We start from the raw sequence: 113785 nt of genomic DNA on the forward strand, positions 1-113785 counted from the left end.
GTGCCGGGGAGGGCCCCGCCGCTCATTGCGTCCGGACCTCGGTGGCCCCCGGTGTGACATTTCCGCCGGGCTAGCGCCCCGCCCCTCGCCTTAACAAGCGATAAGGCATGCTGTGCCGAACTCCATCGCCGCCCGTGAAGGGGACAAGGATGCAGTTCGGCCGCTACTACGAGGAGTTCGAGGTCGGCGCGGTCTACCGGCACTGGCCGGGCAAGACGGTCACCGAGTACGACGACCACCTCTTCTGCCTGCTCACCATGAACCACCATCCGCTGCACATGGACGCGCACTACGCCGAGTCCGCCTCGCAGTTCAAGCGCAACGTGGTGGTCGGCAACTACATCTACTCGCTGCTGCTGGGCATGTCCGTACCGGACGTCAGCGGCAAGGCGATCGCCAACCTGGAGATCGAGTCGCTGCGGCACGTCGCGCCGACGTTCCACGGCGACACCATCTACGGCGAGACGACGGTGCTGGACAAGCGGGAGTCGGCCTCGAAGCCCGACCGCGGCGTGGTCGCGGTCGAGACCCGCGGCTACAACCAGGACGGCACGCTCGTCTGCGTGTTCCGCCGCAAGGTCATGGTCCCCAAGAAGGAGTACGCGGCAGCCGCCGTCCCGGACGGCGTCGACCCGGAGCGTCCCAGCTTCCCCGAGCCGCGCTGACCTCGCGTTCCGTCCGGCACCGGGCCTCGTTCTCCGTTCGGCGGGGACGGGGCCCGGACCTCGTCCGGGGGCTTATGCTCGGGCTGGAGGTGCCCATGAGCCACTCCGTAGCCGGAGAGCCGCCTTCCGCCGGTCGCCGCGCCGCACCGCTCACCACCGCCGCCTACTCCGCGGCGGAGTGGGACCTGCTGACCGACCTGCCGGGCCGCGTCCTCGTCGCCGCCGCCGCACCCGGCCCCGGCCGGCCGCCGCGCGGCGTCGCCGCCGGCCTGGCCGGCCTGGACGCGGTGGCCGCCGGCCGGGCCTTCGACAGCGATCTCGTCCGCGCCGTGGTGGCCGCCATCTACGCCCGCCACGACGGCGTCACCGAGCGGGACGAGCGCCTGACCGACATGGTCGACCTGCTGGCCGCCGCCCGGGCGACGGTACGGGTGCTGCGCCGCCGGGCGGATCCGGCCGACTCGGCGGCGTACCGGCAGTGGGTGGAGTCGGTCGCCGCCCGGGTGTGCCGGGCCGCGCAGACCACGCCGAGCCCCGCCGACACGCGCTTCCTCGACCGGCTGGGCGGCGCGCTCGACCTGCGCTGACCGGGGACGCCGCCGGGCCGTACCCTCGGCAACCGTGACCGACGACCAGCTCGACGTGGGTGTGGGGCCGTGGCCCGGTGACCCGCCGGACGACCCGCGCTACGACCCGGAGCTGCTCACCGCCGGGGATCGGCGCAACGTGGTGGACCGCTACCGCTACTGGCGGCGCGAGGCCGTGGTGGCCGACCTGGACCGGCGCCGGCACGACTTCCACGTGGCGATCGAGAACTGGCAGCACGACTTCAACATCGGCACCGTGGTCCGCAACGCCAACGCCTTCCTCGCCGCCGAGGTGCACATCGTCGGGCGGCGGCGGTGGAACCGGCGGGGCGCCATGGTGACCGACCGCTACCAGCACGTCCGGCACCACGCGACGATCGAGGAGTTCGTCGCGTGGGCGCGCGACGAGCGGTTGCCGGTGGTCGGGATCGACAACCTGCCCGGCTCCCGGCCGATGGAGACCGCGGTGCTGCCGCGTCGCTGCGTGCTCCTGTTCGGCCAGGAGGGGCCGGGACTGTCGGCGGTGGCCCGATCGGCCTGCGACGCGCTGTTCTCCATCGCCCAGTACGGCTCGACCCGGTCCATCAACGCGGGGGTGGCCAGCGGCATCGCCATGCACGCCTGGATCCGGTCGTACGCCGGGCCGCCGCCGGACTGAACCCGCGCGTGGGTCCACCGCCGGACGGAAATCCCACGCTCGTCGGCCCGCCCCGCTTGACGCCCCGCGGGTCCGGGGTGACGGTGAGGGTGTGACTGTCGCGGTGAGTTGTCCGAAGTGCGCGGGCCCGGTGCGCGAGCCGGATCTGATGCACGCCGAGCACCGGTGCGTGCGCTGCGGCCCGGTCGCGCCACTGCACGTACCGGAGCACATCAGCGCCGAGATCATGGCCAGCGTGGTGGAGCGGATGGCCGCCGACCCCGACCCGACGGGCCGGCTGCGGATGCCGCTGTGGTGCCCGTGGCCGCTCCCGCCGGGCTGGACGCTCACCGGCGTGGCCTGGGCGGGCGACGACCGGGCGGGCGTACGGGCCACGCTCGTCGCCTGCGCCGGACCGGCCCCCCTGGACGGTGGGCCGGCCGACCTGATCTTCGTCGCCGAGGAACCCGGCGTAGGTCTCGGATCCCGCTTCGCGGGACTGCCCGGACCCGACCCCGGCCCACAGGTGGAGGAGGCGCTCACCGATCCCGGCCCTGGTCATCCCGAGCGGCTGCCGCACGCGAAGATCCGGGTGGGCGGCCATCCGACTCCACTGTGGCTCGTCCGCTCCGAAACGGATCGAAGCGCGTACGCCGGCGAGGCTCGGGGAATGTGGCTCCATGCGATAGCCTGGCCGGCGAGTGCGGGTCACCTCCTCGCGGAAGAAGTCGTATTGCACGACCTCACCGAGTGGACACCGCCCGAACTCGTGTACGGCGCACCGTCTCCGTACCTGCACGGGCGGGCCTGACCGGCTCGCCACGGCGAGTCGGGGAGCGGACGCAGATATTCACGGTAAGACACCATGCTGATACTCTGGGTGCCGCTGCGGTAAACGGACCCGGCGCCGCGCGAGAGGATGGCCCGCTATGGTCAAGAAGGTCCTCACCTGGGCCGGCATCGCATTCTTGATCTTCTTTGTTGCGTACCGGCCCAACTCCGCCGCCGACGTCTTCAAGTCTCTCGGCGGCGGCATCATGGACATCGCGCAGGGCTTCGGCGACTTCTTCACCAACCTCGTCGCCTAGCCGCCCATGGGAAGCCCCTCCGGTCCACCCTTCGACCCGGACGACCCCGACCGGGCACGCCGGGAGCGCGACACCGAGCCGATCCCCCGGATCGACCCGGACGACCCGGCCGGTTACGGCCCCGGCCCGTACGCGGACGCGGACGACGCCGGCTACGGCAGCGCGTACACCGGCGAGGGGCGGTCCGGCCGGGCCTGGGCACGTGACCCGGACGGCTTCCCGGACCAGCCGATCTCCGAGGACGAGCTGGCCGGGCTGCGGTCCGACGCCACCGGCATGGCACCCCGCCGGGTGCTGCCGCTGGAGGACGAGCCCAGCTCGCTCGTGGCCCGTTACCTCTTCCCCACCGAGCGCTACCGGGGCGAGTGGAAGCGGCACTGGATCCACCTCACCACCCCGATCATCGTCGGCGTGGCGGCCACGTTCGTGCTCGGCTACCTCTCCGGCTTCCTCGCCGGGCGGGACGTCGGCGCGTTGACCACAGTCGCCGTGCTGCTCTGGTTCGCCGTGATGGGCTGGGTCGCGTGGAAGGTCGCCGACTGGTGGTACGACCGGTTCATCCTGACCAACAAGCGGGTGATGGTCGTCAACGGCATCATCACCCGGCAGGTCGCGATGATGCCGCTCACCCGGGTCACCGACATGAAGTACGAGCAGAGCCCGACCGGCCGTGCCCTCAACTACGGCACGTTCGTGCTGGAGTCCGCCGGTCAGGAACAGGCACTCCGGGTGATCAAGAACCTGCCCAACCCGAACGAGCTCTACCTGCGTGTGGTCGAGGAGATGTACGAGCCGCAGGCGGTCGAGGCGCGGCTGGGCAAGGAGGCCGACGAGGCCAAGGCCGACGACGGAGCCTGAAACTTTTCGTCCGAACATCGGATGAACTGCACACCTTCCGCCATCGACCCGGGCGACCCGGCCGTGGCATCCTGCCAGGCAGGACGGGGGGAGATGAGTGTGGTGGTGAGCAGAGATCCGCTGGAGGAGGAGTTCCGCGAATTCGTCGCGGCCCGGTCCGGCGCACTGCTGCGCACCGCCTACCTGCTCGCCGGTGACTGGGCCACCGCCGAGGATCTGCTCCAGACCGCGCTGACGAAGACCTACCTGGCCTGGAAGCGGCTCGGCGGGATCGAGGCCATCGAGCCGTACGCCCGCCGGGTCATGGTCAACACGTCCACCAGCTGGTGGCGGCGCCGCTGGCACGGCGAGCGCCCCACCGAGGTGCTGCCGGAGCGCGCCGGTGTCGACGAGATCGAGCAGCAACTCGACCGGGACGCGCTCTGGCGGCACCTCCAGGCGCTGCCGGCCCGGCAGCGGGCGGTGCTGGTGCTGCGCTTCTACGAGGACATGTCCGAGGCGCAGACCGCCGCGCTGCTGGAGATCTCCCCGGGCACCGTCAAGAGCCAGACCTCCCGGGCGCTCAACACGCTGCGCCGCCGGCTCGGCTCCCAGGCGGCCCTGGGCCTGCCCGCGCCCGCCGACGCGCCCGCGGCGAAACCGTCGGCCCCGGCCGCGCCCGCCGCGGGCGGCCGGTCCGTTCCGCCGGCCCAGGGCACCGAGCCGGCCCGTACCCCGGCGCGGCAGCCCGCCGCCCGGGTGCCGCGACCGGCCCCACCCGCGGCTCCGGTCCGCCCCGCCGTCCCGATCCCGGCGAAGAGCCGATGAGCGGCACCCGGCAGCACGGTGACAACCGGACGGGCAGCCCGGAGCGTCCATTCCCCGTGAGCGACGACGAGCTGGAGCGGGCGCTGCGGGAGACCCTGTCCCGCCGCGTCGAGACGTCCCGCCCGCTGCCCGTCGACCCGGCCGGGGAGATCCTGCGCCGGGCGCGGCGCACGGGCCGGCGGCGTACGCTCACCGGCCTGGCCCTGGCCGGCGTCGCCACCGTGTTCGTCACCACCGGGGTGGCCCAGTTCAGCGCGTCGGGCGGCGACGGCGGCACGGCCACAGTGGTGCTCGGCGACCCGCCCGTCCTCTTCCCGTCCCCGGAGCCCTCCGGGCCGTCCTCGATCACCCGCTTCGGGCCGGTCCGCGCCGAACTCGACCTGCTCGTCGGTGACCGGCTGGACACCAGCGGCGGCGAACGGCGGCAGCTGACCGGCGTGAGCGGCGTCGAACGGGCGCAGCGGATCCACGAGCAGGAGGGTTGGCTGCTCACCTCGGCGGCCACCGTCGCCGGCCGTACCCTCTGGTGGGTGCCGGTCGGTGGCACCGCGCCGCAGGTCATGCTCGCCGCCGCGGACGCGGTGGCGGTCTCCCCGGACGGACGCCAGGTCGCCTGGCGGGACGGCACGGATCTGATCGCCGCCGGTGTGGTCGCCGGCCAGCTCATCGCGCCGGTCCGGATCGCCGCGCCGGAAGGCGCCGTGCCGGTCGGCTTCACCGGCGACGCGGTGCTGATCCAGCAGCCCGGCGACGGCGGGATGAGCGTCTGGAACCGCGCGCTGGGCGGGCAGCCGGGCCCGGTGAACCCGGACGTCCGCACCGTCTACGGCACCCGGCCCGACGGCCGGGTGGTCGGCCTGGTCGCCGCCGGGCGGGACGAGGAGCACTGCCTGGCCCTGCTCGACCCGGCCCGCGACCTCGCCCCGGTGCGTACCGGATGCGGTCTGAAGCTTGCCACCGACGGACTCGGCGCCGTCTCCTTCGACGGCCGGTGGCTGCTCGCCAACGGCACGTCGCGCACCGCACTCCTGGTCGACCTGCGCGACCCGGCCAGCCCGGTCACCCACCCGGCCGGCCCGCTGCTGGCCGGCGGCGTGTCCTGGACGCGGGCCGGGGTGGCGCTGCACGTGGACGCGACCGGCGGGCTGGTCCGGGTCAAGCCCGAGCGGGTGCTGGCCGGTGACCGGCCCACTGCCTCGAAGGTCGAGGGGCTGGCGCCGGAGGACCGCCCGGTGGTGGTGGCCGACGTCCCCACGGTGCCGGACGGGGCGTAGCGTCGGGCGGGTGAGCGTCCCCGCCCGCATCGACCTGCACACCCACTCCACCGCCAGCGACGGCACCCTGACCCCCGCCGAGTTGGTCCGGGCCGCCGCCGACGCCGGGCTCGACGTGGTGGCACTCACCGACCACGACACCACCGCCGGCTGGGCTCCCGCCGTCGCCGCGCTGCCGCCCGGGCTCACCCTGATCCGCGGCGCGGAGATCTCCTGCCGGTGGTTCGGCGCCGAACCGGCGATCCCGCTGCACCTGCTCGCGTACCTGTTCGACCCGGCCGAGCCGCACCTGGCCGCGGAACTGGCCCGGGTCCGCCGGGCCCGCGAGGAACGCGGGGAGCGCATCGTCCGGCTGCTCCAGGCCGACGGCATCCCGGTGAGCTGGACGGAGATCCTGACCGGCGCGGGCGGCGGCACCGTCGGCCGCCCGCACATCGCGCAGGCGCTGATCCGGGCCGGTCTGGTCGCCACCACCACCGAGGCGTTCGGGCCGGACTGGCTCGGCGAGCGGTACCGGCTGCCCAAGGACGACATCGAGGTGTTCCAGGCGGTGGCGCTGGTGCGGGCGGCCGGCGGCGTGCCCGTCTTCGCCCACCCCAAGGCCAGCCGGCGCGGCCGGATCGTGCCGGACGAGCTGATCGCGGACCTGGCCGCGGCCGGCCTGGCCGGGCTGGAGGCCGACCACGAGGACCACGACCGGGCCGAGCGGGAGCACGTCCGCGGGCTCGCCGCCGACCTGGGACTGCTGGTCACCGGATCGTCCGACTTCCACGGCACGCACAAGACCGTGCGGCTCGGCGCGCACACCACAGGGCCCGAGGCGTACGAGCGGATCGTCGCGCTGGCCCGCGGGGTGACCCCTGTCGCTTCGAGCTGAAGCGATCCGACGGCACGGCTACCGTGTCCGCGTGGATCTCAAGCTCTTCGGCGAGGTCTTCGTGACCCTGCTGGTGATCGTCGACCCGCCCGGAATGATGCCCATCTTCCTCGCGCTGACCGGGCCGCTGCCCGCGCGCGACCGGAACCGGGCCGCCTGGCAGGCCGTGGCGCTGGCGCTCGGGGTCATCGTGATCTTCGCGGTGGCGGGGCAGACGATCCTGGCCTACCTGCACGTCGACCTGCCCGCCCTCCAGGCGGCGGGCGGCCTGCTGCTGATCCTGGTCGCGCTGGAGCTGCTGACCGGCAAGGCGGACGACCCGAGCAACCAGGTCACCTCCAACATCGCGCTGGTACCCCTCGGCACCCCGCTGCTGGCCGGGCCGGGCGCCATCGTGGCGACCATGCTGTTCGTGCAGCAGGCCGGCGGCGCCGTCGACTACCTCGCCATCGGGCTCGCCATCGTCGCGGTGATGGTGACCGTGTGGGTGGTGCTGCGCTTCTCCGGCGGGATCGTCAAGGTGCTGCGCCCCGGCGGCATCGAGGTGCTGACCCGGATCGCCGGCCTGCTGCTGGCCGCCATCGCCGTGCAGCTCATCGCCGACGCGATCGCCGCGTTCGTGACCCAGTACCTCAACAACGCCTGAGCGGGCTCGTCCGGTGTCGTACCCGGATGGCAGGATTCTCCGGGTGCGACGACAGTCAGCAGCCAGTGGCTCCCGGGCTCCCCGACCCCGCGCCGAGCAGTCCGAGCAGCTCGGCTTCGAGGGCATGCCGGAGCGCCTGTTCGTCTGCACACCGAGCAAACTCGGCGCGTACGCGGACTGTCCCCGCCGCTACCGCTATGCCTACGTGGACCGGCCCGCGCCGCCCAAGGGCCCGCCGTGGGCGCACAACTCGCTCGGAGCGAGCGTCCACACCGCGCTGAAGAACTGGTACGCGCTGGCCCCCGACCGCCGCCGCCCCGAGGTGCTCGGCACGCTGCTCAAGGGCACCTGGGTCCGCGAGGGCTACCGCGACGACGAGCAGGAGCGCGACGCCTTCCGGCGGGCGCTGACGTGGCTGGAGAGCTACGTGGCGGGCCTCGACCCGGCCGACGAGCCGGTCGGCGTGGAACGGGTGGTCGCGGTCAAGACCGCGGTGCTCGCGTTCAACGGCCGCACCGACCGGATCGACTCGCGTCCCGGTCCGGACGGGCGGCCCGAGCTGGTCATCGTCGACTACAAGACCGGCCGCACCGGCCTCGACACCGACGACGCGCGCGGCTCGCAGGCGCTCGCGCTCTACGCGTACGCGGCCGAGCGGGTGTTCCGCAAGCCGTGCCGCCGGGTCGAGCTGCACCACCTGCCCACCGGCACCGTCGCCGCCCACGAGCACACGCCGGAGTCCCTGCACCGGCAGCTCACCCGCGCCGAGGACACCGCCCGCGACATCATGGCCGCCGAGCGCGCGGTGGCCGACGGCACCGACCCCGACGCGGCGTTCCCGGCCGAGCCGGGTCCGCGGTGCGGCTGGTGCGACTACCGGCGTACCTGCCCGACCGGCGCGCAAACCCCGGGCAAGGAGCCCTGGTCCGCGGTCGAGCGGTTCGCCGACCCGGAGTGAGTGTGCGGCACTGTCAGGCCGCGGCCAGGCGGGCGGCGCGCTCCTTGGCGGCCTGCTGCAACGGGCCCTCCCGGTAGCGCCGGGGCACCGCGGCCAGCGCCAGTCGCAGCGCCCGCGCGCTCAGGTCCGCCGACAGGGCGGTGGTGGGCAGGCCCAGCCCGCCGTAGAGCCGCAACGCCCACGGCGGCAGCATCCCCAGCGCGGTGGCGGCGATGCCGAAGTACGCCCAGCGCGGCGGCCCCAGGTTCAGGCCCACCCGCGCCGGCAGGCTGACCTTCCACGGGATCGGCGGCGCGGTCAGGAACACCGCCGTCTCGGCCGCCTCCCGGGTCATCCGCAACTGCGGGCGTACGTCCCGGTAGTAGTCCGCCACCTCGGCGGCGGTACCCGGCACGTCGTCCGGGTCCAGCCCGACCAGGGCCGCCGACCGGCGCTGCTCGGTGTAGTAGCCGTCCACCTCGTCGTCGGTGAGCGCCAGCCCCGCCCGTCGGGCGGTGCTCACGAACGACTCCACCTCGGTGACGTGCACCCAGCGCAGCAGGTCCGGATCGTCGACGCGGAACTCCTCACCGGTGAACGGGTCGGTGGCGCGCATCCGGGCGTGCCGCGTCCGCAGCCGTCGCCCGGCCGCCTCCGCCTCGGCGGTGGTGCCGTAGATCGTCGTCCCCACGTACGTCGCCGTGCGGACCAGCCGCCCCCAGGCGTCGGTGCGGTAGTTGCTGTTCTGCGCGACGCCGGCCATCGCGCGGGGATGCAGCGCCTGGAGGTAGAGGGAGCGCAGGCCGGCGACGATCAGGATCGGTTCCTCGTGCACCTTCCACGTGACCGATCCCGGACCGAAGAGGCCGAGGTCTTCGGTGTCCACCGATCAAGAGTGCCACGCGTCGTCGTCGGCCGTCCTCGGTGCGGCGGGCCGTCCTCGGCGCTCCGGTTCAGTCGTCGGCGGAGCGGCGGGACTGGCAGGCCGGGCAGAGGCCCCAGAAGGTCACTTCCGCCTCGTCCAGCTCGAAGCCGTGCGCCACGTTCGGGTCCAGGCAGGGGGCGCTGCCGACCGCGCAGTCCACGTCGGCGATCTCCCCGCAGCCCCGGCACACCACGTGGTGGTGGTTGTCGCCGACCCGGGCCTCGTACCGCGCGGGACTGCCGGCCGGCTCGATCCGACGGGACAGGCCGGCCCGGGACAGGGCGCCGAGCACGTCGTAGACGGCCTGGGTGGAGACCGAGTCGATCCGCCGGCGGACCCGCCGGGTGATCTCGTCCACCTCCAGGTGACCGCCGGCGGAGAGCACGTCCAGCACGGCGAGACGCGGCCGGGTGACCCGTAGGCCCCTCGACCGGAGCAGCTCCTCACCTGTGGACATGGATCCATGACAGCACGGGGCAGGCGGGCCGACAAGCGAGCGTTGTTCACCCGTGGCCGGGGCCACAGGTGAACCGGAGCCGCCACGCGTGCGTGTATCGAGGAAGGCGGCGTCACGCCGTACGCTGAGCGCGCCAAACCACCCACTCGCCGGAGGTGTCGGTGTTCAGGGAAATCAACGGTCTGCCGGTCCACGTGCTCGTCATCCACGCGGCGGTGGTGCTGGTGCCGCTGCTGGCACTGCTCGCCGTCGCGTACGGGGTGCTGCCCCGCTGGCGGCCCCGCCTCGGCTGGGCGGTCGCGGCGCTCGCCGTGGTCACCCCGATCGTCGCCTGGGTGGCGACCGAGTCCGGCGAGGAGCTGGAGGAGGCCCTGCGCGCGAAGGGCTACCCGCCGGACCGGCTGCAGCAGATCCACGAGCACGCCGAGTACGGCGACACGCTGTTCTGGTTCGCGCTCGGGCTCGGCGTGGTGGCGCTGCTGCTCGTGCTGTCGACGAGCCGCTTCGTCGCGGGCCGGAACCTGCCCCGCTGGCTACCGATCGTGCTCACCGTCGTGGTGGCGGTGCTCGCGGTCTTCGCGCTCGTGTACGTCTACCTGACCGGGGACAGCGGCGCCAAGATGGTCTGGGACGGCGTCGTCTGACCGCTGCGGGTCAGAACAGCACCCGCGAGCAGAGCAGGCAGGTGAGCAGCACCAGCACCACCGCCACGGCCGCCCCGATGCCGTAGGTGAGCCGCTGCGCGCGCTGCTCCGCCTGGTCCATCGCGGCCATGTCCTGCGGCGGGAGCCGGCGGGGCGGTGACGGCTGCACGTGTACCGGCGGCCGCCAGCCGGGCGGCGGAGGCGTGCTCGGCGGCGGTCCCGCGTATCCCGAGGGCGGCGGGCTGCCGGCGGGCGCGCCCCCGAACTGTGGGCCAACGGCGGGCGGGCCGGCGCCGGGCGTGCCCGGCCACGGGCCGCCGGCCACCGTCCAGCCGCCTGCCGCCTCCGGCCGGGCCCACGGGCTCTCGGTGGCCGCCTCGCGCGACCACGGGCTGGCGTTCCCGGCCGCCTCCGGGGTGCCGGCGGTTGGCCCGGTTGTCTCGACGCCCTCGGCGGCGGCCGGTTCCGCCGGGAGGGTGGCCGGTTCTGCTGGGAGGGCGGCCGGCTCGGGCTGCCCGGCGGGCCCGGCCGGTTGGTCCGGGCGTCGCCAGGTCTCGTCGTCGGGGCTGCCACCGCTCGGCGTCGTCACGCCGTCCGACGCTACCAACGCCCCGGGCCGGTCGGCCGCCCGACGCGTCGATCACCGCCACCCCGGCCCGTGGCGCCCGGTGTGTGGCGTTCCGACGGCTCCCGGCCCGGTACGGCCGGGCTCGGGGCGATCCGGCCGGTCCGGAGATCGAGCCGGCGGCCCGTTCGGCGGTATCGTTGCTGATCGTGACCGAACCCGCCATCCGGACACCGCGCGACGACGACCGCGTGGTCGACCTCAGCGACGACTTCGTGGTGCTGCCCGAGCAGACCAGCGACGACACCGACCGTGGCTGGGGCGAGCGCCCCGGCGGCAACGACGACTGGCTGCTCGCCGAGCGTCCCCCGCACTGGGGCTGATCGCGCCGCGGCGGGCTGCTCGCCGGCTCGCGTCAGCCGCGTACCACCACGGCGAAGCGGCTGCCTTCCGGCAACCCGACCGCCCGCCGGGCCTGCTCCGGCGGCAGCGCCAGGTAGAGCGCCGAGGAGCCGTCGACCGCTCCGGTGGCGCCGACCACGTCGAGCACCAGGGCGCGTGGAGCCAGCAGCGTGGGGTCGGGCGTACCGCCGGCCGGCACGACGAGCAGGTCGACCCGGGCACCCGGGCGCAGCACCGCGAGGGCGGCCGGCTCGGCCAGCCGGATCGGTACGCCGACCGCACCGGCCGGCAGGGCGGGGGTGCCGCCGGACGGCGACGCCGTCGCCGAGGCGGCCGGCAGGACACGGGGTGGTGGGCAGGACGGCGGCGTCTGGAGCACCGCGGCGGCCAGCCCCAGCAGCACCGCGACGAGCGTCACCCGCAGCAGCGTCCGGCGCCGGGGCAGCCCGCGCCAGCGGACCGGACGCAACGTCGCCTCGCCATCCGTCACCGCTGCCTCCCACCGCCGGCCGACCATCCGACCGCAGGCTAGGCCCCGCCGCCCGGCTCCCGCCGCCCCACCGCCCGCCCCTGTGGATAACCCGCCCGCTTGTGGAAAACCGTTCCCCGGGACCAGCGCGGAGGCCCGGTGCGGCCGGGACCGCCAGCTCGGGGAGGTTGCTGCTTCCGGGCCGGCGGATGCAGCAACCTCCCCGAGGTGGCGACCATTCGCCACCTTCCGACGCAGCAACCTCGCCGAGGTGGCGAGCATCCGCCACCGGCCGATGCGGCAACCTCGCCGAGCCCGGCGAGCATCCGCCGCGAACGGAACGTGGCCGCCCCCGAGCGGGAACGGCCACGTGTCGCGTGCGAGCAGCGGGTCAGGACGAGCTGGACGCCGCCGGTGCCTTGCTCGCCGTCGACCCGGAACCGGACGAAGAAGACGACCCGGACGAGGAAGACGAGCCGGACGACGAGGACGAGGAGTCCGACGACGACGAGGACGAGGACGACTCGGACTTGGCCGGATTGCTCGTGGTCGAGGAGCCGTTGTCGGAACCGGACGAACGGGAGTCCGTACGGTAGAAGCCGGAGCCCTTGAACACGATGCCCACCGAGTTGAAGAGCTTTCGCAGCCGCCCCTCACACGCCGGGCACTCGGTCAGCGGCTCGTCCGAGAAGGACTGCACCGCCTCGAGCTGGTGGCCGCACGCGGTGCAGGCGTACTGGTACGTGGGCACGTTCTCCTCCGGATCTTCGGCACGGCCTTCTGGCACTCGTGGTCTTCGAGTGCCAATGGTGCGTCATGACCCCCGCATTCGTCCAGCGGAAGCGCCCGGCCCCACACCCGGGACCGCCACCAGCCCGTCCGCCGGAGTGATCACACAGTGCACCGGGCGGTCGTGCGGCAGGGCGGGCACCGCCTCCACCAGTTCGCCGTCGTGCAGCAGTGCCACCGTCGGCACCGTGGCGGGCACCCGGGCCAGCGCGCGGTCGTACGAGCCGCCGCCGCGGCCCAGCCGGATACCCCGGCGGTCCACCGCCACCGCCGGCACCACGACCAGGGCGGCTCCGGCCACCGCGGTCCGCCCCCGGGGCGGTGCGGTCGGCTCGCGCAGACCCCGGCCGGCGGCGCGCAACGACTCCGGGCCGGTGTAACGGGCCCAGTCCAGGTCCAGGTCCTCGCGCAGCACCGGCAGCAGCAGTTCGGCGTCGGGCGGCAGCGCGGCGAGCAGCACGTCCGGCAGGTCGTGCCCGCCGGGCTCGGAGGCGACCGGCACGTACGCGCTCATCCTGGCCGGGCGCAGGCGGCGTACCAACGTCACCAGCTCGGCCTGGACGGCGGCGGCCGCCACCGCGCGGTCGGCCGCGGACAGCGACCGGCGCGCGGCGAGTAGCGCGATGCGCATCTCCCGCTTCGCATCGTGCGCTTCATCCGAAAATTCCGGCACGCAACACTCCTGACGCAACGCTTGCCTAATGGTCGCTCTGTGTCAGCATCGCACCAAGGGAGCGGAACTTCCGGGGGGAAGATTGACGCTACGCGGGCGGTTGACGGCGGCTTTCCTCGCGGTGGTCCTCGGCCCCGTCCTGCTCGGCGCGTTCTTCGTCGGGACCACGCTCAGCGCCGTCGACCGCAGTCGTGCCACCGAACGGCTGGGCCTGGCCGCGGCCGGTGTGCGTACCTCGATCGACGCGCTCTGCCAGCAACTCCGCGCGGCCGCCGACGCGGTCGCGCTGGTCGGCGACCCGGTCGTCCGGTCGCGCGCGGCCGACCAGGTGGTCGCCCGAGGGCTGGCCGCCGCCGTGCTGATCGCCGACGCCGCCGGCCGCACCACCTACACCACGCCGGACGGACCGGCCGGGCGCTGGCAGGACTGCGCCGGCGCACCAGCCACCGGCGTCGCGGCGCTCTCCGCCCAGGTCCGGCTCCGCGACCCGGCCGGCACCGACCTGGGCGCGGTCGCCGCCGCCCAGCCCGTCGACCGGGCCTTCGTGGCGCGGCTCGCCGCCGTGACCGGCGTCGGGGTCACCCTCCTCGACGACCCCGGCGGCATCACCCACACGACCGAGGACCAGGGGGTACGCGCAGCGGTGCTGGCCGCCGCCGGCAAGGCGGACGGGAACCGGGTGACAGGCACCGGCGACGGCCGGTACGTGCGGCGGGTCGGTCCGTCTCCCGGTCAGCCGCTCCCACTGGTGCTGTCGGTGCCGGGGGAGCGCGCGCCCGGCCTGTACGGGGCGCTGATCGCCGCCGTCGCGCTCGCCGCCCTGCTCGCCGTGCTGGCGGCCTGGCGGCTGGCCCGGGTGACCACCCGGCCGCTCGGTGAGCTGGCCGGCGCGGTGGACCGGGTGGCACGCGGCGACCTGAGCGCCCGGGTGCCGGTGCGCAGCCGCGACGAGATCGGGCGGCTCGCAAGCGCGTTCAACCGGATGACCCGGGAGACCGGCACCTACGTGACGGCGCTGACCAGCAGCCGCGACCAGCTCCGCAACCACCTCGCGGTGCTCGGTGACACGCTCGCCAGCACGCACGACCTGCAACGCATCCTGCGGGTGATCCTGGACAGCGCGATCGCCGCCACCGGCGCCCGGGCCGGCGCGGTGCTGCTCGTCGACGGCGACGGCGTCCTCGTCGGCCGGTGCGTGGAAGGGCTGACCGGGCGCTGGCCGACGAGCGACCCGGCCGACCCGGCGACGCTGCGGGTCGCGGTCGGCGCCGGGGTGCTCGGCGCGGTGGCCGCCACCGGCGAACCGCTGCGCGGACGGTGGGCGCCGCCGGACACGCCGACCGGGGAGCCGACCTGCGAGACGTACGTGGCCGTGCCGTTCGCCACCCCCGGCGGCACCGAGCCGCGCGGCCCGGACCGGCCCGGCCACCCGCCCGCCGACGGCGACCCGCCCGGCTCGGCCTGCGCGGCGCTCGGCGTACTCGTGCTCTACGACCGGCTCGGCGGGCACGGGTTCCACGACGACGACGTGGTGACGCTGCGGACGTTCGCCGGGCACGCGGCGGTCGCGGTGGAGAACGTCCGGGTGCACGAGGAGGCCCAGCGGCTCTCCCTCACCGACCCGCTGACCGGGCTGTGGAACTACCGCTACCTGCGTGAGTCGATCCGCCGCGAGGTGGAGCGGGCGAACCGGTTCGGCCGGATGCTCAGCGTCCTCGCGCTCGACCTGGACCGGTTCAAGAACGTCAACGACACCTGGGGCCACGCCGCCGGGGACGCCGTGCTGGTCGAGTTCGCCCGCCGGGTACGCGGCGTGATCCGCGAGGTGGACCTGGCGTTCCGGCAGGGCGGCGAGGAGTTCGTGGTGCTGCTGCCGGAGACCGACGCCCGGGGCGCCACGATCGTCGCCGAGCGGCTCGGCGCGGTGGTACGCGACCAGCCGGTGACAGTCGAGGGGAGCGGCGACGAGCCGGTGCGGGTGCCGGTGACCGTCTCCATCGGCATCGCCGTCTACCCGGACCACGCCGCCGGCGGCCAGCAGGTGCTCGACGCCGCCGACGACGCGTTGTACGCGGCGAAGGCCGCCGGACGCGACGGCTACCGGCTCGCCCCGGCGCCCGATCCGGTGCCCACCCAGGAGATCCCGGTGGTGGCCGCCGGTGTCAGCCCGCCGGACGGGCTGCCCCGGGCCGGCGCGGCGGACCCGGCGGGCACCGTCCAGGGCGGCGCGTCTTCCGGTCCTCACCCGCCGCGGCAGAGCCGTGGCCGATAGTCTCGCGACATGTCGGAGCACTCAGCGAACCCCTCAGCGACCCCCGGTCGCTCCCGCGCGGTCAAGGCCGTGATCCCGGCCGCCGGCCTGGCCACCCGGTTCCTGCCGGCCACCAAGGCGGTTCCCAAGGAACTGCTGCCGGTCGTCGACCGCCCGGTCCTGCAGTACATCGTCGAGGAGGCCGCGCAGGCCGGCATCGACGACATCCTGCTGATCACCGGTCGCGGCAAGACCTCGATGGTGGACCACTTCGACCGCCGGCCGGACCTGGAGGAACGGCTCGCCAAGAAGCCCGAGCTGCTGGCCGAGGTCAAGCGCACCGAGGAACTCGCCGCGATCTACACGGTCCGCCAGCCGGAACAGCTCGGTCTCGGCCACGCCGTCGGGTACGCCGAGTCGCACGTCGGCGACGCGCCCTTCGCGGTGCTGCTCGGCGACGAGTTCGTCAAGCCGTCCGAGCCGCTGCTGCCGGCCATGCTGGAGCTTCAGGCCCGCACCGGCGGCGTGGTGCTCGCGTTCTTCGAGGTCGACCCGGCCGAGACCAGCCGGTACGGCATCGCGTCGGTCGAGCCGGCCGAGTCGGAGTACGCCGACATCGCCGAGGTCGTCAAGGTCACCGGCATGGTGGAGAAGCCCAGCCCGGCCGACGCCCCCAGCAACCTCGCCGTCCTCGGCCGGTACGTGCTCCCCGGGAGGATCTTCGACGCGATCCGGCGTACCCAGCCGGGCAGCGGCGGCGAGATCCAGCTGACCGACGCGATGGAGCTGCTGCGTACCGAGGGGGTGCCGGTGCACGCCATCGTCTACCGGGGCACCCGCTACGACACCGGCATGCCGCTCGGCTACCTCCAGACCGTGGTGCAGATCGCCGCCGAGCGGGACGACCTGGGCGCCGAGTTCCGCAAGTGGCTGACCGAGTTCGTCAACAACGGTGACGAGACAGTCACCGCAGCCGTCCTCAACGGCATCCGCGACGCGTCCGGCGGTGCCGATACATGACCGCGACGGCCGACGCCGAGGCGGCCGCGAACGAGTTGACGCCGCTCGCCGACTACCTGGGCAGTGTGCTGCGCAGGTTACGCGCGCTGCCTCCACTCGACCTCGACCTGACCCAGGCATACGGCAACGTGCTCGCCGAGGACGTGGTCGCCCCGCACTCGTACCCCGCCTTCGACCAGGCGGCGGTGGACGGGTACGCCGCGCGCTGGGAGGACATCTCCGGTGGGAGTCGGGGGCCGGGCTACGTCCCGGCCCCCTCCGGTATGCCCGGCGGCCGCAGCATCCGCCTCAACGTGGTGGGTGACCTGGGCGCGGCGAGCTGGCGGCCGGTCCGGCTCACCCCCGGCTCCTGCTTCTCGGTGGCGGCGGGCGCGCCGCTGCCGATCGGCGCGGACGTGGTCGTCCCGGTGGAGTGGACCGACCAGGGCATGGCCGCCGTCGAGATCTTCCGCGCCCCCAAACGGGGGTACGGCCTGCGCCGCGCCGGCGAGGAACTGGTCGCGGGCACGCTGCTCGCCCGCGCCGGCGCGTACGTCTCACCGGCCCTGGTCGCGGTGTTCGCCGCCACCGGCATCGGGCACGTGGTGGTGCGGCCCAGCCCGCGCGTGGTCATCGTGGCGACCGGCGACGAACTGGTGGACGTGGGCCGGGGCAGCCAGCCCGGGCAGGTGGTGGACACCAACTCGCACGCGCTGACCGCGGCGGCGGCCGAGGCGGGCGCGCTCGCGTACCGGGTGGGGATCTGCGACGACGACCCGGAGGCGCTGCGCGGCCTGCTGGAGGACCAGACGCTGCGCGCCGACCTGATCATCACGACCGGCGGCACCGGCACCGGCCCCGGCGACATGGTCCGCCGCATCCTGTCCCGTCGCGACGGCGGCCGGGCCGGGCCGGTCACCTTCACAGAGGTGGCCCTCTATCCCGGAACGGCCCTCGGGTTCGGTACGGTCGGCGCCGAGGAGGTGCCGGTGGTGTGTCTTCCCGGTGAGCCCGGCGCGGCGCTGATCGGCTTCGAGGTGCTGGCCCGGCCGGCCATCCAGCTGCTGGCCGGGGCCGAGCCGGTGTTCCGGCCGAGCGTCCGCGCCCACCTGCTGGAGACGGTCTCGTCCCCGGTGGGCCTGCGCGAGTTCCGGCCCGCGCACGTGGCCGAGCGGCGCGGCGGCGGGTACACGGTGCAGCCGCTCGCCGGTGGCCCGTACACGCTGTCCGGCCTGTCCGACGCGAACGGCCTGCTGGTGCTCGGCGAGCGGGTCACCACCGCCGCCGCCGGGTCTACGGTGGATGTTCTCCTGCTGGACCGGCGCCGGTGAGCGCGAGGAGTGAGCTTGCGAGCCCCGCAGTCGCGAGCGAAAGGCCGGCTCCGTGAGGTTCCGGCGGGCGCCGGGGTGGCCGGCGGTGCTGGTGGACGGTCCGGTGGTGCTGCGGCCGTACCGGCGATCGGACGCCACCGCCTGGTCGGAGATCCGGCGGGCGAACCGGGAGTGGCTGGCGCCGTGGGAGTCCCATGTGCCCGGCGGCTGGTACGAGACGAACTCGCCCGCAGCGTTCCGCCTGGTGCACGCCGACCAGCGCAAGTCCGCGCGTACCGGTGAGGGCATGCCGTTCGCCGTCTGCCTGCGCGAGAACGGGCAGGAGCGGCTGGTCGGCCACGTGAACGTGGGCAGCATCGTGCGGCGGGCGTTCTGCTCCGGGTACGTGGGCTACTGGGTGGACTCCCGGGTGGCCGGTCGCGGCGTGATCCCGACCGCTGTGGCGCTCGCCGTGGACCACGCGTTCGGGCCGGGCGGTCTGCACCGGATCGAGGTGAACATCCGGCCGGAGAACACGCCGTCCCGGCGGGTGGTGGAGAAACTCGGCTTCCGCGAGGAGGCCTATCACGTGCGCTACATGCACATCGACGGCGCGTGGCGCGACCACATCGGATACGCGATGACGGGCGAGGAAGTAGTAGCCGAGGGCGGCTTGCTGGCGCGGTGGCACCGCGTACGTGACAACCGCCGCTGAGGCGAACGCCCGGCGCGGCGCACTGTGAACCGGGTCGGCGGCCCGTAACCTCAAGTAACTGCAAGCTGTGGCAAGCGCTGCCCGCCCGCACGAAGTGCGCCGTAAACGACGGTCGACGGAAGAAGTTGCGGCGGTCGGCGCTCGCCGGAGAACTTTGGTGACGGGAGGGGTGAGGGTGCCCACGTCGGTGCTCCTCGCCGTCCTCGCCGCCGCCGGTCTGCTCGCCCTCGCTCCGGCGCTGGTCCGCCGGTACGACGCCACCGAGCGGCTGGTGGCGGAGCGGGCGCAGTCGACGGCGCGGGTGCTCCAGCGCCGGCGTCGACGGCGCACCGTGCCCGGGCGGCGACCGCTGCACCCGCCGCGCTCCCTCGTTGTGACCCTCAGTGAAGACTTCGACACGGGTAGTCTTGCCCGTCCGGTCTCCGCGCCGCCGCTGCGCCGGCGCTCCGGGCGACTCCGGCCCGTCTCCGCGGTGCCGGCCCAGTCCCGCCGACGGCACCCGCCCCGCCGACGGCACACCCCGGCGATCTACCGCCGGCGCCGGGTGCTGGCCGCGCTGCTGCTGCTCAACCTGGTCGAGCTGGGCGGCGTGGTGCTCGTCGGACCCGGGTTCTGGATCAGCGTCTCGGTCACCGGCACGCTGCTCGTCGCGTACGTCGTACACCTGCGGCAGCGTGCCCTGGCCGAGCGCCGGCGGCGGCGTGCGGACGCCCGCGAGGCGGCCTGGCTGGCCGCCCGCCAGGCCGAGGTGCGCCGCGAGCAGGCCCGGCGCGCGGCGGCCCGGCGGGAGGCGCAGCGCCGGCTGGCCGCCCAGCGCGAGGCGGTCCGGCGTACGGCGATGGGGCTGGACCGTCCCGCGGACCTGCCACCGGCGGCGAGCGGCGGCTCGGTGTCCTACCGGCGGGCAGGTGGCCTGCGCGGACGCCCCTACCAGTCCGGCCGAGGCGCCTGACCGCCTCGCCCGCCTCGTCGCGCGCGGTTCCTTGGCGATCTTGGAAGCTTTGGGTCCCTCCGGGGGCCTTTTCCTTCCAAGATCTACGGGGCGGCGGGGCGGTTCGCGTCGTGGGGGCGCGACCTGTTAGCCTTGTCGTCGGCCCGCCCGGTGAAAGCCGGGTGGGACCGACGCTGGTTCGCCGGCGGAGGGGCTGTGGCGCAGACCGGTAGCGCACCTCGTTCGCATCGAGGGGGTCAGGGGTTCAAATCCCCTCAGCTCCACCCAGTTCAAAGGCCGTTTCCGCCAGTCGGAGACGGCCTTTTTCGATCTCGTACGGGGCAGCCCACCGGAACCACGTACACTGCTAGCTTGGCTCTCTTCGGCGCACAACAGGGAAGCGCACATGCCTGACGTGGCCCTCATCGCCGGGCCGGTCATCGACCTGGCTTCCGCTGCGTCGGCGCTGGCAGGCGCCTTCGGCCTGCAGGTCGTCAGCGCAGGCAATGTCTTCCGCGAGCATGTACAGCAGCAGACTCCGCTGGGCGAAGAGGCGAACGGTTATATGCAGGCCGGACAGCTTGTCACCGACGAACTGATGGTCAGAGCCGTCGCCGGCGCACTAGCCGACGTCGACGGTGGCTGGGTGCTGTACGGCTTCCCTCGCACGATCCGTCAGGCCGAGTTGCTGACGCGGAGCGGCCATGTTCCCGACACAGTGATCGAACTCGTCCTGACTGAGGACCAACTCCACCTCGCCGTTCAGCGCCGGGTGGAACGACGGATGGAACTCGATCCCCAGGTCGCCGTGCGACGCCAGGAACTCCTGCTCACCTACGCGCATGCACAGGAGAACCACCAGGCGCAGATGGAGCCGTTGCGCGACTACTACCGTGCCCGTGGCCTGCTGCAGACCGTCAGCGGCTTCGGCGATTCCGAAGACGTAGCAGTCAGATTGATCCCTGTCGCCTGCCAAGGCCAACGCCGTCCGTGAAATCGAGCAGGTAGGCCGGGCGGCGGGCGAGGCGCTTCCTCACGTTGTCAGGGCGGCCCTGAATGGGCCGCACGCGCTACCACCTGGGCGCGCGGCCCTTGCTCCGCCGGCGTTCCGAAGCTGGCCGCCCAACACGCCGCCGTCAGTCGAACAGGCCGTCGAGCGCCTTCTGTTCGAGGTCGCGCCAGCGCTCGGCGTCCTTCAGCGCCTTGGCGATCTCCTTCTCGTCGAGGTGGTGGGCGCCCTCCTCGCGGATGCACGCGACGCTGAACGGCCCGCCGACCGACGGCGAGGTCCGCTCCAGGGCCTCCAGCACCCGCACCACGCCCACCACGCCGTACTCGACGGGGCGCGTGGTCATCCGGAAGTGGGACAACAGCGCGCCGGCCTGCTGGGCCATGGGCGCGCCGGAGCCGATGGCGTGGAAGCCCACGTCCTCGTAGCGGCCGATCAGACCGTTGGGGTTGATCTCCACGATCCACGGCCCGCCCTGGCTGTAGCCGGCCGCGAGCAGGTACGCCGACACCCCGCCGCCGCTGCCCTCGCCCGGTACGTCCGGGATGTAGTTCTCGTAGTGCTTCTTGAAGACGGGCAGGACGCGCTCCTGCAGCTCGTCGCCGATGTCCGGTGCTTCGAGGATGGCGGTGGCCGAGTCCTGGAGGAGGGGGCGCAGGTCGTTGAGCACTCCCCGCGCGCCGCTGCCGCCCCAGGCGGCGCAGTCGCCCAGCGGGTGCAGCTTCTGGGCGGGGAAGCTCAGACCGCGGTCGCTCTCGGTGATCTGGGAGTCGGCGCCGATCACCACCCCGTCTTTGCAGACAACGGCGAGTACGACGGTCATGAGGTCCTCCTGGGCAGGGGTGCGGGGTTGGGCGCGACGTACCCGGCATCCCGCTTGCCTACACCCCGGCAGGTGTCGGCCCGCTCACTGCCCCGCGGAGTCGGGTCAGTGTTTCCGAGGTATCGGGGCAGTGCCGCACACGTACGTCGCTGACTCGAGAAGCTCTGGAGTCAGCCGGACCCCGGTGAGGTGCTCAGCGAGGGCGAACGCCGCCTCCGTGTTGACCGAGTAGTCGGCGTCGTCATCCTCGCTGAGGTCGAAACCGGCCTGCCGCATCGCCTCCACCAGGCCGTCGGGGTCGCTGCCGTCCCGGTGTGCAGGAAACAGCGGCTCGAAATGCAGTCGAAGGACTCCGTCGTCGAGCCAGAAGAAATGATCGACCGCGTTGACGTTGCGGAAGTGGGACACCAGGCGAGTTCCTCGGGAGAGCGGGACGATCACCTCGTCGAGGGTGCCGAGGTAACCGTTGGGTTCGATGGCGAGTGCCCAGTCACCGGCCGCGGTCACGCCGACGAACGCCCGCTCACCGTCGTGGTCCTTCCATGCGTCGTACGCGGGTTCGAGCAGCTCCGCAGCACCTCGCACAAGGGACTCCTGCCGCGCGCCCAGTCTGCCCAGCAGCTCGTCCGGCGTCAGCCCTTCGACCAGCGTCAAGCAGTAGGCCTCCATCAGGCCAGGGAAGCGGTCAGTCAACCAGGCGTAGTCCGACGCGGTAGCGCTCACGTCCGGATCATCGCAGGCGCCACCGACACTCCTGACGGCCGCGGCTCAGCGGGTTGGCCGGCGTCCGACTCAGGTGACGTCGGCCGCGGTGAGGAAGAACGTGACTGCGTACGTGAACCGGCCCGCGTCGACGGCATGGTCGAACTGGTCTTCGAACGCGCGAGCTTCGCCGGGTTGGAGTACGCCGCGTTGAGCCGCTGTGGCGGCCCAGCTGCGCAGGCCCAGAACGTTGTCGGCGGCGGCCGGGTCGCGAACCAGCAGCGTGCGGGGCTCGACGGTGATGTCGGCCAGGCCGAGCGTGGCGAGAATGCCGGCGTGCTGGTGGGCCAGGGTGCCGTTGCGGAGGAGGACGTCGGCCCGGAACCGCAGCACACGTCGCGCCAGATCCTGGTCGGCGATGTCGAGCACCTGCGTGTCATAGTCGGGGTCCGCGAGGACGATGCGGCCACCCGGCCGGACGACCCTGACGAGTTCCCCGATCGCGGCGTGGGGATCGGCGAGATGTTGCACGGTGCGGTCGGACCAGGCACCGTCAAAGGAGTCGTCGAGGAACGGCAGCCGGTGGGCGTCGGCGACGGCGCATCGCGTCAAGCCGCGCGCCTGCATGGCGGCAGCCATGGTGACGGCGCGGTCCACTGTCACCACGTCGGCGTCGTGTTCGTCTCGAAGGTGGACCGCACTCGCCCCGGTGCCCGCACCGACCTCGACGTAGCGCCGGCCGGGCGCCGGGTGGAGCAACTCCCGGACCCGATGCTGATATGCCTGGTAGAAGGGCTCGTCGGTCAGGCGGTCGAGTACGCCGACCCACGAGTCCGGGTCTGGCTGCCGGTCGACATCGGTGAACCCGTGCACGGTCCGGAGCCTAGTGCGCCGCCGCCGGCTGATCCGGCAACCGCGTGGGGTGCATCGTGAGGTGGATCAGCCCGTGCTCCTCGTGCACCGTGCAGCTCAGTTCGTAGGGATCGGCGGCGCCGACGTGGAAGACGAGTGTGACTCGATCCCGTACGAATCTCTCCGTGTCGATGGGCTTGCCGAAGACGCCGGTGATGTCTTGTTGATCCAACCCTGCCCGGAGGGGGAGTCCGAGCGCGTCGAGCATGCGTTGAGCCGTCGCCTCCGGCAGGGCCGCGAGGTCGATCGCTACCGAACGCGTTACGCCGGGATCCGACTCAAGGCGAAGCCACTCGGTGAAGCCGGATGCCTCCCCGACCCAGCGACGCCCCAGGTACTCCCAGCCGCGAAGCTCCTCCAGGTCTTCCGCCGCCAGGAATTGGGCGAGGTGAAGCTGGCCGAAGGCGTCATGCGAGATCCTCAACGGGGTGCCCCGTCGCTATCCGGCCTCGGTGAACAGGTCGGCGTAGCGGGCCAGGTACAGCGGCCAGCCCTGATCGTGGCCGACGCCGTCACGAACCGACTCCCAGCCCGGACCGTGCCGGTCCAGGTTGCGGTGCTCCAACTCGACCCGGGTGCGCTGCGGTGTCTCGGCGACGAACCGGACCTCGACCTCGCTGGCGTTGTCCAGATCCTGTTCGAGCTGCCATGCCGGGCTGATGTCCCAGCTGAAGACGAGCCGGTCCGGCGGCTCGAAGACGAGGATCCGCGCCCAGGCGCACTCGCTGCCGTCCTCGGCGCGGTCGTAGATGTGCCCACCGACCTTCGGCTCGAACACCGTCTCGGCGATCGGCGACGACAGCAGGTTGTGCTCCTTCGGCTTGAAGTCGCCGAACCGCTCCGTGAACACCGCGAAAGCCCGCTCTACCGGCGCGTCGACCACGATCTGCTGCCGCACCACCGCATCCGTTCGACTCATGATTCCTCCTCGTCAGGGCGCTCGGCGACATCCTTGAAGCCGTCCAACGCGCGGCTCCAGTAGGTGTCGAGCTGATCTCGTAGGGCGGCCACGCCGGCGGGATTGAGCCGGTAGACACGCTTTGTGCCCGCCGTGCGGTCCGTCACGAGGCCGGCGTCCTTCAGCACCCGCAGATGCTGCGACACCGCCGGCCGGCTGACCGGCAGCACCGCGGCCAGTTCGCCGACCGCCCGCGGCTGCTCCGCGAGACACGCGATGATCGCCCGCCGCGTCGGGTCGCCCAGGGCGTCCCATCCGTCCTCGGTTCGGTAAGTCCCCACGAACGGTAAGCTATGGCTTACCATTGGCGTTCGTCAAGCCTGAAAAGCAGGTCACTGTTGCCACAGGAACGCCGCCGTCGAGCACGGCCGGCAGCGGAATCCGTACCCGCAGCCACCGCCACCGAAGTTGAAGCCGGTGCGGTGATCGTGGCCTTCCTCGAGCTGGACGACGAACGACATGGGCAGGGCGCAGGCGGGACAGGCGGGCGTCTGGTCGAACTGGAGCCACGCCGGCAGTCCGCCGAGTTGCCCGAGGACGTCTCGCAGCGGTCGGCCGGACTCACTGCGCCACCGTTCGCGCGCCTCGTCGTAGCCGTCGGAGTCCTGCATCGGCACGTACGTGACGGCGGACGTCTCGGCCGCCAGGACGGTGTCGCCGGAGGGCACGGCAGACGGAGCCAGCGCCCCGGAAGGGAAGACGAACGCGCGATTGCCGCCGGCGGCCGCATCCCACTCGTCGCACAGGCCCGGATCGTTCTGGCACATGAAGATCGACAGGAGTTCGTTGTCGGCCGCGTCGATGTCGTCGAGCCGGACCTGGGCCAGGAACTGCATCGGCCCGTCGCACTCCCCGCACAGTGGCCAGTCGAAGCCCGCGGGCACGAGCGGAACACCACCGGTACGCGTGCCGGGCGCATCCGGCGCCGTGTCACCGCTGTAGATCATCAGAACCGTCACGCGGCGCAGCATAGGGGAGCGCGGATGCGCTCGGACCCGCCCGGCACCCGGCCCGCAGCCGGGCGGCCGGCTGGAGTCACGTCCGTTGGTAGCCTGACGCCTCCCGTACGACGGATGGAGTCTGCCCGGTGCTCAGGATGGTGCTGCGGAGGCTGGGCGCGGCGGGCGCGGTCTGCGTGGTGGCCGCGTGCGGACCCTCGACTGCCGATCCAGCGGATCGTTCGGCGGGCGAAGCCGTCCCCGCCACGGCCCAGGCGATCGGCACGCCCACCACCGGGCAGCCGTCCGCGATTCCGGCGACCGGCGGCGCCGGCTACTCCGCGTCGTTGTCGGCGCGGCTGGTGACCGCTGACGCGCTGCCACCGGGATTCACTGTGGACATCGCGACGGTCATGGCTCCGGATGCGGGCCGGCAGCGCCCCGGGCCCGAGGTGCCCTGTGCGGACATGATTCCGCTGTTGTCGGCCAGCCGGCTGACCGGCACTCCGTCGGCGATGGCCGCCGCCACAGTCAGCTCTGCCGAGGGCCCCGACTACCCGTGGGTGGCGAACGAAGTCCTCCGGACGTACGCCGACGACGGCGCCCGAGGGGCGATGGCGGACCTGCGGACGTTTATCAGCAGGTGCCCCACCGTCGCGTCACCGAGCCAGGACGGAGGCAGCTACCGTTTCGCGGTGGTACCGGGGCCGCGACTGGGCGACGAGAGCATGCGCGTCGACTCCAGCACGAATTCCGGATCGATCATCCTGGAATGGGACAGCATCCTCGTCCGGCTCGGCACCACCCTGGTGGTCGTTCATGAGCAGGGCAACGAGCCCGGCGGCGACGATCACCTTCCCCGACTCGCCGAAGCCGCGCTGCGCAGCTACCAGACGACCGGACCCTGAACGCCCTCGGGCGTTCGGCGGCAGCTCACCTCGTCGCGCCGCCGAACCATCTGGTCAGCGCATCCTCCAGCGTCTGCTGGTCGTCACCCACCCAGACCACGTGCCCGTCCGGCCGCAACAACACCGCCGGCACGTCCAGCTCGTCGCCGGTGCCGGCGACGTGCCCGACCCGGTCGCCCCAGCCGTCGACCGACAGCTTCCCGGTCCCGTCGAGCAACAACCCACCGCCGGTACGCATCAGCTCGTACAGGCGTCCCTCCCGCAGCGGTACGTCGCGCAGCCGCCGCCCGAGCAGGGCGTGCCCCTCGCCGACGTCGTACCGGACGCTGATCGCGGTGACCTTCTCGATCAGGAAGCGGTTGACCTCGTCGAAGTCCATGAGCTGCGTCAGCACCTCCCGTACCGCCTGCGGTCCGGGCTCGTTCGTGGTCAGCAGCATCTGCGCGCGGGTGTTCGTCAGCACGTCGGCCGCGACCGGGCGCCGCTCGGTCTCGTAGGTGTCGAGCAGGCCGTCCGGCGCCCAGCCGTTCACCGTCGCCGCCAGCTTCCAGCCCAGGTTGAACGCGTCCTGGATGCCCAGGTTGAGCCCCTGCCCGCCGAGCGGTGGGTGGACGTGCGCGGCGTCGCCGGCCAGGAAGACCCGCCCGACCCGGTAGTGCTCGGCCAGGCGGGTCGCGTCGCCGAACCGGGACAGCCAGCGGGGGGAGTGCACGCCGAAGTCGGTGCCCGCGTACGCGGTCAGTTGCCGTTTGAAGTCGTCGAGTGTCGGCGGCACCGACGTGACGTCGGCCGCCGGTACGACCACCCGGAACACGTTGGGCCTGCCGGACGGCCCGAGCCCGAACCGCTTCTCGGTGCGGCGTACCTCGGTCATGATCCGGGTGATCTCGTCCGGCGGCGCTGTCACCTCCATCTCGCCGAGCAGCGTGTCGACTCTCGACGGCTCGCCGGGAAAGCCGACGCCGAGCAGCTTGCGGACGGTGCTGCGCCCGCCGTCGCAGCCGACGACGAACCGCGCCCGCAGCGGCGGCACGCTCGCGTCGTCGAGGTGGACCGTCACGCCGTCGTCGTCCTGCTCCAGCCCGGTCACCGCAGTGCCGCGCCGGATCTCGGCGCCGACCTCGGCGGCGTGGTCGGCGAGCAGCCGGTCGGTGAGCGTCTGCGGGATGCCGAGGACGTACGGGTGGGCGGTGTCCAGATCGGCGGGCGCGGGCTTGTCGATGCCGGCGAAGAATCCCCGGATCGGGTGCGTGCCGCCGTGTTCCCGGAACCGCTCCAGCAGCCCGCGCTGGTCCATCACCTCGATGCTGCGGACGTGCAGCCCGAGCGAGCGCACGTACGGCGGCGGCTCGGCGTCGCGCTCCAGCACGAGCACGCCGACGCCCTGAAGGCGCAGCTCACTCGCCAGCATCATGCCGGTCGGCCCACCGCCGACCACGATCACGTCGAACACATCTTCCCCCGTGCCGAGAGTCAGGCGACCGTCCCCTTCGGTGGCACGAAGCCGCCGGAGAGGGAGCGGATGCGTGCCACGAGCGCAGCGACGATCGGCTGGTGGTCGAATCGACCATAGCCGCCGTGCCGGAAAGCGCGGGCCTCGAAGAACAGGCAGGCGCGCAACCCGGTGGTCGGGTGGCCGACGCTACAACCGCCGGGCAACCCGGTCAGCCGCGGCGGAACGTGCGGCGGTAGGTGTCCGGCGGTACGCCGACGGTGCGCTGGAAGTGGCGGCGCAGTGTCGTCGCCGTACCCATGCCTGATGCCTCGGCGACGGCGTCGATGCCGTCGTCGGTGTTCTCCAGCAGTTCCTGCGCCCGGCGGATGCGCTGCGTGGCCAGCCACTGCGACGGCGTGGTGCCGGTCGCGGCGGTGAAGTGCCGGACCAGGTTGCGGGTGCTCATGGTCGCCTGGCGGGCCAGGTCGGCGACTGTGAGCGGGCGGTCCAGCCGCGCCATCGCCCAGGGGAGCAGTGCGGCGAGCGGGTGGTCCTCGCGGGCCGGGACCGGGGTGGTGACGTACTGGGCCTGGCCGCCCGCGCGGTGCGGCGGCACCACCAGGCGGCGGGCGACGGCGTTGGCGACGGTCGAGCCGTGGTCGCGGCGGATCAGGTGCAGGCACAGGTCGATCGCGGCGGCCTTGCCGGCGGAGGCGAGTACGTCGCCGTTGTCCACGTAGAGCACGTCCGGGTCGACCTGCACGCGTGGGTAGCGGGCGGCGAGCGCGCCGGTGTGCGCCCAGTGGGTGGTGGCGCGCAGCCCGTCGAGGATGCCGGCGGCGGCGAGCACGAACGCGCCGGTGCAGAACGAGACCATCCGTGCGCCCGCCTCGTGCGCGGCGCGGACCGCGTCGACCAGGTCGGACGGCGGCTCGGCGTCGGTGTCCTCGATCGCCGGGACGATCACCGTGTGGGCGCGGGCGAGGTGGTCCAGCCCGTGGTCGGGCGTGACCGCGAACCGGCCGACGCCGACCGGGCCGGGACCGCAGACCACCAGGTCGTACCAGGGGTCGGCCAGGCCGGTCGGGTCGCGCACGAAGATCTCGCAGGCCGCCGCCAGCTCGAAGTGCAGCATCCCGTCGGTGGCGGCGAGCGCGAGCAGGGTCATGTCCGAAACTGTACGGGCATTGGCGTTTGAGCCACTGTCCCGGCTCTCGGTTCCCGGCGAGGATCATTCCAGTCGATCTTCGAGGGGGAACGTCATGCAGGTGGCGGTGTTCGGGGCGTACGGGCACACCGGACGGTTCGTGGTGGCGGAGCTGCGGGAGCGGGGATACGAGCCGCTGCCGGTGGGACGCGACGCCGGGAAGCTTGCGGCCGCGTTCCCGGGGGCGGCGCAGCGGGTGGCGTCGGTCGACGACCCGGCCACGCTGGACCGGGCGCTGGCCGGGGTGGCGGCTGTGGTCAACTGCGCCGGGCCGTTCGCCTCGACCGCCGGGCCGTTGATCGAGGCCGCGTTGCGGGCCGGGATCCCCTACGTCGACGTGGCGGCCGAGATCGAGGCGAACCGGGACACGTTCGCCCACTACGCCGAGCGCGCCGAGGCCGCGGGAGTCGCTGTGGTGCCCGCCATGGCGTTCTTCGGCGGGCTGGGCGACCTGCTGGTCACCGCCGCGATGGGGGACTGGACGGCGGCCGACGAGGCGCACGTCGCGTACGGACTGAGCAGCTGGCACCCGACGGCCGGGACGGTCGCCTCCGGCGTCGTCTCGCGCGAGCGCCGCGACGGCCGGCGGGTCCGCTTCACCGACGGGCGCCTGGTGTACGCCGACGGCGACCTGCCCCGGCGGGACTGGGAGTTCCCGGCGCCGCTCGGTGTCCGGCCGGTGCTGGGCGAGTTCACCATGGCCGACGTGGTGACGGTGCCGAGCCACCTGGACATTCCGGAGGTGTGCACGTACATGACCGTAAACGCGGCGGGGGACCTGGCCGCCGGGGACGCTCCGGCCGCTGTTGACGAGCGCGGCCGGTCGGCACAGACGTTCACCGTCGACGTGGTGGTGCGGTCGGGCGACGTCCGTCGACGGGTGGTGGCCTACGGGCAGGACATCTACGCGGTCAGCGCGCCACTGGCGGTCGAGGCGCTTCACCGGATCCTGACCGGGCGGACGCGGGCGACCGGTGTCGCCTCGGCCGGGCGGATCTTCGACGCGCCGGACTTCCTGCGCGCGCTGTCGGCGCACCTCACCGTCGAGACGCTGCCGGCCGCCTGACCCGCTTCCCCGTATCCACGTCCGCCGATTGACAATGTTTGGATTCCAAACTTACTCTCGCGCTGGGCGGGTGCGCGCCCCGCCTTCCCCGTCCACGCGCCCACCCCACCGCGAAGGAACCACCATGTTCCGCTCTCCCCGTACCGCCCGATTGCGGGTCGGCCTGGTCGCCGCGACCGCCGCCACGCTCGTGACCGGCACCGCCGTGATGGCGACGAACGCCCAGGCGGCGGCCGGCTGCCGCGTCACCTACACCACCGCCAGCCAGTGGCCCGGCGGGTTCACCGCGAACGTCGACGTGACGAACCTCGGTGATCCGATAAACGGCTGGAACCTGCGCTGGACGTTCCCGTCCGGCCAGCGGGTCACCCAGGCGTGGAGCGCCACGGTCACGTCCTCCGGCGCCGACGTCACCGCCACGAACGTCGGCTACAACGGCGCCATCGCCACGAACGGCAGCGTCTCGTTCGGCTTCAACGGCTCCTGGACCGGCACCAACACCGCGCCGACAGCGTTCTCGCTCAACGGTGTGGCCTGCACCGGCGGCGTCGGCGGGACCACCCCGCCGCCGACCACCACGCCACCGCCGACGACTCCGCCCCCGACCACCCCGCCGCCCACCACGCCACCGCCCACGACCCCGCCGCCGGCCGGCAACGCCATGGCCGCCGTCGCCGCCATGCAGCCCGGCTGGAACCTCGGCAACTCCTTCGACGCGGTCGGCGCGGACGAGACCGCGTGGGGCAACCCGCGGGTCACCGAGGCGCTGCTCGACAACATCCGGGCGCAGGGCTTCAACAGCATCCGCATCCCGGTGACCTGGAGCAACCACCACGGCGCCGCGCCGAACTACACGATCGACGCGGCCTGGCTGAACCGGGTACGCGAGGTGGTCGGCTGGGCGCTCGCCGACGGCTTCTACGTGGTGCTCAACATCCACCACGACTCGTGGCAGTGGATCAACACGATGCCCACCGACCGCACAGGCGTGCTGAACCGCTACAACGCGCTCTGGACCCAGATCGCCGCCGCGTTCAAGGACTCCTCGCCGAAGCTGACCTTCGAGAGCGTCAACGAGCCGCAGTTCACCGGCAGCTCCGGCGACGCGCAGAACGCCACGCTGCTCAACGAGCTGAACACCTCGTTCCACCGCATCGTCCGCCAGTCCGGCGGCGGCAACGCCACCCGGCTGCTGGTCCTGCCGACCCTGCACACCTCCGCCGAGCAGGCCCGGGTGGACGAGCTGGTCAGCACGTTCAACACGCTCAACGACCCGAACCTGATCGCCACCGTGCACTTCTACGGGTACTGGCCGTTCAGCGTGAACGTCGCCGGGGGCACCCGGTTCGACGCGACGGTCCAGCAGGACCTGACCGACCAGTTCGACCGCGTCTACAACGCATTCGTCACCCGCAACATCCCGGTGATCATCGGTGAGTACGGGCTGCTCGGCTTCGACCGGCACACCGGCACCATCGAGCAGGGCGAGAAGCTGAAGTTCTTCGAGTTCCTCGGCCACTACGCGCGCAGCCGCAAGCTGACCACCCAGCTCTGGGACAACGGCCAGCACTTCGACCGGACGTCCTTCGTATGGAAGGACCCCGAGCTGTTCGCGCAGATCAAGTCGAGCTGGACCACCCGCTCCGGCACCGCGTCCAGCGACCAGGTATACGTGCCGCGGACCGGCTCGATCACCGCCAAGAGCCTGACGCTCAACCTGAACGGCACCACGTTCCAGGGGCTGCGCCAGGGCACCACCGACCTGGTGAACGGCACCGACTACACGGTCTCCGGCAGCACCCTGACGCTCACCGCGTCGGCGCTGACCCGGCTGGTCGGCTCCCGCGCGTACGGGGTGAACGCCAACCTGACGGCCCGCTTCTCCGCGGGCGTGCCGTGGCGGATCAGCATCATCACGTACGACCCGCCGGTGCTCTCCAACGCGACAGGCACCACCGCCGCGTTCACGCTCCCGGCGCAGTTCCGCGGCGACCAGCTCGCCACGATGGAGGCGAAGTACGCCGACGGCAGCAACGCCGGACCGCACAACTGGACCTCGTACAAGGAGTTCGACGTGACGTTCGCGCCGAACTACACCGGCAACACGATCGCGCTGAAGCCGGAGTTCTTCGCCGAGGTGAACGACGGGCAGCGGGTGACGCTGACGTTCCACTTCTGGAGCGGCACGAAGCTGACCTACTACGTGACGAAGTCCGGCAGCACCGTCACCGGCACGGTGAGCTGACCGCGACGGCACGGCTCGCGGCGGTGGGCGTCGACGCCGCCGCGAGCCGCGCCCGGCACGGGTTTCCGCCGGACCGATGATTTCCGGGGCCGGCGCCGGTCGACACAGGCATGAAGACGCTCACTCTCCAGACACCAGAGGTCGACCTGGTCTACGACGTACACGCCCCCGAGGCGGCCGAGGCCGGGCACCGCCCTCTGTTCATGATCGGCCAGCCCATGTGCGCCGACGGCTTCACCACGCTCGCGTCGTACTTCCCGGACCGCACCGTCATCACGTACGACCCGCGCGGGCTCGGCCGCAGCGTCCGCAAGGACGGCCGGAACGACTCGCTGCCCGAGGTGCAGGCCCGGGACGTACGCGACATCGTTGACGCCCTCGGCGTGGGCCCGGTCGACATGTTCGCCAGCAGCGGCGGCGCGGTGACCGCGCTCGCCCTGGTGGCCGCGTACCCGGACGTGGTGACCACGCTGGTGGCGCACGAGCCGCCGCTGACCACGCTGCTCCCCGACGCCGAAGCGGCCGGCCGGGCCATGGCCGCCTGCCAGGAGGCGTACCGGAAGAACGGCTGGGGCGCCGGCATGGCGGCGTTCATCGGCCTGACCTCGTGGCGGGGCGAGTTCACAGACGACTACTTCGCGCAGCCCGCGCCGGACCCGGCCGCGTTCGGGCTGCCGGCCGAGGACGACGGCAGCCGGGACGACCCGCTGCTCTCCGACCGGTCCGCGGCGGTCACCGTCTTCCGGCCGGACGCCGACGCGCTGCGCGCCGCGCCCACCCGCGTGGTGATCGCGGTGGGCGAGGAGTCGGCGGAGACGCTCACCGCGCGGACGTCGGTGGCCACCGCCGAGCTGCTCGGCGGACAACCCGCGGTCTTCCCGAGCCACCACGGCGGGTTCCTCGGCGAGGGGATGGGCCAGGCCGGGCAGCCGGAGGCGTTCGCGCGCCGGCTGCGGGAGATTCTCGACGCCTGATCGGGCTCAGGCCCGGCGCACCTCGGTGAGCATCGCGGGATAGGGCCCGGCCGGAGTGCCGGGCCCGGCCTGGTCGGCGGGGACCACGTTCTCCATCCGCAGCCGCAGGACGGCCGGGTCGGCGGTGTCGAGGACGATCCGCCACTCCCAGCCGCCGCCGTACCCGGCGGTCAGCTCGACCGCCGCCGCTCCGCCCGCCGCGCCGGTGAGCGTCATCGGTGTCGGCTGCTGGTGCCACGAGTCGCCCCACCAGGCGACGAGCGAGCCCGGCCGGTCACCGGCGGCGATCACCAGCAGGCCGTCCTGCGGGCCGTCGTCGGGGTGGCTCCACGAGTACGACACGGTGGTCAGGTGCCCGCCGGCCGCGGTGGCGACGGTGAGCGCGGCCGGCGACTCGGCGAGCGGGTCGGCGGGCATCAGCCGGAAGCCGTTGGTGCCCGTCCAGGCTCCGGTGACGTCGGTGAGAAGCATCGCCCCAGGATAGGAACCACCCCCGACACTGCTTCTCCACGCAAGATCTCTGGTGACACCGGGTCAGGTGGAGAAGTCGTCGTCGGCGTCGCGGGCGTCCGCCTGGATGTGCTCGCCGGGGCGCCTGCCCCGGATCTCGTCCTGTTCGCGTACCCGGTCCGCTTCGGCGTGTTCGTCCTGGTTCAGGTCACCGAGCCGCGCCCGGGCCGGACCGGCCAGGTCCTCCAGGTCGTTCTTCGCGCGCTCGACGCTCATGCCGCCTCCCCGGATCGTCGCGTGGCGGCGCTCGCCGCCTGCCGCATCGCGTCCCCGCTGACCGCTACGGCAAACCGTCGCCGCCGGTCCGCCGGTCCGCCGGTCCGCCGGTCCGTCGTGCGGTCACGCGGGCGGCAGGGCGGTGAGCAGGTCCTCGGCGTGCCGCATCGTGTCGGTCAGCGCGTCGCGTGAACCGTCGTCCAGCGGGATCGAGCGCGCCTGCCGCACCAGCTCCCGCGCGGACTCCGGCTCGTCGAGTTGCAGCGCCAGCTCCGCCCGGTAGACCAGTGCCTCCACGTGGACGGCCGGGTCGTCGGCGGCCCCCGGGCGGGCGAGCGCGCCGTCGAGGATCCGCGCGGCCTGCGTCGGATTGCCGCGCGAGTCGGCCTGCACCACCGCGTTGCGCAGCGTACGGGCCAGCCCACCCCTGTCGTCGGTCTCCGGCGGGGTGGCCCGGCCGACGAACCGGATCCAGTTGCCGCCGGGGTCGACGATGCTGAACCCGAAATGACCCTCCTGGTTGTGGCGGGGCCGGGGCCGGGTCATCCGGGGTACGCCGGAGACGAGCACCTTGCCGTATGTGGACCGCATGCCGTCGGCGAAGGCGCGGTGAATGTCGACCAGGTCGTCCACCACGACCAGGCAGGAGCCGTACGAGTCGGCGGGATCGAACTGCGGCATCCCGAAGAAGTGCAGGTGCAGATCCTCCCGCCGCAGCGTCAGGTACGGGTTGGGGCGCTCCTGCCGGTACGTGACCTCGAAGCCGAGGGCCTGGTAGAAGGGCGCCACGTCGTCCAGGGACCGGCACGGCAGCAGCGGGATCGTCGTCTCGTTAGCCATGCTCCGAGCCTGGCGACCGGGGGCCGGCACGCGCACATGGAAATAGCCGATCGGCTGCCGGCGTCACCCGAACGGACACGGGGGCCGGTCCGCTGTGGACCGGCCCCCGTGCGGGGTCGCGCGTGGGTCAGGGCTTCCAGGACCCGGCGGGACGGAAGAGGTGCCGGTACTCGACGACGCCGTTCTGGTCCGTCACGTCGAAGATGAGCTGGCCGCTGCGCTTGGTACCCACGGGCAGGTTGGTGCCCGAGGTCATCAGCTTGCCGCAACCGGAGAAGGCGCCGCCGATGCCGCTCTCCTCGGTGCCGTCCGCGGCGACCCAGGTGAAGTAGAACGGGTTGATCGAGCCGGTGCCCTTGGTGATCTCGGCGGTCACGTCGGCGATCAGGAACATGCCGTTCTTCGGTCCGGGCATGACCTCGCTGCAGGCGGCGTTCCGGGTCCGGAAGTTGCCGACGGTGATCTCGATGGTGCCGCGGTCGTCGTTGACGACCAGCCTGTCGCCGGCCGGCATGTTGAACGTCTTGTCGTCGGTGTTGCCCGGCTGCGGCGTGCCGGTGGGAACGCCCGTCGGGGCGTCAGCCGTCGGCTGGCCGTAGGTGACGCCCGGGGTGGGCAGCGAGTCGATCGCATCCTGGGTCTTCTTCGCGCCGCTGTAGATGGCGAAGATGCCGCCACCGCAGCACAGCAGCAGCAGGATCACGGCGACGATGCCGATCGTGATCCAGACGTTCTTGTTCGACTTCTTCGCCGGCGGCCCGAACGGCGCTCCCGGCGGCGGGTACGCCCCACCACCCGGCGGCGGGTAACCGCCCGGCGGCGGATAGGCCCCCGGCTGCTGGTACGCGCCGCCCGGCGGCTGGTACTCGCTGCCCGGCGGCGGGTACGGCGCGCCCGAGGTGGGCGGCGGGGGCGGGAACGCCTCGGTGGGAGCGGGCGCGGGCGGGTACTGCTCGCCCGGACCCGGCTGCGGCGGATACGGCACCCCGGAGGCCGACGACTGCGGCGCGCCGGACACGGGCGGCTGCGGCGCACCCGAGGTCGGAGCGGGCGGCGGCGCGTACGGGCTGTCCGGCACCGGCGGCATCGGTGCGGTGGGGAACGCCTGGGTCGGCGGTTCCGGCGGCTGCTGGTTCGGGTCCGGTGAACCGGACGGAGGCTGAGGGTGGCTCACCGTACTCCTTGGGGCGCCTTCGGGATTTTCCGTCGCAACGACGGTACAAGCCGGGCACAAGCCGGCCGGTAGTGCCTCATCGACGTGGCAGGACGGCCGCGGTGCGGACCAGGTCGTCGTCCACGGCGAACCGTCCGGTGACCGCCGACGGCGGATCGGGCACCGGGGCGGCGGCGAGCCGGGCCGGTGCGATCTCGGCGTGGAACGTGCCCGCGTCCGGGTCCAGCGTGACGCGCGCGTCGGCGAAGCCCAGCCACGTACCGACCAGCGGGTGCCAGACCTTGTAGACGGTCTCCTTCGCGCTGAACAACACCGTCGGCCAGGGCGTGCCGGCCGGCAGCCGGGCCAGGTCCGCCTCCTCGTCGGGACGGCACACCTTTCGGCGTACCCCCGGGGAGAGCGGCCGGTAGCGTTCCGCGTCGATGCCGACGGCGCGCACGTCGGCGGCCCGGGCGGCGGCTGCGGCGCAGTAGTCCCGGGTGTGGGTGATCGCGCCGACCACGCCGGGCGGCCAGATCGGGGCCCGGTCGGCGCCGGCGGGTACCGGCGTGGGGGGCAGGCCGAGCGCGGCGAGCGCCCGGCGGGCGCAGACGCGCCCGGCGGTGAAGTCGCGGCGGCGGCCGGGGACCGCGCGTTCGCCGAGGGCGCTCAGTTCGGCCGGGAGCAGCTCACCGGTCCAATCGGCCGGGCCGGCCAGCGCGACGGCGACAGTGGCCGGGAGCAGATCACGCACGAGTGGTGGATGACGGGGACACGCGGTGAACGTACCGTAACGCTTGGGCGTGCTGCGGCGCTGAAGGAACGTTGCGGGGGCGCAACCGGTCCATCACCACCAATCCTGACTCGGAAGGAGCGGCCGATGACGCCTGGCGCGGAGGTTCCGGGGAGTACCGGCGGCGAACACGTGCCGGTGACCCCGGACTGGACCTGCGACTCGTGCGGTGACGAGTGGCCCTGTGCCACGAAACGTCACCATCTGCTGAGCGAGTACCAGGTGGACCGGGCGTCGTTGAGCGTCTATCTCGGGTCGTGCCTCGCCGCGGCGACGCAGGATCTGCGCTCCGTGCCGGTCACCGCGCTCCAGGACCGGTTCATCGGCTGGGTGCCGCGCGGTCCGCGTATCGCCGAGGCGTGAGCGCGTCCGGTGGCCGCCGCGTCGGGTTCGCGGCGGCCACCGGCTGCGGTCTCAGGGACGGCGGTTCTCAGGGACGGCGGTTCTCAGGGACGGCGGTTCTCAAGGGCGGCGGTTCTCAAGGGCGGCGGTTCTCAAGGGCGGCGGCGCCGCCGGGTGAGCCCGAAGCCGACCACGCCGGCCACGGCGGCGAGCACGCCGCCCACAGTGGTCCACACCCAGCGCGAGCCGGCCTCGGGGAGCCAGCCGGTCAGGTCGATCTCCTCGTCGGCCACCGGTTCGGGCGTCGGCTCGGCGGTGAGCACGGTGCCGGCCCGGGTGTTCGGCACCAGCGGCGCGGCCAGTTCGCCGTCGTCGCCGGACGCGCCACCCTCGTCGGTCGCGCCGACGAGCATCTCCACGTCGATCGGCAGACCGAGGTCGGGCTCGGGCAGGTCGGTGACGGAGAGCCGGATGTAGTAGGTGCCGGGCAGCGGGTCGCCCGACCAGGGTTCGGCCCACGGCCGTACCCGGCGCAGCGTGCAGCCCAGCGCGACGCTCGTCGCCGACGCGCCGGCGGTCGGGGTCTGCGCGCCCGCGGTGCACGCCTGCCGGCGGCGCAGCCCGTCGAAGACGTCGACGGTCCAGGTGGACGCGCCGCTGCGTGACTTCGGGAACGTGACGGTGGCGGTGATCTCGTGCACCTGCCCGGCGTCGGCGCGGAACGACCAGTACAGGTGGTCGCCTGTGGACGCGCCCACCTGCACCGGCTGACCGGCGGTGACGGTGGTGGCGGTGAGGAACGAGGTGCCGGCCTTGGTCACCGTGGTCGCGCCCGGTGACGGGCTGGGCGCGGCCAGGGCCGCCGCCGGGGTGAGGGCGAGACCGACGGCGGTGGTCGCCGCCGCGGCGCGGATCAGCGTACGCATGCTCAGTTCGTCCTCCACGTGTGCACCCACCAGCGGGTGAGCAGTCCGGCGACCAGCCCGGTGAGCAGTCCGGCGAGCGTGAGCAGGAGCAGCAGCACCCAGCCGCGGCCGAGGTCCGGCCCGTCCGGCGCGGGGGAGGCGGCCACCACGTCCACCGTCAGCTCGACCGGCATGCCGGGCCGGGCCTGGGTGCCGGGCTTGGCCGCGAACGAGTTGCTGACCACCAGGCAGACGGTCCGTACGGCCTGCTCCGTGCCCGGCGTCGGCTCGGCGCTCGGGCCGTCCTCCTTCTCCTCTTCGGCGGCCGACCAGCGCAGCCCGGCGGAGACCACGTCGGTACGCCCGCTGCCCGCGTCGACGCCCCGCACCAGTTCCCGCCCGTCCGGCGCGGTGGCGCGCAGGAGCACGCCGTAGTCCGGGTTGACCGGGCGATCCAGCGCCACGCTGACCGAGGCGCGCAGTTCCTGCCCGGGGCGCACCGGCACCCGGTACCAGCGGTGCTCGGAGAACGCCTCCCGGTCGCTGTAGACGCCGGGGGCGAGCAGCGGCGCGCCCTCGCAGGCCGAGCCGCCGCCGACCACCGCCGGGGCGGCGGTGTACGTGTCCCGGGCGCGGTCGACCAGCTGCTTGATCCGGCCGGTCAGCTCGTCGGCGCTCTGCGCGGCGGTGTAGGTGCCCCCTGTCGCGCCGGCGATGCACAGCAGCTGCTTGCGTACCTTCTCGTCCGGCGCCAGGCCGAGCGTGTCGACGACCAGCCGGGTGCCCTGGGCGGCCAGCTCGCGCGCCACCTCGCACGGGTCGGGCGGGGCGCAGGTGTCCTCACCGTCGGTGATCAGCACGATCCGGCGGGCGGTGCTGCCGGTGCCCAGGTCCTGCGCGGCGGAGCGCAGCGCCAGCCCGACCGGGGTGAAACCGGTCGGGCGCAGTCCGGCGACGGCGGCCTTGGCCTGGGTACGGTCCACCGGGCCGACCGGCACGATCTGCTGGGTGTCCAGGCAGCCCTGCTTCTTGTCCTTGCCCCGGTAGGTGGCGCCGAGCACCCGGATGCCGAGCTGTGTCTCGTCCGGCAGGGCGTCGACGACCTCGTTGAACGCCTGCTGCGCGACGGAGATCCGGCTGCGCCCGTCGATGTCGCGGGCCCGCATCGATCCGCTGACATCGAGGACCAGCTCGACCTTGGGTGGTTCGGCGACGGGTTCGGTGGTCTCGTCGTCGGCCCCGGCGGGGCTCGGCCCGATCATCGCGGCCGCCGCCAGCAGTCCGATGAGGACGGCCGTCGATCGTCTCTTGTTGATCACCGGGCGAAGTGTAGTGAGATCCACTTTGGAAGATCATCCGGGTCGCGGGTGCCCGCCGGAGGCCCGTTTCCGGCGTCCGCCGGGGCCGTCACCGTCGCGCTCGGCCACCCACCGTTAGCTGCACCATGTAAACCTTTCGGCCGGTGGTGCACTCGTCGGAAATCTGACCGGCCCGCACCCGTTGTGCCGTTGCCGGAGTGTGGTTAAGCTCTGTCTTGCGCGCCCCAATCGCCCGCTTCCCCCGTGGCAGGCGATCGGGGCGCGCTTTCTTTGTGCCCGGCGCCCCGCCTCAGATCCAGCGGCCGTCCAGCCACATCCGCGCCGACCAGTCCGCGTACGGCAGCACCCGGCCCACGAAGATCGGGTAGAAGTAGGCGAAACAGAGCGCCACGAGCAACACGTACGCGCCCGCGATGATCCCGCCCACCAGCCGCCTGTCGTGGACCTGTTGCGGGTCCGGTGGCGCGGCCGTGTTCGACACCGGCGCGGGAGTGGCGATCGCGCCGAGCACGTAGACCACCGCGAGCACCAGGAACGGCACCGCCGGGGCGGCGTAGAAGGAGAACATCGTCCGGCCGTCGAGGGCGAACCAGAACCACGGCAGCAGGCCGGCGGCGGCGCTGAGCAGGATCGCGCCCGCCCGCCAGTCGCGCCGGGCCAGGCCGAGCCAGGCGGTCGCGGCGATCGCCGGCAGGAACGACCACCACAGCAGCGGCGTGCCCAGCAGCAGCACCTCCGAGGCGCAACTCGGCGCGCCGCAACTGCCGTCCCCGGACCAGTGGAACGCCACCGGGCGGCCGAGCAGCAGCCACTGCCAGGGCCAGGACTGGTACTTGTGCGGATCGTCGAGCTGGGTGTGGAAGCCGTACGCGGCCTTGTGGTACTCCCACAGATTGATCAGCGCCCCGATGAACGGGGTGTCGCTCAGCTCCGGGTTGTTCGGGTAGCGCTCCGCCAGGCGGTAGTAGCCGTCCTGCCCGAGCAGCCAGCCCGACCAGGTCGCCACGTAGGTCACGACCATCAGCACACCGGCGGCGAGCAGCCAGGGCAGCTCGTCGAGCACGGCGTCGCGCCACGGCCGGCGTACCCCGGACGAGCGGCGGACACCCACCTCCCAGAGCAGCACCAGCAACGCGAACGCCGGTACGAAGTAGATCGCGCTCCACTTCACCGAGCAGGCGCAGCCGAGCAGCACCCCGGCCGCCAGCCGCCACCACGGCCAGTCCCGCCAGCCCGACGACGGGCGGCCGGCCCGGCCCGGCTGCGTCGGGTCGAGCCCGCCCTCCAGCGCCCGCGCCCAGCGCCGCCGCCGGGCGTCCCGGTCGAGCACCAGCGCGCCGAACGCGGCGAGCACGAACAGCAGCAGGAAGATGTCGAGGATGGCCGTGCGGGACAGCACCAGGTGGTAGCCGTCGAGCGCGAGCAGCAGGCCGGCCGCGCAGCCGAGCACCGTGGAGCGGAACATCCGCCGCCCGATGCGGACAAGCAGCAGCACCGACAGGGTGCCCGCCACGGCCGCGCCGAAGCGCCAGCCGAACTCCGGCGAGGTGGTGATCAGGTGGCCCGGCACCGAGACGCCGCTGTCCGCGTCCTGGTAGCCGAAGGCCCACTCGCCGATGCCGATCATCCACTTGCCCAGCGGCGGATGCACCACGTACGAGGGGCCGTTGTCCTTGTAGTTCCACTCGAAGCCGCGGTCGATCAGCCCGTACGCGTCCTTGGCGTAGTAGGTCTCGTCGAAGACCTTCCCGGGCGGGAAACTGAGCCCCACGAAGCGCAGGATCGCCGCGACGCCCACCACCACCGCTGTCGCCAGCCACGCCTGACCTCGGCCGATGCGATCATCGACGGTGGCGAGCCGGCGCCGCACGGCGGCGGGAAGCCCGCGCCCGGCGCCGTCGCCCCGGTCGGTGGTGGAAGGGTCCGGGTTCGCGCTCTGTGCTGTCGACGCACTCGTCACCCGGCGATCGTAGGCTGCGAAGGTGCCCGGTGGCGTCTGTCGTCTCCGAAATTGGTACGACCGTCGATGAAGGAGCGCACGTCGTGGGGGAAATGTCCGAGGTAGGGCGGCTCGTGTTGCTCGGCGCGCCGCTCGGCAACCCGGCCGACGCGTCCGCCCGGTTCCGCGAGGTGCTGGCCGCCGCCGACGTGGTCGCCGCCGAGGACACCCGGCGGCTCACCCGGCTGGCCCGCGACCTGGACGTGACCGTGCCCGGCCGGATCGTCTCGTACTTCGAGGGCAACGAGGAGCGGCGCACGCCGGAACTGGCCGAGGTGCTCGTCGCCGGCTACACGGTCGCGCTGGTCACCGACGGCGGCATGCCGAGCGTCTCCGACCCCGGCTACCGGCTGGTCCGGGCCGCGCTGGACGCCGGAGTGCCGGTCACCGCGGCGCCCGGGCCCAGCGCCGTGACCACCGCGCTGGCGCTGTCCGGGCTGCCCTGCGACAGGTTCTGCTTCGAGGGCTTCCTGCCGCGTACCCCCGGGGCCCGCCGCTCCCGGCTGCGCGCGCTCGCCGCCGAGGACCGCACGCTGGTGTTCTTCGAGGCGCCGCACCGCATCGCCGGCGCGCTCGCCGACCTGGCCGAGGCGTTCGGCGCCGACCGGCCCGCCGCGCTGTGCCGCGAGCTGACCAAGACGTACGAGGAAGTGGTCCGCCGGCCGCTCGGCGAGCTGGCCGAGTGGGCCGCCGAGGGCGACCCCCGTGGCGAGATCACGCTCGTCGTGGCCGGCGCACCGGCCACGCCCGCGGTCCGGCCGGACGACGAGACGCTGCGCGCGGCGGTGGCCGAGCGCGAGGCGGCCGGGCTGTCCCGGCGGGACGCGATCACCGAGGTCGCCACCGCGTACGGGCTGCGGCGGCGCGAGGTGTACGCGGTGGTGCACAGCTGAGGCGCCGGGCACCTACCAGGCGGCGGCCAGGAAGCCGGCGGTGATCAACGCGGGCCCGGCCAGCGCCAGGCCGACCGCCCAGCGCCGCTGCCGTTCGTCAGCGAGCCGGGTCGCCCCGGTCCACCTGGCGATCCCGGCGGCGCAGCCGGCCACCAGGGCCAGCCCCAGCAGCCAGCGCAGGTGCCGCCCGACCCCGGTGTCCGCGTAGGCGGTGGACCCGTCCGGCCCGGTCATCCGCGCCCGCAGTGAACTGCCGGTGTCGGTGCGCCCGGCCGGTACGCCGCTGACCCGTACCCCATGGGCCTGGAACCGGTCGCCGTCGGCGGAGAAGATGCCCCGGCAGCGCTGGGTGAGCCCGCTCCCCGCGCATTCGGTGATCATCACGGTGCCGCCGGTCGAGTGCCCCACCGCCAGCCAGAACGGCCCGGCGCTCACCCAGGCGAAGAACGCGGCGAGCAGGCTCAGCGTCAGCAGCACGGCCAGCCCGGCGGGCGGACTCGGCGGCGCGACCGGGCGGATGCGTTCCCGCCGCGCCGGGTGCCGGGCGGGAGGCGGGCGCGGCTCGTCGCGCAGCGGCGTGCCGTCCCAGTGCACCTCCTCGATCGGCGCCCAGCCGCCGGACGAGGCGGACTCCCGCTGCCAGCGCGGCTGGCGTACCGGCACGCGGTTCGGCACCGCGTCCACCGGCGCTCCGGTGGTCGGCTCCACCTCCACCGGCGGGTCCGCCGGGTCCAGCCGTGGCTGCGGGGCGACGGGCCCGCCGGGCGGCGCGGGCCGCGCCGCGCGCCGGGTGGCGGCGGCCGACGGCTCGGGCGCCGCTGGTCTGCTGGTCACGATGTTCATTTCACACCGGTACGTCGGGCTTGTCGGGCAGCTCACGCCGCGTGTCGGCGACAAATCGGACGTACGGTCGGAGCGCGCACCCCATTGGTTCGCGGCGCACCCACGGCAATCACTAGGCTTGCTGCTCATGAGTCACGTTCTCGCCGCGGTCGCCTGGCCCTACGCCAACGGCCCGCGCCACATCGGCCACGTATCCGGATTCGGCGTTCCCTCCGACGTCTTCGCCCGGTACATGCGGATGGCCGGTCACGACGTGCTCATGGTCTCCGGCACCGACGAACACGGCACCCCGATCCAGGTGCAGGCCGACGCCGAGGGGGTCACCCCGCGCGAGCTGGCCGACCGCTACAACCGGGTGATCGCCGAGGACCTGCGGGCGCTGGGCCTGTCGTACGACCTGTTCACCCGCACCACCACGCGCAACCACTACGCGGTGGTGCAGGAGCTGTTCACAGGTCTCTACCGCAACGGCTACATCGTCCCGAAGGTCACCACCGGCGCGATCTCCCCGTCCACCGGCCGGACGCTGCCCGACCGCTACATCGAGGGCACCTGCCCGATCTGCGGCTACGACAGCGCGCGCGGCGACCAGTGCGACAACTGCGGCAACCAGCTCGACCCGATCGACCTGATCGACCCCAAGTCGAAGATCAACGGAGAGACGCCGGAGTTCGTCGAGACCGAGCACTTCTTCCTAGACCTGCCCGCCCTGGCCGAGGCGCTGCGGCAGTGGCTGGACACCCGCGACGGCTGGCGCCCGAACGTACTGCGGTTCTCCCGCAACCTGCTCGACGACCTCCAGCCCCGGGCCATCACCCGCGACCTGGAGTGGGGCGTGCCGATCCCGCTCGACGACTGGCGCGACCGCCCGGACAAGCGGATCTACGTCTGGTTCGACGCGGTCATCGGCTACCTGTCCGCGTCCATCGAGTGGGCCCGGCGTACCGGCGACCCGGAGGCCTGGCGCAAGTGGTGGTCGGCGGACGGGGAGGGGAAGGACGCCCGCTCCTACTACTTCATGGGCAAGGACAACATCGTCTTCCACTCGGTGATCTGGCCGGCGCTGCTCGGCGGCTACTCCGGTGAGGGCACCCGCGACGGCGAGCCGGGCGAGCTGGGCCGGCTCAACCTGCCCACCGAGGTCGTGTCCAGCGAGTACCTGACCATGGAGGGACGGAAGTTCTCCTCCTCCCGCAAGGTGGTCATCTACGTCCGGGACTTCCTGGAGCGCTACGACGCCGACGCGCTGCGCTACTTCATCGCGGTGGCCGGCCCGGAGAGCAACGACACCGACTTCACCTGGGCCGAGTTCCTGCGCCGCAACAACGACGAACTGGTCGCCGGCTGGGGCAACCTGGTCAACCGGTCGGTGTCGATGGCGGCGAAGAACTTCGGCGCCATCCCGCCGGTCGACCCGGCCGGGCTCACCGAGGCCGACCAGGCGCTGCTGGACACCGCGAAGGCCGGCTTCGGCGTGGTCGGCGACCTGATCGCCCGGCACCGGCAGAAGCAGGCCATCGGCGAGGCCATGAAGGTCGTCGCCGAGGCCAACAAGTACCTCTCCGAGCAGGCGCCGTGGAAGCTCAAGGGCGATGACGACAAGCCCCGGATGGGCACCATCCTGCACGTCGCCCTCCAGGTGGTCAGCGACGCCAACACGCTGCTCACCCCGTTCCTGCCGCACTCCGCCCAGAAGATCCACGAGCTGCTCGGCGGCACCGGCACGCACGCCCCGATGCCGGTGATCGAGGAGGTCGACGACCTCGACGGCGGGCCGTCGTACCCGGTGCTGACCGGTGACTACACGGTCGGGGCGCGCTGGGAGTCCGTACCCCTGGAAGTGGGCCGGCCGCTCGCGGCGCCGAAGCCGGTGTTCCGCAAGCTCGACCCGTCCATCGTCGAGGAGGAACTGGCCCGCCTGGCCGGCTGACCACGCACGTTTGACCGCGGCCCCGGGGAGATCCCCGGGGCCGCGGTCGTCCGCCAGGTCAGGCGGTCGCCATGCTCGGCTTGCCGATGAACTCCATGATGGCCTTGTTGACCTCGGTGGGATGGGTCCACGGCGTCCCGTGCGGCGCGCCCTTCAGCGTGACCAGCTTGGCGTCGGACAGCATGTTCACCAGCCGCTGGCCCGTCACCGGGAACGGCAGCACGTTGTCCTTGTCGCCCTGGATGATCAGCACCGGCACGTCGATGTTCGGCAGGTCGGCGCGGAAGTCGGTCTGCCAGGCGTCCACCGAGTCGTGGGTGCCCTTGGCCGACGCCTGCGCACCGATCTGCCAGTGCGCGTGGTACGCCTCGTCGCTGACCAGTTTCCCCCGGTTCTCGCTGGCGTTGAAGAACGCATCGCAGAACTGGGTCAGGTAGGCGAACCGGTCCTGGATGATCGCCTTCTGGAACCCCTCGAACATGCTCTTGTCGACGCCCTCCGGGTCGTCCGGCGCCTTCAGCAGGTACGGCGCCAACGGGGCCATCAGGACCGCCCGGTCCACCCGGTCCGACCCGTACGCGCCCAGGTAGCGGGTCACCTCGCCGGTGCCCATCGAGTGCCCGACCAGGATCGCGTCGCGCAGGTCCAGTTCCGTCATCAGCACGTCCAGGTCGGCGGCGAACGTGTCGTAGTCGTAGCCCATGGCCGGCTGCGCGGAGTTGCCGAACCCACGCCGGTCGTACGTGATCACCCGGTATCCGGCGTTCAGCAGCGGACCGCTCATCTTCTCCCAGGTCGCCCCGTTGAACGGGAAACCGTGGATCAGCACGATCGGCTGACCCGAACCGTGATCCTCGTAGTACAGGTCGATGGGTGCGGAGTTCTCCGTACCGACGGTGACGAAAGGCATGTCGGGATTCCCCCTCGCGCGGGCTTCTCGGACCCACCACGCCTTCCCGACCTGCCCTCGTCTATTCGTGGCGGGCCGGATAGGGCAGGTCCACCACCCGGTCGTCGGTCAGCTCGGCACCCGGCGCCCAGACCTCGTACACGCCGCGTTCCAGACACTGCGCGCCGGTCGCGGCCACCCCGTCCGGATCCGGGCGGCGCAGCCGCAACCGCAGCCAGCCACCCTCCTCCCGCAGCACCAGGCACGGCACCCCGCGCCAGGCCGCCGTGCGTACCCGGCGGGCCGGCGCGTCCACCGGGTACCGGGCCGCCCGGGTCATCGCCAGCACCCGGAACCCGCCCGGCTGGTCGGCCACCGCCTCGTACTCCGAACCCGCGTACGTGCCGACGAGCCGGGTGGAGCGCGGCGCGTCGCCGGTCGGCACGTACTCCTGGTCGGCGGCCAGACCGGGCACCGAGGCGAGCAGGTGCCGCCACTGCGGCCCGGCCAGGCGCAGCCAGCCCCGCTGCTCCGACTGGTAGGTGTAGAGCACCACCTCCACCCCCTCGGCAGGGTAGGCCAGCAGCGTGGCGTTCGCCGGCATCGGCAGGTCGGCGAACTCCCGGGTGACGAACTCCGGTACGAGCTGCCCGTTGCTCGGCACGAACCCGGTACCCAGCACCGGCGGCCCCAGCCGGTCCCGGGGCGGCAACGCCATGAGCCCTTGGTGCGCCGGGCCCACCGGCACGTCGTAGTCGGCCGGGTCGGCGGCCCGCCAGCGCAGCGCGTACGCCACGTCGCCGCCCTCGGAGTCGCCCCGCAGCACCGCCATCCCGGCCGGTGTCCGCAGGTGCGCCACATCGTGCTCCCGGTAGCAGAAGCCGTGCGGCAGCACGCCCCGCACGTAGCCGGCGAGCTGCCGGGCGGAGAGCACCTTCACCATCCGGGTACCGGGCCGGACCACCGCCGACGCCCGCACCGCGGCGAGCGTCGGATCGGCCGCCGCGCCCGGCTGCTGGCTGAGCCGGTGTACGTGCGCCCAGCCGCGGTCCCGGTGCACCGGCATCAGCAGCGGCGCATCCGTGTCGTCCGCCGGCCCGGCGCCGCCGTGCACCGCGTCCACCTCGGTCGCGTGCACGAACCGGCGCCACGGATAGCCGTTGCCGGGCCGGGGACACCACTCGAACCCGGGTGCCTCGTCGGCGCTGAACAACTCGTACGCCGCGCCCCGGGCGATCTCCTCCGCCGGATGCACCCGGCCGCCGTACGTCACGCGCAACCCGGCCCGGTCGGAGGCGGGCCCGCCGGCCTGGTCGGTGACTGTCACTCCGAGACGCTAAGCCCGCCAGATGTGGGGCACGTGAACAGCCGGTGGCGGTCCGGGAACGCCGTACCGGGCCGGTGTGTGATGCTGGCCGCGATGACCGAGAAGACCGAGACCCGCAAGCAGCGCGCCGCCCGCCGGGCCGGGGAGTTCCCGCCCGCCCCCGAGCCGCTGCCCGTGCCCGTGCCGGACAGCCACACCCACCTCGACATCACCGTCGGCGAGTTCGGCACACCTCCGGGCGGCGCCCCCGGCGACGACCCGCTGGCCGCCGCGATCGACGTCGCCGCCCGCGCCGGCGTGGACCGGCTCGTTCAGGTCGGGGTGGACGTCGACTCGTCCCGGTGGAGCGCCGACGTCGCCGACCGGTACGCCCCGGTGCTCGCCACCGTCGCGCTGCACCCGAACGAGGCGCCCCGGCTCGCCGACCTGGACGAGGCGCTGCGCGAGATCGAGACGCTCGCCGGCCGGGACCGGGTCCGCGGCGTCGGCGAGACCGGGATGGACTTCTTCCGTACCGGCGACGACGGGCGGGCCGCGCAGGAGGAGAGCTTCCGGGCGCACATCGCCATCGCCAAGCGGCACGGCAAGGCGCTGGTCATCCACGACCGGGACGCGCACGCCGACGTGCTGCGCATCGTCGACGACGAAGGCGCCCCGGACACCGTGGTCATGCACTGCTTCTCCGGCGACGCCGGCTTCGCCCGCGAGTGCGTCCGGCGCGGCTTCCTGCTCAGCTTCGCCGGCACCGTCACGTTCGGCAGCGCCGCCGCGCTGCGCGAGGCCGCCGCCGTCACCCCGCCGGAACAGATGCTCGTGGAGACCGACGCGCCCTACCTGACCCCGATGCCGTACCGGGGACGGCCGAACGCGTCGTACCTGATCCCGCTGACGGTCCGCTTCCTCGCCGAGACCACCGGCACCGACCTGGACGAACTCTGCGCCACCATCTCCGCGACCGGCGACCGCGCGTTCGGGCCGTGGTGAGAGGATGCCCGGCGTGACCGGACTCCTCGGCCCGGCGGAGATCCGGGAACTCGCCGCGCGCCTAGGCGTCACGCCGACCAAGAAGCTCGGCCAGAACTTCGTGCACGACCCCAACACCGTGCGCCGCATCGTCACCACCGCCGGGCTCACCCCCGACGACGTGGCGCTGGAGGTCGGCCCGGGGCTCGGCTCGCTCACGCTCGCCCTGCTCCCGGTCGCCGCGCACGTGCACGCGGTGGAACTCGACCCGGCGCTCGCCGCCGCGCTGCCGGAGACCGCCGCCCGCTTCGCCGGTACGGCCGCCGAGCGGCTCACCGTCCACCCGGCCGACGCGCTGCGGGTCACCGCCGCCGACCTGGCCGGCCCGGCGCCGACCGCGCTGGTGGCGAACCTGCCCTACAACGTCGCCGTGCCGGTCGTGCTGCACCTGCTCGCCGAGCTGCCCACGCTGCGCCACGGCCTGGTGATGGTGCAGAAGGAGGTAGCCGACCGGCTCGTCGCCGGTCCCGGCTCCAAGGTGTACGGCATCCCGTCGGTCAAACTCGCCTGGTACGCCCGCTCCCGCGCCGCCGGCAAGGTCCCGCCGAACGTGTTCTGGCCGGTGCCGAACGTCGACTCCGGCCTGGTCGCGTTCACCAGGCGCGAGCCACCCCGGCCGGACGTACCCCGGAAGGCCGTCTTCGCCGTCGTCGACGCCGCGTTCGCGCAGCGCCGCAAGACGCTGCGCGCCGCCCTGGCCGGCTGGGCCGGCGGCGCGGACCGGGCCGCCGCGGCGCTCACCGCCGCCGGCGTGGACCCGTCCGCGCGGGGCGAATCGCTCACCGTCGAGCAGTTCGCCGCCATCGCCGCGTCGGCCCCGGACGCCCCCGGCGGCGAGCAGTAGGCTGGCGCCGTTGCCCGACCCCTCGCCGAGGAGCTGACCGTGCCGAAGCCGCTCGACATCCGCCCACGTCCGGTGGAGTCCACCCGGTGACCGAGGCATGGCGACCGGGGGACGAGGACGGGCAGCGGCGCGGGGCCGGCGGCCCGGTCAAGGTGCGGGTGCCCGCCAAGGTGAACCTGCATCTCGGGGTCGGACCGCTGCGGCGTGACGGCTACCACGAGCTGAACACCGTCTACCACGCGATCTCCATCTACGACGAGCTGACCGCCCGTCGCGGCGACACGCTCACCCTCACCATGGAGGGCGAGGGCGCCGGCGAGCTGGCGCTGGACGACACGAACCTGGCGCTGCGCGCCGCGCACGCGCTCGCCGGTTACGCGGGCGTCGCCCCGCACGCCCGGCTGCACCTGCGCAAGCAGATCCCGCTCGCCGGCGGGCTGGCCGGTGGCAGTGCCGACGCCGCCGCCGCGCTGGTCGCCTGCGACACGCTCTGGGGCACCGGGCTGTCCCGCGACGAACTCGCCGGCATCGCCGCCGACCTCGGCTCCGACGTGCCGTTCCTGATCCACGGCGGCACCGCGCTCGGCACCGGCCGGGGCGAGGCGGTCAGCCCGGTGCTGGCCCGCCCCACCTCCTGGCACTGGGTGGTGGCGATCGCCGACGGCGGCCTGTCCACCCCGGCCGCGTACCGGGAACTGGACCGGCTGCGCGACGCCGGAGCCGCCGGCACGCCGCTGGGCAGCACCGACGCGCTGCTCGCCGCGCTGCGTCAGCGCGACCCGCGGGTGCTCGCCGCCACGCTCGGCAACGACCTCCAGGACGCCGCGCTGACCATGCGCCCGTCGCTTGCCGAGACGCTCAAGGCAGGCGAGGCCGCGGGCGCGCTCGCCGGCATCGTCTCCGGCTCCGGGCCCACCTGCGTCTTCCTCGCCACCGGCGAGGCCGACGCGGTCCGGATCGCCGCCGAGATCACCGCCGCCGGGGTGTGCCGGGAGGCCCGCGTCGCGCACGGTCCGGTCGCCGGCGCCCGCGTCGTCTGACGACCCGTACCCTTGACTCAGGCGTCCCGGGCCCCCGGGACGCCTGAGTCATGAAGGGTGGGTCAGTGGCCAACATCGTCAACCTGGACCGGGTGTCCAAGGGGTACGGCGCCGCGGGGCCGCTGCTCACCGATGTCTCGCTCGGCCTCGACGACACCGACCGGGTCGGTGTGGTCGGTCTCAACGGCGCCGGCAAGTCGACGCTGCTGCGGCTGCTGACCCGTACCGAGGAACCCGACGACGGCCGCGTCACGCACCGCCGCGACCTGCGGGTGGCCTGGCTGCCGCAGCGCCTGGAACTGGCCCCCGAGCTGACCGTGCGGGACGTCGTGCTCGGCACCGCCTGGCTCGGCGAGAGCATGGGCGCCGAGCACGAGTGGGCCGGCGACGCGGGTGTGCGCGCCATCCTCGACGGCCTCGGCATGCCCCACCTCGGCCTGGACACGCCGGTCGGCCCGATGTCCGGCGGGGAACGCCGCCGCGTCGCGCTCGCCGCGCTGCTGGTCCGCGACGCCGACCTGCTCGTCCTCGACGAGCCCACCAACCATCTCGACGTCGGCGGCGTCGACTGGCTGGCCCGGCACCTCGTCACCCGCAAGGGCGCGCTCGTCGTGGTCACCCACGACCGCTGGTTCCTCGACGCCGTCTGCACCACCACCTGGGAGGTCGCCGACCAGACCGTCCGGGCGTACGAGGGCGGCTTCGCCGCGTGGACGCTCGCCCGTGTCGAACGGCAACGCGTCGCCGCCGCCACCGAGGCCCGCCGGCAGAACCTGCTCCGCAAGGAGATCGCCTGGCTGCGCCGGGGCGCCCCGGCACGCACCTCCAAGCCCAAGTTCCGCATCGACGCCGCGAACGCGCTCATCGCCGACGTGCCGGAACCCCGCGACACCATGTCGCTGCAACGGCTCGCCACCGCCCGGCTCGGCAAGCAGGTGTACGACCTCGACCACGTCCGGCTGCACGCCGGCCCGAAGGAGATCCTGCACGACACGACCTGGCAGGTCGGTCCCGGCGACCGGGTGGCGATCCTCGGCCGCAACGGCGCCGGCAAGACCACGCTGCTGCGGATGCTCGCCGGGGTGACCGGCCCCGACGGCGGGCGCTTCGCCGCCGGGCAGACCGTCCGGCCCGCGTTCCTGTCCCAGGAACTCGCCGAACTCCCCGGCCACCTGCGCGTGCTGGAAGCCGTCGAGGAGGTGGCCCGGCGTGTGCAGTTCGGCGACCGGGAGATCAGCGCCGCCCAACTCGCCGAGATCTTCGGCTTCGACGACAGGCGGCTCTGGACCCCGGTGAGCGACCTGTCCGGCGGTGAGCGCCGCCGCCTGCAGATGCTGCGGCTGCTCGCCGGGGAACCCAACGTGCTGCTGCTCGACGAGCCCACGAACGACCTGGACACCGACACGCTCGCCGCGCTGGAGGACCTGCTCGACTCGTGGCCCGGCACGATCGTCGTGGCCAGCCACGACCGCTACCTGATCGAGCGGGTCACCGACGTCGCGTACGGCATGTTCGGTGACGGCCGGCTGGTGCACCTGCCCGGCGGCGTCGACGAGTACCTGGTGCGCGCCGCCGCGTCCGGCGGCCCGGCGCCCGCCGATCTCACCCCGGCCACGGCGGCGCCGGCGCGCAAGGGCATGTCAGCGGCCGAGGTACGCGTCGCGAAGAAGGAACTGAACCGGCTGGAACGGCAGATCGCCAAGCTCGAACAGAAGGAGGCGGGCCTGCACGAGCAGCTCGCCGCGAACGCCACCGACTACGCCCGGGTCGCCGAGCTGGACGCCCAGCTCAAGGAGGTACGAGCCGAGCGGGACCGCACCGAGGAGACCTGGCTGGCCCTCGCCGAGGAGCTCCCGGGCGGCTGACCTGCCGCCGGGGTGGGGGGTGTGCGGCGTCACTGACCGGCGTACGGGACAATCACCGGTGGAACCCTCGTCCGAACGGTCTTTTGGAGACGCAGAGATGGCCCACACCCCCGTCAACCACCCCGCGCGGCCGATCTACCGGGCGATCGGCGGGCTCGTTGGTCTGTACTTCGTCGTCTTCGGCGGCCTCGGCATCATCGCCAGCGCCGGCAACGACTTCCTCGCCCAGGACGACACCAAGGTCCTCGGCCAGGGCACCAACATGGCGTTCTCGCTGCTGTCGGTGCTGGTCGGCGTCGTGATCCTGGTCGGCACCGCGATCGGCCGCAACCTCGACGTGGCGATCAACCAGTGGCTGGCCTACACGCTGATGGTGATCGGCCTGGCCGCCCTGGCGTTCCTGCAGACCGACGCCAACATCTTCAACTTCTCGATCATGACCGATGTCGTGGTCCTGACCCTGTCGCTGGTGCTCCTGATGGTCGGCATGTACGGCAAGGTCGGCTCCGACGACGAGCACGAGGCCTGGCAGAAGGCCCGCCTGGTGCTCTGATCCCGTCTCGTACCCGAAGGCCCGGCGCGCTGCGCCGGGCCTTCGGTGTTTTCCGGACGCCGACGGACATCCCAAGCGACAATTGGCCCGAATCAGTCACACGGCTGGAGGGCATCATGGCGCACTTCCCGGTGAACCACCCCGCACGGCCGCTCTACCGGGTGCTGTCCGGGCTCATCGGCCTCTACATCCTGGTCTTCGGCGTCTTCGGCGTCTTCCAGACCTGGGGCGAAGGACTGTTCGGCCGGGACAGCGACTGGGCGCTCGGCCTGCGCACCAACCTGGCCTTCTCGCTGGTCTCGGTGGTCTTCGGCGCGGTCCTGCTGGTCGGGGCGTCCCGCCGCGACAACCTCGGCCACTACATGAACCTCACCGCCGGCGTGGTCTTCCTGGTCACCGGCATCCTGATGATGTCGGTGCTGCAGACCTCGGCGAACTTCCTGAACTTCTCCATGTCGACGGTCATCGTGTCGCTGCTGTTCGGGCTGGTCCTGCTCGCCACCGGCCTGTACGACAAGGTCGGCACCGCGGAGCACGCCGAGGAGGAGCGGCAGCGCCGGTACCACCCGATCGGCGAGCGCTGACGCGGCTGTTGCGCTGACGCGGCTGTTGCGCTGACGCGGCTGTTGCGCTGACGCGGCGTCAGCCCCGGGGAATCGGCCCCGGTTTCGACTCCAGGTGCGACAACCCGTTCCAGGCCAGGTTCACCAGGTGCGCCGCCACCGTCTCCTTGCGCGGCTTGCGCACCTCCAGCCACCAGCGGCCGGTCAGCGCCACCATGCCCACCAGCGCCTGGGAGTACAGCTCCGCCAGCTTGGGGTCGTAGCCCCGGATGGAGAACTCGCCCGCCAGGATGTGCTCCACCTGGTGCGCCACGTCGTTCATCACGCTGCTGAAGTTGCCCGTCGCCGACATCAGCGGTGATTCGCGGACCAGCACCCGGAAGCCGCTGGTCTCCTCCTCGATGTAGGTCAGCAACGTCAGCGCGGCCTGCTCCAGCAGCTCCCGCGGGTTGCCTGCGGTCAGCGCGGTGGTGATCCGGTCCAGCAGGGCGCGGACCTCCCGGTCCACCACCACCGCGTAGAGGCCCTCCTTGCCGCCGAAGTGCTCGTAGACCACCGGCTTGGAGACCTTGGCGCGCGCCGCCACCTCCTCGATCGAGGTCGCGTCGAAGCCCTTCTCGGCGAAGATCTGCCGGGCGATCGAGATCAACTGCTCGCGTCGCTGCGTCGCGGACATCCGTACCCGGGAGGGCTTCGCCGCCGGCACGGGCCGCCGCCGGGCGCGGTCGCTGCCGGAAACGTCGGTCACCCGTCCATCCTGCCAGGCGCGACGCTCACGGTCAGACCGGCCACTGTCGTACGTACGTCCTAATCTGCGCGGGTGACCGACCCACTCGCCGCTGAGGCGCGGCGCCTGCGCGTGGACGAGCAGCTCTCCGTCGCCGAGATCCGGGCCCGCCTGGGCATCGGCCGCGACCGGGTGTACGCCCTGCTGCGCGGCATCCCGCCGCCGGAGTGGACCCGCCGGCCGCGCGCCCGGGACGACACCCGCGCCGAGGCCCTGCGGCTGCGTGCGGCGGGCCGGTCGGTCGACCAGATCGCGGCGCAGCTCGGGGTCGCGAAGTCGACCGCGTACCAGTGGGTGCGGCACCTGCCGCTCGACCCGGACGACGCGACCGCGCGGCGGCGCCGCGAGCACTCGAAGGCGATGACGGAGGCGCGCTGGAGCGCGTACCGGGAGGCGCGCGACGCGGAGCAGGCCGCGGAGCACGCCCGCGCCGCCGGTGTGGTCGGGGGTCTCGGCGAGCGGGATCTGCTGATGCTGGGCGCGGCGATCTACTGGTGTGAGGGAGCCAAGTCCAAGCCCTGGCGCCGGGCGGTGACAATCCAGTTCGTCAACACCGATCCGGGCTTGCTGGCCCTGTTCCTCCGATTCCTGGAGGTCTGCGGCGTGGACCGGACGGTGCCGACCTATCGCGTGAGCATCCACGAGTCGGCGGACGCCGAGGCCGCTGTGCGCTGGTGGGTGGGTCGGCTGCGGCTGCCCGCGGAGAGGTTTCGCCGTACGGTGCTCAAGCGGCACAACCCGACGACGGTACGGCGGAACACCGGCGACACCTATCACGGCTGCCTCGTGATCACCGTGCCCCGCAGTCGTGAGCTCTACTGGCGGATCGAAGGTATGATCGCCGAGCTGTTCCGGATCGCGGGCGAAGCGCAAGGGAAAGATGCTGCTCCGTAGATCTTGACATGGCAATGGGGTGTGGGGTAATGGCAACCCGCAGGCCTTTGGAGCCTTGAGCTCCTGGTTCGAATCCAGGCACCCCAGCTCATTCGTCGGTTCGCTCCCGGGCGAACGGCGTTTGTGTGGCCGGATGCGAATTGTGGCGAGCCGCGTGGTTAGCATGACCGCGAGACTGTCGCCGTCCCGACGGGAGCCACGTCGTGTCCCAGCCCCACCTCCGCACCGTTGTCGTGCTCGCCGCCGGTGAGGGCAAGCGGATGAAGTCGTCCCTGCCCAAGGTGCTGCACCCGCTGCTCGGCCGTACCCTGCTCGGTCACGTCCTCGCCGCGGCCGGCCCGCTCGGCGCGGACCGCACCGTGGTCGTGGTCGGCCACGGCGCCGACCAGGTCCGGGAGCACCTGACCGAGGTCGCCCCGGGTGCCACGCCGGTGCTCCAGGAGCGCCAGCTCGGCACCGGGCACGCGGTCCGCATCGCGCTGGACGCGGTGCCCGACGCGACCGGCACCGTCGTGGTGATCAACGGGGACGTGCCGCTGCTGCGGCCGGAGACGGTCCAGGCGCTCGTCGAGGCGCACGAGGACGCCGCCGCGGCGGCCACCGTGCTGGCCGCCGAGGTGCCGGACCCGACCGGCCTGGGCCGGATCGTGCGGGACGTGCAGGGGCACCTGGAGCAGATCGTCGAGGAGCGCGACGCCACCCCTCAGCAGCGCGCGCTGCGGGAGATCAACGCGGGCATCTACGCGTTCGACGCGGCCCGGCTGCGGGAGGCGCTGGGCAAGCTCTCCACCGACAACGACCAGGGTGAGGAGTACCTGACCGACGTCTTCGCGCTGCTGCGCGACGCCGGCGAGCCGGTGGCTGTGCACTGCGCCGCCGACCACGTGGAGACGCTCGGCTGCAACGACCGGGTCGAGCTGGCCGCGCTGCGCCGGCTGCTGCGCGACCGGGTCAACGAGGGCTGGATGCGTACCGGCGTCAGCATCCTCGACCCGCACACCACCTGGATCGACGTGACGGTGACCGTCGAGCGGGACGCGGTGATCGACCAGAACACGCAGCTCCAGGGCGCCACGACGGTCGGCGAGGGCGCGCTCGTCGGCCCGGACACCACGCTCGTGGACACGGTGGTGGGGGCGGGCGCGAGCATCGTGCGCAGCCACGCGCTCGGCGCCGAGGTGGGCCCGCAGGCGAGCGTCGGCCCGTACGCGTACCTGCGGCCGGAGTCTCGGCTGGGCCGCAAGGCGAAGGTCGGCACGTTCGTGGAGACCAAGAAGGCGTCGATCGGTGACGGCTCGAAGGTGCCGCACCTGTCGTACGTGGGCGACGCGACGATCGGTGACCACAGCAACATCGGCGCGGCCACCGTCTTCGTCAACTACGACGGGGTACGCAAGCACCACACCACCATCGGCAGTCACGCCCGTACCGGGGCGGACAACATGTTCGTGGCGCCGGTGCGGGTGGGCGACGGTGCGTACACCGCTGCGGGTTCGGTGATCACCGGGGACGTGCCGCCGGGTGCGATGGCGGTGGCGCGTGGTCAGCAGCGCAACGTGGAGGGCTGGGTGCTGCGCAAGCGCGCCGGTACGGACGCCGCGGAGGCGGCGCGGCGGGCCGGTGAGGGTGCGTCGGACACGGGCGGCGCCGCAAGCGAAGGTGACTGAATCCACGGGGATCGCCGGGCCGTGGGTGGATCGCTGAACCGGGGGCATACTGCAACCGAACAGTCCCCGGCCCCACCTCCGCCGGGCACCACCGACATACGGGAGCAGACGGGCCCATGGGCAGCATCGTCGCCGAAAACCGCAAGAGCCTGATGCTCTTCTCCGGGAGGGGTTTTCCGGAGCTGGCCAAGGAGATCGGTGAGGTGCTCGGCGTCGCGCCGACGCCGGCCGACGCGTACGACTTCGCCAACGGCGAGATCTTCGTACGGTACAAGGATTCGGTCCGTGGTTCGGACGCCTTCGTGGTGCAGTCCGTGACGCACGGCGTGAACACCTGGGTCATGGAGACCCTGATCATGGTCGACGCGCTGAAGCGCGGCTCGGCCAAGCGGATCACCGTGGTACTGCCGTTCTACCCGTACTCGCGGCAGGACAAGAAGCACCGCGGCCGGGAGCCGATCTCGGCGCGGCTGATCGCGGACCTGCTGAAGACCGCCGGCGCGAACCGGATCCTGACCGTCGACCTGCACACCGCGCAGATCCAGGGCTTCTTCGACGGCCCGGTGGACCACCTGTTCGCGATGGACGTGCTGGCCGAGTACGTGGAGCACAAGTACGCGGGCCGGCCGATGACCGTGGTGGCGCCGGACTCGGGCCGGGTACGCGTGGCGGAGCGCTGGACCGACCGGCTGGGCGGCTGCCCGCTGGCGTTCATCCACAAGACCCGCGATCCGCTCAAGCCGAACCAGGTGGTGGCGAACCGGGTGGTCGGTGAGGTCGAGGGCCGGGTGTGCCTGATCGTGGACGACATGATCGACACCGGTGGCACGATCACCAAGGCGGCGGACATCCTCAAGGAGCAGGGCGCGGCGGAGATCGTGGTCGCCTCGACCCACGCACTGCTGTCCGACCCGGCGACGGAGCGGCTGAAGAACAGCCCGATCAGCGAGGTCGTGGTGACTAACACGCTGCCGCTGCCGTCGGAGAAGCAGCTGGACAAGCTGACCGTGCTGTCGATCGCCCCGCTGCTGGCGCGGGCGATCCGGGAGGTCTTCGACGACGGCTCGGTGACCACCCTGTTCGGTGGCCTGAGCTGAGCGTGCGGTCCGGTCGCCGGGGGTTCCCGGCGGCCGGGCCGATGCCCTGCGGAACCGGCGGGGCGGTGATATGGGGGACTGCCGGAGAGCCGGGAATCCCCTCGGGTAGACTGGTGCGGTTGCCACGGCGAGGGTGCCCGGCGGGCTGCTGACAAGCACCGCACGGAGGCGCCGTCATCGACGCGGTGCTCCGGGCGGTCGTTCATGACCCTAGCCCCAGCGAGCCCCTCGCCCCAGCACCGCCAGACGACAAGCCGCCGCAGCGAAGCATCAGGAGTTTCCCCGTGTCCGAGGTAAAGATCAGCGCCGAGCCCCGTACCGAGTTCGGCAAGGGTGGTGCCCGTCGTACCCGCCGGGCCGGCAAGGTGCCCGCCGTGCTGTACGGCCACGGCGAGAAGCCCAAGCACATCGCGCTTCCGGCGCGGGAGTTCGCCGCCGCGATCCGCAAGGGCGGCGCGAACCAGCTCTTCGCGATCGAGGTCAGCGACGGCACCCAGGTGCTGGCGCTGCCGAAGGCGATCCAGCGTGACCCGATCAAGGACACCTTCGAGCACGTGGACCTGCTGCTGGTCCGCCGCGGCGAGAAGGTCACCGTCGAGGTCCCGGTCCAGCTGACCGGTGAGGCCGCGAAGGACACCCTGATCGTGCACGACCACGACACGCTGTCGGTGACCGCCGACGCGACCAAGGTGCCGGACCACCTGGAGGCGTCGATCGAGGGCGCCGAGGTCGGCACCCAGATCACCGCCGCCGACGTCGAGCTGCCGGCCGGCGTCGAGCTGGCCACGGACGCGGAGACGCAGGTCGCCTCCGTGACCGCCGCCCCGACCGCCGAGCAGCTCGAGGCCACCCTCCCCGAGGTCGAGGAGGCCACCGAGGAGGCCGAGGCCGAGGCCGGCGAGGAGACCGCCGAGGGTGCCGAGGGCGCTCCGGCCGCCGAGGGCGAGGAGGCCCCGGCCGAGGCGAAGACCGAGGCCTGACCGGTCCGCAAGGCTGTGCGACAGGCGTCCCCGGTGCCCGGGGGCGCCTGTCGGCGTATCGGGACGGCTGGTCGGGCGAGCGAGCGGGAAGGGGCGTCGGGTGACGGACGAGGCGGGGCCGTGGCTGGTGGTCGGCCTGGGCAACCCCGGCCGGGAGTACGCGGGCAACCGGCACAACGTCGGGTTCATGGTGGCCGACCTGCTGGCGGCCCGGGTGGGCGCGAAGTTCGGGCGGCACAAGCGCGCGATGGCCGAGGCCGCGGAGGGGCGGCTGGGGTTCGGCGGCCCGAAGCTGGTGCTGCTGAAGCCGTTGACGTACATGAACCTCTCCGGCGGTCCGGTGGCCGGGCTGGCGCAGTTCCACAAGATCCCGCCGGCGCATGTGATCGCGGTGCACGACGAGCTGGACATCGCGTACGGGCAGGTGCGGGTGAAGTGCGGCGGCGGCGAGGGCGGGCACAACGGCCTGCGCTCGATGTCGAAGTCGCTCGGCACGAAGGACTACGTACGGGTGCGGTTCGGCATCGGCCGGCCGCCGGGCCGGCAGGACCCGGCTGACTACGTACTCTCGGATTTCTCCCCGTCGGAGCGCAAGGAGCTGGAGTTCCTGGTGGATCGCGCGGCGGACGTGGTGGAGTCCGTGGTCCTGAAGGGCGTGGAGCCGACGCAGAACCTGTACCACGGGGGTTGACCGGCGGGGCGGAGCGCGGCCGGTAGCCTCGGGCGGCGGGAGCGAAGGCGGGTGACGGGAGCATCATGGGCAGTCCTCCGATGATCGACGGCGGGTTCGCCCGGTGGCTGGCGTCCCGGGCCGGTCAGGCGCTGACGGCCCTGCGCGCGGAGATGGGCTTCGCCGACGCGGGCGCGCTCCGGTCGGCCGGAGACAAGGTCTCGCACGATCTGATCCGCACCGAGCTGGCGAAGTGGCGGCCGGCGGACGCGGTGCTGTCGGAGGAGGACGAGGGTTCGCGGCTGGCCTGGACGGCGGAGGTGACGGACGCGGCGTTGTCGCGCCTGAACGCGGACCGCGTCTGGATCATCGATCCGCTGGACGGCACCCGGGAGTACGCGGAGGAGGGGCGCGCGGACTGGGCGGTGCACGTGGCGCTGTGGTCGCGTAACGCGTCGAGGCCGCACGGTCTGGTGGCGGGCGCGGTGGCGCTGCCGGCGCAGCACCGGGTGCTGGGCACGGACCACCCGCCGGCGTACCCGCCGATGACTGTGGAGGCGGCCACCAGGAGCGGCGCGCGGGTCATCCGGTTGGCTGCCAGTCGTAGCCGTCCGCCGGTTTTCCTGACCGACCTGGCAGAGGACGTCGGCGCTCATCTGGTTCCGATGGGCTCGGCGGGCGCGAAGATCGCCGCCGTGGTCACCGGTGAGGTCGACGCGTACATCCACGCGGGCGGTCAGTACGAGTGGGATTCGGCCGCTCCGGTCGCTGTGGCGACGGCCACCGGTCTGCATGCTTCCCGGATCGACGGTTCTGCGCTGGAATACAACGGGGCCGACCCGCGTCTACCGGATCTGCTGGTCTGCCGCAAGGATCTCGCGAGTCGGTTGCTTGCAGCGTTGCAGCGGCATTCCGGGTAACCTGAGCGTTCTTCTTCACGAGTCCGACCTGAAAGGTCTGGAATCCGATGTACGGATCCGTGCGAATCGAGTTCGTGTCATGACGTCCCCCGCCGCGTACCAGGTGTCGCACCTCGACGCGCTCGAGGCGGAGAGCATCTTCGTGATGCGCGAGGTCGTCGCCGAGATGGAACGGCCGGTGCTGCTGTTCTCCGGCGGCAAGGACTCGATCGTGATGCTCCGGTTGGCCCAGAAGGCGTTCGCGCCGGCCAACATCCCCTTCCCGGTGATGCACGTGGACACCGGGCACAACTTCCCCGAGGTGCTCGACTACCGCGATCAGCGGGTGGCCGAGCTGGGCCTGCAGCTCATCGTGGCGAGCGTGCCGGAGGCGCTGAACAAGGGCCTGGTCCGCGAGTCGGCCGACGGCATGCGCAACCGGATCCAGACGCCGGTGCTGCTGGAGGCGGTGGAGAAGCACCGCTTCGACGCGCTGTTCGGCGGCGCCCGGCGCGACGAGGAGAAGGCGCGGGCCAAGGAGCGGGTGTTCAGCTTCCGCGACGAGTTCGGCCAGTGGGATCCGAAGAACCAGCGTCCGGAGTTGTGGGCGCTCTACAACGGCCGGCACCACCCGGGCGAGTCGATCCGGGTGTTCCCGCTGTCGAACTGGACCGAGCTGGACGTCTGGCACTACATCGAGCGGGAGCGGATCCCGCTGCCGTCGATCTACTACGCGCACGAGCGCGAGGTGATCGAGCGCGACGGCATGCTCTACGCGGTGAACGAGTTCTTCCGGGCGCGCGCCGGTGAGCAGCCGTTCAAGGCCCAGGTGCGGTACCGGACCGTGGGTGACGCCTCCTGCACCGCGGCGGTCCGCTCGGACGCCGACACGGTGGAGAAGGTGATCGAGGAGGTGGCCGCCACGCGGATCACCGAGCGCGGCGCGACCCGCGGCGACGACCGGGTCAGCGAGGCCGCCATGGAGGACCGCAAGCGAGAGGGCTACTTCTGATGAGCGTCGAGACCCTGGCCCCGGCCGAGAGCGAGACCGCGCGGCCGATGGACCTGCTGCGGTTCGCCACCGCGGGCAGTGTCGACGACGGCAAGTCGACGCTGATCGGCCGTCTGCTCTACGACACCAAGTCGCTGTTCAGCGACCAGCTCGCCGCCGTCGAGGCGGTCAGCGCGGCCCGTGGCGACGAGTACACGAACCTGGCTCTGCTCACCGACGGCCTGCGCGCCGAGCGGGAGCAGGGCATCACGATCGACGTGGCGTACCGCTACTTCGCCACGCCGCGGCGGAAGTTCATCATCGCCGACACCCCGGGGCACATCCAGTACACCCGGAACATGGTCACCGGCGCCTCCACCGCCGACCTGGCGCTGATCCTGGTGGACGCGCGTAAGGGCCTGGTGGAGCAGTCCCGCCGGCACGCGTTCCTCTGCTCGCTGCTGCGGGTGCCGCACCTGGTCCTGTGCGTGAACAAGATGGACCTGGTGGACTGGTCGCAGGAGGTCTACGAGCGGATCGCGGACGAGTTCACCGCGTTCGCCGCGAAGCTCGACGTGCCGGACCTGACAGTGGTGCCGGTCTCCGCGCTGCAGGGCGACAACATCGTCACCCGCTCGGAGAACATGCCCTGGTACGAGGGCCCGTCGCTGCTGCATCACCTGGAGCGGGTGCACATCGCCTCGGACCGCAACCTGGTCGACGTGCGGTTCCCGGTGCAGTACGTGATCCGGCCGCAGTCCACCACAGTCACCGACTACCGGGGTTACGCCGGTCAGGTGGCCTCGGGTGTGCTCAAGCCGGGCGACGAGGTGATGGTGCTGCCGTCGGGCTTCACCAGCCGGATCGCGGCGGTGGAGACCGCCGACGGCCCGGTGGACGAGGCGTTCCCGCCGATGTCGGTGACGGTCCGGCTGACCGACGAGCTGGACATCTCCCGCGGCGACATGATCTGCCGGCCGAACAACGCCCCGATGGCCGTGCAGGACATCGAGGCGATGGTCTGCTGGATGGACGAGACGCGGCCGTTGCAGGTCGGCGGCAAGTACGCGATCAAGCACACGACCCGTTCGGCGCGGGCGATCGTGCGCGGGCTGCACTACCGGCTGGACATCAACTCGCTGCACCGCGACGAGTCGGCCGGTGAGCTGAAGCTCAACGAGATCGGCCGGGTCCGGCTGCGCACCACGGTTCCGCTGCTGGCCGACGAGTACCGCCGTAACCGCACCACCGGCGGCTTCGTCATCATCGACGAGTCGACGAACCGTACGGTCGGCGCCGGCATGATCGTCGAGGCCGGCTGACGCACGTGACGAGAAGGCCCCCGGCGCTGCGCCGGGGGCCTTTCGCGTTCAGTCCAGGCGGGTGACGCCGCCGGCCGGGAGCACGGTGAGCGTGCCGGGGGCGGTGAAGCCGCGCTCGGCGTACGCCGCCGTGACGGCGGCGGCCACCGCGTCGGCGGCGTCCGCGTCGACGAGGGCGAGCACGCAGCCGCCGAAACCGCCGCCGGTCATCCGCGCGCCGTACGCCCCGGCGGCCAGCGCCGCCTCGACCGCGGTGTCGATCTCCGGCACGGTGATCTCGAAGTCGTCGCGCATGGAGGCGTGCGAGGCGGTCAGCAGCGGACCGGTGTCGCGGACCCGCCCGGCGCGCAGCAGCGCGACGGTGTCGAGCACCCGCTGGTTCTCGGTCACCACGTGCCGGACCCGGCGGCGGGTCTCGTCGTCGTCGAGGCGCGCCAGCGCGGCGTCGAGGTCGGCGACCGTCACGTCGCGCAGCGCGGTCACCCCGAGCGTCGCGGCGGCCCGCTCGCAGCTGCGGCGGCGGGCCGCGTACTCGCCGTCCGCGTGCCGGTGCGGCGCCCGGCTGTCGATCACCAGCACGGCCAGCCCGGCGTCGTCCAGGTCGAACGGGATCTGCTCGACCTCCTCGGTGCGGCAGTCGAGGAACAGGGCGTGTCCGGCCCGGCCGCGGATCACCGCGGACTGGTCCATGATCCCGGTGGGCGCGCCGACGTAGTCGTTCTCGGCCCGCTGGGCGAGCCGCGGCCACCGCCCGGCGGGCAGGTCGAGCCCGCCGAGGTCGACCAGGGCGGCCAGCACCGCCGACTCGATCGCCGCCGACGAGGAGAGCCCGGAGCCGACCGGCACGTCGGAGGCGACGGCGAGCCGCGCGCCGGGCACGTCGTGGCCGTCGGCACGCAGCGCCCACACCACCCCGGCCACGTAGGCGGCCCACCCGTCGACCCGGCCGGGCTCGTCGGCCTCCGCCGCGCCGAACTCGACCGGTTCGTCGCCGAGCTCCGACCAGACGGTCCAGCGTGCGCCGGGGGCGGGCGCGGCGGCGACCACGGTACGCAGCGGCAGCGCGAAGGGCAGCACGAAGCCGTCGTTGTAGTCGGTGTGCTCGCCGATCAGGTTGACCCGGCCGGGAGCCGCCCAGCGGCCCGCCGGCTCGGTGCCGTACCGCTGCCGGAAGCCGGCGGTGGCGCGGTCGGCGACGTTCATGAGGGCTGTCCCGCGACGTGCTCGCGGTAGAACGCCCAGGCGTCGCCGACCATGTCGTGCAGGGTCGGCTTGGCCGGCGTCCAGCCCAGCTCGTCGCGGGCCAGCGCGGAGGACGCGACCAGCTCGGCCGGGTCGCCCTCGCGGCGGGGAGCCACCTCGACCGGCACCGGGTGCCCGGTGACCTCGCGGACCACGTCGACCACCTGCCGGTTGGTGAAGCCGTTGCCGTTGCCGAGGTTGTAGATGCGGTGCCGGCCGGGGGTGGCCGCGTCCAGCGCGAGCAGGTGGGCGCGGGCCAGGTCCTCGACGTGGATGTAGTCGCGTACACAGGTGCCGTCGACTGTGGGGTAGTCGTCGCCGAAGAGCTGGAGCTTCTCCCGCCGCCCGGCGGCCACGTCGAGCGCGATCGGGATGAGGTGCGTCTCCGGGTCGTGCCGTTCGCCGATGGCCAGCCCGTCGCGCAGGTACGCCCCGGCGACGTTGAAGTAGCGCAGCGAGACGGCGGCCAGGTCGTGCGCGATGGCCTCGGAGGTCAGCGCCATGTCGACGGCCAGCTTGGTGGCGCCGTAGGTGCTGGTGGGGGCCTTGACGGCGGTCTCCGGGATGGGCAGCTCGGTGGGGTTGCCGTAGACGGCGGCGGTGGAGGAGAAGACCATCCGGGGCACCCGGGCGGCGCGGACCGCGTCGATGAGCGCGATCGAGCCGACCGTGTTGGTGTGCCAGTACAGCTCGGGGCGGATCATCGACTCGCCGGCGGCGATGAGGGCGGCGAAGTGCAGCACGCCGTCGAACCCGGCGTCGGGGGTGAGCACCTGGGCGGCCTCGTGCACCGGCAGCTCGACGTGGGTGGCGTCGGGGGCGAGGGCTTCCCGGTGACCGGTGCGCAGGTCGTCCAGCACGGTCACCTGGTGGCCGTGGTCGAGCAGCATCCGGGTCACCACGCTGCCGATGTAGCCGGCGCCGCCGGTGACGAGCAGTTTCACGTCGGTCCTCCTGCCTGGGCCGCGTCGCGCGGCGGCCGTTCCGCGATCACCCTACGGCCGAGGGCTGTGTCGCGGCTGTCGAGTTGAGTCCGCCTCCATTCCACCATAAACCTTCATGATTGAACAGATCCGAACATCGGGCCGAGCGTGCGGTGGCCGCTGTCTACCATCCTTCTCATGCGGGAGGGTGGTGGTCCCGGGCCCCGGCGGCGACCGTCGGGGCGGCCCCGACGCGAACCCGGCCCGCTGGCCCGCACCGTGGCCCGTCTCGTGGTGCGCGGCGCAGACGGCGCCACCCGCCTCGTCACCGCCCTGCTCGGGGCCAGCCCCACCGCCGGGCGGGAACGGATCAGCGAGGCCGAGCTGCGGGACCTGGTCGCGGCGAACACGCTGCTCGACCCGGACGAACGGCGGATCATCGATGAGGTGCTGGTGGCCGGCGCCCGGCTCGTCCGCGAGGTGATGGTGCCCCGCACCGAGGTGGTCTTCCTCAGCGCGGCGCTTCCGCTGACGCAGGCCCAGCGGCTGGTCCGGGACGACCCGCACACCCGCTACCCGGTGGTCGACGGCACCCACGACGACGTGGTCGGCCTGGTGCACCTGCGGGACGTGCTGCTGCGCCCGGACGCGGACCGGCTGCTCCTGGTCGGCGACCTGATCCGGGAGGTGAAGCGCCTGCCGGACAGCAAGCGCGTGCTGGCGGCGCTCACCGAGATGCGCCGGGAGGGCCACCACCTGGCCGTCGTCGTCGACGAGTACGGCGGCACGGCCGGCATCGTCACCTGCGAGGACCTGGTCGAGGAACTGGTCGGGGAGATCCGCGACGACGAGCACGGCCCGCTCGAACCGGAACCCGCCGGCCTGCCCGCGGTCGTCGACGGCCGGCTCAACCTGACCGACTTCGCCGAGCGCACCGGGGTGTCGCTGCCCGCCGGGCCGTACGAGACGGTCGGTGGGTACGTGATGGCCGCCCTGGGCCGGCTGCCGGTGGCGGGCGACGAGGTGCCGGTGGCTGTCGACCCGGCCACCGGATCGGTTCCGGCCGATCCGGCGGGCTGGCTGCTGCGCGTGCTCACGCTCGACGGCCGGCGCGTGTCCCGCCTGGCGGTCTCCGCCGCGCGGCTGCCCGAGCCCCGGCGTGAGGTGAACGGTCCGCTTCCGCCCGTACCCGCCCGATCCACCGGCCCGTCATGACGGACGCCGGGGCTTGCTGACAGAATTGCCGCCATGTCCGACGTACCCGCCCGCCCGCGCGTCTTCTCCGGCATCCAGCCGACGGCCGACTCGTTCCACCTCGGCAACTACCTGGGCGCGCTGCGGCACTGGGTGGCGTTGCAGGACAGCCACGACGCCTACTACTGCGTCGTCGACCTGCACGCGATCACCGCGGGGCACGACCCCAAGGTGCTCAAGCGCCGCAGCCGGGTGGCCGCCGCGCAGCTGTTCGCGCTCGGCCTGGACCCGGAGCGCAGCACGCTGTTCGTGCAGTCGCAGGTGCCCGAGCACTCGCAGCTGGCCTGGGTGCTCGGCTGCATCACCGGCTTCGGCGAGGCCGGCCGGATGACCCAGTTCAAGGACAAGTCGCAGAAGCAGGGCAGCGAGCGGGCCAGCGTCGGCCTGTTCACGTACCCGATCCTCCAGGCCGCGGACATCCTGCTCTACCAGGCGAACGCGGTGCCGGTCGGCGAGGACCAGCGGCAGCACCTGGAGCTCTCCCGCGACCTGGCGCAGCGGTTCAACTCGCTGTTCGGCAGCACCTTCACCGTGCCCTCCCCGCACATCGTGAAGGACACCGCGAAGATCACCGACCTGCAGGACCCGACGGCCAAGATGTCGAAGTCGTCGTCCTCCCCGGCCGGCATCATCGACCTGCTGGAGGACCCGGCCCGCTCGGCCAAGAAGATCCGCTCGGCGGTCACCGACACCGGCCGCGAGATCGTCTTCGACGCCGAGGGCAAGCCGGGCATCACCAACCTGCTGACGATCTACTCCGCGCTCTCCGGCCGGTCCATCGACGACCTGGTCGCCGCGTACGACGGCAAGGGCTACGGCGACCTGAAGAAGGACCTCGCCGAGGTGGTGCGGGAGTTCGTCACGCCGATCCAGGAACGCACGAACGCCTACCTGAACGACCCGGCCCAGCTCGACAAGCTGCTGGCGCGGGGCGCGGAGAAGGCCCGGTCGGTGGCCGCGGGGACGCTGCGGGACGCGTACGAGCGGGTCGGCTTCTTCCCGCCGGTGCGGTTCGAGTAACGGCCCGGACGGGCGGAGACGGGTGACGCAGCCGGTGGCCGGAGGGGTGGCGCGCGACGTGGCGGGCAGTGACACGGCGCCGGGCGGCGCGGACACGATCCAGATCGGGATCGCTGTCGACGTCCCCGAGCCCTGGGGCGGGATGCTCACCCGCCGCCGGGTCGAGGCCGGCGACCCGCTCGCCGTCCCCGCGCACGTCACCCTCCTCGGGCCCACCGAGATCCCGGTACGCGCGCTGCCCGCCGTCGAGGCGCACCTGGACCGGGTCGCCGCCACGCACCTGCCGTTCACGCTGCACCTGCGCGGCACCGGTACGTTCCGGCCGGTGACCCAGGTGGTCTTCGTGGCGGTGGCGGCCGGGATCAGCGAGTGCGAACTGCTCGCCGCCGCTATCAACTCGGCCCCCGAGCTGCGGCGCGAGCTGCGCTTCCCGTACCACCCGCACGTCACAGTGGCGCAGGACGTGCCGCCCGAGGTGCTCGACAAGGCGTACGAGGATCTCGCTGACTTCTCCGCGTTGTTCCAGGTGGACGCGTTCACGCTGTTCTCGCACAGCGGGGCGACCCGGTGGCAGCCCCGCCGCGACTTCCGGCTCGGCGGCCACAGCTGAACATCCGACCGGCCGGGGCCCCTCCGCCACGGGCGGAGATCGGCGAGGATGACGGGGTGAACGTCTTCGGCCGGATCGAGGCGGCGGTGGGGCGCCGCATCGACGCGGCCCGGAGCCGCTCGTCGGTCTTCGACCACGTCTGGCGGGCCGGGACGCTCTACGCCGACCTGCTCGCCGGGCGGCTCGCCGCCGCCATCGCGTACTACGGCTTCTTCGCCGTGTTCGCGCTCGCGCTCGTCGCGTACTGGATCTTCGGCGCGGTGCTGCGGGACAACGAGGAGGTCAGCCGCGGTGCGGCCCACTTCCTGGAGGAGAACCTGCCCTTCCTCGACCCGGCGCAGATCGCCGAGAGCAGCGGCACCGTCGGCGTGGTCGGCCTGGTCATCCTGGTTTTCACCGGCATCGGCTGGGTGGAGGCGATCCGCTCCTCGCAGCGGCTGATGTACGGCTTCAACCAGCAGCCCGGCAACCTGGTGGTGCGGCGCCTGGTCGACCTGGGCGTACTGGTCGCGGTCTTCGTGCTGCTGTTCGTCTCGGTCGCCGCCGTGGACGCGCTGGAGTCACTGCTGCGCTTCCTGCTGCGCAGCACCGGCTCGGTGGGCCTGACCACGATCAGCGCGGTGCTGAGCGTGCTCGTCAACGCCGTGCTCGCCGCCGCGCTGCTGCTCGCAGTGCCCCGGCTTCGGATGAGCCGGCGCCGGCTGCGCCCGGCGATCCTGACCATCGCCGTCGGTATCACCCTGCTGAACACCGTGGGGCGCTACTACGTGGTACGCACCGAGCGGAACCCCGCGTACACGGTGGTCGCCACCGCCGTCGGCCTGCTGCTCTACCTCTACCTGCTCAACCAGCTGGTGCTCTTCGGCGCCGCGCTCGCCGCGACCAGCCGGTACGGCCGGGTGGTGGACCTGGCCGAGGGCGGCGCCCGGGAGGTGGACGTGGAGGCGGACGTGCTCGACGAGGAGACCGAACCGGGCACACCGGGAGGGGCGGGATGAGCGCGCGGATCCGGATCGACGCCGAGTCGGCGGTGCCGCCGTACGAGCAGGTGCGGGCGCAGTTCGCCGCGCGCATCGGCGACGGGCGGCTGCCGGTGGGCACCCGGCTCCCGGCGGTGCGGCAGCTCGCCGCCGACCTGGGGCTGGCGGTGAACACCGTGGCGCGGGCGTACCGGGAACTGGAGGGCGCCGGGCTGGTGGAGACGCGGGGCCGGCACGGCACGGTGGTGGCCCCCGGCCGGGACGACGCCACCGACCGGCTGCAGCGAACCGCCGCCGAGTACGCCGCCGAGGCGCGTCGCCTGGGTGTCGCGCCGGAGCGGGCGGTCGCGCTGGTCCGTGCGGCGCTGGACGCCGGTACGCGTGGCTGAGCGTGGTCCCCGAAGCGGGGAGAGTCCGATGATTGCGTTCCCCGGTCCGGCACGCGGCGACCATGATGGGCCGGTGGGCGCACTCGTGACACTGGACCTGCCGGACGACTCCCCGATCCGGGGTCTGCCGTGGATCATCACGTTCGGCCCGCTCGGCGCCGAGGACGATTGGGAGCCGGTGGTCTGCGGCCCGTACGAGCGACAGCACGCGCTGGCGCTCGCCGAGGCGGTGGTAGCCGACGAGCAGCTGATGGCGGTGGTGGAGCCGCTGCTGCCGGCGCTCACGCCGGAGGAGATCCGCGGCGAGATCGCCGCCGCGCAGATCGCCGCCGAGGACGAGGCGGCCGAGATCGACCAGGCGGACCTCTACGGCGACTTCGAGGACGTCATCGACGAGGAGCTGGAACGCGCCGCCGACCGCGAGCCGGAGCCCGAGCCGGCGAAGGCGCCCGACCGGGAGGAGATCCGGGCCGGGTTCGCCCGGATCGCCGCGCTGCTCACCGCCAAGGGCGGCTGAGAGCGCGCTCGCTCCCCGATGGACACCGGCCCCCCGGGAGCGTGCTCCCGAGGGGCCGGGGCCACCTCACCCCCCACCACAAGGGGTCGGCAGCCCAGCCGCCCGTCGGCGCGGGGCACAACGGACGGCCAGGTCGTTGGCGGGTTACCCGGCTCAGCGCCGTTCGAACCACGCAGCCGCGTCCACCGGCAGGACGTACCCGTCGCCCCGCTCGGTGAGGCCGGCGCTGGCGACGAGCGGGCGGCCGTGGCCGCTCACCGTCACGTCGGCGCCGCTGATGTTCACCACGCACGTCACCTCGGCGTCGCCGGTGGTGCGGCGGAACGCGAGTACGCCGGGCTCGGTCTCCAGCCAGGTGATGCCGTCCAGGCCGGCCAGCGCCGGGTGCTCGTGCCGGACGCGCAGCGCGGTCCGGTACAGCTCCAGCGTCGAGCCGGGCGCACCGGCCTGGGCGGCCACCGACAGCTCCCGCCAGGTCGCCGGCGCCGGCAGCCAGCTCAGCTCGCTGCCGTCCGGCCCGAAGCCGTACGGGGGCAGGTCGCCACCCCACGGGATCGGCACCCGGCAGCCGTCGCGGCTCTCCCCGGTGCGCCGGAACGCGGGGTCCTGACGCAGCTCGTCCGGGAGGTCCAGCACCTCCGGCAGGCCCAGTTCCTCGCCCTGGTAGACGTACGCGCAGCCGGGCAGCGCGAACATCAGCAGCGCGGCGGCGCGGGCGCGGCGCAGGCCGACCTCGCCGTCGCCGTACCGGGTGACGTGCCGCTGCCGGTCGTGGTTGGAGAGCACCCAGGTGGTCGGCGCGCCCACGATCGTGGACTCGGCCAGCGCCGTGTCGATCACCTTGCGGAACGAGTCGGCCGACCAGGTGGCGTCGAGGAAGTCGAAGCTGAACGCCTGGTGCAGCTCGTCCGGGCCGATGTAGCGGGCCAGGCGCTGCGGCGTCTCGGCCCACGCCTCGGCGACCGCCATCCGGCCGCCCGGGTAGCTGTCCAGGATCGGCCGCCAGGCGCGGTAGATGTCGTGCACCTCGTCCTGGTCGAAGTACGGCAGCCGGCCCTTGCCCAGCAGCTCGGACTGACGCTGGCCGGTGGTCATCGAGTTGAAGCCGACGTCCGGCAGGCCCTCGGCCTTGATCATTCCGTGCGCCACGTCGATCCGGAAGCCGTCCACGCCGCGGTCCAGCCAGAAGCGCAGCACGTCCTCGAATTCGGCCCGCACCTCCGGGTGGCGCCAGTTCAGGTCGGGCTGGGCCGGGTCGAACAGGTGCAGGTACCACTGGCCGTCGACAACGCGCGTCCACGCCGGGCCGCCGAAGATGCTCTCCCAGTCGTTCGGCGGCAGCTCGCCCTGCTCGCCCTTGCCGTCGGCGAACAGGTAGCGCTCCCGCTCCGGCGAACCGGGTCCGGCGGCGAGCGCGGCGGTGAACCACGGGTGCGCGCTGGAGGTGTGGTTCGGCACCATGTCGACGATGATCCGCAGGCCGAGCGCGTGCGCGTCGGTGATCATCTCGTCGAAGTCGGTCAGGTTGCCGAACAGCGGGTCGACGTCCCGGTAGTCGGACACGTCGTAGCCGGCGTCGACCTGCGGCGAGGTGTAGAACGGCGTCAGCCAGAGCGCGTCCACGCCGAGGTCGCGCAGGTACGGCAGGCGCTGCCGGATGCCCTGGAGGTCACCCACGCCGTCGGCGTTCGCGTCGGCGAAGCTGCGGACGTACACCTGGTAGACGACAGCGGACCGCCACCAGTCTTCGTCGGCGGTGCGAGGGGTGGTGCTGGGGGCGGAGGTCATCGCTGTCGATCCCGTTCTGTGGCGGCTTCTGGTGCGGCGCAGGGTGTCTGAGCAGAATGCCGCCACCAGACTGCAAGAGTCAAGCATTCCTTGCGCAAGAAATGGCAGCCATCACCCGCGCCGGCCCTGACCTCGTCTCCCGCATCCCGGGACGGCCACCCCGCCGGCCCTTCCGGCCGGCGCCGTCGTTTCGACGTCGATCATGAAGTTAACCCCGACATTCCGGACCCCAACCCCCGCCAACCTCATGATCGCCACCCTCGGTCCGGCCGCCTCCTGCCCGCCCTGACCCGCCCCGCGGGCGTTGATCAAGGAGTTTGTGTCCCGAGTGGAGATCAACCCGGACACAAACCCCTTGATCAACGGGGGGCCGTGGGGTGAGCCCGGCCGGGGTGGCTCGGGTGATCATGAGGTTGGCGGCCTTTGCCGTCCGATTTGTCGCCGTCAACTTCATGATCGACGCGTCGGAGGGCCGGGGGAGAAGGGGGTGCGGCGGGGGTCAGGCGGGGATGGGGAGGGACGGGGTGGGGGAGGAAGGGGTGGCGGGGCGCTGGCGGCTGGGGGGAGTTGCGGGCTTCGCCACCGCTGTGGAGCCGCGTACCACCAGCTCGGGGCGGAACAGGTACTCGGAGTTCGGGGACGGGTGACCGTTGATCTCGTCGACCAGGGCCCGCACCGCCGCCACCGCCATGGCGGCCACCGGCTGGCGCACTGTGGTCAGCGGCGGGTCGGTGAACGCCATCAGCGGGGAGTCGTCGTACCCGACCACGGAGATGTCGCCGGGCACCGACAGCCCGCGCTGCCGGGCGGCCCGGATCGCGCCGAGCGCCATCAGGTCCGAGCCGCAGACCAGCCCGGTCACGCCGCGCTCGATGAGCCGGCCGGCGGCCGCCTCGCCGCCCTCGACGCCGAACAGGGACAGCTCGGTCAGGTCGGCCAGCTCGTCCTCGGCGATGTCGGTGAGGCGCCCCATCGCGGCCTTGTAGCCGGCGACCTTGCGCTGCACCGGCACGAACCGGTCCGGGCCGGTGATCAGGCCGATCCGGCGGTGCCCGAGCGCGACCAGGTGGGCGACCGCGAGTTCGGCGGACTCCCGGTCGTCGCAGGAGACGAACGGCGCGGGGATGCCGGGCGCGTACCCGTTGATCATGACGATCGGCAGCGGCCGGGCCAGCAGCGTGCGGTAGCGGTCGTGGTCCGCGGCGGTGTCGGCGTGCAGGCCGGAGACGAAGACGATGCCGGAGACCTGGCGGTCCAGCAACATCTCCACGTACTCGTCCTCGCGGACGCCCCCGGGGGTCTGCGTGCAGAGCACCGGTGTGTAGCCGGTGGGGGCGAGCGCGGACTCGATGATCTGGGCGAACGCCGGGAAGATCGGGTTGTCCAGCTCCGGCACGACCAGGCCGACCAGTCCGGCGCTGCGCTTGCGCAGCCGGGCGGGGCGCTCGTAGCCGAGCACATCGAGGGCGGTGAGGACGGCCTGGCGGGTTTCGGGGGCCACGCCGGGGCGGTCGTTGAGCACCCGCGACACCGTGGCCTCGCTGACTTCAGCCTGTTGGGCGATGTCGGACAGTCGAGCGCGCATGTGCGGCACTTTAGCCCAACGGCAAAGTCTTGCGTACACTTCTGCAAGCCCTTCCATTCTCTGCAACCTCTTGCTAACGTCCCCGCAACATGCGAGAGCAGCGGCGCAGCATCTCGGCGCCGGTCAGCAAGAACTTTCAGAGGTTTCCACTGGCGGGCCGCCCTTCCCCCGGCGGGCCGCCATGACGACAGGAGTACCGATGCGCATCCGTACCGCGGGTGTGGTCGCCGTCCTCGGCCTGGCGCTCGCCGCCTCCGGCTGTGGTGACAGCGGCAGCGACAAGCCGGCCGCCGACGAGTCCGCCAAGGCGACCGGCGGCAAGCTGGTCATCTGGGCCGACGACAAGCGCACGGCCGCCCTCAAGCCGTTCGCCGAGGAGTTCGGCAAGGAGAACGGTGTGACCGTCGAGGTCCAGGCCGTCTCCAAGGACCTGCAGACCAACTTCGTCACCGCCTCTCAGCAGGGCAGCGGCCCGGACGTCGTGGTCGGCGCGCACGACTGGATCGGCAACCTGGTCCAGAACGGCGCCATCGACCCGGTGCAGCTCGCGGCCGAGCAGAAGTCCGGCTTCAACGAGACCGCGATCAAGGCCGTCACGTTCAACGGCCAGCTCTACGGCGTGCCCTACGCCACCGAGAACGTCGCGCTGATCCGCAACACCGAGCTGGCCCCCGAGGCGCCGAAGACGATCGAGGACCTGGTCGCCACCGGCAAGAAGCTCAAGGCCGAGAAGAAGGCCAGCGAGATCCTCTGCCTGCAGTCCGGCCAGAACGGCGACGCGTACCACATCTACCCGCTCTACACCTCGGGCGGCGGCTACCTGTTCGGCACCGCGGCGAACGGCGACTACGACCCGAAGGACCTGGGCGTGGGCAAGCCGGAGTCGATCGCTGCCTTCCAGAAGATCGCCAAGCTGGGTGAGAAGGGCGAGGGTGCGCTGAAGCGCTCCATCACCGGCGAGAACTCCATCGCCACCTTCACCGGCAAGAAGTGCGCGTTCCTGGTCTCCGGCCCGTGGGCGGTGGCCGACGCCAAGAAGGCCAACATCTCCTACGACATCTCCCCGGTCCCCGGCTTCGCCGGTGGCAAGGAGGCCCAGCCGTTCGTGGGCGTCCAGGCGTTCTACGTGGCCGCGAAGGGCAAGAACAAGGCCCTGGCGCAGGAGTTCGTCACCAACTACGTGACCAAGCCCGAGCTGGCCGTCGCGCTGTACAAGGCCGAGCCGCGCCCGCCGGCGCTGACCGCCGCCTTCGACCAGGTCAAGGGCGAGGACCCGGACCTGGCCAAGTTCTCCGAGGCCGGTAAGAACGGCCAGGTCCTCCCGGCGATCCCGGCCATGGCCGCGATCTGGGACCCGTTCGGCAAGGCGGAGGCCGCCATCATCGGTGGCGCCGACCCGGCCAAGACGATCACGGCCGCCGGCAAGACCATCCAGGGTCAGATCAAGTAATGAGCGCGCCGCTGTCCGGCCCGGGGTCTGCACCGCAGGCCCCGGGCCGGGAGCCCGTACGCCGTGGGCTCCCGCGCACGTCCCGTACCGCGCGGCAACACGCGCCGATCACCGCGACCGGCCTCGTCGTCAAGGTGGTCCTGCTCGGCCTGGTGGCCGGGATCGCGATCTGGGCGGCCTTCCCGCTCATCGAGGCCGAGCACTGGCTCGCGCTGGGCGTCCTGGCGGTCACCACCGCCGGCCTGTTCTACCTCTACCTGAGCCGTCGGCACATCCCGGCCAAGTACCTGGTCCCCGGCACGCTCTTCCTGATCGCGTTCCAGATCTTCCCGGTGCTCTACACCGCGAGCACCGCGTTCACGAACTTCGGCGACGGCCACCGCGGCAGCAAGGACGACGCGATCGTCGCCGTGCAGACCTCCTCGGTGAAGCAGGTGCCCGGCTCGACCGAGTACAACCTCACCATCGCCACCGAGGGCGACCCGGCGACGGGTGATCTGGTCTTCCTGCTCAGCGACCCGAAGACCAAGGAGGTCTACGCCGGCGACGCGGACGGGCTGCGCAAGCTCGACGCCGCCGACGTCGAGCTGAGCAGCCTCAGCGGCAAGATCACCGCCGCGGACGGCTACACCCTGCTGAACATCGGGCAGGCCAGCAGCCGCAGCGACGCCGTCACCGCGCTCGTCGTGCCCACCGACGAGGGCGCCATCCGCTCCAACGGCCTGACCCGGGCGTACGAGGGCAAGGCGATCCGGGCGTACGACCCCGCGTGCGACTGCGTCAAGGACAGCGAGACCGGCAAGACGTGGACCGCCGACGAGAAGTCCGGCTCCTTCGTCGCCGCCGACGGCGAGCGCCTCGCCCAGGGCTGGAAGGTCGACGTCGGGCTGAAGAACTTCAGCACCGTGCTGACCGACCCGAACATCTCCGGCCCGTTCTTCGGCACGCTGGCCTGGAACTTCGCGTTCGCGATCGGCTCCACCGGCCTGACGTTCCTGCTCGGCATGGCGATCGCGCTCGCGCTGCACTCACCCCGGATGCGCGGCACCAACTTCTACCGGATCCTGCTGATCCTGCCGTACGCCATGCCGTCGTTCGCCATGCTGCTGATCTGGCGGGACATGTTCAACACCGACTTCGGCCTGCTCAACAACCTGTTCGGGCTGAACGTCGACTGGTTCGGCGGCAACTGGTCGGCCCGGATCGCGGTGCTGCTGGTGCAGCTGTGGCTCGGCTACCCGTACATGTTCCTGGTGGCCACCGGCGCGTTGCAGGCCATCCCGCGGGAGCTGACCGAGGCCACCTCGGTCGACGGCGCGTCACCCTGGCAGTCGTTCCGCGCGGTCACCCTGCCGCTGCTGCTGGTGGCGCTCTCGCCGCTGCTGATCGCGTCGTTCGCGTTCAACTTCAACAACGTCAACGCGATCCTGTTCACCACCGAGGGCGGCCCGTTCGCGCCGGACAATCCGCGTAACGGCGCCACCGACCTGCTGATCACCTACACGTACCGGCTCGCGTTCGGCGCGCAGGGCGCCGAGTTCGGCCTGGCCGCCACCGTCTCGATCTTCATCTTCGCGATCGTGGCGACGGTGTCGGCGATCAGCTTCCGGCGGACCCGCAAGCAGGAGGAGGTGTACTCGTGACCACCATCGCGGAGACGCCCACACCCACTGCGACCCGTAAGCCGGCCCGCCGCTCGCGTGGCCGCTGGTTCGCCCAGGTGGGCTGGCGGCACCTGGTCGGGGTGCTGGCGGTGGCGTTCAGCCTCTTCCCGATCCTGTTCGTGATCTCGGCGGCGTTCAACCCGCTCGGCACGCTCTCCTCCACCGAGCTGCTGCCGACCGGGGCGTCGCTGGAGAACTTCACGAACCTGTTCGACAACACCGCGTTCGGCCACTGGTTCCTCAACTCGCTGCTGCTGGCGGGCGTGGCCAGCTTCGCGTCGATCTTCCTGTCGTCGCTCGCGGCGTACGTGTTCTCCCGGATGCGTTTCGCCGGGCGCCGGGTCGGCCTGCTCGCGTTGCTGCTGATCCAGATGTTCCCGCAGTTCCTGGCGATCGTGGCGATCTTCCTGATCTTCACCACGCTCACCGACCTCTACCCGTCGATCGGGTTCAACACCCCGTGGGGCCTGTTCCTGCTCTACATGGGTGGCGCGCTCGGCGCGAACACCTGGCTGATGAAGGGCTTCTTCGACACGCTGCCGAAGGAGCTGGACGAGTCGGCGACCATGGACGGCGCGTCGCACGTGCAGGTCTTCTTCCGGATCATGCTGCCGCTGGTGGCGCCGATCCTGGCGGTGACCGGCCTGCTCGCGTTCATCGGGTCGATCAACGAGTTCATCATCGCCAACGTGTTCCTCACCGAACCCGAGGCGAAGACCCTCGCCGTCGGCATGTACGGCCTGGTGGCCGGCGAGCGCAACAACAACTTCGGGATGTTCGCGGCGGGCACGCTGCTCACCGCGATCCCGACGGTGCTGGTGTTCCAGCTGCTCCAGCGCTACATCGTCTCCGGACTCACCTCCGGAGCGGTAAAGGGCTGAGCCTCCTCGGCTCACGCTGCGGCAAGGGCGTCGTGTCGGCGTACACCGGAGCGGTTCTCGGGCGGACCGCCGCGGTCGGGTGAACCGGCCGCGGCGGGTGCCCGCCCCCTCTCCCTGTCGGTACGACGCGAAAGGCAGCACCATGTCCCTTCAGCCGCACCACGACGGCTCCGCCACCTACGTCCCGGAGCAGGAGCCCGCGCTCGGGCAGACCGTGCCGGTCTTCGTCCGGGTACCGGCCGGAACCGGCGTCTCCCAGGTACACGTGCGCACCACCGGCGACGGTGAACCCCGCTTCGCCGAGGCACGGGTCGACCGCACCGACGGCGACGACGTGTGGTGGCGGGCCGACGTCGAGGTCCGCAACCCGGTCAGCAACTACCGCTTCCTGCTCGACGGCGAACGCGGCACCCGCTGGCTCAACGCGGCCGGGCTGTCCGGCCACGACGTGCCGGACAACGGCGACTTCAAGCTGGTCAGCTACGCCCCGCCGCCGGCCTGGGCGCGGGACGCGGTGATCTACCAGATCTTCCCGGACCGGTTCGCCCGCTCGGCCGCCGCCGACGGCCGGACCGTGCCGGACTGGGCCATCGGATGCGACTGGGACACCCCGGTCGTCGGCCGCGGCCCGGAGACGCCCCGCCAGTTCTACGGCGGCGACCTCGACGGCGTCACCGAGCACCTGGACCACCTGGACCGGCTCGGCGTCAACACCGTCTATCTCACGCCGGTCTTCCCGGCGCGCTCCAACCACAGGTACGACGCGTCGAGCTTCGACACCGTCGACCCGCTGCTCGGCGGCGACGCGGCGCTGGCCCGGCTCGCCGACGCGGTGCACGCCCGGGGCTGGCGGCTGCTCGGCGACATCACCAGCAACCACACCGGCGACGCCCACGACTGGTTCACCGCCGCCGTCTCCGACGTCAACGCGCCGGAACGCGAGCTGTACTACTTCGACCTGCCCGGCTCGGACTACGAGTCGTGGAACGGGGTGAAGTCGCTGCCGAAGCTGAACTGGGGCAGCGCGGAACTGCGCCGCCGGTTCGCCACCGCCGAGGACTCGCTGCTGCGCCGCTGGCTGCGCCCGCCGTACGGGCTGGATGGCTGGCGGGTCGACGTGGCGAACATGACCGGGCGGCGGGGTGCGGACGCGTACACCCACGAGGTGGCGCGGCTGCTGCGCGAGGTGGTCGCCGAAACCCGCCCCGACGGGCTGCTGCTCGCCGAGCACGGCCACGACCACACCGGTGACCTGGACCGCGACGGCTGGCACGGGACGATGAACTACGTCGGCTTCACCGACCCGGTCTGGTCCTGGCTGCGCCACGGCGACGACCCGGTGCCGAACTTCCTCGGCACCCCGGGCGGGGTACGGCGGCGCGACGCGGACGCGGTGCTCGCCACCATGAACACCTACCGGTCGCTGGTGTCGTGGCGCTCGTACACGCACTCGTGGCAGCTGCTCGGCTCGCACGACTCGGCCCGGATCCGCACCGTGGTCGGCGACGCGGCCCGGCAGGAGGTGGCGGCCGGACTGCTCGCCACAATGCCCGGCACGCCAGTGGTCTTCGCCGGGGACGAGCTGGGCCTGACCGGTACGAACGGGGAGGGCTCGCGTACCCCGATGCCGTGGCACCGGCCGGAGAGCTGGGACCGGCGCACGTTCGAGGCGTACCGGTCGTTGCTGACGCTGCGCCGCGACGAGCCGGCGCTGCGGCACGGCGGCCTGCGGTGGGTGCACGCGGACGCGGACACGCTGGTCTTCCTGCGCGAGGCGCCCACGTCGACGGTGCTGGTGCTGGCGAGGCGAGCCGCAGGCACCCCGGTCCACCTGACCGGCGTGGGAGCCGGAGAGAACGTCTACGGCGACGCCCCCGCCCTCCACCCCGACGCCGAGGGCGCGGTAACGCTCCCTGCGGACGGCCCCACCTTCCAGGTCTGGCGCCTGCGCTGATCCCGCGCCCCCGCCCCGTCGATCTTGCGGTTTCGGCCCGTGTCGTGCGGCTTTCGTCCCTTATTTCGGGGCGGAGACTGCAAGATCGCGGGGAGGGGGGTCACGGTATGACGGCAGGTCGGCGGGGTGACTACTACGTTGCGTCGTTGGTGAGGGAGGATGGGGCGCGTGGAAGCTCTTCGACTGATTCTTCTCTACGTCCATCTGATCGGGTTCGCGCTGCTGCTCGGTGGTGGGATCGCCCAGTACGTCACCGGCCGGCTGCGGATCAACGCCGCCATGCTCTGGGGCGCGATCATCCAGGTCCTCACCGGCATCGGGCTGTCCGCTCCGCTGCGCGACGGGGACGAGCCGGCCCCGGCGAAACTTGTTACCAAGTTGGTGCTCGCGCTGCTCATCTTCGTCATGGTCTTCTTCTCCCGTAAGCGGGAGACCGTCAACCGTGGCCATTTCCTCGCGATCGTCGGGTTGACGCTGGTCAACGCAGCCGTCGCGGTGTTCTGGCGTTAGTTCGCCAGCAGTCGGGGAAGCTCGGGAAAACGGACGTTCGCGACACCTACCGCGCACGCCCCACCGGCCGGATAGTGACCTGCCCCACCCAAGGGTTACGCCGGGGTAACGGACGCTCAACAGTCGTGCACGATTGGCGGCCGGTGGGTGGGCGCGGGCGTACGCTCCCGTCCGTAACGTGGGACGCCGGCGGCACACCGCAGGCCGGCGAAGGGCTGTGCACCGCGCACGACGCGGTGCGCAAGGGGAAGGAGACGTCTTGCGCTCTGTGCGTGGGATGCGGATCGCCTCCGCCATCGTGGCGGGTGGACTCGTGCTGGGCGCTGCCGCGTGTGGTGAGGCTCCGGACGACGACAACAACGCCGGCGGCGACGGTGGCAAGAAGTTCAGCGCCTGCATGGTGACCGACGTCGGCGGCATCGACGACAAGTCCTTCAACGCCTCGGCCTGGAAGGGCCTGCAGCAGGCGCAGAAGGAGAACGACAAGATCGAGATCAAGAACGTCCAGTCGAAGGCCGAGGCGGACTACGAGGTCAACCTGACCGGGTTCGTCAACCAGAAGTGCGACTTCATCCTGGCCGTCGGTGGCCTGATGTCGGACGCCACCAAGGCGGCGGCTGAGAAGAACCCGAACCAGCAGTTCGGCATCGTCGACGCCAACCCGGGCGTGTCGAACGTCTACCCGATGCAGTTCGACACCGCGCAGGCCGGGTTCCAGGCCGGCTACCTGGCCGCCGGGATGAGCAAGACCGGCAAGGTCGGCACCTACGGTGGCCTGCCGATCCCGCCGGTCACCATCTTCATGGACGGCTTCGCCGACGGCGTCGCGTACTACAACAAGGCCAAGAGCAAGAACGTCCAGGTCCTGGGCTGGGACAAGGCCGCCCAGAAGGGCTCCTTCGCCAACTCGTTCGAGAAGCAGGACGAGGGCAAGAAGGTCTCCGACGCGCTCGTCGCGCAGGGCGCCGACATCGTGATGCCGGTCGCCGGTGGCGCCGGTCTCGGCACCACCTCCGCGGCCAAGGCCTCGGGCGGCAAGTACTCGGTCGTCTGGGTCGACATCGACGGCTGCGAGAGCACCCCGGACTGCTCGGCGATCCTGACCACGGTCGTCAAGAACATCCCGGAGGCCGTCAAGGAGGCCGTGCTGAAGGCCGCCGGTGGCGAGAAGCTGCAGTCCACCCCGGGCTTCGTGGGCACGCTCGCGAACACCGGCGTCTCGATCGCCCCGTACCACGACTTCGAGAGCAAGGTCCCGGCGGACCTGAAGGCCGAGGTCGACAAGATCAAGGCGGACATCGCCGCCGGCACCATCACCGTCACCTCGAAGGCCCAGCCGACCAAGTGACAGTCCCGCCGGCCGCCGCGGTGCGATCATCGGCAGCGGGGGCCGGCGGACACCAGGTTTGACGATCCGGCCGTCCCGGCGCAACGGGGAAGGTACCCCCGGCGCCGGGGCGGCCGATCAGCTTGACTCCCCCCGACATCCCCACCCGGCGTGGTGGCGGCGCGGCAGGTCGCTACGCTGCACCATCGCTCGCACTCCAGGAGGTTGCGCTGAGACTCGAACTGCGCGGCATCACCAAACGGTTCGGTGATCTGGTCGCCAACGACCAGATCGACCTGACGGTGGAGCCTGGAGAGATCCACGCCCTGGTCGGCGAGAACGGCGCCGGCAAGTCGACCCTGATGAACGTGCTCTACGGCCTCTACCAGCCGGACGAGGGCGAGATCCTGGTCGACGGCAAGCCGCTGAAGCTGAAGGGCCCGTCGGACGCGATCGCCGCCGGGATCGGGATGGTGCACCAGCACTTCATGCTGGTGCCGGTCTTCACCGTGGCCGAGAACGTGATGCTCGGCGCCGAGCAGGTCAAGGGGCCCTTCGCCGGGATCCTCGACCGGCGGCGGGCCCGGCGCGAGGTCGCCGAGGTCTCCGAGCGGTACAACCTGCGGGTCGACCCGGACGCGGTGATCGAGGACCTGCCGGTCGGCATCCAGCAGCGGGTGGAGATCGTCAAGGCCCTCACCCGCGACGTCGACCTGCTGATCCTCGACGAGCCCACGGCCGTGCTCACGCCGCAGGAGACCGAGGAACTGCTCACCGTCATGCGGTCGCTCAAGGCCGCCGGCAAGTCGCTCGTGTTCATCACCCACAAGCTGGGTGAGGTGAAGGCGATCGCCGACCGGATCACGGTGATCCGGCGCGGCAAGACCGTCGGCACCGCCGAGCCGAGCGCCAGCCGGGACGAGCTGGCCGCGCTGATGGTGGGACGCAGCGTCCGGCTGACCGTGGACAAGAAGCCGGCCACCCCCGGTAAGCCGGTCCTGGAGGTCGCCGGCCTGGTCGTGGACGACGACCGGCAGGTACGCGCGGTCGACGGTGTCGACCTGACCGTGCACGCCGGCGAGGTGCTCGGCGTCGCGGGCGTGCAGGGCAACGGCCAGACCGAGCTGATCGAGGCGATCATGGGCCTGCGCCCGGTGCTCGCCGGCACGATCACCCTCGACGGCCAGCCGACGCACGGCTGGTCGACCAAGAAGGTGCTCCGCGCCGGCGTCGGCTACGTGCCGGAGGACCGCAGCGTGGACGGCCTGGTCAAGGAGTTCTCCGTGGCGGAGAACCTGGTGCTTGACATCTACGACCGGCCGCCGTTCGGCAAGGGCCTGTCGCTCAAGCCCGAGGCCATCGCGAAGTCGGCGCGGGAGCGGATCGAGCAGTTCGACGTCCGTACCTCCTCGGCCGACGCGGCGGTCGGCACGCTCTCCGGCGGCAACCAGCAGAAGGTGATCGTGGCCCGGGAGCTGTCCCGGCCGCTGAAGCTCTTCATCGCCGCCCAGCCCACCCGGGGCGTGGACGTGGGCTCGATCGAGTTCATCCACAGCCGGGTGATCCGCGAGCGGGACATCGGCACCGCGGTCATGGTGGTCTCCAGCGAACTGGACGAGGTGATCGGCCTGGCCGACCGGATCGCGGTCATGTACCGCGGCCGGATCATCGGGATCGTCGGCCCGGACACCCCGCGCGAGGAGATCGGCCTGCTGATGGCCGGCATCACCCCGGACGCCGCCACCCCGGACGCCGCCACCGCGACCGAGGACGGCCCTGGCAACGAGGACGAGGCATGACCAACCCGAACCCCGTCTCGGGCTCGCCGGACAAGGAGCCGGCGACCGAGGCGCAGGAGTCGCTGAGCGAGGCGCGGGCGACGCCGACGCAGCCGGCCGGTGACACCGAGCAGACGGTGCCCGCCACCGCGACCGCGAAGAAGCCGGCCCCGGCCGGAGAAGCCCGTCCGAGCATGGGCCGGATGTTCCTGGAAAACCTCTGGGCGGCGAACACGTTCACCGTGACGGTGCTCGCGGTGCTGCTGGCCATGGTGGTCGGCGCGGTGCTGATCATCGTGTCCGACCCCGAGGTGCTCGCCACCTACAGCTACATCACGGCTCGCCCCACCGATGCGCTGAACGCCAGCTGGACGGTGGTCAGTGAGGCGTACGCGAACCTGTTCAAGGGCGCGATCTTCGACCCGGACGCGGTCGGCTTCACCGCCGCCCTGAGCCCGATCTCGGAGACGCTCACCTACGCCGCGCCGCTCGTCTTCACCGGCCTGTCGGTGGCGCTGGCCTTCCGCGGCGGCCTGTTCAACATCGGCGCCCAGGGCCAGGCCACGATCGCCGTCATCCTGGCCGCCGTGGCCGGCTTCGCGCTGCCGCTGCCGCCCGTCGTGCACCTGCTGGTGGCGCTGATCGCCGGCGCGCTCGGCGGCGCGCTCTGGGGCTTCATCCCCGGCATCCTCAAGGCACGGGCCGGCGCGCACGAGGTGATCAACACGATCATGCTCAACTACGTGGCGGTCTACTTCCTGTCCTGGATCATCGTCCAGAACGGGGTGCAGAACCCGAACCGGGCGGACGCGATCAGCAAGCCGGTCGAGTCCACCGCACAGCTGCCCCGCCTGCTCGGCGACGACCTGCGGGTGCACGCCGGCATCCTGCTCGCGGTGGCGGCCACCTGGTTCATCGCCTGGCTGCTCAACCGCTCCACGCTCGGCTTCGAGCTGCGGGCCGTGGGTGCGAACCCGGACGCGGCCCGGACCGCCGGCATCAGCGTCACCAAGACGTACGTGCTGGTGATGGTCTTCGCGGGCATGCTGGCCGGTCTCGGCGGCTCGACCATGGTGCTCGGCACCACCGCCACCGCGCTGACCCCGCTGGTGATCGCGCAGATCGGCTTCGACGGCATCCTGGTCGCGCTGCTCGGCCGCGTGAAGCCGTGGGGCGTGCTGCTGGCCGCGCTGCTGTTCGGCGCGCTCCAGGCCGGCGGCAACCGGATGCAGTCGTACTCCGGCATCTCGCTGGAACTGGTCACCGTGCTCCAGGCGCTCATCGTCATCTTCATCGCCGCGCCTGCCCTGGTGAAGACGATCTTCCAGCTCCGGGCGGCCCGCGCCGCCCGGTTGCAGACGAGCCTCGCGAAGGGCTGGTGAGCATGTCCACCACCGCTGTCCCCGAGGTCGCCGTTACCGCGGTCGACGAGGGTTTCTGGACCCGTAACCGGAAGATCGGCGCGGTCCTGCTGGCGCTCGGTGTGCTCGCGGCGGTGCTGTTCGGCGCGCTCGCGACCGACCAGCACGCGCGGTTCACGCTCAGCGAGACCGAGGGCGGGGCCGCCCTGGAGATCAACGGTACGGTCGGCGCGATCCTGTTCGGGCTGATCACCGCCGCGGCCGGAGGCGCGCTGCTGGCCGGGGTGCCGAAGCGCTGGTTCACGCTGCTGCTCGGCGCCGGGCTGGTCGCCTTCGTGCTGAGTTTCCTGTGCTGGCAGGTCTCGGCCGCGCCCGAGGGCCGCAACTTCATGCCGCTGGTGAACGTCGTCCGCGGCACGTTCATCCTGGCCCTGCCGCTGATCTTCGGCGCGCTCGCCGGTGTGCTCTGCGAGCGTTCCGGCGTGGTGAACGTGGCGATCGAGGGCCAGCTCCTGATGGGCGCCTTCTCCGGCGCGCTGTTCGGCAGCATGTCCGGCAGCGTCTGGGTGGGCCTGGTGGCCGCCGCCATCGGTGGCGCGTTCATCTCGTTCCTGCTGGCCGTGTTCTCCATCCGCTACCTGGTCGACCAGGTGGTCATGGGCATCGTGCTCAACCTGCTGGCGGTCGGCATCACCGGCTTCCTGTACGAGCGGCTGATGCAGACCGACGCGGCGAAGTACAACAGCGCCCCCCGGTTCGGCAACTGGGAGATTCCGCTGCTGTCCGACATCCCGCTGCTCGGCCCGGCGCTGTTCCGGGGCAACATCTTCCTCTACGTCGGCCTGCTGCTGGTGCTCGTCATCCACCTGGCGCTGTTCCGTACCCGGTGGGGCCTGCGGACCCGCTCGGTCGGCGAGCACCCGACCGCCGCGGACACGCTGGGCGTGAAGGTGCTGCGGCTGCGCTACCGCAACGTGATCCTGGCCGGTCTGGTGGCAGGTGTCGGCGGCGCCTCGTACACGCTGGCGCTCTACTCGTTCACCAAGAACATGATCGGCGGTAAGGGCTTCATCGCCCTGGCCGCGCTGATCTTCGGCCGGTGGAGCCCGACCGGCGCGCTGCTGGCGGCGCTGTTCTTCGGCTTCGCCGACCAGCTCGCCACCTACCTGGGCGCGATCGGCAGCAGCATCCCGAGCCAGTTCCTGGCGATGCTGCCGTACCTGGCGACGATCCTGGCCGTGGCCGGGCTGGTCGGCAAGGTCCGGGCGCCGGCCGCCGACGGCAAGCCGTACATCAAGGGCTGACCGCCCGCCGCGACACCGTGCCCGGCGGGGCGACCCGCCGGGCATCGTCGTCTCCGGCCGCACCCGCGACCGATCGGCGTTGATTGGGCAGAATGGGGGTTGTGATGGAGATCGACTGGGAGCGGCTGCGTACCGCCGCCACCGAGGTCATGCGGCACGCCTACGTGCCGTACTCGAAGTTCCCGGTGGGTGCCGCCGCGCTCGTCGACGACGGCCGGGTCGTGGTCGGCTGCAACGTGGAGAACGCCGGCTACGGCGTCACGCTCTGCGCCGAGTGCGGCGTGGTCTCGCAGCTGCACGCGACCGGCGGTGGCCGGATCGTGGCGCTGTCCTGCGTCGACGCCACCGGTGAGCCGCTGATGCCGTGCGGCAGGTGCCGGCAGCTGCTCTGGGAGCAGGGTGGGCCGGAGTGCCTGGTCGAGGCGAAGGGCGGACCGCTGCGGATGGCGGAGCTGCTGCCGCACGCCTTCGACGTGGCCGACATCGAGGCGGTGACCGGTGAGCATCCGGTGCCTGTGGTGCCGGACCGGCTGGCCGCCTGGCGGGGCCGGGGCACCGTGTTCGTGCACCCGGACCTGTCCGCCGGGCAGCAGGTCTGGACGACGTACTGGGAGCGGTCGTCCGGTGACACCACTGATGCCGAGACCGGCGTGCTGGAGGAGGGCTCGACCTGGGACGACCCGGCCGAGGCGATCGAGTGGGGGCTGGCGCGGACGCCGCGCGTGGTCGTGGTGGACGCTTCGGGGACGATCTTCTGGGCTGGTGAGGGTGAGCCTCCTTCGGAGATTCCGTCCCGTTGGGGTGGTTGAGGTGGGGGAATCGGGCCGACCGTGCCCGGCTCCGGGCGGACGCTCAGGCTTGATCCCTCCGCCGGTCACGGTCGGCCCGATTCCTCGACGGTCACCGTTCGCGGGTCGGTGCGGCCACGCGCGATCAAATTGATTGGATCTTGAGAAGTGAGTGCTTTTACGGCGGTTGACGTCATCCGGGCGAAGCGGGACGGGGGTGTGCTGAGCGACGGGCAGATCGACTGGGTGGTCGACGCGTACACCAAGGGCCTGGTCGCCGACGAACAGATGTCGGCGCTGGCCATGGCGATCCTGCTGCGCGGCATGACCGCGCCGGAGATCGCCCGGTGGACGGCCGCCATGATCGCCAGCGGCGAGCGGCTCGACCTGTCGCCGGTGTCCCGGCCGACCGTCGACAAGCACTCCACCGGCGGCGTCGGTGACAAGATCACCCTGCCGCTGACCCCGCTGGTGGCGGCGTGCGGCGCGGCGGTGCCGCAGCTGTCCGGCCGGGGCCTGGGCCACACCGGCGGCACGCTGGACAAGCTGGAGTCGATCCCGGGCTGGCGGGCGGCGCTCACAAACGACGAGTTCATCGCCCAGCTCCGCGACGTGGGCGCGGTGATCTGCGCGGCCGGCGACGGGCTCGCCCCGGCCGACCGCAAGCTGTACGCGCTGCGCGACGTCACCGGCACCGTCGAGGCGATCCCGCTGATCGCCAGCTCGATCATGAGCAAGAAGATCGCCGAGGGGACCGGCGCGCTGGTGCTCGACGTGAAGGTCGGCTCCGGCGCGTTCATGAAGAACGTCGACGACGCCCGCGAACTGGCCCGCACCATGGTCGAGCTGGGCGGCGCGCACGGCGTCCGGACGGTCGCCCTGCTCACCGACATGTCCACCCCGCTCGGCCTGGCCGTCGGCAACGCGGTCGAGGTGACCGAGTCGGTGGAGGTGCTCGCCGGTGGCGGTCCGGCCGACGTGGTGGAGCTGACGCTGGCGCTGGCCCGGGAGATGCTCGACGCGGCCGGCCTGCCGGACGCCGACCCGGAGGCGGCACTGCGGGACGGCCGGGCGATGGACTCCTGGCGCACGATGATCCGGGCGCAGGGCGGTGACCCGGACGCCCCGATGCCGACGGCGAACGAGGTCGAGCTGTTCACCGCGACCGAGGACGGCTGGGTCGCCGAGATCGACGCGTACGCGATCGGGGTGGCCGCGTGGCGGCTCGGTGCGGGCCGGGCCCGCAAGGAGGACCCGGTGAGCATCCCGGCGGGTGTGGTGCTGCACAAGCGACGCGGTGACCGGGTGCGTGTCGGCGACCCGCTGTTCGAGCTGCGGGCCGAGCACGCCGAGCGGATGCCCGCCGCGCTGGACGAGGCGCGCCGCGCGGTGCGGGTGGCGCCGGACGCGCCGGACGCGACGCCGCTGGTCGTCGAGCGGATCGGCTGACCGGGGACGGCCGTGGTGCCGGCCCGGCGGGAGCCGCTATCCTCCCAGGCCAGGGGGGATCGGCCGGCGACGAGCCGAGGTGAGCAGACAGGGGCTTGACCGTGCGCGTACCCGCTCCCGATCCCCGGGCCGTCCGGGAGGCGAGCCTGGACGAGTTGTCCCGGCTGGGTCTTCCGCTGCCACCGCCGCAGTTCCCGCTGGTGTGGGAGCCGGGCGACGAGATCGAGCTGCGTCCGACCCCGGAGATCGAGGCCCGGATCGCGGTGCTGCACGTGATCCTGGCCCGCTGCTTCGGGATGCCCGCGCAGGCGGCGATGAGCTGGCTGCTGGAGTCGCACCTGGTCGACTCGGTGACGCCGCCGGAGTGGCAGTTCGTGATGGGCGGCCGGGGCGACCACAGGTCGTTCGTGCTGCACCACGACGCGCTGTTCTCGCTGGCCTGGGTGCTCGGGCTGGCAAAGGAACTGGACCCGACGGTGCCGGTGGACGAGCGGCTGGTCGAACGGATGCCGAACCTGGTCGCGGGGGAGACGTTCGGCCAGTGGCGGGCCCGGATCCTGGCCGCGCCGCAGCATCCCGGTGACGCCGCGGCGCTGCTGGACCTGCACTACTGCCTCGACTGGGCGTACCTCGAGACTGAGAAGGCCGGCGGCGCGCTGCCGGGTCTGGTGGACGCCAACGCGATCGGGCAGCGCCGGTGGGCGCTGGAGTGGGCGGTGGTGCTGCGCGGGCCGTACCACGACGAGCCGCCGGGCTGGGAAGAGGTCGACCTCTCCACCTGAGCCGCGTCAGCGCGGGCGGTGCACGCCGAGCCGGACGGAGAGCGTGACCGGCACCGGGTCGGGCAGCGCGGCGATGCGCGCGGCGAGCCGTTGCGGGTCGGCGTGCCAGGCGCTCGGTCCCATCCCGACGAGCGTGGTGACCTCGGCGCGGGTCAGCGCGAGCCGGGCCCGGTGCCCGGTCGCGGACTCCTCGACGAAGTGGGCGCCGAGGCTGCCGGCGACCCGGTCGGCCTTGTCCGGGTCCACCCGCAGCAGGTCCAGCGCGTCGACGAGTTCGGTCAGGTGGTCGGCGGCCGGGGTGACCACCAGCAGCGCGCCGCCCGGGTCGAGCACCCGGTGGAACTCCGGGCCGTTGCGCGGCGCGAACACGTTCAGCAGTACGGCGGTGGACCGGTCGGCCAGGGGCAGCCGCTGCCAGGTGTCGGCCAGCGCGGCGGCGGCCCGCGGGTGCGCCCGGGCCGCGCGGCGCAGCGCCGGCTTGGAGACGTCCAGGGCCAGGCCGGCGGCGTCCGGCAGCGCCGCCAGCACCGCCGCGAGGTAATGCCCGGTCCCGGCGCCGGCATCGACCACCAGGGGGTACGGGTCGACGCCCGCGACGCGTACCGCTGTGCTCGCCAGCGCGGCGGCGACGGCGTCGTAGTGACCGGCGGCGAGGAACCCGGCGCGGGCGGCGACCATCTCGGCGCTGTCCCCGGTGTGCGGGGCGCGGCCGGCGAGCAGGTTCACGTACCCCTGCCGGGCGATGTCGAAGCTGTGCCCGCGCGGGCAGCGCAGCGCGCGTGCGGTGCCGGCGGTGGTCTCGGTGAGCGGCTCGGCGCAGACCGGGCAGCGCAGCCGGGAGAGGACGCGGTCGTCCACGGCTCAGTCCTCCGTCTCCGGTCGGCCGGGGAGGCGGCCGGTGAGGTGGCCGATCACCCGCTGGCTGAGCGTGCCGAGCGCGGCCACCTCGGCCGGGGTGAGCCGGTCGATCAGGTGCCGGCGGACGGCCGCCACGTGCCCGGGCGCGGCGGCCTCGACGGCCCGGCGCCCGGCCGGGGTGAGCACGACGACCGAGCCGCGGCCGTCGGTGGCGCACTCCTCTCGGCTGACCAGGCCGCGTTGCTGCATGCGGGAGATGTGGTGGGACAGGCGGCTGCGGGACCAGAGCATCCGGTCGGCCAGTTCGCTGAGCCGCAGCCGCTGTTCCGGGGTCTCGGAGAGGTCGCTCAGGACGTCGTAGTCGGGCTCGGAGAGGCCGGCGTCCTGCATCAGTTCCCGGGCCAGTTCCAGGTCGAGCAGGCGGCGCATGCGGCGGTAGCCGCGCCAGGCGCGGTCCTCCTGCTCGTCCAGCCAGCGCGGTTCGTCCACGGACCGATCCTATCGGTTTGGTTGACATGTCACCAAGTCGCGGCCTAGGTTGATGACATGTCAACCAAACTGCCGTCCCGGCTGGTGCGGCTGTTCGCCGGCCTGGCCCTGTTCGGCGTCAGCGTCGCGCTGATGGTCCGCGCCGACCTCGGGCTCGCGTCCTGGGACGTGCTGCACCAGGGCCTCGCCGACCGCACCGGCCTGCCGATGGGCCTGCTGGTCAACGGCGTGGCGCTGCTGGTGCTGCTGCTGTGGATCCCGCTGCGGCAGCGCCCGGGCGTCGGCACGGTGGCGAACGTCGCGCTCGTCGGCCTGGCCCTCGACGCGACGCTGGCGCTCCTGCCGCCGGTCGCCCCGCTCGCCGGCCGGATCGGCCTGCTGGCCGCGGGCGTCCTGCTCAACGGCCTCGCCACCGCGCTCTACCTCGGCGCCCGCCTCGGCCCCGGCCCGCGGGACGGGCTGATGACCGGCCTGGCCGCCCGCGGCCTGCCGCTCGGCCCGGCCCGCACCGCGATCGAGGTGACGGTGCTGGCCGTCGGCTGGCTGCTCGGCGGCGCCGTCGGCCCCGGCACCCTGCTCTACGCGATCGGCATCGGGCCGATCGTCGCCTGGTTCGTTCCCCGACTCACCACGCCGGCCCCGGCCGCCGCCCCGACAGGAGTGACCTCACCATGCCCCGCCTGACCGTCGTCGTCGCCAGCACCCGCCCCGGCCGGGTCGGCCGCCGCATCGGTGACTGGTTCACCGCGGCCGCCGTCCGCCACGCCGGCTTCGACGAGGTACGCCTCCTCGACCTGGCCGAGATCGGGCTGCCCTTCCACGACGAGCCGCACCACCCGTCCGAGCGGGTCTACCTGCACGAACACACCCGCGCCTGGAGCGCCGAGATCGACGCCGCGGACGCCTTCGTCCTGGTCATGCCGGAGTACAACTACGGCTTCAGCGCGCCGCTGAAGAACGCGATCGACTACCTCTACCACGAGTGGCAGCACAAGCCGGTGGGCTTCGTCAGCTACGGCATGACCTCCGGCGGTCTGCGCGCGGTGCAGATGATCAAGCAGGTGGTGACCACGCTGAACATGACCCCGGTCAACGACCAGGTGGTCGTCTTCCTGCGGCAGGCGCTGGACGAGGCGGGCGAGCTGCGATCCGACCCCGGCCGCGAGGAGGCCGCCGCGCTCATGCTCGACCAGCTCGTCCGGCTGGCCGCCGCGCTCGCGCCGCTGCGGGTTGCCGCATGAGCGCGCGGCTGTGGGAGCTGTTCGGCGAGCGCGGGCGCGGTGTGCTCGTCACGCTGCGCCGGGACGGCCGTCCCCAGCTGTCCAACCTCGACTACCTGGCCGAACCGGGCCTGATCCGCTGCTCCACCACCGGCGACCGGGCGAAGGTGCGCAACCTGCGCCGCGACCCCCGGGCGAGCTTCCACGTGACCACCGCCGACGGCGGTGCGTACGCGGTCGCCGAGGGCACCGTGACGCTCACCCCGCCCGCTGCGGCCACCGACGACGCGACGGTCGACGAACTGGTCGAGGTCTACCGGCGGATCCGCGGCGAGCACCCGGACTGGGCCGACTACCGGGCCGCCATGGTGGCCGACGGGCGGGTGGTCCTGCGGCTCGCGGTGGAGCGGGTGTACGGCTGGCGACCCTGACCGCGCCGGTCCACCGCCGCGCCCGTACCGGGGGTGACTAGGGTCTGAGCATGGTCGCAATCTCGTACGAGGACATCGTCAAGGTCCCGAAGGCGCTGCTGCACGATCACCTCGACGGCGGCCTGCGGCCCGCGACGATCGTCGAGCTGGCCGCCGAGGTCGGCCACGAACTGCCCACCGCCGACCCGGCGGCGCTCGGCGTCTGGTTCACCGAGGCGGCGAACTCCGGCTCGCTAGAGCGTTACCTGGAGACGTTCGCGCACACGGTGGCGGTCATGCAGACCCCTGCCGCGCTGCGCCGGGTGGCCCGCGAGTGCGCGCTGGACCTGGCCGCCGACGGCGTGGTCTACGCCGAGGTGCGGTTCGCGCCGGAGCAGCACCTGGAGCAGAACCTGACCCTGGACGAGGTGGTCGACGCGGTGGTCACCGGGTTCCGGGAGGGCAGCGCGCTGGCCGCCGAGGCGGGCACCCCGATCCGGATCGGCACGCTGCTCACCGCGATGCGGCACGCGGCCCGCTCGCAGGAGATCGCCGAACTGGCCGTGCGGCACCGCGACACCGGTGTGGTCGGCTTCGACATCGCCGGCGCCGAGGCGGGCTTCCCGCCCACCCGGCACCTGGACGCGTTCGAGTACCTCCAGCGGGAGAACTTCCACTTCACCATCCACGCCGGTGAGGCGTTCGGCCTGCCGTCGATCTGGCAGGCGATCCAGTGGTGCGGCGCCGACCGGCTCGGCCACGGCGTCCGCATCGTCGACGACATCACCCCGGGCAACCCGCCGGTGCTGGGCCGGCTGGCCGCGTACGTGCGGGACAAGCGCATCCCGCTGGAGCTGTGCCCGTCGTCGAACGTGCAGACCGGCGCGGCGGCCTCGATCGCCGACCACCCGATCGGGCTGCTGCGCGACCTGCGGTTCCGGGTGACTGTGAACACCGACAACCGGCTGATGAGCGGCACCTCGATGTCGCGGGAGATGACGCTGCTGGTGGAGGCCTTCGGCTACGGCTGGAAGGAACTCCAGTGGTTCACCATCAACGCGATGAAGAGCGCCTTCATCCCGTTCGACGAGCGGCTGCGGATCATCGACGAGGTGATCAAGCCGGCGTACGCCGAGCTGATCGGCTGATCACGACTGGCGGGGGTGGCCGGAGAGCAGTGCGGCCACCCCGCGCAGCACCTGGCCGGCCCGGGCCGCCTCGGCGCCCAGCCCGGTCTGCCGGCGCAGCACGGCCGGCTCGGCGCGCAGCAGCGCGACCCCGCGCCGGAGCAGCACCCGGGGTGCCTTGCGTTGCTCGGCGAGATCCCGGGCGAGGCGGCGCAGGAACGTCGCGCCGCGCGGTCGGCGCAGCGCGTACGCCCCGGCGAGCAACCCCAGCCGGCGGCACTCGGCCACGATCTCGGCCGCGAAGATCCCCTCGGCGACGAAGATTGGCGATCCGTCGACATCGAATGGCCGGGTGGCTACCCGACGGTCTGCGCCGATCGCATAAACCGGCACTTCGGCCTTGCCCTCACGAGCCAGTCGGGCGATTGTTTGCACCGCCGTGTCCGAATCCCAGGACAAGGGGGACTCCCAATCCACCTGTCCGTTTCGACGCGGACACGTAGGGTCATCGCCGTCCTTGTAGAAGTCGTCTAGGCAGAGCACCGGAAGTCCGGTTCGCTGGGCTATGTATGACTTTCCGGACCCGGAGGGGCCGGCGAGCAAGACGACGCGGTGCGGGTGTTCCATTACCTTCAGTGACTCCGGCCAGACGGATTGCTATCAAATTGCATCAACATCTCATCACACCTCCGGTGAGGGACAACCTGGTCTTTCTCTTTGCGGAGCGGCGTGATGGAATCTCGGAGGTCCGACCCGCCGGGTCGGTCGCTCGGCGTTGCCCTCAGGGTGACGCGGGGCGCAGTAATGCGAGGGCGGTGACGTGAGCAAACGGCCAACGACGGCGGGCTCCTTCCTGTCGCGGCTGCGCCGGCCGATGAGTCGGCTGCGCGATATGCCGATCTGGTCCAAGCTCGGTCTGATCATGATCGTGCCGACCATCGCCACGGTCGTGGTGGGCACCAGTGGTCTGGTCGACCACCTGGAGACGCTCAACAATGCCAACCGGGCGGGGGATCTGGCCAACCTGATCGGCTACTCGGGTGACCTGGTCGACACCGTGCAGGACGAGCGGGTCGGCGCCGTGCTCTTCCTCGGCGCGAAGGAGTTCCAGACCCGGGCGCAGTACCAGGAGGGCTACAACCGCGCCAACCAGCGGGTGGACCAGGCGAAGTCGCCGTACCTGCGGCAGCGTGGCGAGATCGACGACCTGCCCCGCAACTTCGTCGGGCTGCTCGACACGATCGACACCCAGCTGAAGGACCTTCCGGCTACCCGCAGCCAGGTGCTGAACGGCAAGCTGAAGATCAATGACGCCGACCAGGCGTACCGGCAGCTGATCGAGGACCTGCTCGCGATCCGCGACTCGGCCACCCAGCTCGCCGGCAACAACGACCTGAGCGACCGGATGCGCGCGTCGGCCGCCGTGGCCCGGCAGAAGGAATACCTGACCCAGCGCCGCGTGGTCGTCCACCAGGCGCTCACCCAGAACCAGTACACCGCCGCGCTGCGCGAGCAGTTCATCGCCAGCGGCACCGGCCAGTCGCAGTCGCTGGCGACGTTCCAGGCGGTCGCCACCGAGCCCGACAAGCTGTTCTACGAGCAGACCGTCTCCGGGCCCGACCTGCGCAAGGCCGACCGCTTCACCAGTTTCGTCTCGGGCAACAACAACGGCTCCATGGAGAACGCCCCGTTCGGGGCGGACCAGTGGGACCAGACCATGGTCGCCAACGCCAAGCTGATCCGGACCGTGGAGGCCCGGCTCGACGGCAACGTGGTCCGCCAGGCCGACGCGCTGCGTTCGGACACCCAGCGCCAGGTGTTCCTGGAGACCGGCCTGCTGCTCACCATGCTGCTGCTGGCCATCCTGTTCGCGTACCTGGTGGCCCGCTCGATGGCCCGCTCGCTGCGCGACCTGCGCCAGGGCGCCCTGGCGGTGGCCCAGTACGGGCTGCCACAGGCGGTCGCCCGGCTGCGTGACCCGCAGGTGACCGGCCAGCTATCCCCGGTCCAGCTGGCGAACCAGATCGCCGAACCGCTGCCGGTACGCAGCAAGGACGAGTTCGGCCAGGTGACCGAGGCGTTCAACGCGGTCCACCTGGAGGCCGTCCGCACCGCCGCCGAGCAGGCCGCCCTGCGGGCGTCGGTCGCGACCATGTTCGTCAACCTGGCCCGCCGCTCGCAGATCCTGGTCGACCGGCTGATCGGCCACCTCGACCGGCTGGAGCGCGGCGAGGAGGACCCGGACCGCCTGGCCGAGCTGTTCCAGCTCGACCACCTGGCCACCCGGATGCGCCGCAACGACGAGAACCTGCTGGTCCTCGCCGGTGCGGACTCCACCCGTGTGCAGCGCGAGCCCGCCGCCCTGATCGACGTGCTCCGCGCCGCCCAGTCCGAGGTCGAGCACTACACCCGGATCGAGTTCGGCGTGATCGACCGGGACATCGAGGTCGCCGCCCACGCGGTCAACGACCTCGTGCACCTGGTCGCCGAGCTGTTCGACAACGCCACCGCCTTCTCCCCGCCGGACTCGCAGGTCATGGTGGAGGCCCGGCGGGTCGGCGACCGCGCCTCCCTCTATGTCGAGGACCGCGGCATCGGCATCAGCCCGGAGCAGCTCCGCGACCTCAACGAGCGGCTGGCCACGCCGCCGCAGGTGGACGTCGCGGTCTCCCGGATGATGGGCCTGGTCGTGGTCGCGCGGCTGGCCGCCCGGCACGGCGTCCGGGTCGAGCTGCGGCCGGGCGCCGACCGGGGCACCGTCGCCGACGTGACGCTGCCGACCTCGGTCCTGGTGCCGCGCGCCCTGGCCGGCCGTGGCCTGCCCGGACCGGCCCTGCCCGCAGCGGGCCCGCAACAGAACGGCCCGGCACCGGCCTTCGGCGCCCTGGCGGCCTTCGGCAACAACAACCCGCCGAGCCTGCCGCCGGCGCCCCACCCGGGCTCCTCGGGCAACCAGGTCACGCTCGGCGGACGCGCGTTCGACCCGGCGCCGCGCAACGGCTCGGGCACCCCGGCGAACGCCGGTGGCGGCCGTGCCATGCCGGCCTGGTCCGACCTGACCGGCGCCAGCCCGTCCGGCGGCGACGGCGTATTCGACGGCCGGCCCAACGGCCAGTCGACGGACCCGCTGCCGCAGCGGCGTAACCCGGCCGACGGCGACCCGGGCAGCACCGGGCAGCAGCCGGCGATCCCGCGCCAGCTGCCGAGCAGCCCGGAGGCGCGGCCCTACAGCCCGCCGCCGGTCTCCGCGCCGCCGGTCCCGCCGGTGTCGGCCCCGCCGCTGCCCCCGGTCTCCGGCGCGCCGGTCTCCGGTAACCCGCTGCCGTACCGGCCGGTATCGGCCGCGCCGGTCTCCGGTGACCCGTTCTCGGGCCGCCCGGTCTCCGCGGCGCCGGTCTCCGGTGACCCGCTGCCGTACCGGCCGGTCTCGGCCGCGCCCGTCTCCGGGCACCCCGCGCCGGTGTCCGGACAGCCCGCCGCCGGGTACCCGACCTCCGCGCCGCCGGCGAACCAGCCGCAGGCACGTCCGATGCCCGCACCGGGTGTCAGCGCCCCGCCGGTCTGGCCGCCGGTCACGCCGGCCCCGGCTCCGGCGGCGCCGGAACGGCCCACCGGCGGCATGGACATGACCACCGAGCTGCCCCGGGTGCCGCGCACGGAGATTCCGGCCACCCCGCAGCAGGCGGCCGGCCAGCCGTCCGCCGCTCCGGCCGCGAGCCGGCCGGCCGAGGCACCGGCGGCGAACCGCCCGGCGGCACGCCCGGCCGCGCCGCAGCAGCAGGGCAACCGACAGCGGTACGCGGACGAGACGATGGAGCTGCCGATCTTCCGGGAGCTGGAGTCGGCGTGGTTCCGCACCCGCCGGCCCGGGCCCAACGAGGAGTCGGCGGCACCGGCCGCGACGACGAACGGCGGCGCCGCCACCCAGCAGTTCGCCAAGGTGGACACGGCCGGCCGGCCCGTGCCGCAGAAGACACCCGCAACGACAGGTAACACACCGATGGCACAAACTCCGACGGCCGGCGGAGCACCGCGTGACAACGGCGCGGCGAACGGGAACACCCGTCCCGCGTACACCGGCGGGTTGCCCACCCGGCAGCCGTCCGCGTCGCCGCAGGCCTCCTCCCCGTGGCAGACCGCGGCCGACGACGGCTGGCGCGCCGCCTCGGCGGCCACCGAGGTGCCGGTCGCGGAGACCACCCAGAAGGGCCTGCCGAAGCGGAAGCCGATGGCGCAGCTCGTGCCGGGCAGCATCGAAAAGCCTTCCGCGTCGGTGCAGCGGCGGACGCCGGAGGGCGTCCGGGGCCTGCTCTCGGCCTACCATCGGGGCGTGCAGCGCGGGCGTAACACCGACAGCAACACGACCGGCCCGGAGGGCACTCCGGGCGGGCAGCAGTCCTCGCAGTCTGGCTCAGGCCCGGTGGCCGGGAGCGGGCAGAAGGAGCAACAAGGATGACTACTACGCAGGATCTCGGATGGCTGCTCGCCAACTTCGCCGACCGGGTGCCCGGTGTGGCGCACGCGGTCGCGGTCTCGGCCGACGGCCTGCTTCTCGCCTCGTCCCGTGACCTTCCGCGGGACCGCGCCGACCAGCTCGCCGCGATCGCGTCCGGTCTGGTCAGCCTCACCCAGGGCGCGGCCCGCTGCTTCGAGGGCGGGGCGGTGTTGCAGACAGTCGTCGAGATGGACAACGGCTTCCTGTTCCTGATGTCCATCTCCGACGGTTCGTCGTTCGCGGTGCTGGCGGCGCGGAGCTGCGACGTGGGTCAGGTCGGGTACGAGATGGCCCTGCTCGTGGACCGGGTGGGCGATGCCCTGACGCCGCAGCCGCGCACGGCTGTGGGGATGATGGGCTGAATGACGCGCTGGCCGGTGGGTCAGGTGCGGGAACGACAACGACAGCGACGAATGTCACCGGGGCGAGCCGGTGCCGGGTACGAGGGAGGTGAGCGGCGAAATGGTGGATCGTGACGAGCCGACCGGCGCGTTGGTCCGGCCGTACGCCGTCACCCGCGGTCGTACCCGCCCTCGGCTCGACATCGCCCTGGAGGCACTCGTCGAGACGACGGTGCGCGGCCGAGCGGTTGCCACTGGCAATGGTGGCCACGGTCGTGAACACCAGTACATAGCCGCGTTGTGTGACGGACGTGTGCAGTCGCTCGCCGAGATCGCGGCGCGGATGCAGCTTCCGCTCGGCGTGGCCCGGGTGCTCATCGCCGACATGGCGACGGACGGCCTGGTCGCGGTCCACGAGCCGACCATTTTGGACGACTCCGACGACGCGGTGGGCACTGAACTGCTGGAGAGGGTGCTGAGTGGACTTCGCAGGCTCTGACATGTCGCACCGGCCGCCGGCCCCGAGCGGCCGAGTGACGTCGGCGAAGATAGTTATCGCCGGTGGGTTCGGCGTCGGCAAGACGACGCTGGTCGGCTCGGTCTCCGAGATCACGCCGCTGACCACCGAGGCGATCATGACCTCCGCCGGTGTCGGCGTCGACGACACCCGGCAGGTGCCGGGCAAGACGACGACCACGGTGGCGATGGACTTCGGTCGTATCTCGATCGACCGGGATCTGATCCTGTACCTGTTCGGTACGCCGGGTCAGACGCGGTTCTGGTTCATGTGGGACGAGTTGGTCCGGGGTGCGATCGGCGCGGTGGTGCTGGTCGACACCCGGCGGCTCGCCGACTGCTTCGCCGCCATCGACTTCTTCGAGCACCGGCGGCTGCCGTACCTGGTGGCCATCAACTGCTTCGACGGCATGCAGTACCACGATCCGCAGGACGTCCGGGACGCACTGGCGATCTCCCGCGACGTGCCGGTGGTGCCGTGCGACGCCCGTAACCGGGAGTCCACGAAGCACGTGCTGATCTCGCTGGTCGAGTACGTGCTCACCATGCGGCGCTCGCGGGCCGTCGCGCCCGCCTGACCGACGCGCGGAAGCGCCCGGCGGCCTCAGGGCCACCGGGCGCTTCCTGCCGTCCGGGGTCGGACACGGTACGCGACCGCCCGGTGACCCTCCACGCGGGACGGTCACCGGGCGGTGAGCGGGGTCAGGCGTACCGGGTCCAGGTGCCGCGGAACACCTGGTACACGGCGAGCGAGTCGGGCTCCATGCCGCCGTGCCGGTCGGCGCTGAACGCGTACCCGCCGGCGATGCCCTCGACGGTCTGCGCCTGGAGGAGGGCCCGCAGCCGGCCCCGGTCCAGGCTCGTCGCCATCCGTGCCGACGTGGCGAGGAGCTGGAGCGCGTCCGAGGCGTACGGAGCGAAGTCCGGGCTGACGCCGTGCCGCTGCGTGTAGCGGTTGACGAAGTCCCTGCGGGCCAGCTGCGCCGTCGTGGTGGCGGTGGCGGCGGAGACGTCCAGGCAGGCCGGGTGCACCGCGTACGCGCCCTCCACGGCGGCGGCGTTCGCACCCTGGACGGTGTCGTCGGCGACCGCGCCGGCGTCGAAGAAGATCGGGCCGCGGTGACCGGCGGCGCGCAGCTCCCGTGCCGCGACTCCGGAGTCCGGCGCGGTACCCCAGACCACGACGCCGTCCCGCTGGCCCCCGGCGACGCGCTCTGCGGCGGCACGGAAACGCCGGCCGGTCGCCGGCAGGCGTACCGTGCGGGCCAGGTCGATGGTGCTGTCGGCGAGCGCCTCCCGCATCGCGCGCACACCCGAGTCGCCGTGCATCCCCTCGGTGGCGAGCACCGACACCCGCCGGATCTTCTTGGACTCGAACAGCTCCACCAGGCGACGCGCCATGTCGACGGCGTCCGGGGTGAGCTTGTAGGTGAACGTGCGCTCGTCCAGCGGCAGCACGATGCGGTCACCGTAGCCGAGTGACAGGAACGGCGTCTTGACCCGCTGGGCGGCCGCCGCGAGGGCCGCCGAGGTCTCGCCGAGTACACCGCCGATCAACGCCTGCGCGCCGATCCGGGTGAGGTCGGCGGCGTGCCGGGCGGCGACCTCGGGATTGCTGCCGTTGTCCAGGATCTGGAGCCGGACCGACCGGACCAGGTTCCCGACCGGCAGGCCGGTGCGGTTGAGCGAGTCGGCGGTGAGCTGCAGGGCCTGCCGCTGGGCGACGCCGAGCAGTGACCCGGTGCCGGTCAGCTCCAGACTCGCGCCGACGATCAGATCCTGGTCGCTCGGCGCGCTGCTGGACGGGCCGTCGTCCGGCCGCTGGCCCTGCGGAGCGCAGCCGGCGAGCAGCAGGCTCCCGGCAGCGGCGGCGAGGACGCCCCGCCGGGTGAGCACAGTGGAGTCGAACGCCGGTGTCGCCAATGGAATCGCCTTCCCACCCCGGCGAACAGGCGCCGCCGCTGGTCCGCCGGGTATGTTCCCGGCCGGTCCAGCCCAGCGTCAAATCGCCCCGGTGTGGGATGAAACACCCCCGGCGAGCCCGGTCAGGAGCGGTAGCCCGCCGAGCGGTACTCGTACTCCCGGTCGTCGTCGCGGTCACCGGTGTCGCGGGTGAAGTCCCAGCCGCCGGCCGCCTCGCGGCCCGGACGGCCGCCCACGGCGAAGCCGCCGATCTCCTGGCCGCGCCGCCAGCCCCGGAAGTATCCGGTGGTGTTCTCGGCGAGGCTCGCCGCGTTCCGGACGATCCGCAGTGGACGCTCCTCGCGCAGCGGGGAGCCCGGCACCAGGTTGGCCTGCGGCACTCGCTTCGGCAGCCCGGCCTTGGTCTCGGCGCCGACGGCCGGGCGGGCCGCCTGCTCGGCCGCCTGCCAGCCGGTGTCGGCAGTGGTCGACCACTCCAGGTCGGCCTCGTCGCCGTGCCCGACGAACCAGGCGGACTTGGCCTGCGCGAAGATCAGCAGATCGCCGTCACCCTCGTCGGAGACCGGCGGCGGCCGGTGCTCCTTCGGTGCGGGACGCCGCTCGGGCGCGGCGGGCAGCGGGACGCGGCCCGGGTCGCCCTGGTCGACGAGACGCAGCGGCGGCGTCTCCAGACCGGGGTCGGCCGAGCGGCTCATCTCGTCGCGCAGCGCCCGATCAGCCAGCGGCGGCGGCTCCACCAGCCGCAGCATCGGCGGCTCCTGCGGCAGGTCGTCGGCGAGCCACGGCGGCGTGACCCGGCCCGGGTCGCTCGGCGCGTCCACGCCCCGCCCGTACGGGTAGGTGGTGCCCTCCCGCTCCCGGGCGGTGTCGTCCTCGGTGTTCACCAGCGGCCAGTTCGCCCGGGAGCCCGGCGGCGCCTCCGGCGCGGGCGGACGCGGGGCCGGCACCGGAATGCTCAGGTCGGTGGCGCTGAAGCCACCGGTCGGCGGTTCCTGGTGCTGGTTGGTCTTGGGCCGGGGCGGGATGACTGTGCGCTGCCGCTCGGCCCGCGCCTTGTTGATGGCAGCGGTGGTGAGCGTCGGGCGGAACGGTTCGCCGGCCTCGGCGGGCGGCACGGCACCGCGCGGGGACGGTGCGATCGGGGTGATCCCGGGGGGCGGCGGTGGCGGCGCGGAGATCGGCCGGTTGGTGGGGCCGTCCACCCGCGACGGCAGCGGCGCGCCGGTCGGCTCGGGCCGCGCCGGGGGAGCCGAGGACGGCCGGCCCAGTGCGGCTGCCGGAGCAACGGGCGTGACCGGCGCCGGGGCGACCGGCGGCGGCGTGACGGGCGCGGGCGCGACGGGCGGCGGGCCGAGCGGCCGGGGCGTCGTCGTGGCGGCCGGCCCGGACACCGGCTCCGGACGGCTGCGCCGCCCACCGAGGACCTGCTCGGGACGGCCGCGACGGCCGGCCGGTTCGGGTGCGCCGGCCGGTTCGGGACGACCGAGGTGGGGCTCGGCGATCGGCTCCGGCGGGATCGAGCGCACCGGACGCAGGTCGGCCGCGGGCGCCGGGGCCAGCTCGTCGACCTGCTCGCCCCGTCGCGCGGCGGCCCGGCGGCCGGTCGCGGGAGCGGGAGCGGTGCGTTCGGCGAGCGCGCCGACGAGCGCGTCGCAGCCGGCGTCACACGTGCGGACGGAGGCGACTGCCTGCCGCACGGTCTCGGCGACGGCAGCGGTGAGCGTGCGGTTGACGGTGGCCCGCCGGGGCGTCTCGGAGATGGCGACGCGCAGCGCGGTCACCGCGTCGGAGACGGCGTCGGCGTCGGCCACTCCCTCGCCGGCCAGATGCGCGACGACCGCGTCGGCGGCCGGCGCGCCACCACGGCCCGCGGGGCCGGTGAGCATGCCCGGCTCGGGCAGCGCGTCGAGCACCGCCAGGGCGATCCGGTCGGCAGGATCCGGGTAGGCCCGCAGCGCGGCCGGGTACAGCTCGCGGAGCACCTCGCGCAGCGTCACCGCGGCGGAGTGCCGGCCACTCGCCAGCGCCGCGTGCGCGGCCAGGACCTGCGTGTATCCGGCCAGCTCACGCGGTGCCGGGAGGGTCACCGCGGAGAGCGCGCCGGCCTGGAGCGCGCGGGCCAGCCCGACCGCGCGACGCTCGGCGGGCGGGGACTGCATCTCCTCCAGGGAGTCGTCGTCGGCGAAGCGCTCGGCGAAGTCGTCGACCGAGTCGTCGTCGGCGATCGCCAGCGGCCGGCCGGCGGCGCTCAGCAGCGAGGTGACGATGTGGTCGTCGCTGTCGGCGGCGATGGCCGCGCCGCTCGGACCGCCGGACCGCTCCACCAGCAGCGCGACCAGCCGGGCGTAACCGGCGGGATCGTCACCGATCTCGCAGACGTGCAGCAGACGGCCTGCGTCGTCGACCACAGCGGACGTCAGCGTCGTTCCGGCCGAAGCCGTTCGGTCGGCCGGATCTGCCGAGGCCAGACCGCAGTACACGCGCACGAGCGCCACGGCGTCGTCCTCCTCCCGGGACACAGGTCTTGCTCTGCCAGAGACTGATGCTCCCCGCTCCGGGTCAGTCGCGCCAGTCCACAACCGCAGAGATCTTGCCGACAATGGTGCGCCAACCCAAACTTGCGGTTTGTGCCCCGATTTTCTTCAGCCGGCGCCGACCCAGGAAACCACCGACGCCACCGTTGACGGAAGCGCGCAGAGCCTCGTCCAGGTCGTCCAGGCTGGAGCCCGCCGAGAGCATGTCCAGCACGGCGGGTAGCCGCAGGGCGTACGCCAGGTCACGGGCGATCTCACCGGCTTCGATGAGCAGCTCGTGGTCCCACGCGTCGTGGCCGCCGCGCAGGTTCTCGACCACCAGGTCGAGCTCGTACGTGTCCTCGTCCAGCGGGGCGATGTCGGCCGGTTCCAGCCGTTCGGACAGTTCATTCCAACTGTCCAGCTGGGACAGATCGTTCGGCGCACCGGAACGGATGAAAGTGACCAACGACTCGGGGGTCTTGAACAGCAGGAGCCGGCCCTTGTGAGTGAGGAAGAGCGGCACCTCCTCGTCGCCCGCCTCGTCCTCGTCGTCCTCGTCCTCGGCCTCGGAGTCGTCCTCGTCGTCCTCGGCCTTCTCCTCGTCCGAGGCGTCGGCCTTGCCCTTGCGGCGGGACTTGGCGTCCTTCTCCTCGTCCTCGTCGTCCTCCTCGGCGGAGAGGGCGGCGAACTCCTCGTCGAGGATCACCACCTCCTCGTCCTCCTCGGTCTCGACGACCTGGCGGCGGGCCAGGAACGGGTCGTCCTGGTCGCGCTCGGCGACGTCGGTCGGGGTCAGCTCGCGCGCCGGCCGGTACGCCCGCAGCGTGAAGCCGGTGCCGGCGGGCAGGGCGATCTCCACCGGGTCGATCCGCACCTCTTCCCAGAGCGCGCGGTCCGCCGGCGGGCGGTCCTCCTCGACCTCGTCGGCCGCGGCGGCGGCGTCGGTGTCGTCGAGCTCGGGCTCGTCGGCGTCGGGCCGTTGGGGCGACTGGCGGGCCACGCTGACCTCCGTGTGCGTTCGGGTTGCCCACCCGGCGGATTCGCGCCGCCGAGTGACTCTGCGCACATACCCTAGTGGGCGACGGTTCCGACCGGGAGTCGCACCCCTTGGCGTCGCGGCGGCACGACAAGTAGCGTTGCTACACATGAAGGCGCAGGCGCTGCACGGACACCTGGACGCGCTCCTGCTCGCGGTGCTGGAACGGGGCGCGCTGCACGGCTACGCGATCATCGAGGCGTTGCGGGCCCGCAGCGGCGGCACGCTGGATCTGCCCACCGGCACCATCTATCCGGCGCTGCGCCGGCTGGAGCGGGCCGGGCTGGTGGCGAGCACGTGGAGCACCGTCAACGGCCGGGAGCGCCGCACGTACGAGCTGACCGAGGCCGGCGGCCGCGCGCTCGCCGGGGAGCGGGCCGGCTGGCACGAGTTCAGCGCCACCGTCGGGCGGTTCCTCGGCGCGGACGAGCCGCCCACCGCACCGGCCTGACGGGGGCGCGCCGGCAGCCGCTCAGCCGGCCAACCGGCGGTCGGCGAGCACCCAGCATCGGGCCGCCCGGGCCAGCGCGAACCAGGCCGCCGAGACCACCACCATCCCGATGACCAGGGGTGGCCAGGTGAGCGCGGCGTCCCACAGCCCGATCGACCAGCCGAACAGCGCGCCGCCGGCGACCGCGCCGAGCAGCAGGCTGCCGGTCAGACCGAAACCGATCAGCCGCGCCGGGCGGACGAGCCGCGGTGAACCCCACCGGGCGACCAGCGGACCGACCAGCAGCGCGACGAGCGCCAGCGCGGCGACCACGCCCCAGATGCCGTTCAGCGCGGCGGAGAGCAGCAGGTAGGTCTGCGGCGGCGGCGGACCGTCGCTCCAGCTCGACCCCTGCCAGGTCAGGTCACCGGCGGCGATGAGCACCACCGCCACCACGAGCGTGCGCAGCGCCAGCCCGCGCAGCGCGCCGACGGCCAGCTCGGCCTGGAAACCCGGCACGAGCTGGGCGTCGCTGCCGAACTCGGCGACCGCCCGCCGCTGCGCCTCCGCGCGCGGCAGGCCCCCTTCCCGGTACGCCTCGACGGCGTCCTCCAGCGCGTGCCGCGCCTCGGTCAGCAGGTCGGTCTTGAGCCGGTTCGGCCCGTGCAACCGCGTGGACAACTCGTGCAGCCGGCGGTCGACCACTGCCTCCTCATGCACCCGCATGGGGTAAGCCTGCCACCGGAGGGCGACAACCCGCGTCAGGGAAAACCCCGATCGGCCGGGCGTCAGGGCGTGATCGCCAGGTAGCCGCGCTCGGCCGCCTCCTGGCGCAGCCACTGCTCCCGGTACCAGCCGGGGCGTGCCACCAGCTCGTCGTGCCGGCCGCGCTGCACGATCCGGCCGCCTTCGAGCACCACGATCTCGTCGAACCCGGCGAGGCCGCTGAGCCGGTGGCTGATCAGCAGCACCGAGTGCCCGGCCGGGGTGGCGGCGAGCGTGGAGTCCAGCACCGCGTCCGCGGCCGCCGGGTCGAGCCCTTCGGTCGGCTCGTCGAGCACCAGCACCGGCGGGGCGGCCAGCAGCGCCCGGGCCAGCGCGAGCCGCTGCCGTTGCCCGCCGGAGAGCTGCCCGCCCTGCTCGCCGACCACCGTGTCCCAGCCGTCGGGCTGTTCGCGTACCCAGTCGAGCAGGCCGGCCGCCCGGGTCGCGGCGACCAGGTCCGCCTCGGTGGCGTCCGGGCGGCCGAGGAGCAGGTTCTCCTCGACCGTGGCGTGGAAGACGTACGCCTCGGCGAGCAGGCCACCGACCACCCGGGGCAGGTGCTCGGCCGGGATCTCGGACACCGGCACGCCGCCGGCGGTGACGCGGCCGGTGTCGGGGCGTACCGCGCCGGTGAGCACGGCGGCGAGTGTGCTCTTGCCGGCGCCGCTCGGCCCGACCACCGCCACCCGGCGGCCGGCCGGCAGGTCGAGGTCGAACCCGGCCAGGGCGGGGGCGGCGCCGGCCCGGTAGCGGACCGTCACGTCGGCGAACCGCACGTCGTGGCCGTCGACAGTGGGCTCCGGCGCGTCCGGTGGCGTCGCCGGGCCGGGCTCGGTGAGCAGGTCGGCGACCCGGGCCAGCCCGGCCCGCAGCTGGGTACGCTGGCGGGCCGCCGCGACGAGCGCGAGCGCCACCTCCACGGCGGCGAGCGAGCCGACCGCGAGGACGCCGACCAGCACGCCGCCGGCCTCGGCCCGCAGCGCCACGACCACCACGGCGGCGGCGGTGAGGCCACCGACGAGGACGCCGAGCGCGTCCACCGCGAAGCCGGTCGCGGCGAGCCGGCGTTCCAGCCGGGCCAGTCGTCCGGCCCGCTCGTCGGCGGCGGCGAGCGCGGCGCCTGTGGCCCCGAACGCGGCCAGGTCGGCGGCGCCGTGGGTGAGGTCGACCGCGTCCACGGCGAGCGCGCCCCGCAGCGGGGCCACCTCGTCGGCGGCGCGGCGGGTGATCCGGGCGGCGAGTGCGGGGAGCGCCACTCCCGCCACGAGCAGGCCGAGCGCGAGCACACCGGCGGCCGGCGGCGAGATCAACGCGGCGACGCCGACCGCGAGCACGCTGACCAGCGCCGCCGCCGCTCCCGGTACGAGGACGCGCAGCAGTAGGTCCTGGGCCGCCTCCACGTCGGAGACCAGCCGGCTCAGCGCGTCCCCGGTACGGCGACCGGTCTCGCGCCGGGCGGCGAGCGTGGCGAAGACGCGGGCCCGCACGTCGGTGATCATGCGGAGGACGGCGTCGTGCCCGGCGAGCCGTTCGGTGTACCGGAACACGCCCCGGCTGACCGCCAGTGCCCGGACCGCGACGATGGCCACCGTCAGCCGGTCCAGCGGCGGCCGGCCGGCGGCGCTCATCAGCAGCCAGGTGGCGGTGGCCATCAGCGCCAGGCCGGCGAACTCGGTGGCGGCGGCGAGCAGCCCGGCGCCGAGCAGCCGGCTCAGGTAGGGCCGGGCCAGACGCAGCACCGCCCGTTCCGCGCCGGGCCGGGCGGGCGCGGGCGGTTCCGGCGAGCCGGAGGCCGTCACCGCAACCCCCGTCGGCCCGGCCGGCTCCCGGCCCACCGGCGTCACGCCGTCGCCGGCGGTCACCGGGTCACCGCCGGTCGGGCGGGGGAGACGGGGCTCGCCGGGGCACCGGCGGGGGAGACGGGCTTCATCGGGCCACTCCCGGTCCGGTGGCGGTCGGGTGCAGTTCGGTGACCCGGCCGTCCTCGACGCGCAGGATCCGGTCGGCGTCGGCGAGCAGCGCGGGCCGGTGCGCGACGAGCAGCGCGGTACGCCCGGCGACCAGCCGCCGGGTCGCGTCCAGCACGACCGCCTCGCTGGCGCTGTCCAGCCGCGCGGTCGGCTCGTCGAGCAGCACGATCGGTGCGTCCCGGAGGAACGCGCGAGCCAGCGCGACACGCTGCCGCTGACCGCTGGACAGGCCGTGACCGCGCTCGCCCAGGCGGGTGTCCAGCCCGTCGGGCAGGGCGTCCACCACCTCGTCCAGCGCGGCGCCGGTGACCGCCGCGGCGAGCGCGGCATCGGAGGTGTCCGGTGCGCCGAGGCGGATGTTGTCGGCCAGCGACCCGGCGAACAGGTGCGCCCGCTGCGGCACCCAGGCCAGCTCGCGCCGCCATTCGTCGAGGTCGACGCCGGCCAGGTCCACCCCGTCGACCGTGACCCGGCCGGAGGTCGGTGCGACGAAGCCGAGCAGCAGGTTGAGCAGCGTGCTCTTGCCCGCGCCGCTGGGCCCGATGATCGCCACCCGGTCGCCGGGCCGGATGGTCAGCGTGACGTCGCGCAGCGCGGTGGTCCGGTCGTACGCGACTGTGACGCCCTCGAAGCGGATCTCACCCCGGCCGCGCGGCGCCGGGCGGCGCGGCTCGGCGGTGGCGGGCGCGTCGGTGGCGGAGAGCGTGAGCGCCTCGTCCAGCGCGGTGAGTCCTTCCATGCTGGCGTGGAACCGGCTGCCCGCGGCCCGCAGCGGCATGTACGCCTCCGGGGTGAGCAGCAGCACCAGCAGCGCGGTGGAGAGCGTGAGGCCGCCGCCGAGCAGCCGGATGCCGACCGGCACCGCGACCAGTGCGACGGAGAGCGTGGCGACCAGTTCCAGCACCAGCGCGGACAGGAACGCGATCCGCAGCGTCTTCATGGTGGCCTGGCGGTGGCCGTCCGCCATCCGGCGTACCACGTCGACCTGCCCCTTGGACCGGCCGAACGCGCGCAGCGTGGGCAGCCCGGCGACCATGTCGAGGAAGTGCCCGCCGAGCAGCGACAACCGGCGCCACTGCCGTTCGGTGGCGGCCTGCGCCTGCCAGCCGAGCAGCGCGCCGAAGATCGGGATGAGCGGGATGGTGAGCGCGATGATCAGCGCCGAGCTCCAGTCGGCGAACACGATCCGGGCCAGCACGGCCACCGGCACCGTGACGCTCAGCACGAGCTGCGGCAGGTAGCCGGTGAAGTACGGGTCCAGCGCGTCCAGGCCGCGCCCGGCCAGCGTGGCGAGCTGCCCGGCCCGCTGCCCGGCGACCCAGGTCGGGCCGTGCCGGCCGACCGCGCCGAGCAGGTCGGCTCGCAGCGCCGCCTTCACCGTGGCGGCGGCCCGCGCCGCGACTGTGCCCTGCGCCCAGCTCACCAGCGCCCGCCCGGCCACAGCGGCCACGAGACCGGCCAGCGCCGGCCGGTGCAGCCGCCCGTCGAACGCCGTCGCCAGCAGCGTCGCCAGCGCGGTGGCCTGAGCGATCACCAGCAGCGCGGTGAGCCCGCCCAGCACCGCGAGCACGGCGAGGTCGCGCCGGGCCGCGGGGACCCGACGCAGCAGACGCGGGTCGAACGGGCGGCGGTTCACCAGTACACCGGTGCCCTGCCGTCGATCCGTCCCCGGAAAACCCACCAGCACATCGCCTGAAAGCCTAGTAGGGCGGGCAGGAGCGGTAGCGCGAGCCATCCCAACAGCGCCAGTGTCGGGTGGCTGGCGGCCGCCTCGGCCACCGTCAGCGACGCCGCCGGGTCGGTGGTGGAGACCAGGATCCGGGGCCAGAGCGCGGCCCCGATCAGCGGCGCGGGCAGCGCCAGCGCCGTCGCGGTCGCGGCGAAGGCCGCCAGGGCCCGGCCCCGCCGCAGCGCCGCGCGGGCCGCCAGCAGCGCCGCCACGAGCGCCAACGGCAGGAGTACGGCTACAGCCGGGCGCGCCGCCGCGGCGCGTACCCGATCGGAGAGCACGCCCAGGACGGTGGCCGCGCCGACCGCGACGAGTGCGGCGGGCACCAGGCCGCTCGCCAGCCGGGCGAGGGCCGGGGCCTCGGCGGCGGGCAACCGGAGCGTGAGGAACGTCGCACCGTGCACCGCCACCAGCGCGAGCAGCGCCAGCCCGGCGGCGGCGGCGAACGGGGTGGCGAGGTGGCCGACACCGACCACGTGGCCGTCGGCGCTCAGCGGCACGCCCTGGAGCAGCCCGGCGAGCACCGCGCCCCAGCCCAGCGCGGCCAGCACGCAGCCGACCACCACCACCCGGTCCCAGCGGGCGCGGGCGGCGGCGGAGGCCGGGCGGCTGCGCAACTGCACCCCGGCGGTCACCAGCACCACACCGGCCAGCGCGGCGAGCACCGCCGGGTAGAAGCCGGAGAGCAGCTCGCCCTCCAGCCGGGGGAACGCGCCGAACAGGATGCCGACGGCGGCCACCAGCCAGACCTCGTTGCCGAGGAAGAACGGCCCGAGCGCGGTGAGCGTGGCCCGGCTGCCCGGTGCCGGGCCGCGCCGGGCCAGCAGCAGGCCGACGCCGTAGTCGTAGCCGCCGAGCACGAGGTAGGTGGCGAAGAAGAGGCCGAGCAGGGCGTACCAGGCGAGTTCCACGGCGGGCTCCCTCAGACGAACACGGGCTGGTGGTGGGCGTCGGTGTCGGGCGCGGGCGGGCGGCCGAGCGCCGGGTCGTGCGCGCCGCGGGCGGCGTGCCGGGCCAGCAGCGTCCAGTTGGTCACCGCGAGCGCGCCGAGCAGCAGGCTGAACCCGATCAGCGAGGTGAGCATCAGCCCCGGTGAGACCGGCGAGATGGCCTGCGCGGTGGGCAGCAGCCCGTATGCGGCCCAGGGCTGGCGGCCGACCTCGCGGGCGATCCAGCCGAGCAGCATCGCCACGAAGGGCAGCGGCAGGCCGAGCAGGATCAGCCAGAGCGGCACCTTCAGCCGGATGATCCAGTCCCGCCAGAGCAGCGGCAGCAGGAGCCAGAGGGCGCCGAGCGTGAAGCCGATCAGGATCATGAAGCCGAGGCCGACGTTGGAGAGCACCGGTGGTTCCCAGTCGCCGGGGCCGAACCGCGCGGTCCAGTCGGCGACGAGCGCGTCCCGCTCCGGCCCGCCGCCGAACTTGGTCGGCTGGAGCTGCGCCACCGGCCCGAACTGGGCGAAGCCGAAACCCTGGAGCATGCTGACCGCTAGGGCCGCGGTGACCAGGCCGAGCCGCAGCGAGGTGCGGAACAGCACGTAGTCGGGGGTACGCCGCAGCAGGTGCCAGGCGCTCACCGCGGCCATCAGCAGGCCGCCGGTGACCAGGCTCGCCGAGATCACGTGGCCGAACGCCATGCCGAACGTGGGGTTGGTGAGCAGCGCGCCGAAGTCGGTGAGGTGGGCGACGCCGTCGCGGACCTCGTACCCGACCGGGTTCTGCAGCCAGGCGTTCGCCACCATGATCCAGAAGGCCGAGGCGTACGCGGTGATCGCGACGCCCCAGAGCAGCGCCAGGTGCACGCCGCGCCGCAGCCGGTGCCATCCGAAGATCCACATACCGAGGAACGTGGACTCCAGGAAGAACGCCACCAGCGTCTCGATGGCCAGCGGCGCGCCGAACACGTTCCCGACGTAGCGCGACAGCCCGCTCCAGTTCAGGCCGAACTGGAACTCCATCACGATGCCGGTGGCGATGCCGAGCACGTAATTGATCACGTAGAGCTGGCCCCAGAACCGGGTCAGCCGCTCGTACACCGGCTTGCCGGTCAGGTAGCCGGCCGTCTGCAACCCGACCAGGAGCGTGACCAGGCCGAGCGTGACCGCCACGAACAGGAAGTGGATCGAGGTGGTGGTGGCGAACTGGAGGCGGGCGAGGAGCAGCGGATCCACTGTCGTCCTCCCATGGGTTGGCTCTCTTGTCGTAGCCAACCTACACGTAGCCTTGCTACCTATAGGGGTGCGCGAACCCGGAGAAGTCCCGTAGGGGGCGACGTCAGCTCAGGAACAGGGCGAACGGCAGGGAGACGAGCGTGCCCGCGACCGCCAGCGCCATCGCGCCGAGCACCCGCGGCGGGCGGTCCGCGACGAGCAGCCGCTGCACGCGTACGTCGAGGTCGCGGTCGCCGAGTCCGAGCGTGCCCGCCGGCTGGACCCGGTGCTCGGCGGCGGCGAACCGGCGCAGCGCACCGGCCAGCGGCGCGTCCGCGTGCAGCTCCCGGGCCTTGTCGTCGGCGCGCATCTCGACCAGCAGCGCCACCCGCGCGTGCGCGTCCCGCACCCACCGGAACCAGGGCAGCGCCCGGCACAGCGCGGTGAACGGCAGCAGCACCAGGTCGTGCCGCTCCTGGGCGTGCGCGCGCTCGTGGGTGAGCACCGCCGCCAGCTCGGCCGGGTCGAGCAGGTCGAGCGTGCCCGCGCTCACCACCACCCGGGGACGAACACCGGGCAGGCAGTACGCCGCCGCGCTCGGGTGGTCGAGCACCAGCGCGCCGGGCACCGTCGGGTCACGCCGGGCCACCAGGTGCAGCAACTCCCGGTGCCGGCGCTGGGCGCGGACCGCGCCGTGCAGGCTGCGTACCGTCGTGGTGAGCAGCACCGCGCCGATGCCGAGACCGACGCCGACCAGGCTGAGGTGCACCGCGCCCACACCGGCCGGCAGCGTGCCGTGGGCCAGGTCGTCGGCCAGGGCCAGCAGCGCGTACCCGGTCGCCCGGTCGTACGCGTCGAGCCCCAGCGCCATCGGCAGCCCCATGGCGGACAGGCCGAGCGCCAGCCCGACCGCCTGCCAGCAGAGGATCGCCACCCGGGGCGCCCGCCACGTCCAGCGCGCGGCGGCGAGGACCTGCGCGGTCAGCCAGCAGGCCAGGATGATCGCGGCGAAGTGCAGGGCGTACGCCACGGCAGCCGCCCTACCGGTCCGTCGCCTCGTCGAGCGCCGGCCGACCGGGCCGGGGGTTCTCGACCCGGCCGGCCGGTCCGTCCTCGACAGTCGCCCCGGCCTCGGCGCCGAGCGCGGCGCGGAGCACGTCCGCCTCCGTGCCGGTCACCGAGCGGGCGAAGCGTACGAGTGCGGCGTCCCGGCTGCCGCCGAGGTCGAGGGCTTCGAGCATGAGCTGGGCGATGTGCGCTTCGCGGGTGGCGGCCGGACGGTAGCGCCACGCGCGGCCCTCCCGCTCGCGCTGCACCATGCCCTTGCCGGCGAGCCGGTCGAGCACTGTCATCACGGTGGTGTAGGCGAGTTCCCGGCCGTCCAGTGCGTCGGCGACCTCGCGTACGGTCACCCCGCCCGACGAGGCGGGTGCCGCGTCCCACAGCACGTCCATCACCGCACGCTCAAGGTCCCCCAGCCGAGTCACCCGTCAATCCTACCCCCGGTAGTAGATCCCTTCCGCCGCCCCGGTCCCCGGTCCTCCCTCCGAAGATCAACGCCAGCTCGGGGAGGCGGTGTGGTCCGAGGCGGCTCGATGCAGCCACCTCGCCGTGCTGGTGTCGATCTTGGTCGGCGCGGGTGCGATCGACAACAGCCGCGGGAAGTGCGGGAACGGGAAGTGGCGGCAACCCGGGTGGGTGTGCCGCCACTTCGGGCCGGGACCGGACTGCCGCCGGTCAGACGCCCTTCGGGTGCCAGACCGTCTTGGTCTCCAGCAGCGTGGTCATCCGGGTGATGCCGGGGTCGGCGTACCAGTCGTGGTCGGCCGGGGCCGGCCGGAGCACCCGCTTGAGGTTCTCCGCGGCCTTGATCTCCAGGTCGGCCGCCAGGTCGGCATCGGTGACGCCGGTCAGGTCGATCGCGTTGACGTCCATGTGCGCGGCGAGCGTCGGCACGGTCTCGGTCAGCCGGCCGGTGAGGATGTTGACCACCCCGCCGGGCAGGTCGGAGGTGGCGAGCACCTCGGCCAGCGTCACCGCCGCCAGCGGCGCCGCCGGGGAGGCGGCCACCACCACCGTGTTGCCGGTGACGATCGCCGGGGCGATCACGCTCACCAGGCCGAGCAGCGCGGGCTCCTCGGGGGCCACCACCGCCACCACGCCGGTGGGCTCCGGCGCGGACAGGTTGAAGTACGGGCCGGCCACCGGGTTCGCGCCGCCGTACACCTGGGCGATCTTGTCGGACCAGCCCGCGTACCAGACCCAGCGGTCGATCGCCGCGTCCACCTCGTCGGCCGGGACGCCCAGGGCGACGAACTGCTCGCGCCGGCCCTCCAGCATCTCGGCCACCCGGTAGAGGATCTGACCCCTGTTGTACGCGGTCGCCCCGGCCCAGCCCTTCACCGCGGCGCGGGCGGCCACGACCGCGTCCCGCGCGTCCTTCCGGGAGGCAAGAGACACGTTCGCGGATTGCACGAGATACGACCGTCCCGACTCGCTGCGCGGGAACTTCCCGCCGATGAAGAGCTTGTACGTCTTGCGTACCGCGACCCGCTCAGACATTGAGGTACCCCTCCAGCCCGTGCCGGCCGCCCTCGCGACCGTAGCCCGACTCCTTGTAGCCGCCGAACGGCGACGTCGGGTCGAACTTGTTGAACGTGTTCGCCCACACCACGCCCGCGCGCAGCCGGTCGGCCAGCCACAGGATCCGGGAACCCTTGTCGGTCCAGATCCCGGCCGACAGCCCGTACGGCGTGTTGTTGGCCTTCTCGACGGCCTCCGCCGGGGTGCGGAACGTGAGCACGGACAGCACCGGGCCGAAGATCTCCTCGCGGGCGATCCGGTGCGCCTGGGTGACGCCGGTGAAGATGGTCGGCGCGAACCAGAAGCCGCGCTCGGGCAGCTCGCACGGCGGCGACCAGCGCTCGGCGCCCTCGGCGGACCCGGCGTCGGACAGCTCCCGGATCCGGGCCAGCTGCGCGGCCGAGTTGATCGCGCCGATGTCGGTGTTCTTGTCCAGCGGGTCACCGACCCGCAGCTGGGCCATCCGGCGCTTGAGCGACTCCAGGACACGGTCGGCCACCGACTCCTGCACCAGCAGCCGGGAACCGGCACAGCAGACGTGCCCCTGGTTGAAGAAGATGCCGTTGACGATGCCCTCGACGGCCTGGTCGATCGGGGCGTCGTCGAAGACGATGTTGGCGGCCTTGCCGCCCAGCTCCAGCGTCAGCTTCTTGCGGGTGCCGGCGACCGAGCGGGCGATGGCGCGGCCGACCTCGGTGGAGCCGGTGAACGCGACCTTGTCCACGCCCGGGTGCTCGACCAGCGCCCGGCCGGTGTCACCGGCGCCGGTGACGATGTTCACCACGCCGGCCGGCAGGTCGGCCTGCTGGCAGATCTCGGCGAACAGCAGCGCGGTGAGCGGGGTGGTCTCGGCCGGCTTGAGCACCACGGTGTTGCCGGCGGCCAGCGCCGGGGCGATCTTCCACGCCAGCATGAGCAGCGGGAAGTTCCACGGGATGACCTGCGCCGCCACGCCGAGCGGCTTCGGGTCCGGGCCGAAGCCCGCGTGCGGGAGCTTGTCCGCCCAGCCCGCGTAGTAGAAGAAGTGCGCGGCGACCAGCGGCAGGTCGACGTCGCGGGACTCCTTGATCGGCTTGCCGTTGTCCAGCGACTCCAGCACCGCCAGCTCACGCGAGCGCTCCTGGATGATCCGGGCGATCCGGAACAGGTACTTGGCCCGGTCCCGGCCCGGCATCGGACCCCAGACCTTCTCGTACGCGCTGCGGGCGGCGCGGACCGCGCGGTCCACGTCGTCGGCGCCCGCCTCGGCGATCTCGGCCAGCACCTCCTCGGAGGCCGGGTTCACCGACTTGAAGCTGCCGCCGGAAGCCGGGTCGACGAACGCGCCGTCGACGAAGAGCCCGTACGAGGGCTTGATGTCCACCACCGAGCGGGACTCGGGGGCGGGTGCGTATTCGAACATCGCGTTCAGTCCAGGGTGAAGTAGTCGGGGCCGGCGTAGACGCCGGTCGTCAGCTTGGTGCGCTGCATGAGCAGGTCGTTGAGCAGGCTCGACGCGCCGAACCGGAACCAGTCCGGGCTCAGCCAGTCGGCGCCGACGGTCTCGTTGACCATGACCAGGTACTTGATCGCGTCCTTGGTGGTCTTGATGCCACCGGCCGGCTTGACGCCGACCTGACGCCCGGTGGCGGCGCGGAAGTCGCGGACCGCCTCCAGCATCACCAGCGTCACCGGCAGGGTGGCCGCGACCGGGACCTTGCCGGTGGAGGTCTTGATGAAGTCGCCGCCCGCGAGCATGGCGAGCCAGGACGCCCGCCGCACGTTGTCGTACGTGGCCAGCTCACCGGTCTCCAGGATGACCTTGAGGTGGGCGTCCCCGCAGGCTTCCTTGGTGG

113 protein-coding genes, 2 tRNA genes and 2 pseudogenes (1 of these 117 running past the window's edge) are annotated in these 113785 nt (G+C 72.8%); 70 read left to right on the plus strand and 47 right to left on the minus strand.

Features of this window, described 5'->3' with window-relative positions; all coding sequences use genetic code 11:
- The first annotated feature begins 149 nt into the window (after nucleotides 1-149).
- The 11 genes from SM452_RS20695 to SM452_RS20745 all read left to right on the plus strand — a co-directional run bounded on the left by SM452_RS20695 (nucleotide 150) and on the right by SM452_RS20745 (nucleotide 8397).
- Complete coding sequence (locus SM452_RS20695; protein WP_013283894.1) at nucleotides 150-665, plus strand: MaoC family dehydratase; 516 nt, start codon at nucleotides 150-152, stop codon at nucleotides 663-665.
- A 95-nt stretch (nucleotides 666-760) separates the two neighbouring features.
- Complete coding sequence (locus SM452_RS20700; protein WP_463840517.1) at nucleotides 761-1252, plus strand: hypothetical protein; 492 nt, start codon at nucleotides 761-763, stop codon at nucleotides 1250-1252.
- Nucleotides 1253-1286: 34 nt separating this feature from the next.
- Nucleotides 1287-1910 carry a TrmH family RNA methyltransferase gene (locus SM452_RS20705; protein WP_194798715.1) on the plus strand — a complete coding sequence of 208 codons (624 nt, stop codon included), beginning with the start codon at nucleotides 1287-1289 and terminating at the stop codon, nucleotides 1908-1910.
- Nucleotides 1911-2001: 91 nt separating this feature from the next.
- Nucleotides 2002-2700 (plus strand): DUF6758 family protein, encoded by a 699-nt coding sequence (locus tag SM452_RS20710; protein WP_355512507.1) that lies wholly within the window; start codon nucleotides 2002-2004, stop codon nucleotides 2698-2700.
- 118 nt (nucleotides 2701-2818) lie between these two features.
- On the plus strand, nucleotides 2819-2977 hold the full coding sequence (locus SM452_RS20715) for a hypothetical protein (protein ID WP_013283898.1): 159 nt from the start codon (nucleotides 2819-2821) through the stop codon (nucleotides 2975-2977).
- A gap of 6 nt (nucleotides 2978-2983) precedes the next feature.
- On the plus strand, nucleotides 2984-3835 hold the full coding sequence (locus SM452_RS20720; RefSeq protein ID WP_463840518.1) for a PH domain-containing protein: 852 nt from the start codon (nucleotides 2984-2986) through the stop codon (nucleotides 3833-3835).
- 93 nt (nucleotides 3836-3928) lie between these two features.
- Nucleotides 3929-4642, plus strand: a complete 714-nt coding sequence (locus SM452_RS20725; RefSeq protein ID WP_463840519.1) for a SigE family RNA polymerase sigma factor — start codon at nucleotides 3929-3931, stop codon at nucleotides 4640-4642.
- A 56-nt stretch (nucleotides 4643-4698) separates the two neighbouring features.
- Nucleotides 4699-5916, plus strand: a complete 1218-nt coding sequence (locus SM452_RS20730) for a TolB-like translocation protein (RefSeq protein WP_463840520.1) — start codon at nucleotides 4699-4701, stop codon at nucleotides 5914-5916.
- 10 nt (nucleotides 5917-5926) lie between these two features.
- Nucleotides 5927-6793 (plus strand): PHP domain-containing protein, encoded by an 867-nt coding sequence (locus SM452_RS20735; RefSeq protein ID WP_194798711.1) that lies wholly within the window; start codon nucleotides 5927-5929, stop codon nucleotides 6791-6793.
- Between the two features lie 31 nt (nucleotides 6794-6824).
- A complete protein-coding gene (locus tag SM452_RS20740) occupies nucleotides 6825-7439 on the plus strand; it encodes a MarC family protein (RefSeq protein ID WP_013283903.1) in 615 nt (204 codons plus the stop codon).
- A gap of 124 nt (nucleotides 7440-7563) precedes the next feature.
- Complete coding sequence (locus tag SM452_RS20745; RefSeq protein ID WP_262012763.1) at nucleotides 7564-8397, plus strand: RecB family exonuclease; 834 nt, start codon at nucleotides 7564-7566, stop codon at nucleotides 8395-8397.
- Nucleotides 8398-8410: 13 nt separating this feature from the next.
- Here the strand turns inward: SM452_RS20745 and SM452_RS20750 are convergent, their stop codons facing one another.
- Nucleotides 8411-9262, minus strand: a complete 852-nt coding sequence (locus SM452_RS20750; protein WP_463840521.1) for an oxygenase MpaB family protein — start codon at nucleotides 9260-9262, stop codon at nucleotides 8411-8413.
- A gap of 67 nt (nucleotides 9263-9329) precedes the next feature.
- Nucleotides 9330-9758 carry a Fur family transcriptional regulator gene (locus SM452_RS20755; protein ID WP_194798708.1) on the minus strand — a complete coding sequence of 143 codons (429 nt, stop codon included), beginning with the start codon at nucleotides 9756-9758 and terminating at the stop codon, nucleotides 9330-9332.
- A 161-nt stretch (nucleotides 9759-9919) separates the two neighbouring features.
- Here SM452_RS20755 and SM452_RS20760 point away from each other — a divergent pair, with 161 nt between their 5' ends.
- Nucleotides 9920-10402: a DUF2231 domain-containing protein gene (locus SM452_RS20760; RefSeq protein ID WP_262012651.1), complete on the plus strand. Its 483-nt coding sequence runs from the start codon at nucleotides 9920-9922 to the stop codon at nucleotides 10400-10402.
- A gap of 10 nt (nucleotides 10403-10412) precedes the next feature.
- Here the strand turns inward: SM452_RS20760 and SM452_RS20765 are convergent, their stop codons facing one another.
- Entirely contained in the window at nucleotides 10413-10991 is a 579-nt protein-coding gene (locus SM452_RS20765; RefSeq protein WP_463840522.1) for a hypothetical protein, read from the minus strand.
- A 185-nt stretch (nucleotides 10992-11176) separates the two neighbouring features.
- Here SM452_RS20765 and SM452_RS20770 point away from each other — a divergent pair, with 185 nt between their 5' ends.
- Nucleotides 11177-11350 (plus strand): hypothetical protein, encoded by a 174-nt coding sequence (locus tag SM452_RS20770; RefSeq protein ID WP_463840523.1) that lies wholly within the window; start codon nucleotides 11177-11179, stop codon nucleotides 11348-11350.
- 32 nt (nucleotides 11351-11382) lie between these two features.
- Here the strand turns inward: SM452_RS20770 and SM452_RS20775 are convergent, their stop codons facing one another.
- The gene (locus SM452_RS20775) at nucleotides 11383-11859 is read right to left on the minus strand and encodes a flagellar biosynthesis protein FlgA (RefSeq protein WP_262012649.1); all 477 of its coding nucleotides are present in this window, start codon (nucleotides 11857-11859) and stop codon (nucleotides 11383-11385) included.
- Between the two features lie 356 nt (nucleotides 11860-12215).
- On the opposite strand from SM452_RS20775, the gene SM452_RS20780 reads away from it, so the two are divergent.
- A complete protein-coding gene (locus SM452_RS20780) occupies nucleotides 12216-12434 on the plus strand; it encodes a hypothetical protein (RefSeq protein WP_262012762.1) in 219 nt (72 codons plus the stop codon).
- Between the two features lie 62 nt (nucleotides 12435-12496).
- On the opposite strand, the pseudogene SM452_RS20785 reads toward SM452_RS20780, so the two are convergent.
- Both SM452_RS20785 and SM452_RS20790 read right to left on the minus strand, forming a co-directional pair.
- A pseudogene (locus SM452_RS20785) lies at nucleotides 12497-12625 on the minus strand (FmdB family zinc ribbon protein); the annotation flags it as partial.
- A 27-nt stretch (nucleotides 12626-12652) separates the two neighbouring features.
- Nucleotides 12653-13300, minus strand: a complete 648-nt coding sequence (locus SM452_RS20790) for a 5-formyltetrahydrofolate cyclo-ligase (RefSeq protein WP_410054891.1) — start codon at nucleotides 13298-13300, stop codon at nucleotides 12653-12655.
- 82 nt (nucleotides 13301-13382) lie between these two features.
- Here SM452_RS20790 and SM452_RS20795 point away from each other — a divergent pair, with 82 nt between their 5' ends.
- The 7 genes from SM452_RS20795 (at nucleotide 13383) to SM452_RS20825 (ending at nucleotide 20500) form a co-directional block, all read left to right on the plus strand.
- Nucleotides 13383-15572, plus strand: coding sequence for a GGDEF domain-containing protein (locus tag SM452_RS20795; RefSeq protein WP_262012647.1), 2190 nt, complete (start codon nucleotides 13383-13385; stop codon nucleotides 15570-15572).
- 9 nt (nucleotides 15573-15581) lie between these two features.
- A complete protein-coding gene (locus SM452_RS20800) occupies nucleotides 15582-16571 on the plus strand; it encodes a UTP--glucose-1-phosphate uridylyltransferase (RefSeq protein ID WP_262012646.1) in 990 nt (329 codons plus the stop codon).
- Nucleotides 16568-17881: a molybdopterin molybdotransferase MoeA gene (locus tag SM452_RS20805; protein ID WP_135243213.1), complete on the plus strand. Its 1314-nt coding sequence runs from the start codon at nucleotides 16568-16570 to the stop codon at nucleotides 17879-17881. The genes SM452_RS20800 and SM452_RS20805 overlap by 4 nt, the downstream gene beginning before the upstream one ends.
- A 52-nt stretch (nucleotides 17882-17933) precedes the next feature.
- Entirely contained in the window at nucleotides 17934-18575 is a 642-nt protein-coding gene (locus SM452_RS20810; protein ID WP_355514435.1) for a GNAT family N-acetyltransferase, read from the plus strand.
- A 169-nt stretch (nucleotides 18576-18744) separates the two neighbouring features.
- Complete coding sequence (gene sepX / locus SM452_RS20815; protein ID WP_355514433.1) at nucleotides 18745-19527, plus strand: divisome protein SepX/GlpR; 783 nt, start codon at nucleotides 18745-18747, stop codon at nucleotides 19525-19527.
- A 189-nt stretch (nucleotides 19528-19716) separates the two neighbouring features.
- Nucleotides 19717-19790: transfer RNA gene (locus tag SM452_RS20820), tRNA-Ala, on the plus strand.
- Between the two features lie 122 nt (nucleotides 19791-19912).
- Nucleotides 19913-20500, plus strand: coding sequence for a nucleoside monophosphate kinase (locus SM452_RS20825; protein WP_355514430.1), 588 nt, complete (start codon nucleotides 19913-19915; stop codon nucleotides 20498-20500).
- A 142-nt stretch (nucleotides 20501-20642) separates the two neighbouring features.
- Here the strand turns inward: SM452_RS20825 and SM452_RS20830 are convergent, their stop codons facing one another.
- The 7 genes from SM452_RS20830 to SM452_RS20860 form a co-directional block, all read right to left on the minus strand.
- Entirely contained in the window at nucleotides 20643-21338 is a 696-nt protein-coding gene (locus SM452_RS20830; RefSeq protein WP_355514428.1) for a proteasome protein, read from the minus strand.
- A 105-nt stretch (nucleotides 21339-21443) separates the two neighbouring features.
- The gene (locus SM452_RS20835) at nucleotides 21444-22061 is read right to left on the minus strand and encodes a DUF6461 domain-containing protein (protein ID WP_355514425.1); all 618 of its coding nucleotides are present in this window, start codon (nucleotides 22059-22061) and stop codon (nucleotides 21444-21446) included.
- A gap of 69 nt (nucleotides 22062-22130) precedes the next feature.
- On the minus strand, nucleotides 22131-22913 hold the full coding sequence (locus tag SM452_RS20840; protein ID WP_355514423.1) for a methyltransferase domain-containing protein: 783 nt from the start codon (nucleotides 22911-22913) through the stop codon (nucleotides 22131-22133).
- A 10-nt stretch (nucleotides 22914-22923) separates the two neighbouring features.
- Complete coding sequence (locus SM452_RS20845; RefSeq protein ID WP_355514420.1) at nucleotides 22924-23376, minus strand: hypothetical protein; 453 nt, start codon at nucleotides 23374-23376, stop codon at nucleotides 22924-22926.
- Nucleotides 23377-23391: 15 nt separating this feature from the next.
- On the minus strand, nucleotides 23392-23871 hold the full coding sequence (locus SM452_RS20850; protein ID WP_355514417.1) for an SRPBCC family protein: 480 nt from the start codon (nucleotides 23869-23871) through the stop codon (nucleotides 23392-23394).
- Nucleotides 23868-24215, minus strand: a complete 348-nt coding sequence (locus tag SM452_RS20855; protein WP_355514414.1) for an ArsR/SmtB family transcription factor — start codon at nucleotides 24213-24215, stop codon at nucleotides 23868-23870. Before SM452_RS20855 ends, SM452_RS20850 begins: the two co-directional genes overlap by 4 nt.
- 27 nt (nucleotides 24216-24242) lie before the next feature.
- Entirely contained in the window at nucleotides 24243-24869 is a 627-nt protein-coding gene (locus SM452_RS20860; protein WP_355514411.1) for a DUF1963 domain-containing protein, read from the minus strand.
- A gap of 176 nt (nucleotides 24870-25045) precedes the next feature.
- Here SM452_RS20860 and SM452_RS20865 point away from each other — a divergent pair, with 176 nt between their 5' ends.
- Nucleotides 25046-25756, plus strand: coding sequence for a hypothetical protein (locus SM452_RS20865; protein ID WP_463840524.1), 711 nt, complete (start codon nucleotides 25046-25048; stop codon nucleotides 25754-25756).
- Between the two features lie 25 nt (nucleotides 25757-25781).
- On the opposite strand, the gene rox is transcribed toward SM452_RS20865, so the two are convergent.
- Both rox and SM452_RS20875 read right to left on the minus strand, forming a co-directional pair.
- The gene (gene rox / locus SM452_RS20870) at nucleotides 25782-27209 is read right to left on the minus strand and encodes a rifampin monooxygenase (protein WP_463840525.1); all 1428 of its coding nucleotides are present in this window, start codon (nucleotides 27207-27209) and stop codon (nucleotides 25782-25784) included.
- Between the two features lie 211 nt (nucleotides 27210-27420).
- Nucleotides 27421-28359 (minus strand): helix-turn-helix domain-containing protein, encoded by a 939-nt coding sequence (locus SM452_RS20875; RefSeq protein WP_355514403.1) that lies wholly within the window; start codon nucleotides 28357-28359, stop codon nucleotides 27421-27423.
- Nucleotides 28360-28453: 94 nt separating this feature from the next.
- On the opposite strand from SM452_RS20875, the gene SM452_RS20880 reads away from it, so the two are divergent.
- From SM452_RS20880 to SM452_RS20890, 3 genes are all read left to right on the plus strand, one after another.
- Nucleotides 28454-29464, plus strand: coding sequence for a saccharopine dehydrogenase family protein (locus SM452_RS20880; protein ID WP_463840526.1), 1011 nt, complete (start codon nucleotides 28454-28456; stop codon nucleotides 29462-29464).
- A 124-nt stretch (nucleotides 29465-29588) separates the two neighbouring features.
- Entirely contained in the window at nucleotides 29589-31709 is a 2121-nt protein-coding gene (locus SM452_RS20885) for a cellulase family glycosylhydrolase (RefSeq protein ID WP_463840527.1), read from the plus strand.
- A 110-nt stretch (nucleotides 31710-31819) separates the two neighbouring features.
- A complete protein-coding gene (locus tag SM452_RS20890) occupies nucleotides 31820-32683 on the plus strand; it encodes an alpha/beta fold hydrolase (RefSeq protein WP_262012634.1) in 864 nt (287 codons plus the stop codon).
- Between the two features lie 6 nt (nucleotides 32684-32689).
- Here the strand turns inward: SM452_RS20890 and SM452_RS20895 are convergent, their stop codons facing one another.
- The 5 genes from SM452_RS20895 to SM452_RS20915 all read right to left on the minus strand — a co-directional run bounded on the left by SM452_RS20895 (nucleotide 32690) and on the right by SM452_RS20915 (nucleotide 36156).
- Nucleotides 32690-33154: a hypothetical protein gene (locus SM452_RS20895; RefSeq protein ID WP_463840528.1), complete on the minus strand. Its 465-nt coding sequence runs from the start codon at nucleotides 33152-33154 to the stop codon at nucleotides 32690-32692.
- A 63-nt stretch (nucleotides 33155-33217) separates the two neighbouring features.
- The gene (locus SM452_RS20900; RefSeq protein ID WP_402809550.1) at nucleotides 33218-33409 is read right to left on the minus strand and encodes a general stress protein CsbD; all 192 of its coding nucleotides are present in this window, start codon (nucleotides 33407-33409) and stop codon (nucleotides 33218-33220) included.
- Between the two features lie 123 nt (nucleotides 33410-33532).
- Nucleotides 33533-34249 carry a VOC family protein gene (locus SM452_RS20905; protein WP_463840529.1) on the minus strand — a complete coding sequence of 239 codons (717 nt, stop codon included), beginning with the start codon at nucleotides 34247-34249 and terminating at the stop codon, nucleotides 33533-33535.
- Nucleotides 34250-34376: 127 nt separating this feature from the next.
- Entirely contained in the window at nucleotides 34377-35423 is a 1047-nt protein-coding gene (locus SM452_RS20910) for a hypothetical protein (RefSeq protein ID WP_463840530.1), read from the minus strand.
- Nucleotides 35424-35499: 76 nt separating this feature from the next.
- Nucleotides 35500-36156: a 4'-phosphopantetheinyl transferase family protein gene (locus SM452_RS20915; RefSeq protein WP_262012629.1), complete on the minus strand. Its 657-nt coding sequence runs from the start codon at nucleotides 36154-36156 to the stop codon at nucleotides 35500-35502.
- Nucleotides 36157-36282: 126 nt separating this feature from the next.
- Here SM452_RS20915 and SM452_RS20920 point away from each other — a divergent pair, with 126 nt between their 5' ends.
- Complete coding sequence (locus SM452_RS20920; protein ID WP_262012628.1) at nucleotides 36283-36558, plus strand: hypothetical protein; 276 nt, start codon at nucleotides 36283-36285, stop codon at nucleotides 36556-36558.
- Between the two features lie 131 nt (nucleotides 36559-36689).
- Here SM452_RS20920 and SM452_RS20925 read toward each other — a convergent pair whose 3' ends face one another.
- The 3 genes from SM452_RS20925 to SM452_RS20935 all read right to left on the minus strand — a co-directional run bounded on the left by SM452_RS20925 (nucleotide 36690) and on the right by SM452_RS20935 (nucleotide 40721).
- Nucleotides 36690-37463 (minus strand): LPXTG cell wall anchor domain-containing protein, encoded by a 774-nt coding sequence (locus SM452_RS20925; protein WP_463840565.1) that lies wholly within the window; start codon nucleotides 37461-37463, stop codon nucleotides 36690-36692.
- 2 nt (nucleotides 37464-37465) lie between these two features.
- Nucleotides 37466-38761, minus strand: coding sequence for a VWA domain-containing protein (locus SM452_RS20930; protein WP_262012627.1), 1296 nt, complete (start codon nucleotides 38759-38761; stop codon nucleotides 37466-37468).
- A 289-nt stretch (nucleotides 38762-39050) separates the two neighbouring features.
- Nucleotides 39051-40721: a dolichyl-phosphate-mannose--protein mannosyltransferase gene (locus SM452_RS20935; RefSeq protein ID WP_463840531.1), complete on the minus strand. Its 1671-nt coding sequence runs from the start codon at nucleotides 40719-40721 to the stop codon at nucleotides 39051-39053.
- Nucleotides 40722-40813: 92 nt separating this feature from the next.
- On the opposite strand from SM452_RS20935, the gene rsmI reads away from it, so the two are divergent.
- Nucleotides 40814-41653, plus strand: a complete 840-nt coding sequence (rsmI, locus tag SM452_RS20940; protein ID WP_396880388.1) for a 16S rRNA (cytidine(1402)-2'-O)-methyltransferase — start codon at nucleotides 40814-40816, stop codon at nucleotides 41651-41653.
- 12 nt (nucleotides 41654-41665) lie between these two features.
- Here the strand turns inward: rsmI and SM452_RS20945 are convergent, their stop codons facing one another.
- Nucleotides 41666-42496 (minus strand): hypothetical protein, encoded by an 831-nt coding sequence (locus SM452_RS20945; RefSeq protein WP_463840532.1) that lies wholly within the window; start codon nucleotides 42494-42496, stop codon nucleotides 41666-41668.
- A 127-nt stretch (nucleotides 42497-42623) separates the two neighbouring features.
- Between SM452_RS20945 and metG the strand changes: the two genes are divergently transcribed.
- Entirely contained in the window at nucleotides 42624-44426 is a 1803-nt protein-coding gene (gene metG / locus SM452_RS20950; RefSeq protein ID WP_262012623.1) for a methionine--tRNA ligase, read from the plus strand.
- 58 nt (nucleotides 44427-44484) lie between these two features.
- Here metG and SM452_RS20955 read toward each other — a convergent pair whose 3' ends face one another.
- Both SM452_RS20955 and SM452_RS20960 read right to left on the minus strand, forming a co-directional pair.
- Nucleotides 44485-45336, minus strand: coding sequence for an alpha/beta fold hydrolase (locus SM452_RS20955; RefSeq protein ID WP_355506797.1), 852 nt, complete (start codon nucleotides 45334-45336; stop codon nucleotides 44485-44487).
- Nucleotides 45337-45397: 61 nt separating this feature from the next.
- A complete protein-coding gene (locus SM452_RS20960; protein ID WP_463840533.1) occupies nucleotides 45398-46642 on the minus strand; it encodes a hypothetical protein in 1245 nt (414 codons plus the stop codon).
- Between the two features lie 81 nt (nucleotides 46643-46723).
- On the opposite strand from SM452_RS20960, the gene SM452_RS20965 reads away from it, so the two are divergent.
- The 6 genes from SM452_RS20965 (at nucleotide 46724) to SM452_RS20990 (ending at nucleotide 52551) form a co-directional block, all read left to right on the plus strand.
- A complete protein-coding gene (locus tag SM452_RS20965) occupies nucleotides 46724-47626 on the plus strand; it encodes a TatD family hydrolase (RefSeq protein ID WP_357208203.1) in 903 nt (300 codons plus the stop codon).
- Between the two features lie 13 nt (nucleotides 47627-47639).
- Nucleotides 47640-48509 carry a 16S rRNA (adenine(1518)-N(6)/adenine(1519)-N(6))-dimethyltransferase RsmA gene (rsmA, locus tag SM452_RS20970; protein ID WP_355506793.1) on the plus strand — a complete coding sequence of 290 codons (870 nt, stop codon included), beginning with the start codon at nucleotides 47640-47642 and terminating at the stop codon, nucleotides 48507-48509.
- Nucleotides 48510-48595: 86 nt separating this feature from the next.
- The gene (locus tag SM452_RS20975; RefSeq protein WP_194798673.1) at nucleotides 48596-49549 is read left to right on the plus strand and encodes a 4-(cytidine 5'-diphospho)-2-C-methyl-D-erythritol kinase; all 954 of its coding nucleotides are present in this window, start codon (nucleotides 48596-48598) and stop codon (nucleotides 49547-49549) included.
- 65 nt (nucleotides 49550-49614) lie between these two features.
- Entirely contained in the window at nucleotides 49615-51414 is a 1800-nt protein-coding gene (locus tag SM452_RS20980; protein ID WP_463840534.1) for an ABC-F family ATP-binding cassette domain-containing protein, read from the plus strand.
- A gap of 97 nt (nucleotides 51415-51511) precedes the next feature.
- Complete coding sequence (locus SM452_RS20985; RefSeq protein ID WP_194798671.1) at nucleotides 51512-51967, plus strand: DUF4383 domain-containing protein; 456 nt, start codon at nucleotides 51512-51514, stop codon at nucleotides 51965-51967.
- Between the two features lie 116 nt (nucleotides 51968-52083).
- Nucleotides 52084-52551, plus strand: coding sequence for a DUF4383 domain-containing protein (locus tag SM452_RS20990; protein WP_262012617.1), 468 nt, complete (start codon nucleotides 52084-52086; stop codon nucleotides 52549-52551).
- A 58-nt stretch (nucleotides 52552-52609) separates the two neighbouring features.
- Here SM452_RS20990 and SM452_RS20995 read toward each other — a convergent pair whose 3' ends face one another.
- A complete protein-coding gene (locus tag SM452_RS20995) occupies nucleotides 52610-53278 on the minus strand; it encodes a TetR/AcrR family transcriptional regulator (protein WP_013473950.1) in 669 nt (222 codons plus the stop codon).
- A gap of 72 nt (nucleotides 53279-53350) precedes the next feature.
- On the opposite strand from SM452_RS20995, the gene SM452_RS21000 reads away from it, so the two are divergent.
- From SM452_RS21000 to SM452_RS21040, 9 genes and pseudogenes are all read left to right on the plus strand, one after another.
- Nucleotides 53351-54211 carry a helix-turn-helix domain-containing protein gene (locus tag SM452_RS21000; RefSeq protein ID WP_402809574.1) on the plus strand — a complete coding sequence of 287 codons (861 nt, stop codon included), beginning with the start codon at nucleotides 53351-53353 and terminating at the stop codon, nucleotides 54209-54211.
- 15 nt (nucleotides 54212-54226) lie between these two features.
- A tRNA-Gln gene (locus SM452_RS21005) sits at nucleotides 54227-54298 on the plus strand.
- Nucleotides 54299-54414: 116 nt separating this feature from the next.
- Nucleotides 54415-55938 (plus strand): annotated as a pseudogene (gene glmU / locus SM452_RS21010) (bifunctional UDP-N-acetylglucosamine diphosphorylase/glucosamine-1-phosphate N-acetyltransferase GlmU); the annotation flags it as partial.
- A gap of 56 nt (nucleotides 55939-55994) precedes the next feature.
- Nucleotides 55995-56975 (plus strand): ribose-phosphate diphosphokinase, encoded by a 981-nt coding sequence (locus SM452_RS21015; RefSeq protein WP_013283956.1) that lies wholly within the window; start codon nucleotides 55995-55997, stop codon nucleotides 56973-56975.
- A 284-nt stretch (nucleotides 56976-57259) separates the two neighbouring features.
- Complete coding sequence (locus tag SM452_RS21020; protein WP_262012615.1) at nucleotides 57260-57955, plus strand: 50S ribosomal protein L25/general stress protein Ctc; 696 nt, start codon at nucleotides 57260-57262, stop codon at nucleotides 57953-57955.
- Between the two features lie 100 nt (nucleotides 57956-58055).
- A complete protein-coding gene (pth, locus tag SM452_RS21025) occupies nucleotides 58056-58646 on the plus strand; it encodes an aminoacyl-tRNA hydrolase (protein ID WP_262012614.1) in 591 nt (196 codons plus the stop codon).
- Between the two features lie 65 nt (nucleotides 58647-58711).
- Nucleotides 58712-59545 carry an inositol monophosphatase family protein gene (locus SM452_RS21030; RefSeq protein WP_463840535.1) on the plus strand — a complete coding sequence of 278 codons (834 nt, stop codon included), beginning with the start codon at nucleotides 58712-58714 and terminating at the stop codon, nucleotides 59543-59545.
- A 79-nt stretch (nucleotides 59546-59624) separates the two neighbouring features.
- Nucleotides 59625-60536, plus strand: a complete 912-nt coding sequence (gene cysD, locus SM452_RS21035) for a sulfate adenylyltransferase subunit CysD (RefSeq protein WP_013283960.1) — start codon at nucleotides 59625-59627, stop codon at nucleotides 60534-60536.
- The gene (locus tag SM452_RS21040) at nucleotides 60536-61837 is read left to right on the plus strand and encodes a sulfate adenylyltransferase subunit 1 (protein ID WP_262012612.1); all 1302 of its coding nucleotides are present in this window, start codon (nucleotides 60536-60538) and stop codon (nucleotides 61835-61837) included. The genes cysD and SM452_RS21040 overlap by 1 nt, the downstream gene beginning before the upstream one ends.
- 48 nt (nucleotides 61838-61885) lie before the next feature.
- Here SM452_RS21040 and galK read toward each other — a convergent pair whose 3' ends face one another.
- Together galK and galE are read right to left on the minus strand one after the other, a co-directional pair.
- Complete coding sequence (gene galK / locus SM452_RS21045) at nucleotides 61886-63040, minus strand: galactokinase (RefSeq protein ID WP_355506782.1); 1155 nt, start codon at nucleotides 63038-63040, stop codon at nucleotides 61886-61888.
- Nucleotides 63037-64023, minus strand: a complete 987-nt coding sequence (galE, locus tag SM452_RS21050; RefSeq protein WP_355506780.1) for a UDP-glucose 4-epimerase GalE — start codon at nucleotides 64021-64023, stop codon at nucleotides 63037-63039. The genes galK and galE overlap by 4 nt, the downstream gene beginning before the upstream one ends.
- A 177-nt stretch (nucleotides 64024-64200) precedes the next feature.
- On the opposite strand from galE, the gene SM452_RS21055 reads away from it, so the two are divergent.
- From SM452_RS21055 to SM452_RS21080, 6 genes are all read left to right on the plus strand, one after another.
- A complete protein-coding gene (locus SM452_RS21055) occupies nucleotides 64201-65217 on the plus strand; it encodes a hemolysin family protein (protein WP_355506778.1) in 1017 nt (338 codons plus the stop codon).
- Nucleotides 65218-65250: 33 nt separating this feature from the next.
- A complete protein-coding gene (trpS, locus tag SM452_RS21060) occupies nucleotides 65251-66276 on the plus strand; it encodes a tryptophan--tRNA ligase (RefSeq protein ID WP_262012608.1) in 1026 nt (341 codons plus the stop codon).
- Between the two features lie 22 nt (nucleotides 66277-66298).
- A complete protein-coding gene (locus SM452_RS21065) occupies nucleotides 66299-66886 on the plus strand; it encodes a 2'-5' RNA ligase family protein (RefSeq protein WP_410054890.1) in 588 nt (195 codons plus the stop codon).
- Between the two features lie 56 nt (nucleotides 66887-66942).
- Nucleotides 66943-67884 carry a YhjD/YihY/BrkB family envelope integrity protein gene (locus tag SM452_RS21070; RefSeq protein WP_262012607.1) on the plus strand — a complete coding sequence of 314 codons (942 nt, stop codon included), beginning with the start codon at nucleotides 66943-66945 and terminating at the stop codon, nucleotides 67882-67884.
- A complete protein-coding gene (locus tag SM452_RS21075; protein ID WP_355506775.1) occupies nucleotides 67881-68255 on the plus strand; it encodes a GntR family transcriptional regulator in 375 nt (124 codons plus the stop codon). Before SM452_RS21070 ends, SM452_RS21075 begins: the two co-directional genes overlap by 4 nt.
- Nucleotides 68256-68328: 73 nt before the next feature.
- Nucleotides 68329-68772: a hypothetical protein gene (locus SM452_RS21080; RefSeq protein WP_194798657.1), complete on the plus strand. Its 444-nt coding sequence runs from the start codon at nucleotides 68329-68331 to the stop codon at nucleotides 68770-68772.
- A gap of 153 nt (nucleotides 68773-68925) precedes the next feature.
- Here SM452_RS21080 and SM452_RS21085 read toward each other — a convergent pair whose 3' ends face one another.
- Together SM452_RS21085 and SM452_RS21090 are read right to left on the minus strand one after the other, a co-directional pair.
- Entirely contained in the window at nucleotides 68926-70560 is a 1635-nt protein-coding gene (locus SM452_RS21085) for a glycoside hydrolase family 13 protein (protein ID WP_463840536.1), read from the minus strand.
- Between the two features lie 499 nt (nucleotides 70561-71059).
- Entirely contained in the window at nucleotides 71060-72145 is a 1086-nt protein-coding gene (locus tag SM452_RS21090; RefSeq protein ID WP_120571703.1) for a LacI family DNA-binding transcriptional regulator, read from the minus strand.
- A gap of 199 nt (nucleotides 72146-72344) precedes the next feature.
- Here SM452_RS21090 and SM452_RS21095 point away from each other — a divergent pair, with 199 nt between their 5' ends.
- The 12 genes from SM452_RS21095 to SM452_RS21150 all read left to right on the plus strand — a co-directional run bounded on the left by SM452_RS21095 (nucleotide 72345) and on the right by SM452_RS21150 (nucleotide 87393).
- Nucleotides 72345-73595 (plus strand): sugar ABC transporter substrate-binding protein, encoded by a 1251-nt coding sequence (locus tag SM452_RS21095; RefSeq protein ID WP_463840537.1) that lies wholly within the window; start codon nucleotides 72345-72347, stop codon nucleotides 73593-73595.
- Nucleotides 73595-75238: an ABC transporter permease subunit gene (locus tag SM452_RS21100; protein ID WP_463840538.1), complete on the plus strand. Its 1644-nt coding sequence runs from the start codon at nucleotides 73595-73597 to the stop codon at nucleotides 75236-75238. The genes SM452_RS21095 and SM452_RS21100 overlap by 1 nt, the downstream gene beginning before the upstream one ends.
- On the plus strand, nucleotides 75235-76140 hold the full coding sequence (locus SM452_RS21105) for a sugar ABC transporter permease (RefSeq protein ID WP_355506767.1): 906 nt from the start codon (nucleotides 75235-75237) through the stop codon (nucleotides 76138-76140). The genes SM452_RS21100 and SM452_RS21105 overlap by 4 nt, the downstream gene beginning before the upstream one ends.
- A gap of 142 nt (nucleotides 76141-76282) precedes the next feature.
- Nucleotides 76283-78094 carry a glycoside hydrolase family 13 protein gene (locus tag SM452_RS21110; protein WP_463840539.1) on the plus strand — a complete coding sequence of 604 codons (1812 nt, stop codon included), beginning with the start codon at nucleotides 76283-76285 and terminating at the stop codon, nucleotides 78092-78094.
- 168 nt (nucleotides 78095-78262) lie between these two features.
- Nucleotides 78263-78604: a hypothetical protein gene (locus SM452_RS21115; RefSeq protein WP_128136717.1), complete on the plus strand. Its 342-nt coding sequence runs from the start codon at nucleotides 78263-78265 to the stop codon at nucleotides 78602-78604.
- Between the two features lie 277 nt (nucleotides 78605-78881).
- Nucleotides 78882-79952, plus strand: coding sequence for a BMP family lipoprotein (locus SM452_RS21120; protein ID WP_262012757.1), 1071 nt, complete (start codon nucleotides 78882-78884; stop codon nucleotides 79950-79952).
- Between the two features lie 122 nt (nucleotides 79953-80074).
- Complete coding sequence (locus tag SM452_RS21125; protein ID WP_315985911.1) at nucleotides 80075-81730, plus strand: ABC transporter ATP-binding protein; 1656 nt, start codon at nucleotides 80075-80077, stop codon at nucleotides 81728-81730.
- 173 nt (nucleotides 81731-81903) lie between these two features.
- Nucleotides 81904-83091, plus strand: a complete 1188-nt coding sequence (locus SM452_RS21130) for an ABC transporter permease (RefSeq protein WP_402809812.1) — start codon at nucleotides 81904-81906, stop codon at nucleotides 83089-83091.
- A gap of 2 nt (nucleotides 83092-83093) precedes the next feature.
- Nucleotides 83094-84374 carry an ABC transporter permease gene (locus tag SM452_RS21135; protein WP_013283980.1) on the plus strand — a complete coding sequence of 427 codons (1281 nt, stop codon included), beginning with the start codon at nucleotides 83094-83096 and terminating at the stop codon, nucleotides 84372-84374.
- Between the two features lie 104 nt (nucleotides 84375-84478).
- The gene (locus SM452_RS21140) at nucleotides 84479-85183 is read left to right on the plus strand and encodes a cytidine deaminase (protein WP_262012598.1); all 705 of its coding nucleotides are present in this window, start codon (nucleotides 84479-84481) and stop codon (nucleotides 85181-85183) included.
- Between the two features lie 147 nt (nucleotides 85184-85330).
- Nucleotides 85331-86611: a thymidine phosphorylase gene (locus SM452_RS21145; RefSeq protein WP_262012597.1), complete on the plus strand. Its 1281-nt coding sequence runs from the start codon at nucleotides 85331-85333 to the stop codon at nucleotides 86609-86611.
- A 101-nt stretch (nucleotides 86612-86712) separates the two neighbouring features.
- Nucleotides 86713-87393, plus strand: a complete 681-nt coding sequence (locus tag SM452_RS21150) for a DUF4272 domain-containing protein (protein WP_135243271.1) — start codon at nucleotides 86713-86715, stop codon at nucleotides 87391-87393.
- A 6-nt stretch (nucleotides 87394-87399) separates the two neighbouring features.
- Here SM452_RS21150 and SM452_RS21155 read toward each other — a convergent pair whose 3' ends face one another.
- Together SM452_RS21155 and SM452_RS21160 are read right to left on the minus strand one after the other, a co-directional pair.
- Complete coding sequence (locus SM452_RS21155; protein WP_355506763.1) at nucleotides 87400-88251, minus strand: putative RNA methyltransferase; 852 nt, start codon at nucleotides 88249-88251, stop codon at nucleotides 87400-87402.
- A 3-nt stretch (nucleotides 88252-88254) separates the two neighbouring features.
- On the minus strand, nucleotides 88255-88740 hold the full coding sequence (locus SM452_RS21160) for a MarR family winged helix-turn-helix transcriptional regulator (protein WP_463840540.1): 486 nt from the start codon (nucleotides 88738-88740) through the stop codon (nucleotides 88255-88257).
- A gap of 57 nt (nucleotides 88741-88797) precedes the next feature.
- Between SM452_RS21160 and yczE the strand changes: the two genes are divergently transcribed.
- Genes yczE through SM452_RS21180 form a run of 4 tightly spaced genes read left to right on the plus strand, consistent with a single transcriptional unit; the run spans nucleotide 88798 to nucleotide 91518 of the window.
- The gene (gene yczE, locus SM452_RS21165) at nucleotides 88798-89424 is read left to right on the plus strand and encodes a membrane protein YczE (RefSeq protein WP_262012595.1); all 627 of its coding nucleotides are present in this window, start codon (nucleotides 88798-88800) and stop codon (nucleotides 89422-89424) included.
- Nucleotides 89412-89981, plus strand: coding sequence for an NADPH-dependent FMN reductase (locus SM452_RS21170; RefSeq protein ID WP_355506759.1), 570 nt, complete (start codon nucleotides 89412-89414; stop codon nucleotides 89979-89981). Before yczE ends, SM452_RS21170 begins: the two co-directional genes overlap by 13 nt.
- Nucleotides 89978-90391, plus strand: coding sequence for a PPOX class F420-dependent oxidoreductase (locus tag SM452_RS21175; RefSeq protein WP_013473968.1), 414 nt, complete (start codon nucleotides 89978-89980; stop codon nucleotides 90389-90391). The genes SM452_RS21170 and SM452_RS21175 overlap by 4 nt, the downstream gene beginning before the upstream one ends.
- Nucleotides 90392-90441: 50 nt before the next feature.
- The gene (locus SM452_RS21180) at nucleotides 90442-91518 is read left to right on the plus strand and encodes an adenosine deaminase (RefSeq protein WP_357207849.1); all 1077 of its coding nucleotides are present in this window, start codon (nucleotides 90442-90444) and stop codon (nucleotides 91516-91518) included.
- On the opposite strand, the gene SM452_RS21185 is transcribed toward SM452_RS21180, so the two are convergent.
- A complete protein-coding gene (locus SM452_RS21185; RefSeq protein ID WP_228531240.1) occupies nucleotides 91519-91785 on the minus strand; it encodes a hypothetical protein in 267 nt (88 codons plus the stop codon). It abuts the gene before it with no gap.
- Nucleotides 91786-92317: 532 nt separating this feature from the next.
- Between SM452_RS21185 and SM452_RS21190 the strand changes: the two genes are divergently transcribed.
- From SM452_RS21190 to SM452_RS21205, 4 genes are all read left to right on the plus strand, one after another.
- Nucleotides 92318-95953, plus strand: a complete 3636-nt coding sequence (locus SM452_RS21190) for a sensor histidine kinase (RefSeq protein WP_355506757.1) — start codon at nucleotides 92318-92320, stop codon at nucleotides 95951-95953.
- Entirely contained in the window at nucleotides 95950-96354 is a 405-nt protein-coding gene (locus tag SM452_RS21195) for a roadblock/LC7 domain-containing protein (protein ID WP_013283992.1), read from the plus strand. Before SM452_RS21190 ends, SM452_RS21195 begins: the two co-directional genes overlap by 4 nt.
- 100 nt (nucleotides 96355-96454) lie before the next feature.
- Nucleotides 96455-96832, plus strand: coding sequence for a DUF742 domain-containing protein (locus tag SM452_RS21200; protein WP_036345708.1), 378 nt, complete (start codon nucleotides 96455-96457; stop codon nucleotides 96830-96832).
- A gap of 1 nt (nucleotide 96833) precedes the next feature.
- A complete protein-coding gene (locus tag SM452_RS21205; protein WP_030501201.1) occupies nucleotides 96834-97427 on the plus strand; it encodes a GTP-binding protein in 594 nt (197 codons plus the stop codon).
- A gap of 124 nt (nucleotides 97428-97551) precedes the next feature.
- On the opposite strand, the gene SM452_RS21210 is transcribed toward SM452_RS21205, so the two are convergent.
- From SM452_RS21210 to SM452_RS21220, 3 genes are all read right to left on the minus strand, one after another.
- Nucleotides 97552-98772: an ABC transporter substrate-binding protein gene (locus tag SM452_RS21210; protein ID WP_355506755.1), complete on the minus strand. Its 1221-nt coding sequence runs from the start codon at nucleotides 98770-98772 to the stop codon at nucleotides 97552-97554.
- A 122-nt stretch (nucleotides 98773-98894) separates the two neighbouring features.
- Entirely contained in the window at nucleotides 98895-101291 is a 2397-nt protein-coding gene (locus SM452_RS21215; protein WP_463840541.1) for a transposase, read from the minus strand.
- 40 nt (nucleotides 101292-101331) lie between these two features.
- A complete protein-coding gene (locus SM452_RS21220; protein ID WP_355506752.1) occupies nucleotides 101332-102288 on the minus strand; it encodes a DNA primase in 957 nt (318 codons plus the stop codon).
- A gap of 145 nt (nucleotides 102289-102433) precedes the next feature.
- Between SM452_RS21220 and SM452_RS21225 the strand changes: the two genes are divergently transcribed.
- Nucleotides 102434-102775, plus strand: a complete 342-nt coding sequence (locus SM452_RS21225) for a PadR family transcriptional regulator (RefSeq protein ID WP_194798637.1) — start codon at nucleotides 102434-102436, stop codon at nucleotides 102773-102775.
- A 21-nt stretch (nucleotides 102776-102796) separates the two neighbouring features.
- Here SM452_RS21225 and SM452_RS21230 read toward each other — a convergent pair whose 3' ends face one another.
- The 10 genes from SM452_RS21230 to deoC all read right to left on the minus strand — a co-directional run.
- Nucleotides 102797-103480, minus strand: coding sequence for a permease prefix domain 1-containing protein (locus SM452_RS21230; protein WP_262012588.1), 684 nt, complete (start codon nucleotides 103478-103480; stop codon nucleotides 102797-102799).
- 62 nt (nucleotides 103481-103542) lie between these two features.
- On the minus strand, nucleotides 103543-105318 hold the full coding sequence (gene cydC, locus SM452_RS21235) for a thiol reductant ABC exporter subunit CydC (RefSeq protein ID WP_463840566.1): 1776 nt from the start codon (nucleotides 105316-105318) through the stop codon (nucleotides 103543-103545).
- A gap of 127 nt (nucleotides 105319-105445) precedes the next feature.
- The gene (gene cydD / locus SM452_RS21240; RefSeq protein ID WP_463840542.1) at nucleotides 105446-107125 is read right to left on the minus strand and encodes a thiol reductant ABC exporter subunit CydD; all 1680 of its coding nucleotides are present in this window, start codon (nucleotides 107123-107125) and stop codon (nucleotides 105446-105448) included.
- On the minus strand, nucleotides 107122-108129 hold the full coding sequence (locus tag SM452_RS21245) for a cytochrome d ubiquinol oxidase subunit II (protein ID WP_463840543.1): 1008 nt from the start codon (nucleotides 108127-108129) through the stop codon (nucleotides 107122-107124). Before SM452_RS21245 ends, cydD begins: the two co-directional genes overlap by 4 nt.
- An 11-nt stretch (nucleotides 108130-108140) precedes the next feature.
- Entirely contained in the window at nucleotides 108141-109388 is a 1248-nt protein-coding gene (locus SM452_RS21250) for a cytochrome ubiquinol oxidase subunit I (RefSeq protein ID WP_463840544.1), read from the minus strand.
- Nucleotides 109389-109491: 103 nt separating this feature from the next.
- Nucleotides 109492-110397 carry a M56 family metallopeptidase gene (locus tag SM452_RS21255; protein ID WP_262012584.1) on the minus strand — a complete coding sequence of 302 codons (906 nt, stop codon included), beginning with the start codon at nucleotides 110395-110397 and terminating at the stop codon, nucleotides 109492-109494.
- A gap of 10 nt (nucleotides 110398-110407) precedes the next feature.
- Complete coding sequence (locus SM452_RS21260; RefSeq protein WP_026268060.1) at nucleotides 110408-110854, minus strand: BlaI/MecI/CopY family transcriptional regulator; 447 nt, start codon at nucleotides 110852-110854, stop codon at nucleotides 110408-110410.
- Between the two features lie 250 nt (nucleotides 110855-111104).
- Nucleotides 111105-111929, minus strand: coding sequence for an aldehyde dehydrogenase family protein (locus SM452_RS21265; RefSeq protein WP_463840545.1), 825 nt, complete (start codon nucleotides 111927-111929; stop codon nucleotides 111105-111107).
- On the minus strand, nucleotides 111922-113352 hold the full coding sequence (locus SM452_RS21270) for an aldehyde dehydrogenase family protein (RefSeq protein ID WP_262012582.1): 1431 nt from the start codon (nucleotides 113350-113352) through the stop codon (nucleotides 111922-111924). Before SM452_RS21270 ends, SM452_RS21265 begins: the two co-directional genes overlap by 8 nt.
- Nucleotides 113353-113357: 5 nt before the next feature.
- Nucleotides 113358-113785, minus strand: the 3' portion of a protein-coding gene (gene deoC, locus SM452_RS21275; RefSeq protein ID WP_262012581.1) for a deoxyribose-phosphate aldolase. It continues 532 nt past the right edge of the window; only the last 428 of its 960 coding nucleotides appear in the window; the start codon falls outside the window, past its right edge; the stop codon is at nucleotides 113358-113360.

The organism is Micromonospora sp. SYSU B005 (genome assembly GCF_055362685.1).

Bases quoted from the DNA above. Each gene is read 5' to 3' on its own strand.
- SM452_RS20825 (WP_355514430.1), top strand. From the start codon at position 19,913: ATGCCTGACGTGGCCCTCATCGCCGGGCCGGTCATCGACCTGGCTTCC.
- SM452_RS21120 (WP_262012757.1), top strand. From the start codon at position 78,882: ATGCGGATCGCCTCCGCCATCGTGGCGGGTGGACTCGTGCTGGGCGCT.
- SM452_RS20830 (WP_355514428.1), bottom strand. From the start codon at position 21,338: ATGACCGTCGTACTCGCCGTTGTCTGCAAAGACGGGGTGGTGATCGGC.
- SM452_RS20955 (WP_355506797.1), bottom strand. From the start codon at position 45,336: ATGCCTTTCGTCACCGTCGGTACGGAGAACTCCGCACCCATCGACCTG.
- SM452_RS21175 (WP_013473968.1), top strand. From the start codon at position 89,978: ATGAGCGCGCGGCTGTGGGAGCTGTTCGGCGAGCGCGGGCGCGGTGTG.
- SM452_RS21015 (WP_013283956.1), top strand. From the start codon at position 55,995: ATGGGCAGCATCGTCGCCGAAAACCGCAAGAGCCTGATGCTCTTCTCC.
- SM452_RS20985 (WP_194798671.1), top strand. From the start codon at position 51,512: ATGGCCCACACCCCCGTCAACCACCCCGCGCGGCCGATCTACCGGGCG.
- SM452_RS20700 (WP_463840517.1), top strand. From the start codon at position 761: ATGAGCCACTCCGTAGCCGGAGAGCCGCCTTCCGCCGGTCGCCGCGCC.
- SM452_RS21090 (WP_120571703.1), bottom strand. From the start codon at position 72,145: ATGCGCGCTCGACTGTCCGACATCGCCCAACAGGCTGAAGTCAGCGAG.
- trpS (WP_262012608.1), top strand. From the start codon at position 65,251: ATGTCCGACGTACCCGCCCGCCCGCGCGTCTTCTCCGGCATCCAGCCG.
- SM452_RS21225 (WP_194798637.1), top strand. From the start codon at position 102,434: ATGAAGGCGCAGGCGCTGCACGGACACCTGGACGCGCTCCTGCTCGCG.
- SM452_RS21040 (WP_262012612.1), top strand. From the start codon at position 60,536: ATGAGCGTCGAGACCCTGGCCCCGGCCGAGAGCGAGACCGCGCGGCCG.
- galK (WP_355506782.1), bottom strand. From the start codon at position 63,040: ATGAACGTCGCCGACCGCGCCACCGCCGGCTTCCGGCAGCGGTACGGC.
- SM452_RS20925 (WP_463840565.1), bottom strand. From the start codon at position 37,463: ATGCGTACGCTGATCCGCGCCGCGGCGGCGACCACCGCCGTCGGTCTC.
- SM452_RS21140 (WP_262012598.1), top strand. From the start codon at position 84,479: ATGGAGATCGACTGGGAGCGGCTGCGTACCGCCGCCACCGAGGTCATG.
- SM452_RS21095 (WP_463840537.1), top strand. From the start codon at position 72,345: ATGCGCATCCGTACCGCGGGTGTGGTCGCCGTCCTCGGCCTGGCGCTC.
- SM452_RS21030 (WP_463840535.1), top strand. From the start codon at position 58,712: ATGGGCAGTCCTCCGATGATCGACGGCGGGTTCGCCCGGTGGCTGGCG.
- SM452_RS20965 (WP_357208203.1), top strand. From the start codon at position 46,724: ATGCTGGCCGCGATGACCGAGAAGACCGAGACCCGCAAGCAGCGCGCC.
- SM452_RS21135 (WP_013283980.1), top strand. From the start codon at position 83,094: ATGTCCACCACCGCTGTCCCCGAGGTCGCCGTTACCGCGGTCGACGAG.
- SM452_RS20905 (WP_463840529.1), bottom strand. From the start codon at position 34,249: ATGGCTAACGAGACGACGATCCCGCTGCTGCCGTGCCGGTCCCTGGAC.
- SM452_RS21100 (WP_463840538.1), top strand. From the start codon at position 73,595: ATGAGCGCGCCGCTGTCCGGCCCGGGGTCTGCACCGCAGGCCCCGGGC.
- SM452_RS20715 (WP_013283898.1), top strand. From the start codon at position 2,819: ATGGTCAAGAAGGTCCTCACCTGGGCCGGCATCGCATTCTTGATCTTC.
- SM452_RS21195 (WP_013283992.1), top strand. From the start codon at position 95,950: ATGACTACTACGCAGGATCTCGGATGGCTGCTCGCCAACTTCGCCGAC.
- rsmI (WP_396880388.1), top strand. From the start codon at position 40,814: ATGTCCGAGGTAGGGCGGCTCGTGTTGCTCGGCGCGCCGCTCGGCAAC.
- SM452_RS20880 (WP_463840526.1), top strand. From the start codon at position 28,454: ATGCAGGTGGCGGTGTTCGGGGCGTACGGGCACACCGGACGGTTCGTG.
- SM452_RS21265 (WP_463840545.1), bottom strand. From the start codon at position 111,929: ATGTCTGAGCGGGTCGCGGTACGCAAGACGTACAAGCTCTTCATCGGC.
- SM452_RS21085 (WP_463840536.1), bottom strand. From the start codon at position 70,560: ATGACCTCCGCCCCCAGCACCACCCCTCGCACCGCCGACGAAGACTGG.
- SM452_RS21055 (WP_355506778.1), top strand. From the start codon at position 64,201: ATGCGGGAGGGTGGTGGTCCCGGGCCCCGGCGGCGACCGTCGGGGCGG.
- SM452_RS20745 (WP_262012763.1), top strand. From the start codon at position 7,564: ATGCCGGAGCGCCTGTTCGTCTGCACACCGAGCAAACTCGGCGCGTAC.
- SM452_RS21170 (WP_355506759.1), top strand. From the start codon at position 89,412: ATGCCCCGCCTGACCGTCGTCGTCGCCAGCACCCGCCCCGGCCGGGTC.
- SM452_RS20920 (WP_262012628.1), top strand. From the start codon at position 36,283: ATGACGCCTGGCGCGGAGGTTCCGGGGAGTACCGGCGGCGAACACGTG.
- SM452_RS21075 (WP_355506775.1), top strand. From the start codon at position 67,881: ATGAGCGCGCGGATCCGGATCGACGCCGAGTCGGCGGTGCCGCCGTAC.
- SM452_RS21270 (WP_262012582.1), bottom strand. From the start codon at position 113,352: ATGTTCGAATACGCACCCGCCCCCGAGTCCCGCTCGGTGGTGGACATC.
- SM452_RS21230 (WP_262012588.1), bottom strand. From the start codon at position 103,480: ATGCGGGTGCATGAGGAGGCAGTGGTCGACCGCCGGCTGCACGAGTTG.
- SM452_RS20850 (WP_355514417.1), bottom strand. From the start codon at position 23,871: ATGAGTCGAACGGATGCGGTGGTGCGGCAGCAGATCGTGGTCGACGCG.
- SM452_RS20805 (WP_135243213.1), top strand. From the start codon at position 16,568: ATGACCGCGACGGCCGACGCCGAGGCGGCCGCGAACGAGTTGACGCCG.
- SM452_RS20695 (WP_013283894.1), top strand. From the start codon at position 150: ATGCAGTTCGGCCGCTACTACGAGGAGTTCGAGGTCGGCGCGGTCTAC.
- SM452_RS21200 (WP_036345708.1), top strand. From the start codon at position 96,455: ATGGTGGATCGTGACGAGCCGACCGGCGCGTTGGTCCGGCCGTACGCC.
- SM452_RS21205 (WP_030501201.1), top strand. From the start codon at position 96,834: ATGTCGCACCGGCCGCCGGCCCCGAGCGGCCGAGTGACGTCGGCGAAG.
- SM452_RS20725 (WP_463840519.1), top strand. From the start codon at position 3,929: ATGAGTGTGGTGGTGAGCAGAGATCCGCTGGAGGAGGAGTTCCGCGAA.
- SM452_RS20895 (WP_463840528.1), bottom strand. From the start codon at position 33,154: ATGCTTCTCACCGACGTCACCGGAGCCTGGACGGGCACCAACGGCTTC.
- SM452_RS21180 (WP_357207849.1), top strand. From the start codon at position 90,442: ATGGTCGCAATCTCGTACGAGGACATCGTCAAGGTCCCGAAGGCGCTG.
- SM452_RS20755 (WP_194798708.1), bottom strand. From the start codon at position 9,758: ATGTCCACAGGTGAGGAGCTGCTCCGGTCGAGGGGCCTACGGGTCACC.
- cysD (WP_013283960.1), top strand. From the start codon at position 59,625: ATGACGTCCCCCGCCGCGTACCAGGTGTCGCACCTCGACGCGCTCGAG.
- yczE (WP_262012595.1), top strand. From the start codon at position 88,798: ATGTCAACCAAACTGCCGTCCCGGCTGGTGCGGCTGTTCGCCGGCCTG.
- SM452_RS20855 (WP_355514414.1), bottom strand. From the start codon at position 24,215: ATGGTAAGCCATAGCTTACCGTTCGTGGGGACTTACCGAACCGAGGAC.
- metG (WP_262012623.1), top strand. From the start codon at position 42,624: ATGAGTCACGTTCTCGCCGCGGTCGCCTGGCCCTACGCCAACGGCCCG.
- SM452_RS20720 (WP_463840518.1), top strand. From the start codon at position 2,984: ATGGGAAGCCCCTCCGGTCCACCCTTCGACCCGGACGACCCCGACCGG.
- SM452_RS20800 (WP_262012646.1), top strand. From the start codon at position 15,582: ATGTCGGAGCACTCAGCGAACCCCTCAGCGACCCCCGGTCGCTCCCGC.
- SM452_RS20990 (WP_262012617.1), top strand. From the start codon at position 52,084: ATGGCGCACTTCCCGGTGAACCACCCCGCACGGCCGCTCTACCGGGTG.
- SM452_RS20875 (WP_355514403.1), bottom strand. From the start codon at position 28,359: ATGACCCTGCTCGCGCTCGCCGCCACCGACGGGATGCTGCACTTCGAG.
- SM452_RS20900 (WP_402809550.1), bottom strand. From the start codon at position 33,409: ATGAGCGTCGAGCGCGCGAAGAACGACCTGGAGGACCTGGCCGGTCCG.
- SM452_RS20885 (WP_463840527.1), top strand. From the start codon at position 29,589: ATGTTCCGCTCTCCCCGTACCGCCCGATTGCGGGTCGGCCTGGTCGCC.
- SM452_RS21130 (WP_402809812.1), top strand. From the start codon at position 81,904: ATGGGCCGGATGTTCCTGGAAAACCTCTGGGCGGCGAACACGTTCACC.
- SM452_RS20890 (WP_262012634.1), top strand. From the start codon at position 31,820: ATGAAGACGCTCACTCTCCAGACACCAGAGGTCGACCTGGTCTACGAC.
- SM452_RS21110 (WP_463840539.1), top strand. From the start codon at position 76,283: ATGTCCCTTCAGCCGCACCACGACGGCTCCGCCACCTACGTCCCGGAG.
- SM452_RS20945 (WP_463840532.1), bottom strand. From the start codon at position 42,496: ATGAACATCGTGACCAGCAGACCAGCGGCGCCCGAGCCGTCGGCCGCC.